The sequence below is a fragment of the Maribacter dokdonensis DSW-8 genome, assembly GCF_001447995.1.
Lineage (GTDB): Bacteria > Bacteroidota > Bacteroidia > Flavobacteriales > Flavobacteriaceae > Maribacter > Maribacter dokdonensis.
Genome location: NZ_LDPE01000001.1, coordinates 1 through 115,343 on the forward strand (window position 1 = coordinate 1; position 115,343 = coordinate 115,343).

Sequence of the window (115,343 nt, forward strand, 5' to 3'; positions counted from 1 at the left end):
AAAGATTCTGTCATTGGTAAAAGAGGACCAACAGGAGCAATTGACTTTATTGATGTCAATACCCGGTATAGGTCAAAAGACTGCATTGTTCCTAATAGTGGTCACCGATGGGTTCAATAAGTTCGAAAATGCGGCACAGCTTTGTAGCTATGTAGGTATAACCCCAACGATACGGGAATCGGGGAGCAGTGTGAGAGGTCGTGCGCGAATAAGTAAGGTCGGCAATAGAAAACTTCGCAACCTATTATTTCTATGTTCTTTTAACGCTTGTAAGCACAATAGGGCATGCAGAGAGGTTTATGAGCGGATCGTGAACAGGGGAAAGAGCAAGAAACTGGCACTGATAGCCGTTGCCAACAAACTTTTAAAGCAGTCTTTTGCCATTGCAAAATCTGGCAGGCCATATGATGAAACTTACGTTTCAATATTGCCTAGATAAATAGAAGCTAGATCGAATAAAAAAAGCTCAAAGAATCAAGTTATTGAATCTATGAGCCTGAAATAATATTGTCTCGGATTAAAGAAGAATTTGTTTGTTTTTTATCTCAGTTCTTTGTTATGCATTGTTTTTTTTCTCTTTTTCAACAACATAATATGAAATGTCAATTTTATCCACTTCCATATCTGACTCTTTATTAATTTCTTTAAATTCTATTTTTTCAACATATTCGGCTTTAATTTCAATTTCAGCTGTTCCCGTTTTATTGAAGTCACGAGCCAATAATTCCCATTCAAAAATTATTTTTTTTGAATAAGGTTCTGGCAATAATGAGATTTCAAAATATCTATTGTCTTTTTGTATTAAAGGATTATTGTCTATTGGTCTATATGTAATTGTCTTATTTTCATCATCAATAGATTCTGTCAAAGATATTTTTGGAAACATTGGGTGTCCATCATCTAATCGACTTACACCTTCTTCAAAGTTTATTATCAACCGCCAATCTTCTAGGACTACTGAACCTGTGTTTTCCATTACCAATTCAAAATCTACCCAAGATTTATTTATTCGGTTTGAACTAAATGGATTTAGTAAGTCTTGGTAAAAATCTAATGAATATCGATTGGAATTTAAACTTTCCATTAATAATTCCGAATCGGTCTTGGTAGTTATTCTGCACTTTGTAATAGTTTTTTCAAAAACTGGATTCAAAGTCAATGATTCTTGTAAATCATTAAAAGAAATGTCAAAATCGAATCGTCCTTTTTGTCCTATGCCATTTAAATACCAATTATAGGTATCGGCATTTTCTTCGATTAAGCCTACGATATCTTCCCAGCAGAATAGTAGTATTTCGAAAGAATCTTTTTCTTGATTCTCAATATCTTTGATTCTAACAAATTTTTCAATTTTTGCATCTTTGTTAGACGAAGAAGCAATTATATAAACAGCTAGTTTTGGTTCAAAAGTTCTTGCCTTTTCAATTTCTTGCTCAATTTCTGATTCAGTTAGTTTAGCGTTAGAATAATCATCTTTACCTTTTGCTTGTATTCCCCAATATTGATTTTCACCCTTTGGTTTTCCGTATACGTCAACTCCTGCTTGTTCTTGACCTAAACGTCCATTTTTTTTAATCTTATTTGGAATTTCCCAAATCTCTCCCCAAAGCTTTTTGCAAAGAGATTCAAAATCTTGCCAATTTTCTGGTTTCCCAATGGTTTTCTTCATTTAGTTCAAATAATGCATAACGGTTTCGTATAACTGTCAGTTACGGGTTAAATTAGCGATAATTCTCGATTAGGCACTGACGTTAGCAATTCCGAGTGGATTCGGACGTAGTCGAATCCGCCGTAATTGCGGTTAGCATCTATGTAAAAGCAGTAAGTCGAGTATCTTTAAGATGAACTAAAAATCAAAGATATGAACACTCAAATTACTGCTACACCTAAGTTATTCATTGGTATCGACATACACAAACGCAGTTGGAAGGTACACTGTGCGACGGATCTGTCATCCGGAAAGACTTTTAGCATGCTGCCCGATGCCGAACTGCTCTATGAATATGTAGCCAAGCATTATACAGGTTATGAAGTGTCCACCGCTTATGAGGCGGGCTGTTGCGGATACCGTGCACACCGGTGCTTTGTAGGTTATGGCTGGCGCAGCTTGGTGGTCAATCCGGCCGATATATTCAGGCGGGGCAAGGAGCGCCATACCAAGACGGACAGGATCGATGCCCAACTCATAGCACGGGAACTCAAGGACGGCAGGTTGAGCGGTATTTGTGTGCCGGACAAGTGCAGGGAACAACTGCGGAGCCTTTTCCGTCGCAGGAACGATCTGGTCAAGGATATGCGCCAGATCAAGAGCTATATCAAGATGCAGTTGCTGTATTACGGTATAAGGATACCCCAAGAATTCGATAACGACCATTGGAGCCATAAGTTCAGGGATTGGCTCGATGAACTGGATTTCGGGTACGATACGGGCAATGAGGTCCTGCGTAGCCGTATGCGCGGTTTTCGGTTCATCGACCGGGAGTTCCGGGAAGTTTCCACCTTATTGCGCCGGTATACCAAGAAACACTTTAAGAAAGATTATATGCTTTTACGGAGCATTCCCGGTATAGGTCCCATAGTGGCCAGTGGTATTTTGAGCGAATTGGGCGACCTGCGCCGTTTCGGTAATATCAAACATTTGGCCGGATATGTAGGTCTGGCACCGGGCATTTACCAAAGTGGCGATACCATCCGACATACGGGGGTGAGCATGCGTGCCCACCGGTTGATACGCAGTTATTTCATCGAGGCCTCTTGGCAGGCCATTCGAACGGATCCCGTGATGCAGGGCTATTACCGCAAGCATCACGGAAAAAATGTGAAGAGTGTCATCGTAAAGGTGGCCAGGAAACTACTGAGCAGGACATTGGCGGTGATAAAGACGGAGACCCCTTATGAGATAGGGGTATTGGAATAGAATATAGAGAAAGTAAAACAATAGGATAACCGAGCTCACAATAGAAGTAGAAAAGTCCGGATCACAGAACAATGTAGGTGGTCCCGCCGCTGGCGGGAACCACATCGGTTAGCAAGTGACCGGGCTTATTATAACTTATGATCATACAGATGCCGGTGGCCATGCCCAAAGCACGGACCACATATAGGATGCGGAGCAAGTTATATATGGTGTTGAAGTATTGACAACCAAGCATTATGCTGGAAAGGGTTGCCAACAATCCAACACCCCAAAATCAACATTATGGACCAATAAAAAATAAAATATTAACTTTAGAGAACTGGACTAGGGCTTTTCATAGGAGCCATTGTTGTGTGTAGTTTTTTTATTTTGGCACAAGATTTAATACTGTTATTTCGCTATATGTACCTACCCTTAGCGGAGGGCCAAATGTCCCAACTCCAAGGCAAACAAAAATTTTCATATTCTCATAGTCATATAATCCTTTGTTGTATTTAAATAGCATTTCAGCAAACAAAGTGCCTGGAAACATCTGACCTCCATGTGTATGACCAGCTAGATACAGGTCTACTCCAACCTTATGGGCATATTTATCTCCATCAGGGCTATGATGAAGTAAGATAGTAGGTTTTTCTGAATCAATTTCTAAGCTTGGAAGTACACTCTTAACCGTTCCTTTTTCACCTGTAACATGTGGGTCATAAGTATTTTCGTCCGCAAGCATATGATTAAGTCCGACAATTTGAATTTCGCCCCAATTGGTTACTTCATTTTCAAGCACAATTCCGCCCTTAGATTTCACCATTTCTTTGATTTCCTCGATACCAGTATAAATATCGTGATTGCCTTCTACAAAATAGAAGGGAATGTTTAAATCAATTAGTGGATTTAGATATGAATCATCTAATGCCCATGTTGCATCGAAAAGATCACCAGTAAAAAAGATGATATCTGGATTCTGTTTTTTTGTAATATCCATCACTCTTTGAAAAAAATCTTTCCCACGATAATGGCCTAAATGTGTGTCTGTTAGATGCACAGCTTTAACAGGACGAGATAACCCTTTCAAAGCGATATCTGTGTTTGTCAATTTAATGTCTCTTGCTTGAATAAGACCATAAATGGTAATTAGCATTGCAAGGACAATAGACCCTAATCCCATATAAAGTGGACGGATTTTAATAAATAACCCAAGGAAATCAATTGCTAAGGTTGAGAGTAATAAGTAGGTAAGGTATCCAAAAAGTATCCCCGAAAACATGTAAATGAAATGACCAAGTCCTGATGTTGTCATAGTCATGAACAGACTTGCAACAAGAGCACCGAGTACCAGCAAAGAAAAGAACCAATAAGATGCTGTTAATGATAGGGCGTTAAAAAATAAAGCATATCTTCGTGATAGGTAAATAGTAGCTAAAACCACCAGTCCAAGATATAATAAGGGTAATATAATAGTTTGAAATATTTTCATTTTTATTATTAAGAAAAGACAAAGGTCGAATAAAATAGTCTTTTTTCTTTATACAGATTTTCGAAAGATGTATACTTTTTGGTTTTAGTAATTACACACAACAATTGTATATGTGCACAATTGCACATATTTCTATTTTATCGGTAATTTAAAAAAATAAAAAAGAGAAAAAGATGATTACTTCATCAAGTTAATTTCTGCAATACTTTTTATTCTATTTCTCTCCAAGAAAGCGTCAATGGTTTCAAAATGTTCAATTACGCGTTGTTCTTTAAATTCAAATACTTTTTGAGATAATCCTTGTAAAAAATCCCTATCATGAGAAACCAGAATTAGTGTACCATCATAAGTAGAAAGAGCTTCTTTTAAAACATCTTTTGATTTTAGATCTAAATGATTGGTTGGCTCATCTAATATTAAAAGATTTACAGGCTCTAACAATAACTTCACCATTGCCAACCTTGTTTTTTCCCCACCGGAAAGCATGCTTACTTTTTTGTCGATATCATCGCCACTGAACATAAATCTTCCTAAAATATTCTTGATCTGGTTACGAATATCACCAAAAGCGACTTCATCTACCGTTTGAAAAATAGTAAGGTCTGGATCTAATAATGAAGCTTGGTTCTGGGCAAAATAACCTACCTTAACATTATGCCCTAATTGGCAAGTACCTTCTACAGGTATTTCATTAAGAATAGCTTTGATCATGGTAGATTTACCTTCACCGTTTCTACCTACAAATGAAACTTTTTCTCCTCTGGAGATAGACATGTTGGCATTTTTAAATACGACATGATCATCATATGCTTTTGAAACATCTGTAACCGTAACAGGATAATCTCCCGAACGTGGGGCAGGAGGGAAACGAAGCTTTAATGAAGATGTATCTATTTCATCTATTTCAATGATCTCCAGTTTTTCTAGCATGCGCTCTCTTGAACTTACTTGATTGGTTTTGGAGTAAGTTCCTTTAAAGCGTTCTATGAACGCCATATTGTCCGCAATGAATTTTTGTTGTTCTTGGTATGCCTTGATCTGGTGCGCCCTACGATCTTCACGTAATTGTAGGTAATGGGAGTAGTTTGCCTTATAATCATAAATACGCCCCATGGTAACCTCAATGGTACGATTGGTAATATTATCTATAAATGCCCGGTCATGTGAAATGACCATTACGGCATTGGCCTTGTTCAATAAGAAATCTTCTAACCAAATCACAGATTCAATATCTATATGGTTCGTAGGCTCATCAAGCAAAATTAAATCTGGTTTTTGTAATAGTATTTTTGCCAGTTCTATACGCATGCGCCATCCGCCACTGAACTCATTGGTTTGTCTAGTGAAATCTTCTTGTCTAAAACCTAAACCTTTAAGTGCTTTTTCTACTTCGGCATCATAATTTACATCTTCAAGCGCATAATATTTTTCACCAATATCGGAGACTTTTTCAATGATACCCATATAGGCATCACTTTCATAATCTGTTCTTGTCTCCAATTCTTTATTAAGCCTCTCCATCTCATCCCGCATATCAAAAACATGCTTAAACGCCTTGGCAGCTTCTTCAAATACCGTGCAGTTGTCCTCGGTAAGCAGATGTTGTGGTAAATATGCAATAACGGTATCTTTAGGTACGCGTACATTGCCTCTTGTGCCCTTTTGTTCACCAGCAACTATTTTCATCATTGTTGATTTACCGGCTCCGTTTTTACCCATAAGGGCAATTTTATCGGTTGGGTTAATAACGAATGATACATCGCTAAATAGGGTAGTGCCACTGAATTCTACGGCTAAATTATCTACTGAAATCATGCTGCAATTTTAAAATGCAAAACTAATAATAAGAAGTGGTGCATTTACTAACCGCTTTAAAAACTTATAGATAATCTGTGCCGATCATTTTAAACACAGGGGGATTTTCTAAGTGCTTTTTTTATTGCTTAGCCAATTATAAATTAAAAGTACAATGGCAAGAACAAGTAGTAAGTGAATAAGTGCTCCTAGAATCTTAAATACTACAAAGCCTAAAACCCAACCTATGATCAAGGCTGTAATTATAAAGTATATGATATTCTTCATCTTTATTTTTTTGTTGGCCAGTTCATTATTTCAGCGTGGATATCTTCTGTGGATTTTTGTCTCCGTTTAGCAATTTTGGCTATTAGGGCTTCAAAACTATCTTGCTCGCCATTAGCATCTAAATCTTCTGTTTCAGGGAAATTTGCCAAATATTCATCTTTTACCGCCAACCATTGCTTTTCTATATGTAAATCATACTTTGCAGTTGCTACGCCGCCATTATTCACAGGTTTGCCAACCTTTTTATTTTCATTTTTATGGTCGGCAATATTTTGATGTTGTGGAACGTCATTTTGTAATCCGCCTGTAGAACGTGAATTATCTTTACTCTTATCTTCTGTTATCATCGCTATAATTTTATGTGTTCATTAAAGTAAGAACAAGGTAATGACACCTATCATTTATGTGTTGCTCTAATATTACTTTAATTGACGGGATAAAATTTGAAGATGAAAATTAAGGGTGATGCTCACATGACATCTAATTAGATAGGCTCTTCTTTTTTATTTTGAACATTTTGGCCGCAGATGTATAACCGCCCTCTGTGCCATCTACAAAGTGAGAATGTGTGGTTCTACGATCAAGTACATAACAAGACATAACCGATGCATGGGTAACGTGAATACCGTAAATCAATTTTTTATCCCTTTCCATTTTATCTAAATAGGCAATGAAACGATCTATACTTTTCTGTTCTGCAGTAAAAACTGTATTGATCATGCCATCTAGCATAAAGGTGTGAGACAATTGTTCTATTTGACTTAAATATTGTTTTCCACTACTTGTAAGATTTAGGTAAAATCTGCCAAAATTTGATTTTAACCAACTTTTAAAAAAATACATCCAGCTAGTGGAAGTCAATCTAATTTTCATTTCTTCCCACACTTTGGTAGGGTTTGGGTCTAATTTAAGATTGTTACTTTTTATAGGTTGCCTATTTTCAAATTTCCCAAATTCTTCATCCATTTGGGCAAGTACTTTTTTATACACATTACGTTGATCTTTTTCTAAGGAGGCATCTAATAGTAAGCATACTACTTTAGTTTGTTGTTGGTCCGGTAGTATCTGGTCCCAACGGCATTCCATTCCTTCTAAATTCAAGAGTGTTTCATCAAATGCTGTGGTTTCTTCTTCCTTAAAAGAAGATTTTATCATGCTTTCCGCTACTTTTAATCCGTCCCCTAGAACGATAGGAATAGATAGCTTATCAGTTAACCGATGTTTGGCAATTTTTAATTGAACCTCTGATTCTATTAAATTACTAACAGGAATTTCACCAACCCGTAGAACTAGATCAATTTTTCTTTTAATGTGTATGCGGTAATTATCAAGTACATGAATTATTTTGTTAAGCAATGATGAAGGCACTATGAATGTAGCGCCATCGCCTCCAAAAAAATAGGGGATTTCATTGCTTCGCTTTACCTTTCTTATGGCATTGAGTACAGAAATAATAGCTCCGGTAGCGGTTAAATTTACCTGATGGTGATTGCCCGCGTTCACTGCACTGGTAGATTTTAAAATATCTACAACGACAACGTGCCATGATTTTGGTACATCTACAAAATAGGTGTCATCTCCCAAAAGTTCAATGAGTGTACCTTTAAAGGGGCGAAGATTTTTATAGAATTGTTTGTCTGCCATTAACCTTGTGTAACCTACAATGAGAAATTTTTAATGTTGCGGTGGAGTGCTGGCACCAACCGTAGCGTCTTTAAACCAAACCTCTGTATAACAGCCGTTTTCGTATTGTTTTTTAATATCTCCGTTATAGGTCTCTGATCCGGTATGCCAAACAATATTTTCTTCAGGATCTTTACCGTTGGTCTGGTTGTAAGCTCCTTGCTTAAAATTTTGCAATTCGCCAGCATAGGCATTTTCTTTTTCTACACCATCACGCCCTATTGCCGCATATAAAGTCAATATTTGTTCTGGAATATCAGTTGATTCTGCAAAGTCTGTCTGTATTAGGCTTTTGGTAAACGTTTTGGTTTCATGTCCGTAGCTTTTAAAGGTAAGGTACATTATGCCTTTGTAGACATTGATTTCATAACTAAATTCTTCGTTTAATTCAATGCCATCTTCCGGCTCTTGGGGGTAAGTGGTAGGGGTTTCTCCGACAACCGACATATCATAGCCCCAAACTGCGGTAGAATAATCCCAACGTTTACCGTTATCTCCTTCGGTATTTATTTCATAATTCCAAAAAACGGAACCTTTTTTATGACCCGGAAATTTTTTGTAGAAAATTTTTAAAGGTTCGTTTTCATGACCTTCCGTACCATGAATTTGGCCAACAACTACGGAATAAGAAGCAGCTACCCGGGCATCTCCAGAAGTAGAAACATGCTTTACTTTTAAAGTACCGGTTAGTTTGCCACCGGTATCTGGTTTCCATTCTTCTTTTTGACCTAGTTCTGTTCTAGTGTTGCTTGATGTTCTAGAGGTTACACCAGAATTAGGTGCTTTGTATACCACCCAATTTGTATTGTTTTCGTTTTCTACATAAAAAAAATCTTTGTGCTCAACATCAGTTAAATCATTGAAACTTTTGCCGTCACCACATAGAATTTTCCATTCTTTCATAAAAGGGATCACATCATCTGGGTATATTGTTTTTTCATTTTCAGCAACTGCTGATTTTTTTGTTTCAGTTTTGCAAGAAGTAAATGAAAACAATAATGTAAAGGTTATCAATACTATATAGAAATAATGTGAAGATTTTAAACGCATTAATATGTTTATTTAGGTTTTACTTATTTTAAATATACGATAGATCCATTGTTATTTCTAATAATGTTCGCTAAATTCAAAAACGTAAAATAGCTAAACATTTCTTTAAAAGGAATAAGCTTTAATGTGATTCTAAGGTAACTTGCTGGACACGTTTAGTACAAGAGAACAACTGTATGTTCTATGTGTTAATGGTTAGTGTAATTGACATACAGTTGAGAAAAGGTCTCTATAATTTAGAGACCTTTTCTATACATTTTTGATTATTGGATTTTTTTGATAACAAATGAATTAATCTTGGAATAACGTATTTAAACGTTTATTTTAAATAAGGCTAATTTTACCATCGTATATTTACGTAGGTAAGTTGAACAGGGATATTTAATAAAACAATAGCATGAGCTCAGTGTTTTTGGTAATTGATGATGATTTGGTTTCTCAGTTTACGGCGAGGTATGCCGTTGAGCAGTGTAGCACAGATACTCAAATCTATGTTTGTGAAAGTGCTATTGAAGCCTTGGAACTATTGACCAAATTAAAAAAAGAAGACAAGCCTATTCCAGATTATATTCTGCTGGATTTGGTAATGCCTGAAATGGACGGATGGGAATTCATTGATCAATTGCAAAATTATAATGCCAATATAAATAAGATAAAGGTATTTATCATGTCTGCTTTTACGAATTCCAAGGATCGGGAGAAAGCCAAGCAACACCAGTTTATTGAAGGGTATTATGAAAAGCCATTATCTAAGAACATGGTTCAAAATATGATCAAATAGTCTTTCCATCATTTTGTGGTTCAACTTATAATTCTTCGGTTTTACAATTTTTAAGCAATAAAATCAATTTCAATAAATTCTCCGCAAACAGTTCTGCGTAGTTGTCAAGATCAGATATTAGCTCTATTTGTTTTAATTGCTGATGCCTTTTTTCAAATTCCATGAATAGGAAGTAATTATCAAAATTAATTTTTGAAACAAACTGTTGTAAAAGAATATGGACCTTAAGCGCATTACCTTTCGTGTAATAGTCGGTCTGAAATTGTTGAAGTAATAGTAAGAGTTCGGTTCGGTCGTTTGTAGCCATCATAATCAGTATTGGAATCAACTTAATGGGAACTTAGTTAATTGATAACGAATAAATTTAACTGTAAGTATTTTACTACACAAATATATTTTGACTATATATTTTTTTATTCGAACAACACCGTTGGGTCGATAGACGTATTTATTTTTTTTGAGTTACTATTCTATGGTATTAGTATTCTTTTTTAAAGGATTTCCTTATAATTTTGGAGGAGATATTGATATTAAGTTGAAAAATGACCGCATTGAATATTTATATAGCAGATGACGATTTAGAGGATCGAAGTTTTTTCATAGAGGCATTAGATGATTTACCATTGACTACAGAGGTAACTCAATTTAATAATGGTGTTGACCTTATGGATAAACTTTTCTCTGATGACAACTTACCGCACGTGATTTTTCTTGATTTGTACATGCCTATTATGGACGGATTTGAATGCCTGATGGATATAAGAAACTTTAAAAAGTTCAAGGATATTTATATAATTGCCTATTCAGGAATTTATAGGGAACGTGAGGTAAATCAATTAAAAGAAGATGGGGCAAATCTATTTTTAAAAAAATCTTCGTCTTTTAAAGAATTGAAAAAATTGTTACTTAAATCTTTACAAAGGGTAAAAAGCTCAAATAAGAATGAAGTTGAGAATGGTGAATTTGTAATACTGTCATAAGCAGCTTGGTACAACTGAAATATTTACATCTGTAAAATTATAATTTGAGATCTTCCTAAATAACCTTAGGATTTAGTTCTTTGTGATAAAGATCATCCATGGTTGTTTTAAGTTGAACAAGCATTTTTTTAAAGGAAATTTCTTTTGTTATAAAACGAACCGCACCCATTTCCAATATTTTTTTACGGTCTGTCTCAGATGATGATGTGGAGTATATAACTACAGGAATCTTACTTAAAAAAGTGTTGTTTTTTAATATAGAAAGGCACTCAAAGCCATTCATAATGGGCATGTTTAAATCTAGAAAGATAAGCTTTGGAACAATACCAGCAGTTATGGTAGATAGTATGTATGTAATTAAAACTTCACCATTATGAAAAAGTTTCATATTAATATCAGGGAAAATTTCTTGCATTGCCTCTGCAAAGAACATTCTGTCATCTTCATCATCGTCGGCATAGGCTAAAGGGCTAAAAACATTGTAATCTTTCATAGTATATTGTATTAAGATGCTTAGAGCCCTATTTTGTTTAAAGTTATACTAACAAGTCAAGTTACAGTAACAATATCAAATAAACTTGTAACAGTATTGGGCTGAAATTCATTTTGTAAAGTTTTTTTCAGTGATTGACAGATAAACAGATATTGTAAGATAATTGTTGGTCCTGTTAAACTGTAAAAATTAGCATGTTCATTACAGTTTACTACTATATATATAATATGTTAGTCAGTTGTGTTGTAATCGGAACATTTGACTCTTTAAATTGTCTTAAATAGGTAGTCTCTATGCTTAAAATTACCGAAAAAACTTAAGAATTCTCTCAGTGTAGGTAAATAAACTGTTAAATTAGATCTATCAAAATGGAAATTTGGTGGTATCTAGATCATGAATGCCAAAATATGAATGACATATTTTTACTAAAATGCCATAAATCATTATTTATTTCTCAATAATGTCTATAAAACCTAAATTGATTGCTTAGAATAGAAAGGAATCGTTGATAATTCCATTAAATTCTTTTAATGATGCAAAAACATAATGAACATGGTATGGCTGTAAACTCAGATTTTGGGGTCAACGCAGCGTCAGAAAAAATACCGAAAATGAGCAATCAAAAAGTTTTTGTAGTTAAGAATACCGAAACGGTAATCTGGAAAAAATTAATTGATGGAGATGAATCTGCCCTAGGCGATTTATATAATATATATGTAGATTGTCTCTTTAGTTATGGTATAAATTGTACCAAAGACAGAACATACGTTATGGATTGTATTCATGACCTATTTGTAGATCTATTTAAATACAGGGAAAACTTAACAATGACAGATAATGTAAAGTATTATTTGTTTAAAAGTTTGAAGCGAAAAATAAATAGAAAATACGCTACTAAAACTATTTCAATATCAGAAGAATATCAATATTCTTTACATCAAGATACAAGAAACTATACGAATTCTTGTGAAGAGGATATTATACGAACAGAAAGGTTGACCGAAAAACGAATGATTTTGGCAAATGCGCTGGAATCGTTAACTAAGAAACAACGAAAAGGTTTGTTCTTAAGGTTCAATCAAGATAAGAGCTACGAAGAAATTTCTGAAATTATGGAAGTTTCCGTACAGACAGCCAGAACTATAGTCTATAGGGCCTTGAAAGCCTTAAGGTAAATTATTCTAATAATTTTCTTTAGAAAACTGTCTATATAATTACAATTTCTTACTTATTGTTTACGAGTACCTTGATAAGGTTTATTTAAACCTAAATCATAAAATCAATACCTAACTATGGAAAAAATGAATCCTAAAAATATCAATTTTTCATCTATGACTGAAGAAGAGACTTCAGCTTTGAAAAATAGGATTTTTAATACAATACATAAAAAGAAAACTAGAAAAAGAAACTTTTGGTTTTCTGGCTTGGCAGCTGCGTGTTTGGCAGGTTGCATAGGTCTTACATTTTATTTTTACAACACTTCTAATACATCAAGCTCCATTACCGATTTTGTAAACTCTACTTCTTCTGAAAATGAAAATCATAAAGAAGGTGAAGTGGTACTTACGTTGGGTGAAGGCAATAGTTTAAAAATTAAAGAGGATGTGGCATCGATCAACTATTCTGATTCTGGAGAGAATGTAACTATTGGTGCAAATGAGGTAGTGAATCAAAAAGCGACCAAAAACAAAAAAGCTGTATTCAATACCCTTTGGGTGCCTTACGGTAAACGTTCTAATCTAATACTTTCCGATGGAACTAAAGTATGGCTTAATTCAGGTTCAAAATTGGTCTACCCAATAGCTTTTAATGGTGACAAAAGAGAAGTTTACATTGAGGGTGAAGCAATCTTTGAGGTAACCCATAATAAAAGCAAACCTTTTCATGTAATTTCTGACCACCAAGTAGTAGAGGTCTTAGGAACTGTATTTGGTGTCACCAATTATCCAGATGAAACCGAAACCAATACTATTCTTAAAAGTGGTAGTGTTCAAATAAGCTTCAAGAATATTAAGAATGCCTCTTCTCATTCAGATAAAATGAAGATTACTCCTGGTACAAAGGCAAGTTTTGATAAAGAGAATAAAAGTATTGTTTCTGAGAAGGTAAATGTTGATAATTATTTTTCTTGGAAGGAAGGTGTACTAATATTCAAGAATAATGACCTTCAATATATTATGAAACGTATTTCTCGATATTACAACATTGATATTGTCATAGAAAACGAAAACCTGGCCAAAGAGACTTTTTCTGGTTACCTAGATTTAAATGAAGACATCAATTCCGTAATACATAGTATTAAGGAAAGTACCAATATGGAATACGTTAAAACAGAAAATAAAATATTAATCAAGTAACACCTAACGCCAATGAACTGAAAACATATTATTTTTTTTTGAAGTAGCAATTATTAAAAAAGCCAGAAGATGTTCCCGCATCTTCCGGCAATTAATTTCAATATTGCTGTTTTGCAGCAACATTAAATAACCAACACAAAAATATGAAAAATATCATACCAGTCGGAATTCTAACGATTATGAGAATATTTCTACTATTTATCGGAATAGGACTTTCATCAGTTTACGCTAACTCAGTATTTGCACAAAACAAAATACAGGTAGACGTTAACAATATATCTGTGGAAGCATTTTTCGAAAAAATACAGAATACTAGTGATTATGTCTTTTTTTACAAGGATAATGTAATCAAAACTGATAAGAAAATATCGGTAAAATTGAAAGATGCCCCAATGAAAATCGTTTTGGATAAAGCTTTTTCCAATACCGATTTAACTTATAAGATTATTGGCAATCAAGTTATTGTCAAAAAAATGCCCCCTAGCTCCCCAAAAAATTCTTTAGAATTTGATGCTGTCGTTCAAACTACAATAACAGGAAATGTTACTGATGCTACTGGCCAACCATTACCAGGTGTAAATGTATTAATTAAAGGTACCACGATTGGAACTCAATCAGATTTTGATGGTAACTATGCTATTGATGTTACAGATGGTACTGCACTGGTTTTCTCTTATATAGGTATGCTGACCAAAGAAGTAGCTATCGATAACAGATCGGTAGTGAATGTGATACTCCAAGAAGATGTGGCTTCTTTAGATGAAGTAGTGGTTGTAGCTTATGGTACCTCCACTAAAGAATCTATTACGGGTTCTGTAGGTGTTGTTAGAAGCGAAGAGTTAGAGCAAGTACCTGTTTCAACATTTGAGCAAACATTAAGAGGTAGTACAGCAGGTTTACAAGCAAGTGCGGTAGATGGTGCTCCAGGAGGAAATACCCAAGTACGTATTAGAGGTATAGGTTCTATATCTGCTTCAAGTGAACCGTTATATGTTATTGACGGAATCCCAGTGCAAAATGGTAGTATTGGTACCATTGATAATGGTGGTAGTAGTACCAACGTTATGGCATCGATCAACCCAAATGATATTGCATCCATTTCAGTTTTAAAGGATGCTGCCTCCACGGCAATATATGGTTCTAGAGGTGCCAATGGTGTTATTTTGATTACCACAAAATCCGGTAGTTCCGGTAAAGCAAAAATTACCTTAAAAACACTAACGGGTTTTAACTCACAGGCTTACAATAATATTTTAAAGCCATTGAATGCTGCAGAGTACACAGAACTTTTTCTTGAAGGCTATGTAAATTTAGGTGACACCCCTGAAGAAGCGCAAGCAAGATTTGATGCTACTTTTCAACAATTAATAGATCCTTCAACCGGTGAGCCTACAGATACCAATTGGTTAGATGCCATAACTAGAACAGGAATTACCCAAAGTTATGATCTTAGTGCTAGCGGGGGAACAGAAAATTTAAAATACTTTTTCTCTGGAGCTTACTATGATCAAGAAAACTATATTATTGGATCTGGCTTTAATAGATTAAGTGCCCGTAGTAATATAGAGTTTAAGGCAACCGATTACTTAACGGTTTCAAATAATATTTCTGTATCTAACAGTACAACGAATACTTTCTTTGATGGTGGTTCTTTTAATAACCCTTTTAAAAACTCGTTAGAGTTATCACCATTAATTCCAATCTATGATGAGGAAGGCAGATTTAATGGAGAGCATGCGGATTATTTTCCTTTAGGAGGTGCCAACCCGGTTGGTGCTCTAAGTGGAGATGATTTATGGGAAAATAAGCAGTTTAGGGTGATAGATAATTTTGCGGTTTCTATTAAACCGGTCAAGAATTTGACATTGCGTTCGCAGTTAAATTTCGATTTACTGACATTGACGGAATCTCAATATCAAAACCCTAGATATGGCGGCGGTAGAAACTCCGGTGGTATTGGTTACGAAGCAAATACTTCTCTTAGAACCTTTGTGGGTACACAGACTGCAGATTATAATTTTAGCTTAGGCAATAACCATAACTTCAATGTTTTAGGTGGTTTTGAAGCGCAGGAAACTGTTAGTGAATCTTCTAGTGCATCTGGAACTCAATTTCCTAACCAAAGTTTAAGAACTTTAAATAGTGCATCGGCAGAATTTGCTATTAGTGGTTCAAAATCTGAATACACTTTTGTTTCTGCTTTTTCTAGAGCAAACTATAACTACGACGGCAAATATTTTCTTTCTGCAAGTTTAAGACGAGATGGTTCTTCTAGATTTGGTGCAGATAATAGATGGGGTACTTTTTATTCTTTTGGTGGTAGCTGGGTTGCTAGTAACGAAGCTTTTTTAGAAGATGTTTCTTTTCTTAATTTATTAAAAGTAAGAAGTTCTTGGGGTGTTACGGGTAATGCTGCTATTGGAGATTTTCCATCACAAGGTCTTTATGTTTATGGTCAAGATTATGATGGTAATCCTGGTGGTAGTCCAAGTCAAATTGCAAATCCTGATCTTACTTGGGAAAGTCAACAGAATTTTAATGTTGGTGTAGATTTCGGGCTATTTTCTAAAATTAGTGGTACGGTTGAGTATTTTGAGCGTACTTCTTCAGACCTTATTCTAAATGTACCGATTACTTTAACTTCTGGTTTTTCTTCATTGACCCAAAACTTTGGTGAAATGAAAAACACAGGTTTTGAAATTTCAATGAATGCAGATATCATTAGTAATGATGATTTTAATTGGAATGTTGGTTTTAATACCACCTTCTTAAAGAATGAAATTACCGAACTAACAGATGATTTTACTGATGGTGCTTATAGAAGACAAGAAGGTGAGGATTTTCAATCTTTCTATTTGTATAGTTGGGCAGGTGTAAACCAAGAAAATGGTGATCCGCAATGGTATACAGATGCATCAAAAACTACCATAACCAATGACATTAGTGAGGCAGAGCGTTTTTTGGATGACAAATCCGCTACACCTGAGTTTTTTGGTGGATTCAACACCATGGTTTCCTATAAAGACTTTAGCCTTAGTGCCAACTTTATCTATTCTTACGGTAACTATATTTTTGATTCCAGGGCAAGAGGTACATTAGGTGACGGTAGGCTTACACCAAGAAGTACTGCAGATTTTATTTATGATAATAGATGGCAGCCTGGTTCAACAGATGCTTTAGTGCCTCAGTTTGTTTGGGGTGGCCGTAACGGTAGTAATGAAGCTAACCAAACTAGATGGTTGTATGACGGTAGTTATATTCGTTTAAGGGATTTAACGGTTGCCTATAATTTTAACGAAGATATTACTTCGCTATTAGGCTTGAATTCAATGAGATTGTATGCTAGGGGAACAAATATCCTAACTTTTGTAAAAGAGGATATCCTTTACATTGATCCAGAACAAGGTATTAATGGTAGTTACACAGGTCAAACACCTGCAGTAAAAACTATTTCCATTGGTTTAGATATTCAACTTTAAATGATGACACACATGAAAACATATAAAATATTCATATTAACGATAATGACTGGACTGGTATTCTCATGTTCAGACTCATTTTTAGAATTGACTCCGCAACAATCTGTTTCGGATACTGAAGCCCTTTTGGACCTTGATGGTTATGAATCGTCTATTACAGGTATATATAATAAACTTTCCGGAGCAGAATACTACGGGCGCTACATGATTATGATACCGGATGTTTTGGCAGATGACGTTAAGCAAAATAGTCAGGCCAATAGAATTGTAGATTATGCCGAGCATATTCAAAGAGTATCAGATGGTCAGGCATTGGCCTTATGGGGTAGTGCCTATGAAGGTATTAATGCAGCAAATGCCATTATAAATTCTGAAACAATTTTGGCCGATGCTGTTTTAGATGAGCAAAATCACATTGTTGGTGAGGCTTATGCATTAAGAGGTTTAATATATTTTGATTTGGTACGCATGTTTGCCCAACAATACAATTATACGGCAGATGCTAGCCATTTAGGTGTACCCATCGTATTAAATTTTGATTTGGACAATGAACCAGCTAGAAGTACCGTAGCAGAAGTGTACGAACAAATTATTTCTGATATGACAACAGGAATCTCTTTAATGAGCGATAGTTCCAGAAGTGGCAATTCAAATACATTATCCCCTAATGCAACAAGGGCTTTATTGGCAAAGGTTTATCTATTTAAAGAAGACTGGAACAATGCAGAAGCTATGGCAAGTAGTGTTATAGATTCTGGAGATTACAGTTTAATTTCTAACGATAACTATTATGATTTATGGACTACGGATAATAGTGCCGAGTCAATTTTTGAAATATCAATGACCGAAACAGATAATGTTGGTGGCAACGGTATTGCAGGTCTTTATCTACAGGCGGGTTTTGGAGATTATCTGCCTTCTAATGATGTCGTTGATCTTTATCCGGAGAATGATGCACGTTTGAGCACGTTTGAGGTTGACCCTTTATTGACCGGGGAATTTGCGCCATATAGAATGATTAAGTATGCGGATATCAATGGGTTTGACAATGTGAAAGTTGTAAGACTTGCTGAAATGTATTTAATACGTGCCGAGGCTAGAGCTGAAATTGGTACGGATATAGCAGGAGCACAAGATGATTTAGATATGGTACGCCAACGTGCAATAGCGGATGAGCCAGATAATGCAGATACTGGTGATGCCCTTAAGGATGCAATATTTTTAGAAAGAAGATTGGAATTAGCCTTTGAAGGACAACGTTTGTGGGATCTAATGCGTAATCAAATGGATATTGTTAGAACCAACTGTACTGCTCAGACTTGTACTATTCCTTATGGTGCTGATACGGTTATTATGCCTATACCACAGGATGAAACAGATGTTAACCCTAATATAGAACAGAATCCGGGGTATTAATATTTAGGACTGATTTATTGGTTGTTAAACACATTGAGAGGCTGCATTGGTTCTCTCAATGTGTACTCTATTATCTTAAAAATATAGGATTTCTTTTCATTAAAACTCGAAATACATATGAACACACAACGTAGAAATCTATCGAAATTACTTTCGTTAGGAGCATTCTTTCCTGGTCAAGCTGCTTATTCGTTAAATACTATTTTAGAATCTATAGATACTGATCCAAATTCAGAATTTAATAAGCAGTTATTATACAATATAGGGGAAAAGGGAGTTGAAAAATTATATAAAAAGGCTATTGTAAATGACGGATTAGTCATTGTCAGAAATTGGAATGAAGAGTCGTTTAAAGCTCTTGCAAAAACTGGATATACGGGCTTTAATGCTTCTGTAGTATCAGGTGATTTTAACCGGGGAATGGAAAACTTGACCAAGTGGCAAAATATTATAAAAAATAACTCTGATAAACTTATTTTGGCTACGAGTGTAGAGGATTATTATAAAGCCAAAAAGGAAGATAAGGTTGCCGTTATGTTGGGTTTTCAGAATGCAACAATGCTTGGGAAATCCATTAAAAATGTTGATACGTTGTATGATGCTGGTATGCGTTGGATGCAATTAACCTATAATGAACGAAATTATATAGGTGATGGTAGTACTGAACGTACCAATTGTGGCTTATCGGATTTTGGCGTAGAGGTCGTAAATCGCATGAACGAGTTGGGTATTATAGTAGATTTATCCCATTGTGGAGAACAGACTACCAATGAAGGTATAGCCCATAGTAAAGCACCGGTATCCATAAACCATTCCATGTGCGAGGCTTTGCACAAAAATCATCCAAGGGCCAAGAGAGATGAACAGATCAAGGCCATGGCAGACAAGGGAGGTGTAATGGGTATTATTTGTTTGGGGTACATGATTGGTCCAAACCTTGGTACGGATACTACCTTAGAAACTTATGTAGATCATATTGACCACGCAGTTAAAATTGGTGGTATTGACCATGTTGGTTTGGCAATTGATTATCCTATAGAAGGTCTAGAAGCCAATGGCGCAACAAGAGAAAATTGGTATGTGCCAAGACTAACCCGTTTTAAACCATCTTACAAAGTTCAATGGCCACCATGGATTCCTGAACTTGACAAAACAAGTAGGTATTTGGAAGTAGCCAAAGTTTTAAATAAAAGAGGGTATAGCACAGGAGATATCGAAAAAATACTAGGGCTAAACTGGTTAAGACTCTACAAAGAGACCTTAAAACCATAATCAATAATTGTCCATAAAATTAGAGATAATAAATTCTAACCAAGAGTATGAAAAACCAATTATATTTTGCGCTATTATGTTTAGGTTTTGTGAGTTGTTCAGACGCTCCAAAATCGGAAAATGAAAGTGGTGAAAAAACGAATTACGATGTTGTGTTTCGTGAAAAACTTGCCGGTAAATATGAAAAATGGGAAACAGCGGATAATAGCTTTAAATATTTTTATACCTATACGGATAGAGGACGTGGACCAGAAGTTACTGAGGAGATAAAACTGAATAGCGACAACTACATCATTTCGGAATCTATTACCGGTGTTAACTATTTAAAAGATTCCATTTCAGAAAATTTTAGTGGTGTAGACCGTACTGCTTCTTGGAAAAATCCTATGAGTGAAGATAAAGCCGATTTTAATGGTAAGGCACTTTACTTTAGACATGATGGGTCACCTGCGGTTTATGAAATTATAGCACAGCTTTTAACTGCATCTGAGAATAGTAAAGTTGCCCTTTATCCAGAAGGGGAAGTAGAGTTGGTAGATCAGTATTCAATAACGCTTTCAGATAGTACTTCATTAAATCTATTAATGATCAAAGGGCTAGAAATGATTCCTAGATATCTCTGGATGAAGAATAATGAAATGGTTGCTAGTATTTCTGGTAATCTGCATATCGTTAGGGAAGATTTTAAAGCGTTTAGAAAAGAACTACAAAGCCTACAGGGTACATATGAAGATGAATATCTATTCAAAATTGCAAAAGAGCTTTCCAATAATATAGATAAGGTAATTATCAAAAATGTAAATGTCTTTACACCTGAAGGTACTGTTGTTGATAATCAAGATGTATTTATTGAGGGCAAAAAGATTAAATCCATAAAGCCATCCAAAGGAAAAGTTTTAAATGGAACTGCGCAGGTAATAGATGGTACGGGTAAAACACTATTACCTGGTATGTTTGACATGCATACCCATAATACCAAATTTAGGGGGCTGCTACACTTGGCAGGTGGTATTACCTCTGTTAGGGATATGGCTAATAATAAGCAATTAAAGCAGTTAAGTGCCCAGTTTGATAACAATGAAATTATAGGTCCCAATATTGTCATCTTTTGTGGAATAATAGACGGTTCCGGACCCTTTGCAAATCAAAGAAACGTAGTTGATAACTTGGAGGAAGGTTTGGCGGAAATTCAATCGTATAAAGATTTAAATTACGATCAAATTAAGTTATATAGTTCTATTAGACCAGAATGGGTTAAACCTTTGGCAGCCAAAGCACATGAACTAAATATGCGTGTAAGTGGACATATACCGGCGTATATGACGGCAACTCAAGCAATAGAACAAGGGTATAATGAAATTCAGCATATGAATATGTTGTTTTTAAATTTCATGTCAGATACTATTGATACACGTACTCCTTTAAGATTTACTATGGTAGCTAACCATGGAGCGGATGTGGATTTAAAATCTAAGGAGTATCTGGATTTTGTGTCTTTATTAAAATCCAAGGATATTGTTATTGATCCTACGATATCTCTTTTTGAAAATATGTTTACTTCCAAAAAGGGAGTGCCTAGCCCAACGTATAGTAAAATCATGAAGAGATTACCACTGATTGAGCAGCGGGCTTTTTATAGTGGCGGACTTCCAAAAGAAGGTGATAAAGCAGCTTTGTTTAAGGAAAGTTACATGAATATGCTAAATGGATTAAATGATATGTACCAGAAAGGTATTTCAATAGTACCGGGTACGGATGGTTTACCAGGCTTCTTATACCATAGAGAATTAGAATTGTATGAATCAGCGGGTATACCTGCAGCAGAAGTATTAAAAATGGCGACCATTAATTCGGCAAAAATTACGGGTACGTCAGACTATTTGGGTTCCATAGAGGTTGGTAAAAATGCAGACCTAATTCTTATTGATGGTAATCCGGTAGAAAATATTAGTGATGTTAGAAGGGTAGAGTGGACCATAAAAGGAGGTACTATTTTTTATGCGGATGAGCTTTACAACAAAATGGGTATTAAACACTTTCAATAGATAACAATGAAAATTAAACTTATAATAATCTTTTCTTTTTTAATAACCACGGTTAATGCCCAATCAATTGAGTTTTTTACCAGTGGTAGACTAATATTGGGTACACATAAAGAAAGAACGGCCTCCGTAGGTGTCGGTGATATAGATAACGATGGCGATGCCGATATTTTGGTGGCTAACGGGCGTCACTGGCCAGGGCAAAACAGGGTATTTGTAAATAACGGAAGAGGTGTATTTACAGTTTCAAAAGAACTTGGCTTTGAAAGTGAAACTACCTATTCTACTGAACTTGCCGATTTTGATGGTGATGGTGATTTAGATATTGCCGTCGGTAATGATATGGCACCTAACTATATCTTCATTAATGATGGAAAGGGAAACTTTGAAAGAGCATCTAGTTTTGGTGTAGCATATGCACCAACTAGAAATATAGTGGTAGCCGATATTGATCAAGACGGAGATAATGACATTTTAATTACCAATAGGGGAAAAGAAAATGAAATTTGCCTAAATAACGGTGACGGAACTTTTTCTAAATCCATCGGTTTTGGAAATAAGGAAGATTCTACCATAGATGTTGAAGTTGCCGATATGAACGGTGATGGTAACCTTGATTTGATTTTGGCGAATAGAGATGACCAACCAAATATGGTGTATTTAAATGAGGGTAATTTAAAGTTCACCAAGAAAATTCCATACGGAACAGGTAAGGATATTACACGTTCTGTAGCAATTTCAGATATTGATAAAGATGGGTTTTTAGATATTGTTACGGCAAATATAGGTGAGCCAAATGTTATTTATTTCGGGGATAAAAAACAAAGCTATCAGCGTAAAATGGAATTTGATTCCAGTCTTGATAAGTCGTACGCCATTTCTTTAGGTGATTTAGATAATGATGGCGATATGGATATTATCATAGCTAATGTTCAAAAGCCTAATGTGGTATTCATAAACTCTGGTGACGGTAAAAATTGGGAGCGCGTACAATTGGCAAATGAAAACTTTAACACTTACGATATTACGGTTTTTGACCTAAATGGAGATGGTAAACTGGACATCATTGAAAGTAACTCAGACGAAATAAACCGATATTACTTCAATAGGTTTACTCCAAAATTTCCTTAAATAACAATCTTGAACAGACATTAAATATAGTAACCAGCATAATGATATGAATTTGAAAAATCTTTTAAAGTGTACTTTTCTAGTACTCTTGTCCGCATGCTCTTCAGAAACTTCAGAATGGCAAAATTTTAATGATGAAGGTGTGTTTTTGGTATATCGAAGACAATCACAAATAGGGAAAGAGTCTTACTCCATAACATCTACTAAAGACACCATTACGGTTACTTCTATACAAGGGGAGAATGAAAGGGGGAGAATTAGTGGAGTAGAGTCTAAACTATTTTTGACTACAGATTTAGAGCCTATATCGTATTTCAGTCGTCGTATTTCTAATAATGATACCACCAATATCATTAAAATGGAGATACAGGGAGACAAAGTATCGGTTTGGGAAAAACATTTTGATGTTGTTGTTAGTGATAAAAAAGATGCATTCTTTTTAGTCAATAGTAATATACCGGCAGGAATTGAAATGATGCTATATCATTATTATTTCAAACAGCATAATGCCTCTTCAATACCAACCCTGCCTAGAGGAGAAGTTTCTCTTACCCATAAAGGAGAGGATATCGTGAAAATCAAGGGTGAAGATGTAGCCTTGGATCGGTACGTTGTGGAAGGTATCAACTGGGGCGGCAGAACTATTTGGTTAGATAAGTCAAAGAACTTGGTAGCTGTAGTAAAGGCTAATACCCAGATTAGAGAGTTGATTAAAGAAGGCTACGAAGAAGCCAAATCACTTTTTATTAAAGGCAATGTTGAAGAGCAAATGGCTCAACTTACAGATTACACTACAGCATTAAAAGGAGAGGAATCGGAAATTACGGCTTTAGTTGGGGGTAATGTAGTTGATGGTGTACAAGATGATGTACAGAAAAACATGACCATAATCATTGAAAATGGAAAAATAAAGCAAATAGGTAGTTCCCCCGAAATTACTATTCCTGAAAATGCCAAAGTAATAGATGTATCTGGTAAAACTTTAATACCTGGTATGTGGGATATGCATGCACATTCTAATCAAGTGCAATGGGCACCGGCATATTTAGCTGGTGGGGTTACTACCATACGCGACAATGGTAATGAGTTGGAGTTTGCCACTGCTTTTAGGGATGCTATTGCAAAAGATGGGGCAACTGGTCCAGATATACTTTTAGCCGGAATGACAGATGGACCTGGTATTAAAGGTAACGGAATAATTAGGGCACGCTCAGCTGAAGAGGCAAAAGAGGTGGTTAAGTTGTACCATGATAATGGGTATGAGCAAATTAAAATTTACACATCCATAGAACCGGAAATTTTAAAAGTATTGGCAGAAGAGGCACATAAAGTTGGGATGACAGTAACGGGGCATGTGCCTGCCTTGGTTGATGATGCTCGTGTAGCTGTTGAAAGTGGTATGGATATGCTTAGTCACTACAATAGAATTTTAGCAGCTTTATTCACAGATAAAAAAGTATCAGATTTAGGTCCATTTTTTATGGTGGATAATGAGGTGACGGATGAAATGGTTAATGATGCCATTGCATTTTACTTAAAGCATGGTACCGTTTTAGATGTTACATTAGGGCTAGGTGTGGTACGTACCTTACCAAAAGGACGAGTAATGGAAACTATTGAGCCAGATGCAGGCAGAATGGCTTACGAACTTTTCGAGAGTAAAAGATTTAGAGCTGGGGCTGGTGAAGAGCGTGCTAAAAAACTAAAGCAGAATATCATTAAATCTGCAGAGGTGATTGGTAAATTCTACAAAGCCGGTATTCCTGTGGTTGCAGGAACAGACAATTTTGCTCCAGGATTCGGATTATTTCTTGAAATGGAATCTTATGTGAAATATGGTAATCTTACTCCTTTAGATGCAATAAAGATGGCAACGATTATTCCTGCAAAAGCAATGGGCTATGATGATGTTACCGGAAGCATAGAAGTGGGTAAACAAGCAGATATAGCTATTCTTGATGAAAATCCTCTAGAGAATATAGATAATATTAGAACTGTTTCATCTGTACTAACCAATGGTAATTACTATGAAAGTGAACCGTTATGGATTGCGGCAGATTTTAAACCTACCAGAGATTAATAACAAGAACTTATAGAACCATATGAAGAATACTTCTAATTCACGAAAAGTAATAGTTTTATTGTTTTTCTGCTTGTGTTCAGGTGTACATTTTGTTTGTGGGCAAGAACATAATTTAAAATATCTTGGCGTTGCAGGGTGGGAAATTTCAAATGATAGTCTCACTATTTTGGTAGACCCTTATATATCTAGGCTTAAACTAAAAGGTAATCCTCGTTTTTATGCAGAAGGTGATAATCGTAAAATTTATAGCGGTGGTGATGTTTACGAATCCGATACTGTAGCCATAAATAAAATTATTACCAAGGCAGATTATATTTTAGTGCATCATTCACATACGGATCACTTAGCAGATGTGCCTTATATCGCTAAAAAGACCGGTGCAGTGGTTATTGGTACCGAAACTACGGCTACTATTTTAAAGGCATATGGTATCCCAGAAAAACAATTGATTACGGTTAAAGGTGGTGAAGACTATCAATTCGATAATTTTTCAGTTAGGGTAATACCTTCTATTCATTCGGCATTAGGAGATAAGCGTTATTTTGATTCAAAAGTATATTCGGACCCAGAGGAACTAAAAATACCTTTAACGGTTGAGGAATTTATAGAAGGTGGTTCTCTTATGTTTTTGTTACGAATAGATGCTCACAAAATACTTACCTCGGGTTCAATGAATTTTATAGAGCGAGAAGTAGCAGGATTAAAGCCTGATGTATTGATACCGGGAATTAATCTTTCTCGATTGGAAATATATAAATATACAGAAAGGCTGTTAGAGCTAACCGGATATCCAAAGACAGTAATTCCTTCACATTGGGATAATTTTAGAGTACCATACGGTTCTTCGCAAGAAGACCCAATTCAGAAAAAGGTAATGCCATTTATTGATGAAGTAAAAGCAGTTTCGCCAGCAACTAAAGTTATAGTGCCGGTTCATTTAGAGACCATTACTATTCAATAGAAATATATTTAAAAAATCAATAATCGATAAGCATTAATAAAACTATATAATGGCAGCAGCACAAACCAATCCGTTATGGAAAGAGGCTAAGATTAAAAATTACTTACCACATATGACGGTGCCAGAGGTAGAAAGCTTTTTGGAACAATCAGATATGGTTATTATACCTATTGGTGCTTTAGAGCAACATTCTAGCCATTTGCCTATTGGTACAGATTTTATAAACGGTGTAGAACTTTGCAAGCTTATTGCCCAAGAGCGAGAGGTATTGGTTGCGCCTGTATTAATGGCTGGTCAGTCTCCATACCATATGGCTTTTCCGGGTACAATTTCTTTAAGTGCAGAGACCATTGTCAGAGTGCATATGGAAACGGTTGAAAGTTTGGTGCAAAACGGCTTTAAAAGATTTATATTTATGAACTCACATGGTGGTAATAGAGCCATCACCACTTTTCTCGTAGATCAAATTAATCAAAAAACGGCAGCTGTTGCGGTAGATTTTAGTGTAGCCGTATCTCCTTTTCTTAAACCAGAAAATACCAAAAATACCACTTCGTTAGATAGGCATGCGGGTGTTAGTGAAACATGTGATAGTTTGTATTTAATGCCCAGTTTGGTAGAAATTGAAAGAGCTACCGATCCAGGAATGAAACTACCAAAACACCTGGAGAAAATGCTTCCAGAAGTTATTAAAGAGGAACCTACTGCTAAGTTGTTATTTCTATCCGAAGCATTGAAAGCAGAAGAAACGGGTAAAAAAACATCTACCATAGAAATGACAAAAACCGGAGTTTGGGGAGAATTAAATCCTAAGCAAGCTACGGTAGAAAGAGGGGAAGAGCGTATTTCAAAAATGGTGGCTGCATGTACAGGTTTTATTGATAAATGGAATGAGTTAACACAACAGACAATATAAAAGCATACAATTATTATGAAGACTAAAATCTTATTACCCGTTTTAACGCTATTATGTTTTGTGTATGCCAATGCTCAAGACAGTATTCTTTTTCCAAAACCACAAGTGGTCTTGAAAATTAAACCATCTGAAACTGATAGTAGAATAACTAAAGCCGATACCCCTCATTTTATAGCTTATAATCCTTCTAATGAACAGGGCAAATTGTTACTTTTTATTCCAGGCACCAATGGTATTGCGTTAAAAGGACCTAAGAATTTGTTCGCTACTGCAATTGAACAAGGGTATGCTGTAATTAATATGTCATACATAAATACCCCAGCCATTGCAAGAATTTGTAAAGGTGAAAACCTAGAAGCAAATGCAAACTGCGCAGCAGATTTTAGAAATTGGAGAGTATATGGTAATACGGAATTTCCCCTTATTGAAGATGCATCTTACGATGCCATAGTCAATAGGCTGACCAAGCTTTTAATGTATTTATCGGAAAATGATAAGCAAGGTAATTGGAGCCGTTTTTTAGAAAATGGTTCGCCTAAATGGAGCGAAATAGCTTTGGCAGGTCAATCTCAAGGTGGTGGTATGTCTGCCTTTATCGCAAAAACAAATTTGGTAGCTAGAGTAATCGATTTTTCTGGTGGGTGGGATTATTCCGCTAAAAATGAAATCGCAAATTGGTATTCTACTGCCAGTGTTACTCCTGTAGACCGCTATTATGGAACGTTTCATAAAAAAGAACCTATGGCGCAGACTATTGAAAAAACCTATAAAGCCATGAACATACCAGAAGATCATATTTATGGTTTTGATCTGGATGTACCTAAGGGTAAGCGGGCACACTCTAACGGAGTGCGAAATTTGGGTTATAAAGACCAGTGGATAGCATTACTTGGAAAAGGTAATTAATTATAAAAGCATCAATTGGAGATAAAATTAAAATACATGAATAAAAGAATATATCAATATTGCTGCTTACTGCTATTACTATTTACGTCGTGTAAAGAGGCAAACAAAGAAGTTGTAATAAAAACGGATATGAAAGAAAAGGTAGCTACTAAAATGAATACATTAGGATTAATTGGTGGTACTTCTTGGCATTCCACCATAGAATATTATAGCATGATCAATCAGTCTGTGAATGATCATTATGGCAATAATACCAATCCACCATTGTTGGTTTACACACTTAATCAGGCTGAGGTTCATCGTTTTCAAATAGAAAACAAATGGGACTCCATTGCTCATATGCTCGTTAATGCTGCTAATAGTTTACATAGAGGAGGAGCAAAATCGGTACTTTTTTGCGCCAATACACCGCATAAGGTATATGATTTGGTTCAGCAGGAACTTGATTTCCCAATTATTCATATAGCCGATGCTACCGCTAAAGAGATTCATAAAAGAAAGGTGAAAAGAGTACTGTTCTTAGGTACAAAATATAGTATGGAAGAAACCTTTATCACTAAAAGAATTGAAGATAATGGTATAGAAGTATTGGTGCCTGAAGATCAAAAGGTGATAGACGAGTTACATAGAATAATAATTGAGGAACTTACTTATGGCAACATTGTGCCATCTTCAAAAGATTACGTTATGGAAGTCATTAAAAATGCCAAAGAGCAAGGTGCCGATGGAGTGGTTTTAGGGTGTACCGAATTTCCTTTAATGATTTTTCCGGAAGATGTGGATATCGCTGTATTTAATACTACAAAGATTCATTCAGATGCAGGTGTGAACTATATTTTAAAAAAATAATATGCAATTTTCTAAGCAGAATATCGGTCGTGTTTTAGGACCATTAGTTTTCTTTTTAATTTTATTTTTATTTCATCCAGAGGATTTATCAAAAGAGGCAAATGCTGTTTTAGCCTCTGTGGCTTGGGTAGCTATATGGTGGGTAACGGAAGCAATCCCTATTTATGTAACTGCATTATTACCCTTAATACTTTTCCCGTTAACAGGTGGTTTAAGTTTAACCGAGACGGCAACTTCTTATGGTCATAAATATATCTTCTTGTATATGGGCGGATTTATTTTAGCCATAGCCATTGAAAAATGGAACCTTCATAGGAGAATTGCACTGACAATTATCAACCTTATTGGTACCAACGTTATCAATATCATACTTGGTTTTATGCTCGCAACGGCATTTCTGTCCATGTGGATTTCTAACACCGCTGCAGCGGTAATCATTTTACCAATTGCCATGGCAATTGTATATCAATTAAATGATAACCCAGATACTGAAAAAGATGAGAATAAAATCTTTGGTAAAGCACTGATGCTAGCTATTGCCTATAGTGCATCTATTGGTGGTATTGCTACATTGATCGGTACACCTACAAATTTGGTATTGGCGGGAGTTGTGCAAACTACCTTTGGTAAGGAAATTACATTTTCAGAATGGTTTGTGTTAGGTTTTCCTATCGCAATTATTCTACTTTTCTTATGCTGGTATTACTTAACCAGATTTGCTTTTACTTTTAAACAAAAAGATTTCCCTGGGGGGCGTTCTGAAATTTCAGCGCGATTAAAAGCTTTGGGAAAAATGGGTTATGAAGAGAAATCTGTATTAGTGGTATTTGCCGTGACCGCTTTTGCGTGGATTGCTCGTTCATTTTTGTTGCAACGCTTTATACCTAAGATGGACGATACGATAATAGCAATGATGACAGTGGTAATTCTATTTCTTTTACCCACTCGTGAGAAAGGTAAAAGACTAATGGATTGGCAAGATGCCGTTAAACTACCTTGGGGAATATTATTACTATTTGGTGGGGGATTAACATTGGCTTTGGGCTTTGATACGAGCGGATTGGCTCTTTGGATAGGTAGTAAGTTATCTGCCTTGCAAGTTTTACCATTTTTTCTATTGCTAATGATCTTGATTTCAATAGTAAATTTCATGACAGAGATAACTTCTAACATAGCAACCACTGCAATTCTTTTGCCCGTTCTGGTATCCTTAGCGCCAGTTTTAGGGGTGCATCCTTATTACTTAATGATAGCAGCAACCTTGGCAGCATCTTGTGCATTTATGTTACCTGTGGCTACACCGCCCAATGCTGTAGTTTTTGGTTCTGGTTATCTTGAAATGCAGGATATGGTTAAAAAAGGCTTTTGGTTAAATATTATATCTATACTTATACTAACTGTAGTGGTCTATATTGTTTTACCAATGGTTTGGGATTTATCACTATAGTCGTTATATAAAGACGTTTAAAAGGTTTTCAAATAACTGAATAATACATTTTACAATTAAATCAAGCATATGAAAATAGCCCTAATAGGTTTTGGAAACATAGGTAAATATCTGGCAGATTGGATCTGTGCAAATTCTAGTTTCGAATTAAAATATATAGTTGCACGTAAAGAGATTGCAAAAGAAACTTGTGGTTTTAAAGAATATCCTGTTCAATTTGTAAAAGAAATTACAGCAGATTTAATTAACGATGTTGATATTATTATTGAATGTGCTACAAAAGATGTGGTTACTCAATTATTAAAATTTCCAGAAATAGATCAGTCTGGTAAGAAGTTAATTGTAATTAGTACAGGCGGACTTTATGAAAATAAAATGGCTTTGTCACAATTGAAAAAATGCGAGGTTATATTACCCGTTGGTGCCATTGCAGGTCTTGATGCCATTAAAGCTGTAAATGATGAAATTACCTCGATAGGGTTAAAGACAACAAAACATCCTAAAAGTTTAGAAGGGGCTCCATTTTTTGAAAACTCAAGTATCGATTTGGCTTCAATAGAAACTAGCCAAACTATTTGGAAGGGTAAGGTAAGTGAGGCGGTAAAAGAATTTCCTAAAAATATTAATGTCGCGGCAAGTTTATATTTTGCATCTAAATGTGAAAACTTAATGATTGAGATTGTTGCCGATCCCAATGCTAGTAGTAATATGCATGAGATTACTTGTGAAGGTGGTTTTGGTAAAATTTATACGCGTACCGAGAATAAACCAAGCCCAAATAACCCAAAAACAAGTTTTTTGGCCATTAAAAGTGTGGTGAGTGTACTAAGCAATATGAACGCTACAGTTAAAATCAATTAATTCTTAAGTTTATATTTTATCGCTACCGAGTGTTGTTTTTAAAACTATGTTTGGTTCATTATGGTCATTGATAATGTATTTCTCTATTACAAATACATCGAATTTTCTGTTATTGGTATGTTGAAATATTTTCTTGAGATAACTGTTACGGCTAAATATGCCAAGAAAAAGGGTTCCCCATGGGAATTAAATTACATCAGAATTTAGAATTAGTCTAACCCCAACAATTAACAATAAAACGGCGAATGCTTTTTTCAGTGTTGCCCCAGGTAATTTGTGCGCAAGTTTTGCGCCTATTTGTGCAGTGAAAAAGCTAGCAAAACTCACACATATAAACGCATACATGTGTACAAACCCTAATACGCCATTTGGTAAATCTTGTTTTACATTGGGGTCAATAAATTGACCAAAAACTAGAAATCCTATTGCTCCAGCACAAGCAATAGGTAAGCCACATGCGGCAGATGTACCAACCGCATGCTGAATTTTTAAACCATAATAGCTTAATATGGGAACGGTTAATGACCCACCGCCAATACCAAAAATAGCAGAAATAGCACCTATAAAACCACCTAATCCGGTTTGACCAATAGGTGAGGGTAGTTTGCTAAAGTCATTTTCTTGTAGTGATTTATTTTTCATGAACAACATTTTTAACCCTACCAAAAAAGCACCTACACCAATAATTACCTGAAGGGAGTCGCCATGAATAACGGAGGCAACTGCAGCCCCGGTCAAGGAACCAATTACCAATCCTGGTGCCATGCGTTTCCATACGTTCCAATTTACGGCACCTTTACTATTGTGTGCGCGGAGTGAACTAATTGATGTGACAATTATAGTGGCAAGAGATGTACCTATACCCACATGCGTAAGTGCAGCACTAGGAACACCTTGTGCTTTAAAAATGTATATTAAAGCGGGTACAATTATCATGCCTCCGCCAATACCAAACAAGCCTGCTAAAAGACCGGCAAAAGCACCAGCAGCTAAATAATAAAGAATAAATATATCCATAAGTAATTTGTAATGAGTCAATTAGGTTTTAGGTATCTATTTTGACTTTCATAAGGTAAAATTAAGCGATAAATGAATACTATTTTCCAATTAAAAGCCAACTTCATTGCGTATAATTTCAGCTCCCGCACTTAAAGCACTTAACTTACCTAGTGCTACATTTCTAGAAAGCGGTGCCATACCGCAGTTTGTGCTAGGATATAGGTTTTCTATAGCCACAAATTCAAGAGCTTTGCGCAGTGTATCAGCTACTTCCTCTGGTGTTTCAATAGTATTGGTTGCCACATCAATGGCACCTACCATTATTTTTTTACCATGAATTAGTTCCATTAGATGAAAAGGTACGTGTGAGTTATGGCATTCCAAAGAAACCATATCAATATTGGACTTTTGAATTTTAGGGAAAATTTCTTCGTACTGTCGCCACTCTGAACCCAATGTCTTTTTCCAATCATTGTTCGCTTTTATTCCGTAACCGTAGCAAATATGTATTGCGGTTTCGCAATTTAAACCTTCAATAGCCCTTTCTAATGTTGCCATTCCCCAATCATTTACATCATCAAAGAAAACATTGAATGCTGGTTCATCAAACTGTATAATATCTACCCCTGCATCTTGAAGTTCTTTTGCTTCTTGGTTGAGTGCTTTCGCAAATTCCCAAGCCAATTTTTCTCTACTTTTGTAATGGTCATCGTACAAGGTGTCTACCATTGTCATTGGTCCCGGTAAAGCCCATTTTATACGTTTAAGGGTCTGTTTACGTAGAAATTTGGCATCATCAACAAAAACTGCTTTTTGACGTGTAACTTCATCTACAACAACAGGGACACTTGCATCATAACGGTTACGAATTTTTACCGTTTTACGATTTTTAAAATCTACACCACTTAAATGCTCAATAAAAGTAGTTACAAAATGTTGGCGAGTTTGCTCACCATCACTGATAATGTCAATCCCTGCCAGTTGTTGTTCATGCAGAGAGACGCGTAAAGCATCTTGTTTCCCTTCAATAAGTTCATCACCCTCTAGTTTCCATGGTGACCAAAGTTTTTCGGGTGGCGCAAGCCAAGCAGGTTTGGGTAAACTTCCAACAGTGGATGTCGGTAATACATTTTTCATAATAAAATAATTAAATAGTGAAGTTAGCAGACCATTGTTCTAGGATGTTTTTATAAGGCTTTATAAAATGCTCTTCGGCAAATTTACCTTGCTCTATTCCTAACCTAGTTCGCTCTTCTCTGTCGTATGCAATATTTGTTAAAGAGTGGTCTTGATTATGTAAACTTGGATTATAACAAAGTCCTGCATCAGCATTAGCGTTATAAATTTCAGGCCTATAGATCTTTTGAAAGGTTTCCATTGTACTTATAGTACTAATTAATTCAAGGTTCGTGTAATCTGATAATAGGTCGCCAAAGAAGTAAAAAGCCAATGGGGCAACGCTGTTAGGTGGCATAAAATAACGAACCTTTAATCCCATTTTGTCAAAATATTCTTCTGTTAATGAAGACGTATTGCCTTCGTATTCAAAACCTAATATGGGGTGGTTATTTCCAGTACGATGATATGTTTTGTTGCTTGATACACTTAAGCATATCACAGGAGGTTTTGAAAAGTGTTTTTTATAGGTTTCAGAGTTTACAAAGCACTTAAATATATTGCCGTGTAATTCACCAAAATTATCTGGAATGCCATTGTTGTTTTTGCCCTTATTATGTTCAGAGAGTAAAATGCTAAAATCATAATCTCGCACATAAGAAGAAAAATTATTCCCAACAATACCTTCAATGCGTTTACCTGTTTTATGGTCGTTAATATATGTTCTCAATACTTCTATTGATGGAAATGTTTTTCCACTGGCATCAATATCTATATCTACCGAGATAATTTCTAAATCAAGGGAATATCTATCATAATTGGGGTTATCCCATTTTGCTAAGCTATTGAAACGATTGTTGATCATTTGAATAGTGCTACGTAAGTTCTTTTGACGATTTTCTCCTCTTGCCAAGTTGGCAAAGTTGGTTGTTGTACGAGTACTATTGGACGGAATATAATTTTCGTTGAAATAAGTACGCTTTATTTGGAATACAACATCATTATTAATGGTTTTATGCGAGTGTTCAATTGCTTTCTTTTTGTTGACCTCTGAATTTTTTAATACGACCGATTTCATCTAAAGATAATTTGTAGTTTTTATGTCTTACAAAATTGAAATTAAAAGATGAATTAATTTAGTAAATGATAAAAGTTAGATGATTTATCTTTTTATTGTATTATTGTAGCAATTTTATCTTTTGAATATTGTGAAAATGAAAAAAACAGATAATTATTCTTTAGAAAATCTGGATATCATTGATTTGAAGTTGCTCAGAATACTTCAGAACAATGCTAAATTGACAACTAAAGAAATTGCAGCACGAGTAAATTTATCTCCTACACCTGTTTATGAAAGGATTAGAAGGTTTGAAAAGGAAGGTCTAATTGAAAAGTATACAGCTATTGTAAATGCTGAAAAAGTTGGTAAGCAACTAACTGTATTCTGTAACATCACCTTAAAGGAGCACACTAAAGAAATAGGAAATAAGTTTGTGAAAGATATTGTTTCCCTTAAAGAAGTGGTAGAGTGTTACAATATCTCGGGCGACTATGATTTTTTATTAAAAATTATGGTAGAGGATATGAAACACTATCAATCTTTTGTGATTAACGAGTTAGGGTCGGTAAAGAATATTGGGAGTGCGCATAGTACTTTTGTTATTGGAGTTATAAAACACAGTTATGCGGTACCTATATAATTAGTAGTGCTTTGTAGTGTAAGTATTCTATTTTCTAAGTTTAGAGTTTGTTTTTTATGCCTTGCTTTGCTACTATTATTTTCTTTATCAATACAATTTGTCCAAGATGATAGTAACTGTGTTCAATTAATCCATCAATATTTCTTTTATAGGTTCCGTATTTGACATCCACAAATTCTTGATTTAATTTTTCTTCAGGTAATTGCGCTATTAATTTTGCTAGATGTTCTGAATCTTCCCAGAATTCGCTTAAGAAAGACTTCCATTCACTTTTTGACTTTATTTCAGGAAAATCAAAACTATGTTTGTCTCTTATTTCAAGATTTCCACCAATAAATACATTTTTGATTCCGTAAACGAAGTAATGTACGTGTTGAGCTAATAGTGCAATAGTATTGTGAGAATCAATTTTTGATACAGCAATTTTCCAATCCAAATTTTCTAATTGGTCTTTATAATTAGTATTTGCTACCCAAGTTCCATTGAGGATTATTTCTCTAAATCTATTGGCTAATGCTATTGTTGATTTCATTTATAAAGTATTATGATGTTTTAAAAATTAATCTGATTGTATCAATATCACGTGGTTAATTGGCGTAACTTATCCATAAATAGCCAAAAACCAACAATATTGATTACCAACTAAAGATGTCAAAATTTAAACTATTTCTTCGAGCTTTCGGACTTCTTGCCATCGTCCTAACCATTTTTCCTTATATTCCTCTAAACAGTTGGGTAATTAGAATATTCGATTTTCCACACCTACAACTAACAGTGCTTACTGTTTTAGCTTTTTTGACTTACTTTTTTAGGTTTGAATTAAAAAGTAGAGTTGATCAAATTTTTGTTCTAATTCTTTTGATCTGTATTGGGGTTCAACTTAGAAAGATTTACATATATACACCATTGGCTAAATATGAAATTGAAGAGGCAAGTGAAAATGCCAAGGTATTCCTCTCTATCTATGCTGCTAATGTATTGCAAGAGAACGAGAAGAAAAATTTACTTGTTGAAGATTCCAAAAGTAAAAAAGCGGATATTTTATTATTCACTGAAATAGATCATAAATGGTTAAAGAAAATTCAAGAGAGTTTTCAAAACCAATATGAATACCAGGTAGAAGTGCCTTTAGACAATACGTATGGCATGGTATTGTTTTCTAAATATGAACTTTTTGAACCTAGTGTACAATATATGGTTGAAGATACCATACCTTCCATTCATACAAAATTGGTATTACCATCAAAGGATACCATACAAATTTTTGCTATTCACCCGGCACCGCCAACTCCACAGCATAACCCATCATCTGTAGATCGAGATGCAGAAATGATGAAAATTGCCCTACTTAGTAAAAAATCCAAGTATCCTGTAATTGTAATGGGTGATTTTAATGATGTGGCATGGTCCGAGACCACGGAATTATTCCAGAAAGTAAGTGGTTTGCTGGATTCTAGAAAGGGTAGGGGGTTGTTCAATACCTTTAATGCCAGGAGTTATATTATGCGCTGGCCTTTAGATCATATATTTTCATCGGCAGATTTTAGAGTGAAAGACATTAGTTTAGGTACGGATATTGGCTCTGATCATTTTCCTTTTTACACCAAATTTAGTTTTGAGCCACAATTATCAGCTGAGCAAAAACTTCCTGAACCATCTGAACAAGAAATTAACACAGCTAAAAGTCAGATTACCACTGAAAACAAGACTTCATAAAATATCTATAAATAAAAAAGGGCAATAGTACCGGATGATACCATTGCCCTTTTAGACATAAAGAAAAACCTAACTAATTAAATCTTCCATTGATTTTACTTTGTTTAAATCGGTTCTAATTTTTACCAATTGTTCTCTAATTACCAATGCAACGTTAGAAGGTAATTGGCTTTCATTCAATACTTCTTCATATTCCTCTACAGCAGCTTTGTCTCCTCTGATTGCCTCTTCTAGCATAGATTCGTCATTATCCCCAGAAAAGAATGCTTTTACATCCATCCAAGCTCTATGCAAGGTACCGGTAAAGCTACCATCGTTGTCGATTTCATCATAACTAGCCACTAGCTCTTTATGTAAAATTTGATTAAATGTGCCTCGTTCTCCAGATTTGTTCTGAAAGTATGCCTTTAAATTATGATCCTTTGCATTTTCAGCTGCTTTAGCGTATCCCTTTTGGGCATCACGGTTCTTTTCTAAAATTTCTTCTAATCTATTTACTAAGGTTCTATTTTTCGTTTCCATATTTTTAAGTTTTAATTATACTTAAAATTATAGGCTTAGAACTATTTAGTTTGCTGTATTCGCTTATGATTTTGATGCAAAAAATACTATTACCAACTTTAACATATTATATGTTAATATGATTAACTATTTATTCATGAACTGTGAACAAAGGCTTAATTTTCCATGGATTACGTTGCCTATAGCTAGAGATAATTTTGGCAGTATGGTAAGAATGCTTTTTAGAATCAAGCATATCTTTAAAATCCTCTATGCTAGAAAATGATTGTGAATTATCAATAAATCCGTAACCTTGGTAAACACCATGTAGAATTAAGATAAAACTACGCTCTGCTTTGGTGCGTCCTTTTTCAAAAATTATATAATTATCATTTTCATTATTTAGATAGTCCAGGGCATTTTCCACTTTATGATTGTAGCTGCCAATTTCTTCTTCACCGGTACAGACACCATCACATTCATTATATTCACCGTGCGTACATCTACCTAATTTTGTTTTCAACCCGGTTTGTAGCGGGCATAACTTAAATTTTTCTGTCAGTTGGATCAAGCGTTTAATGGCATCGCCTCTTCTTAAAAATATTTCGGTGGGCGAGTGCGCAAAAGGTCTTCGTTCAATTTTCAGTTGTAGTATGCCTTTTTTATTTTTCTGAGGTATGATGTGATAAGTGATATAATTTTTCTTTTGTATGTAATTATACGGTGGGTCTATTTTATCAATTAAATCTGCTTCTCGTAATAAGGCAATGAGCTCACTTCCGGTTGTTTCAAAATCTATATGAAAAGTAGCATCGCATAATGCAATTTCTTTCTCGCTTGAATTATAGAAATGACTCAAGACTCTTTTCTTTATATCTTTTGCTTTACCAACATATAGGGTTTCCCCACTTTGATTTTGAAATCTATAAACGCCCGTTACATTTGGCAGCGTGTTTAATTTTTGATATTGAATATTCTTTGGAGCAAAATGCTCTTTTTCTACTTTAGGTGCTAAAAACTTGGAAATTACATCCTCATCATCAAGTTGTATCAATCTTTGCAATAAGATATCTACCGCATTGCTATATTCTTCCAAATCATTGGAAGGTGTAAATGGAATATTTAATACATTACTTAAATAAGGCAATTCATAATTGGTCATATTCGGCATTAATTTCTTAGCCAACCGAATGGTACATAGTTGCGGAATTTTAAAGGAGTACCCTAAATATTTGAATTCTGATTGTAACGCATAATGAAGAAACGATGCATTATGACCAACCAAAATGTGATTTTCAAGTTCTTGTAAGATCGTATTGGCAACATCTGAAAAAGTAGGTGCTTTTAAAAGAATACTATCGGTCAACCCAGTTCTTTCTTGAATGTAATTAGGTATTCGCTCTTCGGGGTTAATGTTAGTGGAGAAAATTGTCTGGTAATATTCACCTTTAAGTTTGCTTATAGATAGTTGAACTATTCTTAACGGGTTAGGCTTATAACCAAAAGTGGTCATGGTTACAATAGCAAATTTTCTGTCCTGCATTCTGATCACTAGCTAAAATCCATTCCTGAAGAAAGGTCAATATTATTAGGTTCCGCGGCATCTTTAACGGGTGTAAAATCATGACCAATAGTTTCTTGCTTTACCAAGGTATCTGGTACGGCCGTTAAGAAATAAGTTTCGGCAGCATTGGCCTGTTGCCCCATGTTAGCGGCAATGGCTTTACCATGAATTGCTGAAATTGAGGCGGTATTTCTGGTGATAATCAACCTGTTTTTAGCTCTTGTCAAAGCAACATACAATACTCTACGGTCTTCTTCAATGGCATCGACATCATCTAACGACCATGAGGAAGGAAATGCCTTGGGCGATACGTGCAACACTATACACACATCTGCCTCTAACCCTTTGGCAGAATGAATTGTAGAGATGATTACATGGTCTTTTTCCTCTGCGGTGTCCAATTGAGATTCACTTAGCACCGGTGAGCCGTTCATTTTTTCTGCATTATCCAACAGGCCTTCACCGATAAATTCACCTAAGCTGGCATAGCTATCTGCCAAAAGTTTAAGCACAGGGAAATCACCTTTGCGCTTTTCTATCCAATCTTTACGATATCTAAATGCCAAGCCCAACGACATAGCTTCATAAGCGATATCTACCATCTTGCCAACCTTGCCTTTCTCTTTTTGTACTGCATTATAGAGGTCGGCAATTTTGATTCCGTCTTTACCGGGAATAGCACCTTGTAATAGGGTAGGGATATCAGTTTTACCTTCATCAGCCAATATGACCGCCATTATTCTTGAAGCCCTTACTTCTCCAATTCCTTCCCAGAAAGTCAGGAATCTTACCCATGCAATTTCATCGTAGGGGTTATTGACTATTCTTAATAGTGAAACCAAATCTTTAATATGTGCAGCTTGTAAAAATTTACGACCTCCGTACGTTACATAGGGTATTTTTCTTCTTATAAAAACCGCTTGTAAGGTTTTGGTATAATACTGGGAACGCGATAAAATAAGATGATCGGAAAAACGACGATCTTCATCGGTATAATTTTTTAATATTTCATCTGCTACCCAATTTGCCTCTTGCCATTCATCATTAACATTGAGCAGTATGGGTATTTCGCCGTTTCCTCTAACCGATTGTAACTTCTTTTTATAATCAATGGGCGATTTTTCTAACAACCAATTTGAGATATCAAGTATCTCTTGCGTTGAGCGGTAATTTTTTTCAAGCTTATATACTTCAGAATCTTTTACCCGTTCTTTAAACTGATGTACATTTCTAAAATCTGCACCTCTAAATGAATAGATAGATTGCGCATCATCACCTACACAAAACAAACTGCAGATATCGATAAAGGGCGAAAGTAACTCCCATTGCAATGGGTTGGTATCTTGCATTTCATCAACAAGTAGATAGTCAAGGTCTTGGGATAAAAGCTTTCTAGCTTCGGGATTGGATTTTAGCTGTGTGGATACAACGAGCAACAGATCATCATAATCTAAATAACGTTGATCCATTTTTTTCTTTTGATAAGCCCTAAGTAAAATTTCCACATTAGGCTTCATGGCCGTTATTTCGTAATCTGTATCCTTATCTTCTTTGCCTTTATATATTAATGTTCGTATAGATTCTGTTAGATTCTTTTTTGTGTTTCTAGCATAAGAATAGACATCCAGTAATTGCTGGGGTTTAATACGCAGCTTGCTATAAACATCACTTTGGCTGCCAGAGACCATTTTCATTAACCCTAACTGGTCGTCTGGGTCTATAACCGTAAAATTGGCGGCACCAAATAAATTAGGGTATTTGATAATCAATTGGTTGCACCAACTGTGAAAAGTGGCACCGCTCAATGACCGCCCGTTAGACTGTGGTAAACTAGCTTTAACACGCTCCACAATTTCATTGGCAGCTTTTTTTGTAAAAGTCAATATCTGAATTTTTGATGGATTAGCTCCATTCTCGATCAAATATGCTGCCCTGGCTATAATAGTTCGTGTTTTGCCTGTACCTGCACCAGCAAGTACTAGCAAATGTTTGCCCGTAAATTCAACGGCCTTTAATTGTTGTTTGTTTAATTCTTCTTTTAAATGCATTTAGTAGTGTACTACAAACTTTTGAATAGGACGAAAGTCTTATTACATTTTCTATTCCGCTTCTAAACCATTGGCTTTTACCATGGATAGTGGAATTTTAAATAAATGAAAGGGAGGTTGAATTATATTACAAAATTAATACAAATAGATCAATATTTAATAGCTAATAAAATTTATCTATTGTGTCATGGGTAAATAAACGGTAAATGTAGCTCCCTTATTTAATTCGCCATTGGCTATGATGAATCCCTTATGGTTTTCAGTAATTCTTCTGGCAATGGTTAATCCAATTCCTGTAGAATGACTTTGCTTTTCTGTATCTAGACGATTGAACATACCAAATATTTTCTCATTATATCTAGGATCGAAACCTATACCATTATCGGTAAATACTAATTTGCAGTACTTGGTGCCAATATCTAATTTTTCATACGCTAAATCACTACCATGTTCAATTTTACAGGTAATGGATAATTCTAAATTACAATCGTTAGATTTAAAGGTGATTGCATTGATGATCAAATTGTAAAAAAGCTGTTCAATTTGATCCGGCATTATGGGTACTTTAGGTAAATCACCGATTACGATTTCCCCATTACACTCAGAAAAATCTTTTGATAATCTTTTTTGAACATTTTCAACAATTACATTTAAATCAACAGGTACAAATTCCTGCGAAGATTTCTTGAATTCTGAAAACACCAATAGGTCATTCAGAATATTACGCATGCGCTGGGATTCGTTCTTTATACTGTTCAAATATTTTATAGTCTCCGAATTTAACGTCTCACAGTTTTTTTCGAGTATTACACTGGAAAACATCTGTATTTTCCTCAACGGCTCTTGAAGATCATGGCTAGATACAAAATCAAAAGATTCCAATAGAAAATCTTTCTTTTGAATTTCTAAATCCTTTAGACGTAATTTTTCTATAGCATCTAAATGAAATGATATAAGTTCAGCGTAAGCGGTGAACATACCAATAACCTTAGAATTGTTAAGCTTGTTCGGTGCGGGGTCTAAAGCACAAAGTGTACCGAAAAACGTTCCATTCTGCAAAACGATAGGTACTGAAATATAACTTTGAAATCCATACTGAATCGGTATTGGATTATTGCAGAATTTTTCATCTTCATTAACATGGTCTATGACCACCAACGTATTAGTACGTCTAACATCTCGGCAAAATGTTGTTTTAATATCAAGTTCATCACCGGGTACTAGACCAAACTCTAAATTGTCTTTAACTGCACAAGTAACCCATTTTTTTGAAGTGACCTTGGCAACCACTGCAAAACCTAATCCTGTAGATTGTACTATGACATCTAGAATAGTAGGTAGTATTTTAATAGACTGTACATCTTTAATCGTTTGATTGAAATTTTCGATCATTATATTGGGGTGATGGTAGTTTAACAAAAGCTTCAAAGTATTGAAATATACACGGAAGTTTATTGAAGTTACATTAAATTATTTATCTATTTGCATAAGTGCGGTATTCATGTCAAAATTAATCTCTGAAATTTTTTTGAACAAGTCGCCTTGCTCTTTAATTCTTGTTATATAATCTTTCATTTTAAAATGTCTAGGGGTTAATTTATTATTTAATTCTTGCCAATGTAATGGGGCAGAAATTGGTGCTTCCGCAATTGGTCTTACCGAGTGGACCGATGCAATGGTGTGACCTCTACGGTTCTGTAAATAGTCTAAATATATCCTACCTTTTCGTTTGTTTATGCTACGTTCTAAAGTGGTCAATTCTGGTAGTCTTTCTTCCACCAATAGACATAAAAGTTTAATAAAATTTCGGACTTCTTCATAACTGTATTTGGTAGACATGGGTAGGTAAATATGAATGCCTTTAGATCCAGATAGCTTGCAAAAACTTTCAATTTTTAGATCACTTAATATCTTATGAAACTCTTTTGCTACTTCAACCACTTTTTTAAATGCCATATTCTTTGGTGGATCTAAATCAATAATGCCATAATCGGGCTTGTCCAAGCTCAATTTTCTAGAACTCCACGGATTAATTTCAATGCACCCTAAATTGGCCATATAAATTAATGATGCGGTATTTTGACACATTAGGTAATTTATTTCGCGTTCGGAAGATTTAGAGTATACTGATACCGTTTCAAACCAATCGGGCAAGTAATCATTATCCTTCTGATAAAAACTTTCTTGATGTATACCATTTGGATGACGATGTAAATTTTGGGGACGATCGATCAAATGGGGTAGTAGGTAATCAGATATATTTAAATAATAATCGATCAGGTTGAACTTGGTAAGTTTTGATTCTGGCCAATATATTTTATCTAGATTACTAATGGGCACTTTTAATCCGTCAATAGTAATAACCTCTTTTGAGGAAGTTGATTTTTTAATGCTGACCTCGGTATTTTTTGGTTCAATTGGTATTTTAGGAATTTCACTTTTAATACGTTTTAAAACAGGATTTCTTAACAATCCGTTCTTTGTGAGTTCAGAGAATATAATCTCACATTCCAATAGAGGTTTTGTCCAGTGTGGTATTCTACCTTTTAATGGTATTTTATTTTCAAACACATTTTCGTTCACCTCATATTTAGAAAGAAGTAATTGTAATTCTTTACGGCTTTTATCGGTAAAGCCTGTACCACAATTGCCGATATATTTTAATTTGTCCTGTTGATATTGACCAAGAATTAAAGAGCCGATCAATTCTGGACTATTAGCGGATTCGGTAAAACCACAGATGATAGCATCTGTACTTTGAACGCCCTTGACTTTTAACCATTTTTCTGTTCTAGATCCAACAGCGTAATTGGAATTTTGCTCTTTGGCCATTACACCTTCCATACCCGCTTCAATAGCTTTTTCAAAAAGTGCGGTACCCATACCTTCAATATGGTCACAGTATTGTGTTATAGTCAAATCACCTATAACATCATTGATAAGACTTTTTCGCTCTATCAATTTTAGGTCCAGCATGCTATGACCGTTCAAGTAAAGCATGTCAAAAACATAAAACCGTAATTCTCCCTTACTGTCAGGATAGTTTTGAAGTTCACCAAATTGCGATACGCCATTGCTATCCACCAGAACTACTTCACCATCTAAAATAACATCGTGTTCAATAGTGGCTAATTCATCATGAAGTTTGGAAAATTTAGTGTTATAGTTGATGCCATTCCTTGATTGTAAGAGTACCTTACCTTTTGTAATGTGTGCTATAACTCTATAGCCATCCCATTTAAGTTCAAAAATATAGTTTGGGTCATTGAATATATCTTTAGTGGAAGATGCCAGCATGGGCTGTAATATGGATCCCGGTTTAAGTTGTGTGACAAATTTCTTTTTTCGTGTTGTAGAAATTGGAACCAATGTTTCAGCATCATAAAAAGTGGTAATGGCATATTCATCTTTCTTTTTAAGCAGTAACCATTGTTCGGTATCGTTTTTTGAAGTGGTACGAACTAATGCAAAACGTCCTCTAATTTTACTTCCGTAAAAATTCAATTTGATATTGCCTATTGCCAGTTGTTCGGATAGTTCTTTATCCGTTTCCTTGGAATCCACCTCAAAAGTTCCCGTATCCCAAATGATCATATGACCTGCACCGTAATTTCCCTTTGGTATTGTGCCGTGAAAAGTCAGGTATTCTAGTGGATGATCTTCAGTACGCACAGCCAAGCGTTTATCTTTTGGATTCATTGAAGGTCCTTTAGGTATTGCCCAACTTTTAAGTGTTCCGTTGATTTCTAACCTAAGGTCATAATGTAATCTACTTGCTGCATGGCGCTGAATTACAAATCTTTGGTTGTTGGAAACAGGCTGTAATTCCCCTTTAGGCTCGGGGGTTTTCTCAAAATTCCGCTTATCATAATATTGTTTTAAGCTCACGGTTTAAGATGCTTTTTTTTCTCGTTTTTCCAAACTCGCTTTCAGTTGTGCCATTAGGTCTTTTGCGGGAGTAGGTTTAGATTCGAATTTTTCGGGTTTTGAAATTTTACCGGAAGCTTTGGAGTTTATAATTTTTAAAAGTTGCTCGTTATAAATATCCTTGAACTTTTTAAAATTGAACTTTTCGGTATACTGCTCAATTAAAGACATTGCCATATCCATTTCTTTTTTTGCAATTTTAGTCTTTGGAAGTTCTAATTCTTCAGTGCTTCGAATCTCATCTTGAAATCGTATTACATGCAATACCAAAGCATCTTTATAAACACCTATTAACGATAAATGTTCTTTTTGGCGCATTACAAAAGTAGCTACACCCAATTTTTCGGTTTTCTTTAATGCATCTCGTAATAATGAATATGACTTTTCACCACCTTTTTGAGGTTTAATGAAATAGGGTTTTTTAAAAAGAACATCTGACACTTCATCTTCCATGATAAATTGCTCTATATCAATGGTCTTGCTCTTTTTAATGTTCGCATTTTCAAAATCTTGCTTTTCTAGAACAATGTACTCGTCATCTTTTTTATAGCCTTTTACGATATCTTTCCATTCCACTTCTTTCCCAGTTTCTTCATTTACACGTTTGTAGCGTATTCTTGCACCGTCATGACTATCTAACATATCTAGATCCAACTTTCTATCTTCAGAGCCTGAAAATAGTTTTATGGGGATAGATACTAGACCGAAGCTTATTGAACCGTTCCAAATTGATCTCATAATTTTTTATTAGGGTTAATTGGTGTTTGTCCGGTAATTTTCATTTACCAAAATTTAATTTAGGAAATAGCTAAAGTGCATGATAACTCTAACTACATTTTGTTTAACCTAAAAGGGATTGTAAGCTATATAAGTTTTATTGCGTTAATAATTTCTTCATATCCATTATTTACAATTTTTAATTTTACACGCATATTAAGTTTTTGATGCTCTTTATTTGTGTAAAGAGTTTAGAATTTGGATTTGGTTGACCACCTCGCCTCGAGGTGGTTTTTTTGTTTCAACATTTTTGTTGATAATTTTTTCAAAGTTACGACACATTATTTGGAATATATCCTGAAATTTGGACAATGTCCATAACCGTATTTAGAAATTATAATATTAAGTGTATAAAAGCTCTTCTTAAAGAAATTGGAAAAGAGCGCTATGAGTGTGCATTAAGGGATTCTGGACTAATGGCGCAAAAACCTATTTCTATGCAGGGTTTCTACGTGGAATATGAAACGGATACCAATGATATTTATTTATACTACCGGTATCCATCGCAAGTAACATTTAAGATCATGCCGGTATTGGGATTCTGGAACTTACCGTATGATGATTGGGTTAGGGAGTTAAAAAATAAATGACGTAACAATTAGGGTATGAATAACTTGGAAAATATTTTAATCAAAAAATCTGAAAATAGCCATCGTGTTAAAAGACCAACACAAACAGGTTTCTCTAGTCCGGCAACACATTATGCAGAGCCTAGAATAGACCTGAACGAAGTTTTGGTAACCAATTCATCGGCTACTTTTTTTATAAGGGTAGTGGATGATGAACATAATGAGGTAGGGATAAATACAAATGATGTTTTAATTGTAGATAAATCCATTATCCCAAAAAGAAATCAATTTGCATTAGCTACTGTAGAAGATAGTTTTAAAATTATAAAAATTGATGAAACTTCATTATCTGAATTAAATATATGGGGTACAATAACATATATAATTAAATCTACTTTATGATCGGATTGGTAGACTGTAACAGCTTTTATGCATCTTGCGAACAAGTCTTTAGACCAGATTTGACAAATAAACCAGTAGTGGTGCTGAGCAACAACGACGGATGCATTATTGCGGCTAATAAAGAGGCAAAGGCATTGACAGATATTCCAATGTTTCAACCTATTTTCAAAATCAGAAAATTATTGGATGAGAATAATGTAACTTATTTTTCATCGAATTACACATTGTATAGTGATATGTCTAGAAGGGTGATGGATACCTTAATGACATTTTCCCCAAGAGTAGAAGAATACAGCATTGATGAAAGTTTTGTAGACTTGGGCTGTCTAAAAATCGATGATTATAATGTAATAGCACACAACATTAAAAATACAGTACATAAAAATACTGGAATACCTGTGGGGGTAGGTATTGCCAAGACAAAGTCACTATCTAAATTGGCGAATAAATATGCCAAGAAAATACAACTGAACAATAATGTCTTTGTAGTGGATAGTGAAAAAAAGAGGCAGCATCTTTTACGCAATCTTCAAGTCAAAGACATTTGGGGAATTGGTAAAAAACATACTATTCGTCTCCAAAACAATGGTATTCATACTGCTCTAGATTTTGCCAATATGCCCGTGGCTTGGGTAAGAAAGGAAATGACGGTTATAGGAGAGCGTTTATGGAGAGAATTGAACAATATACCCTGTTTGGAATTGGAAACAGAGGCCTCCGCTAAAAAAGGCATTGGCACAGCAAAATCCTTTGGTTATAAATTGACCGACTATTCGCTCATAGAAGAAGCCTGTAGCTATTATGTAGCCGAAGTGGCAGACTTGCTCAGACAACAAAAAAGTTTAGCTTCTCAGATTGAAGTTTCCCTACAGACCAATCAACATAGTTCTATAGATAAACAGTATAGAAATAAAATCTATATGAATCTTGACACACCTACTGATAGTACGCTTAAACTGACAAAGGAAGCATTAAAAGGTTTGCGTCAAATTTATAAAAATGGTTACCGGTATAAGAAAGTAGGTGTTAATTTGACCCAATTAGTACACCAAAATGAAGTACAGACCAACTTGTTTGCCAACCCACATAAGAGTGAAAGTGAATGTATTACTAGGGTTATAGATAACCTTAATAGCAAGTTTGGGAAAAATAAAATTAAAGTTGCTACAGTTGGAAACCGAACTAAGGAATGGGCACTAATAAAAGAACATCGAAGTCCTAGATATACCACTCAATGGGGAGAGTTAATGACTGTGGGTAGTTCTTTGTGCAAGCCAAATAAGCTTGTATTTTAAGTATTATTAATGTTCATTGGGTAGTTGCGGCGTTCATCACCTATTCATAATTATGTTCGGACTTGAATAAAAATTAGTTGAGGTAATTCATAAACTTTAAAAATTAGTTGGGTCTTCAGCATTAAGAGTTACAAATAAGCGGAAACGTATTAATGTTTATACAAGTTATTGCAGTTATTTGTTGAACAATATATAATTATGAATGTTCTTATTTGTGTACTAATGGGTTTTTGCATTGCTTCATTGGGTAGCATTACTCCTAGTTTTTTAAACTTGACGGTGGTAAAATATAGTTTAAGAAATGGTACAAAAGCTACATTTTATATCATTGCAGGTTACGCAACCGTTTTGTTCTTCCACGCAAATATAGGTGCTTATTTAGCTAATGTTTTAATGAAAAATTCTGAATATATAACCTTAATTCAGCAAATTGGAACAGGAATTCTTTTTCTTCTATCCATAAATTTTTTTAGAATCTATTATACGTCAAAAGAAAAAGCAAAAGATAAAGAAATACCGAAATCAAAATCTTATTTCTACGGAATATTCATGTCCTTATTGAACATGATGGCAATTCCTTTTTATTTTACGTTTATATCGCTATTAATAGGATTTGAATATTTTGAATACAGTTACCTAAATGCTTTTTATTTTTCAATTGGTTCAACCATTGGCTCTTTTACCCTGTATACCTTGTATGCAATAGTAGCAAAAAGAATTGAACATAAATTAGATTTTATAGCATCTAAGATGGACTTTATTTTGGGTTGTTTAACGGGAGTGGTGGCAATAGGTAATTTAATTTATTTGTTGAGTAAATAGCTTTATGCTAGTTTCTCAATGCTATATAACTGAATTTAAAGGATAACTTCATAATAACTTCAACTTTGCGAAAGCAATAATTTAGAAGTTTGATAGCTTGTTATGCTTTGCATATAGCTTAGAATTTGTCCAATAAAAAACGGTTTAGCATTTGCTAAACCGTTGTCTTGGTACATTTTACCTATTGTAGCGAGAGGGGGGCACGATCCCCCGACCTCCGGGTTATGAATTGTCCAAAAACCCTTATTTTACTACTATTTCAAGACTTTTTTTGTCAAAATCGTATTCGGTATCGTATACGCTGATTACACATATAATTTACTCAAATATAACCTTAAAAATATAAAGGCACTATATTATTTGGTATCAAAATTTTGCTTGGTTAATTGTATAAATTCTGGAATTAAAATAATAGCTAGTTAATCTCAGAATATTAGATTTAAGTACATTTTGACAATTATTTTCTATTCTGTTATTTCACTTAAATATCTAAAAACAATAATATTCATTTAATGTAATCAATGATTTGATAATGAATAGCACATGTATTTGTGTTGTGTCTATTTTATTGCATAAAAAATTATAGATTTAGTTGTGATGATGTAGTTACTCAGCGTTTATAACAATATTTTAAATTTTTTATTTAACTTCACTGAAGTTTCTTTTTACATTTTTGAATTATTTATTAGTCACTACTGTAGAGTATAGTTTACTCTATAGCTTGGGGTGGTATTCTATTGGCAAGATCGAATTACTTATTTGATATATGTCTATGACCGCCTTAATCAACTAACCTAGGCTAGTTTGTTTATTGTGTAATATGAATCGATCTAAATTTTTTGGATTTGGTTTATAAAAATCAGTTACATGGACAATAACAACTACATTAATGAATATTTGCTTTTAAACGAACTGAAGAGAGGTTCGGAAAGTGCTTACGAATACTTTTTTGGAAAGTATTATAAGGAGTTATGTAATTATTTATTAGCCATATGCGGTAATTCTGAATTAGCAGAAGAAATTGCTCAACAAGCTTTTGTAAATTTTTGGGATAGAAGAAAAAAGATTGATATAAAAAATGACAGACTGAAGCCATATTTTTTTAGAATGGCATATAACCTATTTATAGATTCCAAAAGAAATGAGCTTAAAAAGTATAGATTATTGGAAAAGCTTAAACAGGAAGCTTATTCTGAGGTAATAGAGCTAGATAATGTTCAATATGAAAATCGTCTTAAATTAGTTCAAAACGAAATTGAAAATCTACCAGAGCAATGTAAAAAAGTATTTATTCTCGGAAAAAAACATGGGTTAAAGTATAAAGAGATATCCGAGCAACTACATATTTCGGTAAAAACCGTAGAGATACATATGTCTAAAGCTCTTAAACGGCTACGAACACAACTTACCATATTTCTTTAATTGATATAATCACAGCATTATTCTCACCGTTTTGTCTTCAAACTAGCGATACAAATAAAGTTATTGTTAAAAAAAAATATTTTGAGTAGGGGTATTTAAAAAATGTTGCGTCTCTTTTAAAAAGGGACTTAAATTTTTTACATGACCAAACTCGATATTAATACGATAATTACTAGGTATCTTAAAGATGAAGCAACATCGGAAGAAATCTCCTTGTTATTTGAATGGGTAAAAAAAGAAGGTAATCAAGATATATTCAAGAATTTAGTAAAAGAGGACTACCAATTAAAATACGATACAGGAAACTGGAATTCAGAAATAGCTTTTGATGAGTTTTTAAACGAAATTAAAAGCAAAAAAGCATCTAAGGGCATTCCTTTATATAGAAGTAGACAGTTCTTTAAATATGCCGCTGCAATTCTTGTTTTGGTTGCATCTACCACTTACTTCCTTATTAATAGTTCATCTTCAGATGTTTTAAATTCTAATATAGATGATAATGAAATCTCACTTCAATTGTATAATGGGAGAGTTATAAATATTTATCAGAATAGAGATACTCTTATTCAAATTGATAATGAAATTGCTAACATTAGTTTAAAAGATGGCATTTTATATCAGCAGCATTTAAAACCATCCAAAAAAAGCTTAAAAAATAATTTATTAAAAGTTCCATATGGTAAGACCATATCGGTAAGTCTAGAAGATGGTTCTACTATTAAATTAAATTCTGGGTCTCAATTATCATACCCTAGTAGTTTTTCTAATGAAAGTACCAGACAGGTAGCACTACAAGGCGAAGGTTATTTTGAAATTGCCAAAAACCCTCTTAAGCCTTTTATAGTTAAAACAGAAGAAACTTATACCCGGGTTTATGGTACAGTTTTTAATATCTCTTCTTATGAGGATGATGAAGAAATTGAAGTTGTTCTGGTTGAAGGCTCGGTTGGTGTAGGTGGTCAACTCAGGCTTCAGGAGGATAATTTAATGATGCTTAAACCATCTCAAAAAATCACAAATTCTAAAAGAGATAAAAATTCATTAACCATTCAAGATGTTGATGTGACACCTTATGTTTCTTGGGTAGAGGGGGTTATGTCTTTTGAAGAAGAGAACATGTCTCAAATCATTAGAAAATTGGAACGAAGATTCAATGTTTCAATTATTAATGAAAATAAAACATTAGACGAGCGTCATTTTACCGGAGCATTCGATTCTGAAGATATCGAATCTATTCTGAAAGTAATCAAAACGCATACAAATTTCAATTACGTAATAAACGGAAAAACAATAATTATAAATAAAACAGAATAGCCTATGGGATAAACAATTCAAAGTAAAAAGAAACTAACCAACAACTAACTCTAGATTGAATGAATTATGAGAAACCAAAAAAACAACTACATTTTTGCCTCAACCGGGCTTAGAGGAATAGTTTGCCTCTTATGTATGTCACTATGTTTTTATAATATGAGTGCAAAAGTCAGTCCACAAGAAGACACTGTTGCTGCAAATTTTAAAAACAAAAATTTAGGAGACATCTTTGAAACAATTACTAACTCAACTGGACACAAGTTCTTTTATGAAGCAACAGAGGTTGATTTAGATCGTAAAGTTACAGTGTCAAAATCTCCATTAAGAATTGCAGAGTTGCTCGATGAAATTTTCAAGGGCACAGATTTAGAATATGAAATTCTTTCAAATCAAATTGTAGTCAAGAGAAAAGGGGAGACCGTATATAGCGGTAAAATTCCTGAAAAGTCAGTAGAAATTTCAAATTTTCAAACAAGTCTAAATGGAACTGTTTTAGATGAAGATGGTAATCCTCTTCCAGGAGCATCTGTTGTGGCAAAAGGTACTACAGTAGGCACAACAACAGATTTTGATGGTAATTTCAATATCACATTACCTATTGGTGTAACTACGGTACAAGTGTCTTATTTAGGATATAGGTCTAAGGAAATAGATGTTGCAGGAAAAGAAACTATTACAATTAGTTTAGAACCGGACGCTGCAGCATTGGAAGAAGTTATTGTTGTGGGCTACGGCTCATTGGCAAAGACAAAAGTAACGGGGTCGGTAATTTCAATAGACACAGAAACTATTGTAAAAGTACCTGCTTTAACGGCAGAAGGTGCTTTAATTGGTCAAGTTGCCGGTGTTCAAGTACAGGAAGTGTCAGGAGAGCCTGGTGCTGCCCCAAATATTCGGGTTAGGGGATCTGGATCTATTTCTGCGGGTAATGACCCTTTATTCGTAGTAGACGGTATACCAATTTCTAGAAATTTGACATCTTCAAGTCAAATAGGTGGTATTGCAAATCAAGGTGGTAATTTTCAACCTCCGACTATTAATCCGTTAGCAACATTAAATCCAAACGATATTGAATCTATACAAGTACTAAAAGATGCTAGTGCTGCGGCAATCTACGGTTCAAGAGGAGGTAATGGTGTTTTATTGATAACCACTAAAAAAGGATCAAATACAGATGAGGGTGTATATTCCTTTGATACTTATGCAAGCATGCAAACTGTTGCAAATAGAATTGATTTAATGAACGCTAGTGAATTAATTGATTTTACTACTGATGCTAGAAACAATAACTATTTAGCTTCCGTTCCAGGAGCTTCTATAAATGACCCTATAGGTCCAGGTGATAGGGGAAACGTGAATTATGAACTACCTGAGTCATTTATAAATTGGGATGGAACAGATACAGATTGGCAAGATGTTATATTTAAGACCGGTGTAGTTCAAAGCTATAATTTTTCCTTTGCCTCACCTGTAAAGAATAAAACAAGCTTTTATGCATCAGCGGGTTATTTTTCACAGACCGGTGTTATAGAAAAATCAAAGTTTGAAAGATATTCTGTTCTATTGAATTTAAACTCTCAACTTTCAGAAAAATTAAACTTAGATCTTAGATTAGCACCAACTGTTACTGAGAATCAAAGAGTACCGGCATCAGCACCTTATTTTGCAACTCCTCCGGGAATTGTTTATTCTGCTATTGTTCATTCGCCTACGGTTAGCCCGTATAACGCTGATGGAACTATCAATCAGTTAAACAATCAATCTTATTTAGGTGGTGGTACAACAACAGCTAGTAATCCATTGGCTATTATTGAAGCAATTGATGATCAATTATTTCAATTTCAAAACAGGGGTACATTGAGTTTAACTTATGATATCCTACCAGGATTAAGTTTTAAAACGTTAGGAGGAACTTATATCAATGTCTATAATCAAGATTTTTATAGAGCAAATACCTTATTATACAGAAATTCAGCAGATGGTAATCCATATGGGCAAGCATCTTCTTCAACTGAAACTAACTGGTTGTGGGAGAATACTTTAAGCTGGACAAAGGATTTTGATGATCATTATATAGATGCCGTAATAGGCTATACCGCTCAGAAAGATAATTTGACAATAAAACAAGTTTTAGCGAACAATTATCCAGATGATCTTGTTCCTACAATAAGTGGTGGTCAAGTGTTTGGTGGTACTTCCTTAAAAGAGCAGTGGTCTTTATTATCATCACTTTTTAGAGTGAATTATAGTTACAAGAATAAATATTTGTTTACTGGTACATTTAGATCTGATAAATCGTCAAGGTTTGGAAAAAATAATCAGACTGGATATTTTCCATCTTTTTCTTTAGGATGGAGATTGAGTCAAGAAGATTTTTTGGCTGATTCCGATTTGTTCTCAGAATTGAAACTAAGGGCCAGTTGGGGTCAAACAGGAAATTTTGAGATTCCTAATTATGGCGCTGTTGGTTTATTATCCCCACAAAATTACAACTTGGGTGGAAATGAAATTAATGGGCTGGTACAAGCAACTATACCTAATCCTAATCTTACTTGGGAAAAATCTGAACAGATGGATGTAGGTTTAGAAGTAGGTCTATTTGACAATAGGGTGTTTTTTATGGCAGACTATTATGATACTACAACCAGAGATTTATTGTTAAACGTCGCCATATCTTCTGTTTCTGGTTTTGAAACAACTTTGAGAAACCTTGGAGAAGTTCAAAACAAAGGATTTGAATTGGCTTTGTCCACTAAAAACTTTGTTGGTGATTTTACATGGTCCACAGATTTCAACTTTTCTACGAACAAAAATGAAGTTTTGGCACTTAATGAATCTGATGAGCCTATTTATTCTTCAGGTAGTGCAGGTGTAAGACACGTTACTAGAGTAGGTGACCCAATTGGTAGCTATTATGGTTATGTAGTTGATGGCATCTATCAATCACAAGAAGAAATTGATAGTGCTCCTGTAGATACTCAGGCTCCTAACGCAGGTCCTGGAGATTTTAGATTTAAGGATGTAGATGGTGATGGGCAAATTACACCCGACGATAGAACAGTTACTGGAAGTTATTTTCCGGATTTCACATGGGGTATCAATAACAACTTTAGTTATAAGAATATTGATTTTAGTTTCTTGATTCAGGGAGTTGAAGGAAATGAAATACTAAACCTAACGTCAAGACACCTTAAAAATGGTGAAGCCAATTTTAATTCATATGCCATATTTAATGAAAGATGGAGGTCGGCCGAAGATCCAGGCAATGGTTCTGTACCACGTGCAGATAGAGAATCTGGTAACCATGGTAATAACAGTAGACCCTCTTCTTTTCAAGTTGAAGATGGTTCATATGTTAGACTAAGAAATGTCACATTGGGTTACACGCTTCCAATCGATAATATTTTTGGGGGTTCAATTCAAAAGCTAAGGTTTTATATAACCGGGACTAATTTATTTACCATAACCGACTATCTAGGTTACAATCCAGAGGTAAGTAATATTTCTACCAATAGCTTAACTCCAGGAGAGGATTATGGTGCTTTTCCGTTGACAAAATCTTTTACCATGGGAGTAAACTTAAAGTTCTAACCTAAAAACGAAAAAAATGAAACGAATTCTATATATAATATTATTCACTGCCTGCTTTACTTCATGTAGTGATGATTTCACAGATCTCGCGCCTATTTCTAATCGTAATGAGGCAGACTTTTATAAATCTTCAGATGATTTTGAGGTAGCAATTAATGCAAGTTATTCTGGTATGCAGAGTACTGGTATTTATGGTAGGGGATATTGGACAATGTTTGAAATGAGAAGTGATAATACTGACCAAGGCCCAGATGCAACCGGTCTTGCTCGTCAGTATACAGAAATCAACTCTTTTACTGAAGATGCTTTAAATGAGCAGGTTACTTCTGTTTGGAGTGAGTCATATAAAGTTATTTCCAATTGCAATGTGATTCTTTCTAGAATTGATGGAGTTGAAATGGATGCCAGTTTAAAATCTCGTATAACAGGGGAGGCTTTATTTATTAGGTCTTTAATGTTTTATCACTTAGCAATAGCTTTTGGGAATATTCCATTACAATTAGAACCCTTTGTTTCTGGTGATGAGTTGACTCAAGTAGATCAAACTACTGTTTTGAACCAATTAATAGTTGATTTAGCTGAAGCTGAAGCAGGTTTACCTGTTGCCTATTCAGGAAGTGATATTGGTAGGGCTACAAAAGGTGCTGCTGCAACCTTACTGGCAAAAGTATTGTTAACTACTGGTGATGATGCCGCTGCTGCAACGGTACTTCGTAGAATAATTTCTGATTATGGATATGAATTGTTAGATGATTATGCTGATTTATGGGGAGTAGGTAATGAAAATAACGCAGAGTCTATTTTTGAAATACAGTTTATCAGTGGGGGAATAGGTCAAGGTAGTCTTTTTACTAACGACTTTTCTCCTAGCACAGACTTACAGACCGGTTCTGGTTTTGGTAGAAATAGACCAACTATATCCCTTATGGAAGCCTATGAAGAAGATGATTTAAGATATGACCCATCAATGGATGATACGTATGTAAATCTTGAAGGTGAAACTATTGAAGCTAGATATGTAAAGAAATTTTGGTCGGATCCGGCTATTGAAAATGATTCGGATATCAATTTTGTTGTCTTTAGATATGCTGATGTTTTACTAATGTTGGCAGAAGCTTTGGGTGAAACCGGTGAAAGTTATGATTTGATCAATGAAGTAAGACAAAGAGCTGGTCTGGAAGATATTGATGCCAGTACTCCAGGTTCCTTTGAAGAAAAATTACTTAATGAACGAAGAGTGGAATTGGCCTTTGAAAACCATAGGTGGCCAGATTTAAAGAGATTCAATGCCGAATCAAAAATTCAAGAAGCGGAATCATTTATTACTGCGACTAGAGAATACTTTTATATCCCACAGAGGGAGATTGATATTAACCCAAATTTCGAACAAAATTAAAGGCTGTTAGTTTAATTATTTGAGTAGTTTGAAGTAGTCCCAATATCATACTATACCTACTTTTCAGCTGTGGACATCTAGTTAATTAGTACAATTAAATTATAAAATCTTTGGTCCTCCATAAGGGCTGAACCAAACCAATAATGTCAAATTTTAAATATAAAAAAATGAAAAAACTACTAACTGTAATTTGTCTGAGCTTAGCATTTATGACCGTTCAAGCACAAGAAAAATCCTTGAATGTTTTGGCCATAGGTGCGCATCCAGATGATTGCGATTCTAAATTTGGAGGAACGGCCGCAATGTTGGCAAAAATGGGATATAAGGTTAAATTTTTGGCTTTGACCAATGGAGATGCCGGTCATCAAAATATGGGCGGTGGACCTCTTGCAAAAAAACGTAGGCAAGAAGCCATTGATGCAGCAAAAGCATTAGGAATTGCAGAATACGAGGTATTGGATAATCATGATGGAGAATTGTTTCCAACCTTAAACGTTCGTCTAGAAGTAATAAGAAGAATTAGGGATTGGAACGCAGATATTGTTTTAGGGCTTAGACCTAATGATTATCATCCTGATCATAGAAATGCGGGGTCGGTAGTACAAGATGCTGCATATATGAACATTGTGCCAAATGTTGCACCAGATACGCCACCATTACAAAAGAACCCTGTGTTCCTTTACATGAGCGATCACTTTAAAAAACCTTATCCTTTTCAAAAAGATATTGCTGTTATCATAGATGATGTTATAGATACTAAAGTAAAAGGTTTGGCTGCTCACGATTCGCAAATGTTCGAATGGTTGCCTTGGACTAATGGAACAGACCTTTCTACTATTCCAAAAGGAGAAAAAGAGCGCTTAGCTTGGTTGAAAGAAAAATGGATGAATAGAAAGCCAAATGAAAGTACTCTAGAAGCTGTTAAAAAATGGTATCCAAACGTTGATGTTTCAAAAGTAAATCATGTAGAGTTTTTTGAAATATGTGAATATGGAAAACAACCGACAGATGCGGAGATCAAAGAAATGTTTCCAATGTTAGGTAGTAAGTAAAAACCAATTCAAAAATAACCAACCACCAATGGAGAATAGTAAGCCTATCACCAAAAGATATTATCATATTATTGCATTAGTAATGCTGGTATTTTTTGTTATATCATTTATTACCAATATTCTAAATTCCATAATAGTAGATGTAAAAGATAGTTTTGACTTGAGTCTTACTTCTACTGGCTTTTTACCGTTCACTTTTTTTATAGCATATGGGATCATGTCTATACCGGCAGGATTTCTATCAGAAAAGTATAGTGAGAAGTCATTATTGACAATATCCTTTTTGGTGATGGGGCTTGCTTCTTTGGGTTTTGCTTTATTTCCAAGTTATGGTGTCTTTAGTATAACCTTATTTACATTAGGCTGTTGTATGGCAGTTTTACAGGTTATCATAAATCCAATGTTGAGAATTGCAGGTGGCGAAGAGCATTTTGCGTTTAATTCGGTTCTAGCCCAGTTGGTATTCGGTGCAGCATCTTTTTTGAGTCCTTATCTGTATAAATATTTGGTAAATACAGAAAGCACTGGTAATGATGAAATTGCGAACACCCTTCGTAGTATGGTGCCAGATAATTTGCCATGGGCATCATTGTACATCGTATTTGCTTTCATAGCGTTTATACTGGTTATTTATGTTTTCATGAACAAGTACCCGAAGTTTACTAAAAATGAAGATGAAAAAGCGGGGGACACCAGTTCTTATTTTGATTTGTTAAAGAACAAATGGACCATCTTATATTTCCTTGGCATATTTTGTTATGTAGGGGCTGAACAAGGTGTTGGTAATTGGATATCTCAATTTTTATATCAATATCATCAACTAGATCCTCAAACTATAGGAGCCGATACTGTTTCATATTTCTGGGCAATGCTTACTGTTGGCTGTTTGTTAGGGTTATTGCTTTTAAAATTCTTTGACAGTAGAAAAATCTTAATTGCTGCTACGGCAATTACCATTATAGCTTTAATTTTTTCTTTGATGGGGTCTAAAGAAATCGCTTTAATTGGTTTCCCTTTAATAGGTTTTTTCATTTCAGTGATGTACTCGGTTATTTTTTCTCTTGCGCTAAATTCAGTAAAAGAGCATCATGGATCATTATCCGGTATTTTATGTACTGGTATAGCTGGCGGTGCTGTTATACCCTTCATAGTGGGCGGTTTAGGTGAGTTAATGACTTTAAAAATGGGTATGTTCTTTTTGATCATACCGTTAGGGTTTATTCTTTCTATTGGATTTTGGGCCAAACCATTGGTGAACAACAAGACCATTAGTCTAAAAAAAGAGAAATGAGAAATATGCCTCAAGAAATTATAGGTGTGGATATTGGCGGTACTAATATTAAAATTGGTAAAGTTGTTCATGGTGTGGTTGTGGAACATAGAAAAATTCCGGTAAACCGCAATGATCTTGAGCACGTTACACTAGATAACCTGTATGCTGGGTTAAAGGGGGTAATGACTGATTATATTGAAGCTATTGGTATTGGTGTTCCAGCGGTTGTAGATACAGAAAAAGGCATTGTCTACGATGTGCAAAATATACCATCTTGGGCAGAAGTTTCTTTAAAAAAATTAATTGAAGAAAGGTTCAATGTCCCCGTTTATATAAATAATGATGCTAATTGTTTCGCCATTGGTGAAAGTAAATATGGTAAAGCAAAGCAATATAGTAACGCCATTGCACTTTCCTTAGGTACCGGTATGGGTATGGGAATTATAATTAATACTAAGCTATATAATGGTGTCATGTGCGGTGCTGGCGAAATAGGTATGTTGCCTTATTTAGATAATGTACTTGAGCATTACACAGGTAGTTTCTTTTTTGAACGTGAATTTAAACGCTCAGCTTTTGAATTATACCAAAAAGCCTTAGAAAATGATGTTGAAGCTTTAAATGCTTTTGAGCAATATGGAAAACACTTGGCAGAAGCTATTAAGATTATACTTTTCATGTTTGCTCCTGAAATTATAATACTAGGTGGCTCAATTAGCAAAGCGTATCAATTCTTTGAAAATTCAATGCTAATAGGACTTCAATCTTTTCCTTACAAAAAACAGATAGAAAACTTAAAAATACAAACCTCAGATTTAGCTGATTCACCAATTCTTGGAGCGGCAGCACTTTGTCTGTAAAAAATATAATTAATGAGACAACTTATTACAACTTTAATGGTGGTATTCTTATTGGCCTCTTGTTCAGAAACAAAGGTTGGTAAACATGTAAACATCACGGTCGAAAATAATAAAGTAGGGGCACCGGTAACCTTAGGTATACCTTTTCCAAAGGGAGAATTGTATTCTGTAGATCACTTGAGGTTACTGACTTCAGATGGTAAGGAAATTCCTTGTCAAACCACAGAGGTTTCTAATTGGGGACCATTGGATGATAGTGTAAAATGGGTATGGGTGTTTTTCTTCTCAGAAGAAGAAACAGATTATGTCATAGAGTATGGTGACGCTATTGTTCCTATAAAATCAAAAGATAAGATCGTATCCACCAACAATATGAGACCACAAGGTGGGATAGAAGTAAATACGGGACCAATATCTTTTGCCATTCATAAAATGGGAAACGGATTTTTAGATGAGGTTTTTCTTGATTCTAATAGTAATGGAGAATTTGAGGAGGGTGAGCTTATAGGTTCGTCACAAGGAGAAAATAGAGGGTCTTTTTTAGATATTTTAGATGATAACGGTATAGACCACTCTAAAGCTGTAATCAATGAAGTGTTCAGGGAAAAAGGGTCTGGACCAATGCATAATATCTTTAGAATTGAAGGTACTTATACGTATAATAGAGAGGATAATAATATATCTCCGTTTACAATGTGGTTACATGCCTATGCAGGTAAAAGCTATGTAAAAGTGTTACATACATTGACCTATACGGGTATACCTGATAAACATAAAGTTGCCGAAGGAGAACATTATAATATCGCCACACAAAACGAACATATATTATCTGAAGATACTGTGGATGATATAGGTTGGATACAGCCTAATGATGAAATTGCGGCAAGTGGTATACAATTAAAATATCATCTAGATGAAGATGTAAATATCTCCATTCCAATGAACTCGGGTAGTTGGCAGGATGAAGAGTCGAAAATTGATATTAAGCAAGTTAAATCTAAAAATAATAATGTCGTAAAACTTTTACAGCAAGGTCCTGAAAGAGTTAAAAGTACTAGTCTCAGAAGCTTATATATAAACGGATTTAAGAAAGACGGGGCAGAAGAGGTAAAGAAAGATTATAATTTTGAGGCAACCATAACCGATGGTGATGAAAAAATAGCGAATGGTGAAAGGGCTAAAGGATGGGTAAATATAGCAGATTCTAAACGGGGTGTAGGCATCGGTATAAAGAACTTCTTAAAAGAATATCCTAAAGGGGTTAAGGTAGATCCGGTAAACAAATCTCTAACCGGTAATATTTGGCCTCTTGAAAATGGTCCTATGAATTTCGCCAGGCATAATACAGAGCCAGATGGTGGTATGTTGGGTAATTTTGCCCAGGGAATTACAAAAACCACTGAATTTGTATACTATTTCCATGATAATGTAGCTACTGAAGAAGTAGGGCAAAAAATGGACTATGTTATAGATAGTCCGGTGGCTCATGCTGACCCTAAGTGGTATACAGATTCAAAGGTGTATGGTAATATGGCTCCGATGTCAACAAAACATCCTGAGTTTGAAAACGCTTTGCAATACAGGTATCAATGGTGGAGCTATAATCAAAATCATGAACCATGGTATGGTATGTTTAATTATGGGGATGGAAAAAGTTATTACTTCAATGACCGCTGGGTACAATGGACAAATAATGAGCCAACGGTAGATTTTATGTTTTGGACCAATTTTATGAGAACGGGTGATCCAAAGTACTTTAATATGGGGCAAGCTATGAGCAGGCATACCATGGATGTTGATAATGTGCATTGGCCAAAGAAAAGAACATATTATGGTGAGATCAATGATGCTATAGATTTTTGGAATTATCAGGAGGAACCAGAGTCAACACCTTATTTGGGTATAGGTAGACGTCATGCCAATGAGCATTGGTACGCCTTATTGAGTGCACATGTATGGATTCAAGGTTGGGTTGCCGCATATTATATTTCGGCAGACCATAGGGCTCTTGAGGTTGCTAAAATGACTGGTGATACCTATTTAAATAGGATTTGGGGAGATCATGATTTAAGGGGGCGTAGGTTGTATTTGTCCGTGCTTAACCTTGTTGAACTTTACGATGCCACTAAGCTAGATAAATATAAAAAGGAGCTTGATGAACGTGTTGAACTAATGCTTGAATTTCAAGAAAGACAAGGGGGTAATCTTTTGTTGGATAGGTATGGATACAGTCAAACGTATGTAGCACAAGGGCTATACAAATACCAACAAATTACGGGAGATGAAGAAGTAAGGGAAGCATTGCTTGATCATGCCAGATGGGTAAGGGATGTACCACCATTAAACCATGAAATGGAATCATATTTAGCAACAATTTATCCATTGGTTCTGGGGTATGAAATAAGCGGAGAAGTTGGTTATTTAAATGAAGCCATGGATCGGGCCGAGTATTTAAAGATAGGGGAGTTGAAAAAATCGCCAAGTGCATATGAAAATGCCAAGGAGTATAGTGAAAATCTTCTGGAAATTTCTAACCTACCAAATAGTAAAAAGAAGTTTACGAATTGGCAAACAAACCAGGGCTTACGTGTTTTTGGATGGACACATGCTTACAATATTCCGTATTTGCTTTACGCAATGGAACAGGAGAATATCGAGTAGTTTATTTTGAATTGGGATAGGAGTAGTTTGCCGATAAGGCAGCTGCTCCTTTTTTTCTTAATCTAATCGATATAAATACTTAAATGACAACAACAAAAAAAATAGGACTCATACTCGGTCCGTTACTATTCGCATTAATTCATTTTTTCTTCGAAGGAGATGATTTATCAAATGAAGGTAGAGATATTTTAGCGGCAACCGTTTGGGTAGGTATATGGTGGGTGTTAGAAGTTTTGCCTATTGCCGTTACCGCATTATTACCCATCATTCTTTTTCCTTTATTGGGTACTATAAGTTTAGGGGAGACTACTGCTAGTTATGGGCATAAATATGTTTTTCTTTTTATGGGTGGTTTTATGCTGGCCGTAGCAATAGAAAAATGGGGTTTGCATAAAAGAATTGCCCTGTACATTATAAAAACTATTGGCACTAATATCTATACTATTGTTTTGGGTTTTATGGTTGCCACAGCGTTCTTGTCTATGTGGATATCCAATACAGCTACTACGGTAATGATATTGCCAATGGCGGTATCCATAATAAAACAATTTTTAAAAAGTCAATCGGAAGAGATAATCAAAAATGAGTCATTTAGTAAGTTGTTAATGCTTTCAATTGCATATGCCGCATCCATTGGGGGTATGGCAACACTAATAGGAACTCCTCCTAATTTGGTTTTTGCAGGCTTTGTTCAAAAAACCTACGGTATAGATATCAGCTTTTGGCAATGGATGCAATTTGGGTTGCCATTGGCCTCTATATTGCTATTATTATCCTGGTATTATCTTACACGCTTTGCTTATCCACAAAAGGAGAAAACGTTTCCCGGTGGAAAGGCTGAAATCAATAGATTGATCAAAGAACTTGGACCAATGAAAACTGAAGAAAAAAGGGTTCTTACGGTTTTTATCCTAACTGCTTTCTGCTGGATAACTAGATCTTTTCTTTTACAACGCTTTATTCCAAATATAGATGATACCATTATTGCAATTGGGTCTGCCATTGTATTGTTTTTAATACCTACCATCTCTGCAAAAAGAACTTTGTTATTATGGCACGAAGCAGTTAAAATACCATGGGGAATTATATTGTTATTTGGTGGGGGTATGGCAATCGCAAAGGGATTTGAGCAAACAGGTTTAGCCATATTCCTGGGGTCTAAAATGATGTTTTTTAATGGTTTACCTTTAATTATATTATTGTTGTTAATAATTACATCGGTTAATTTTCTTACCGAGGTAACTTCTAATATTGCAACAACGGCCATGATGCTACCTGTAATGGGACCATTAGCGCTATCGCTGGGTGTTAATCCCTACATACTTTTAATTGCTTGTACAACAGCTGCGTCTTGTGCTTTTATGTTACCTGTTGCTACACCACCAAACGCCATTGTATTTGGGTCGGGTTATTTACGAATACCGGATATGATTCGCTCTGGATTTTTAATGAATGTTATTTCTATAGTAATTATTAGTTTAATTATATATTTCTTGTTGCCTGTTCTGTGGAATTTGGAGGGGATGATTATAACTTCCTAATATGTATTATTTTCCTTTTTCATTTGTTTCCTGTAAGGTAAAATAAGAGTAATGGTTAGTTATGGTGATGAAGGGTAAGTGATAGTGGTACCAAGGTTAATAGTTAGGGTAGCTAGCTAGGGTAGGTTAGGGGTAGATGATAGGGTTAGCAATGGTTACTTCATTGGTTATTTTCATTTGTTTCAAACAGGTTAAGCCTTAAATAACTGATTATAAGGTAAATATGTTTTGATGTTTTCGGGGTGAAGAATGGTTGAGCTAACTACCCCGATTTTTATTTTATCAACACATCTTGTTTAGTGGAAAAAAGTATTCCTTTTAGGTTTACAAAATCTCTCCTAGTACGGATACCCGTAAAGAATATTATGCAGTTATTTCTAGTATTGTATTACAGTTACTTTCTTTTATCAATTACTTATAAAAAGGTCAATATAATTTTCAATATCGGATATGCAAAAAGACAGAAAAAAACATACGAGTATCAGCGACTGTTTTACACCAGAATTAACAAAACATTTCAAAGTTGAAATGGATATTGCTCTAAAGAAAATTGATATTAATCCAGTAAAAGAACTTTTGGAGAAATATCATATTGCAAATTTTCAAGATTCCATAGATTTTATTGAAGTGTTAGACTATTGTTTTAATGGTTGGAAAAAGGAACATATGGGCTCTAAGGTATATGGTGAGGTTACTACTGCACAAAGTAGATGTATTGCCTGTGAGCATGGCAAGGGCATGATAGTATATGAGTTTGAATATATTCATGCAGCGGCTCCAATACCAATGAATAGGGTAGTGTATGGTTGGGACTTTGGTATTCTGTTCAATATTAAAAAAGAAATACTCCATGAAGTTAGGGTATGTAATGCTTTTTTGGATAGGAATGAAATGGAGAAGTTAAGCATTGTCTAATTTTTCCCTGTTTATATGTAATATTTCACTGAACCAAGTTTTTGAGGTTCAGGATTTTTTAAAACCCATTGTACAGCCAATTCGCACATGTTATCAACATCTTCATTGTACTTCTTTGTGTCTTTAATGAGTAATGTTAGCTTTTCTAATTCGGAAGACGAAAGACTTATGCCAGTTGCAACAAATTTTAAGAGAGCATTGTTCATTTTATCATGATTACTATTCCAATTTCCGCCGCCATTTCTTTCTATTTCATCAGCTATTTTTCCTGAGATTCTAATAACTTCACCCTGTATGGTTTCAGCTGGTCCGCTAGAGGGTACTAATAGTTCCCATAATTCTTGATGTTGTTTTTCCCATGATTTGTTGGTTACGGTAATAGTGCTTATTCCATCGTGTACTACTCTTTTTTGAATAGGGATAACGTCATATATTTTGTATAATTCGTCTAAAGCAGTACTATACTCTTCTACGATATCTTTATTAAACCCCTCCCTATGAAACTCAAACGTTTTACCAATCTTTTTTACAGATACCTGCATCTTTGAGGTTTTCTTAGCTCCGGCTGTTAAGAAGATTTGAGAGATTTCTACCATTTTTGGAATGTCAATATTATTGCACATACTTAATGATAGTTCTAAGGTGGTCAAGCCGGTTTCACTGATTGCATCTACCGGAGTTCCGGCATTAAGTAATATTTTACAATTTTCAACCACATGAGAAAATGCTGCGTTATGTAATGCATTTCCAATTTTACCATCACTTAAATTGATATCTGCACCTAATTCTAGAAGACTAGTAATATTGCCGAATATGCTGCCCGCCCTATTATGAAGAGGAGTTTTGCCATAAGTATCTGTAGCGTTAATGTCAGCTCCATTTTCAATGAGCCACTTTGCCAATTCATGAGGGCATTTATCGAATGCTAAAGCAGTTTTTTTAGAGTATCCTCCGTATGCATCGATATTATATTTTTCTAAAACTAAAATAAGCTCTTCAATAGTGCTGTTTTCTAAAAGTTCTTCAAAATTTTTAGGTAGTGTTTTTCTTTTGGTTGATGTTTGTTTTTTGCTAACAACTTCTTGGTATGCGGGTGTTACCTCTTCTTTAAAATGCTCCTCAATATCCTTTTTGGCTTTATTGCCATATTTTATTGCGTAATAGAAACCTATTGCGAAAACTAGAAGGGTTAAGAAGGTGTACGTCATTATTTGAATTCTAAATATTCTGTATCTATTTCAAACTAGACATACGCTTCATAGTGTCAAAGAATGCTCTATAGAAAGTTTCATCTTTTGCATACAAACGATATAAGTCTAGTTCTTGTCTTCGTTGTTGAGACATTACATCATCTAGAATTTTCTTAAAAGCTAAATCTTTATTTTGTTCATCTGTATTCTCCACTACTTTCGGTTGAAAGTCTGGGTGTGCTTGTATTGATTTCGTTAAGCCAATAAATTTAACTCTTTGGTCTTCTGGTGTGGCATCCCATCCTTGAAACCATCTTTCATTAAAAGATTGTATTATCATTTCTAAAGGATCCTTATCATCATCTTGACCGTGTGCTCCTCTTGGGTTAGGGTTTTGTGGGTCTACAGAACTTTCTGAGTCATCTAATCCTATTGATTCGTTCAAACGGACACGTTCTAAGCCGTAAGTAGATAAATCTACGGACTCTAACAGCTCATCTAGCGTGTCTATGTCTTTGTTTTTTATTGGGAGTTTTGGAATCAAGAATTTAAGAAACCAAAATAGTTTTTCCCAATCTACCATTTGGTACGGCATTATGGCAGCCATTTGACCGTATATTTTAACGAACTGTTTGGCTTTAATTTTAAAATCTGCCTTGTCGTCATCTTCTAGTTCTAACTCTTGTACAAAGCGTTCTGCTGCACGTTCTGTTAATGGACTTAATTCTTGTGCATCTACTTTATTAAAGAACTTTTCATTAAATTCTTCTACTTCCACCCATTCATAGACACCTACATCATCTAAGACATCTTTTAGTTCATGCAATACATTTACATCGGTAGCACCGCTTAACGAGGTTGCAGTATAAAAGGGGTCAAAAGAGTTTTTAATATCATCGGTCGAGTTAAAGAAGTCAAGCACGAACAAATCTTCTGTTTTCTTTCCTAATTTGTTAGCAGACCTATTTAAACGTGATAATGCTTGAACAGCAAGTACACCTTGTAGCTTTTTGTCTACATACATTGCGCTCAATTTTGGTTGGTCAAAACCGGTTAGATATTTATTGGCAACTACCAAAATTCTATATTCGTCCTCATCAAATTTGTCCTTGGTATCTTTCTCTGAAAAACCGTTCATTTCTGCTTCGGTATATTCTATACCATCTACCACTTTGGTTCCAGAAAAGGCAATGGCAATTTTAAAAGGATTACCCTTATCCATTAAAATGCGCTGTAAGGCTTTAAAATATCTTATGGCAGATTCTATACTTTGGGTAATTACCATTGCTTTTGCTTTGCCCTTAAGTTTTTTGGTATTAACAACTTTTGGTATAAAATGGTCTAAGATAATTTCGGCTTTGGTATTTATGGTTTGTTGATGTTGTTCAACAAACGCACGCAATTTTTTTTGCGCCTTCATATTATCAAAAAGAGGATTTTCTTCAATCGACTTTTCTATTTCGTAATAGCTTTTTAAGGTTGTGTAATTTGCAAGAACATCTAGAATAAAACCTTCTTCTATAGCCTGTTTCATGGAGTATAAGTGAAAAGGCTTAAAGCTTCCATCTTCCTGTTGTACCCCAAATTTTTCTAGGGTTATGGGTTTTGGGGTTGCAGTAAATGCTAAATAAGATGCGTTGCCGCGCATTTTGCGAGATTCCATGGCTTTTACAATTTTAGCTTGGGCATCTAATTCTTCCTCTTCATTAATTTTTTGCCCCATGGCTGTATTCATACTGTCATGTGCTGTACCACTTTGGCTACTATGAGCCTCGTCTATAATTACGGCAAAACGTTTATCACTCAAATCTGCAATACCATCAATTATATGCGGGAATTTTTGGATGGTTGTGATGATGATTTTTTTCCCTTCCTCTAAACTGGATCTCAATTCTTTGGAAGAAAAAGCCGGAGCGATAATATTTTTAACTTCTGAAAAATCGGCAATATTTTCTCTTATTTGTTTGTCCAATAATCGTCTGTCCGTAACAACTATTACAGAATCGAATAGCGGTTTTTCCAATCCTCTATTTCCAGGGGTATGCTCACTTTCAGGATATGTTTCAATTAATTGATAAGCTGCCCAAGTAATAGAATTAGACTTTCCTGATCCTGCGGAATGTTGTACTAAATAAGTTTGCCCAACACCTTTTTCACTCGCATCTGCAATAATTTTTCTAACCACATCCATTTGATGATATCTGGGAAAGAATAAGGTTTTACTCTGTAAAGGGTCTTTTTTCTTACCATCCAATCTTACAAAATGCTGTACAATATTTGCTAAGCTTTCTCGGGTGAAGACATCGTTCCATAAATAGTTTGTTCTATGCCCTACTTCTCCTTTACTAACTTCTGGGTTGCCCTTACCATGTTTGTTTCCTTTATTGAATGGTAAGAAAAAAGTGTTTTTGCCATTCAACTTTGTTGTCATGTATGCTTCATCAGTATCAACGGCAAAGTGAACAATGCAACGAGCAAAGTTTAGTAAGGGTTGTTTGATGTCTCTATTATACATGTATTGGTGTTGTCCATGTACTTTGGCATTTTGACCTGTCCAATGATTTTTAAGTTCCATTGTAACTAGTGGCAAGCCATTAATAAATAACACCAAATCTATTTCTTCTCTTGGGTTGTCTATACTATACCGTAATTGGCGAGTAACACTAAAAGTATTTTGTTCAAATCTATCTTTAATGGTTTTACTACTACTGGCTAATGGTAGTTGATAAAATAAAGTAAAATTGGCGTCATCTACTTGCAAACCTTTTTTCAACAAATGCAGAATACCATATTTCTTTACCAGACGATCATAACGATTAAGAATTTTTAATTTCCAATCATTTTGCTTTTGTAGTTTTTCTAGTTCTTCTTTTTGCGTGGTTTGTAAAAAGTCCCAAAAGAATTGCTCGTCAATAGCAAAACGGGAATTAAAATTAGAAGATTGCCCAATATAATAACCTTTCCCTGTTCTGTAGATTTCTGCATTCTCGTTTAATATACCTACAGAGATACCTTCTGCTTTTACTTCCTCCAGACAAGTGCCCGTTAGTATCTTCTCTATGGATGCTTCTAATGCTTGTTCGTTAGTTTGGCTATGCATAATTATATTTTAGTTAGTATTACTATAATGATCTGTAGACCAAATCTGTTCACAAAGCGATTGCACAACCTTTATTCGTTCTTTAATATCATCAGAATACAACTGTGGATGTGCTTTAAAAGGAATTGACTTTAAAGCACTATTCCTGAAATTTGGATTTTTATGATAAAAATCCGGATGCAGGGTTTGAGCATAAGTATTTTCTTTTAAGTAATGTGGAAGTTTGTCTTCATACTTATCACTATTAAAGGATTGATTTGTTCCATTTGGCAATAAAATAAGAGCTCCGATAGAATTCCTTACATCAGAAAACTCCCATTCTTGGTCGAATTCATCTCTATGATCATCAAAAGAATTACTCCATAAATGTTCTATCTCAAAAGGCTTTCCTTGAGGGTCTTTGTAGTTGACATAATTATTATCACGACCAACACTTTGATCAACAAAAGCAGTAATACGACATAATAAATGCTTGACGAATTTTTTATTTTGCTGATGCAACCTAAAATTTGGGATGGCGCCAAAGTCTTGATCTAATTGATGTAATTCTTTGGTTAATTCTTTATATAATTCATCCAAATCAAGATTTCTTATATTTTTAATAATGTTAAATATAGTGTATTGAATAGATGAAGAACCAAACTTCATAAAATTCACTGAACGTCTTACAGTGAATGTTTCTACAAAACGAGCAACAGCATCCATTTTTTTTACTAGAATTTCATCTGAATCTGAGGATTTCAATGGCGCTAGGAGTAGTGCGTCTTGTAATGACGCTGCAATTCCCCATTGGTTAATGTAAAACAAATGTGGGCATTGAGAATCATATTGTATCGATTTTTCCCATATGAATTTGTATGCCTTAATGAAATAATCAAATTCATTTATAAAAAACTCAAAAAAATGTGATGAATTTGACAGGTTAAATTTGTCGGTATGATTGTTTTTAAACCAATCATGCAGGCGTGTTCCTATTTGTTCATAATCTTGATTTTCTGAATCAGCTTTTCTGGGTCTTACTGTTACTGCATACTTTGCTCTAAACCAGGCTTTAAAAAAATCTAAGTCAGCATTGCTATTTAGCTCATGTAAATCTTTTATGTGATTTTTCCATAGTTGGTTTATTTCACTTCGTTCAACAGAATTACTTATCCGGGATAGCACATAACCTTTAAGCATTTCTGTAGCGGTGATATTCATCCCCCTATCATTCATCGTCTCAAAAATTGTGTATGCGTTTTCGTCAGAATAGGCTGTAATTTTAACTAAAACAACATTTCCAATGAACCAATCTATGAAATATGGAAGAGCATGAGTGGTTAACTCTTCGGGAAAAACATTATGAATATCATTATACCTTCCCACAATGTTATGTACCGTTTCATCATCTAAATTTTTAAGATTATACTCTTCGTTATCAAATAAACCTTTTAGTACCGCTTGACGGTCTTGGTCTGTCATGTTAAAAGATTTTTCACCATATTTTTCTGAGAATACTAAATTTTCAATGTTTACTTGATTTGTAGAGTTTTTTTGAAGGTGATTTAAATAAATAAGAAATAATGTGATTGAGGTGATGCGCTGCTGCCCATCTATTATGGAATTTTTCCCATCAGCGATACTAAAGACAACCGGACCTAAGTAGTAACTTTGATAATTAGCCACATCTGAACGTTTATCCTCTTTTTTATATGATTTTAAAAAGGCATTTGCTAAGTCTTCAATAAGGGTAGTCATATGCTTCTCTTGCCATCTATATTCACGCTGGAAGTAGTCAATGAAAAATTTTTGATCTTTTAATAAATCGTTTATATTCTTGTCAGCTGCTTCAATTTTATTTTTATGATCGGTCATGTTAGTCTCTTTTCTCCTTAAGATTAATCATATAACTCACTGGCTCATTACAGACACTTTCTAATGAACCCTTAAATATTTTGATATCGCCGGTTTGTGTGGTCGTATTGAAATTGTAAACGCGATACAGTCTGTATTTTTTTGAATTTTGAATACTTGCATGCATTTCGTTTTTAGTAATATAAAATGGTGTTTTAAAGCTACCGGTGGTTGCTTTGACTTCTATAAAAATCTCATTTCCTTTCTCATCAATTGAGGTAATGTCATAACCAACTCCATCACCTTTTTCTATAGAGGTGTGTTCTATTTTATTTTTCTTTTTTGAGTCTTTCCATTTTTCTTGTTCGTGTTGTAAAACGAATAACTCCGCTGCGGCACCTATTTTTTGATTACGCTCATTTCTTGAACTATAATCAATTCCACGTCTACCGCTAAGATTTACAGCTAAAGTTGCCGATTGAAAATCTGTCAAATTTAATTCTTCAATATTGATAGGCGTGGAGGTAGTTAATGTAGAAACCTTATCTACATTCAGCATCTCATAATTTACACAGGCGTAGATAAAATCTTGGGTCAGTAAATTATACGCAGAATCTTGATAGGTGTCTTTGTCTAGCCTTTTATGATGTAAACGTATGAGCTCATCATCTTTTAATAGAAATGGCTTTATCCATTCACAAAGACTATAGAATTTCTCAATGTTAGAGACAGCACCTTGTTTCGCTTTTAGAGGGAAATCAAACAATTGATATGCTGCATTAAACATACCGTACTTGTACAAATAAAACTTTTCTGGATAATGAAGAGCTAGATATACGGCAAAGGCTCTATGGTCTTGATAATGGTTTTTAGCGTCAGGTATGGTTGAAACAATGTCAACCATGGTCGATTTGAACTCTTCATATCTATCGGCTAACGGAGTCTCAAGATTGTAAGCTTTTTTAAAAGCGGTACGTACACGTTCTGGGTCTTGTCTAGCGCATGTTCTAACCATTCTTCTTGCCAAATAGTTACCAGAAGCCAACAAATTAGCTGTTGTTTTGATACTTTCCTTCAACATAGCGTGAAAGTCTAGTGCATCTATATCCCAATGTTTTTGGAAATGAGCAACTACCTTCCATTTGTAAATTTCCTTCTCACTTATTTCCGAAAAGTGTTCCTTATAAGATTCTATATATTTTAAAAGTATTTCTTGATTCATATGAAACTTACTTTTTAAAATGTTTTAGTTTACTCTCTATTATGATTAAATCTTTACTTTTCTGCCTAATCAACCGCTTACCAGAAGTATATTGAAATTCCGTATAGTCAAAGATGATTAGGTCTATACCATTTTTCGGTAATTCAGTTCTTCTACGTTCGTCATATAACTTTCGTTGCTCACCTCTAGATATGCCAGATACGGTCATGCGTTTATCAAAATGTGGAACAGCTTCCGAGTGTTGACGTTCATAATATTCAATAACCAAGTTTAGGCTAGGGTAGTAGGCATCTACCGGTAATTTTGTACCTGAATCTCCTCTTAAGAAATCAAAGCGGTGTTGGCGCGAGCCTTGTAGCTTTAAAAATTCATCACACAAATCAATGATATAAGCTTCATCACTTTGTTTAGTAGTAGCGGACTTTTGTTTTGTTCTAGCAGTTATTGCCTTTTTTTGAACAGCTGTTTTGGTAGGTTGAGCAGAAGCTAAAGGTGCTTTATCACCAATAGTAACTACACTTCTAAAATCAGCAACCGTATAACCACCACTAAGACCAAAATCAGAAGCATAAAAGTCTTTCCTTCTAATGTTTGCTCTTATCCCTTTTTGTGTATTGCCATCAGATATAAGTTTCAAGGCTATTAATTCCTCAATTTCCTTGGCTTCTTCTGATGTGAAATGTGACCTGCCTTTCATAATAATTGTTAATACCCGTATTTCAATTATTTTAATATTTTATGCATGTTGTTAACTATTTCCCTTTGCGAAACTTTGGCTCTTTTTCTTTCTGAATGGATTCCATAATAAAAACAAAAGCAGCCTGTACCAAGTCCTCAGAATTTAAAACTCTGTTTTCATCAACTCTCCATACCACATTCTTATTTTCATCCAAATCAACTTTTGTGTTTATTTCTTTTACCCTTTTCGGTTTTTCGTGATCAAAGTAATGCCTCTGATTAAGAGATATATAACCATTCCACATTTTGCATGTCAATGTATTTTCTTTAGCCCAATTTGAAGCCATTTTTCGGTAAAAGAATGTAACTGTATAGCCATGAGAACTAATTAATATTGCGTCAACTTTATCTTCTGTCTTAAATTGAAAATTTGTGACCTGTGAATATTTTAATGCTCTATCTTTTATTTTTTTATACAACAATGAAAATTCTTCCTGAGCTAATTGAACTCCTGCGGTTGATTTTAATATAGCATCCAATTCCTCATTTAGCTTTTCTTGGGAACTTAGTTGATTTGCAACTGCAATTATTGGGTCATAGTCAGGATTGTCAAAGTCTGGTATTGCACCAGGTTCAGGCTTTACTATTTCTGGTTTTTCATAAATTTCTCTACTCAATTTAAACGCATCCATTTCAAATTTTGCATCATCCTTCATGGAATGATAAATTTTTGTAGCTAAATAAGTGGGAGCACTGGTTTGTTTAGTTCCTTTTCTTAAAACAGGAATAAATTTATCGTTACTTGCCTGTAAGTCATATAATCCTTGAGAGATTAGTGAGTACTCAAAACCAGTACCCCCAGTTCTTGCATCTGCTCTTCTTTTATAGTCTTCAGTTAATATTATTAAAACCTTATCTGCTTTCTCCAAACCATTTTCCATGAAATGAGTTAACTCCTTACCTACAGCTAAATCAAATTGATCCAGTAGAACATTACATCCTGCTTTTTCAATTAGGTAATTGGCAAGCTTAAGAACCCATTCTTTGTGTTCTTCACTATCCCATGAATAAGAAATGAAAACTGTTTTTCTTTTGCTCATTTATTTCCTTTTTAACACACCCTAACCTTACCAGTTACCACCCCATTTATTAAACTACTTTTATACTCTTGCAGTTTGCTTATTTCTTGTTCTTTAAGGTTGATTGCAGTTTTCGTTTTTAAATCCAAAATCTCAATATATTTAACAATCTCTGTTATTTCATTAAGACTTGGAAAAGGCACTTTAAAACTTCTTAAATCATTTCGTGAAACTTTAAGTCTTACGGTATTAAATTTACCTTCACCTCTATCAATAGCCATAATACCTCTACCCATACTATAGAGCTGACTTTGAACAATTCTAGATTTAAAAAAGCACTCATAATATTTCGTTATGGAACCGTTATTGAGATTTGTATAGTACGTATAATAGACTGGGCTAATACAGCCAAAATAACTAGAAACTCCTACAGCACCAACAATCATATTCATACTGTTAAAAACTAAATCGTTTTCGTAAGCCAATTTATACTGTGAAAAATCATCTTTGAAACGATCTAAATTTGTTGTCTTTTCTGCATAAAGGGTTATGCCTTTATCGATAGAAAGAGATAATCTTTCTTTACTTTTTATAGGGTTATTTTTCTCATTCCTTTCAATTAGTATATTTTTAAATGATTCTATCTCCCAATGCTCGGGAATCTCACCAATCCACTCCACACCAGAGTCTTTCAACGGCACACTATCATCTAAACCACGTGTTACTGCTTTGTGTGTTAAAATTTGTTTGCGTTCTTTAAGTAAATTTATTTGTTGGGCTTTAATAGCAATAGCCTCGTCTATTTTGGTGGTTTTATCGTCTAAAAATTGGGCTATTTTGGTTTGTTCTGGGAGTGGTGGAAATGACAATAGTAATTCTCCAAAATCACTAAATCTAAAATCTGTAGAACGTTCTCTAATTCCTTTTGCTAAAGCCAAAATGATTCCATTTAAAGCTAAACTTCTTAAAAAATAAGAATAATAGTATTGATTAACCGTATTTGGATATCTCTCGGTACACACTGAATATACAGGTGTCGCTTTTCCATCAGAATCTGAAACACCAATTGCACCAGCAAAAGCATCCATAGCATGTATAACTAAGTCTCCTTTACGAATACCTTGATAACCATGTTCTTTAAGCGCAACTGTAAAACCTGATTTTTTCCTTTTAGAACGAAGTGTTACTTCTCCATCTCTAAAACATGTAACAATTTCGTCTTCTTTTCTGGTAGGTCTTTCATTTTTAATAAAAAGCCATTTAGCTCTCTCAATTTTCCAATGCTCAGGAATTTCACCCAACCATTCCACACCAGAATCTTTATAAGTAGGGTAACGTTGTATTTTAGTTTCTGTTTCTACCATTACACCAAGTTTAAAATATCCGCAATTAAACCATCACTTTGTTGTTCTAGTTCTAAAATATCTGCAGTAACCTCTTCTATGTTACGCAATGGTGTGTGCTTGTAAAAGTATTTGTTAAAGCTAATTTCGTAACCAATTTTGGTAGCGTCTAGGTTTATCCAAGCTTCAGGTACGTGTGGTTTTACTTCGCGTAAAAAGTAGGGGTGTATATTGTCTTTTAAGGGTACGTTTTCGGTATCGCGCAGGTCGCTTTCGGTTTCGTAGGTGATATAGGTGTTGTCACTTCGGCTTCGCTCAGTGACCGTTTTAGGATAATACCCAAAGTCGGGTAAGTCTTCTTCTTTGCAATCTAGATGTACTAAAAGTTTGTTTAGTTTATCGCCAGATAGTTTTTCTACTTTTTTAATCACTTTATCTGCTTCGGCATCATACCAACTTACCGCATTTAAAATGGCTTTTTTATCACTGGCGCTTATGTTTAGTTTTTGCTTTTTAATTTCGGCATCTACTAGTTTTCTAAGGTCATTAAAATTAGTATACTCGGCTTTACCTATGGCTTCTAACAATACAGTTCCTGTTTTCACCAGATTCAAATGTTTTTTCCAAGTATCTACTTTGGTCAATTTCTTTTTATTGGCAGAGGAAAGGTTGAGCTCGTTTTTTTCGCACCATTCTAACAATTCTTTTTCGTGTTGTTTGGTATTAGTGTATATACTATCTCCAAAAGTTTCAAAGGCATACTGCATGGGTTCTTGCAACACTCTGTCATAACGCAAGGTTTCTATACGTGCTGCAGTAAATTGTGCTTTTAAACGTTTTGGGCGCTCTATAGTAGCTTTGTAGTACCCAAAATCTTCATTATCGAACACTTGTGCCGCAATACCTTGCTCGCCTTCACGTTCGGCAACACTCATGTTGGTATACGTATTTACAATTTTAGTAATATGTTTAGGCGAGAACTCGCAGTTTTTGTTCCCTAGGTTTTTACGCAATTTTCGGTACAGTTGTCCTGCATCTATTAATTGTACTTTGCCTTTTCGGTTAGCTGCTTTGTTATTGCTTAAAATCCAGATATAGGTGGTAATGCCCGTATTGTAAAACAGGTTGTTGGGTAATTGCACAATGGCTTCTAACCAATCATTTTCTATAATGTGCCTACGTATGTTGCTTTCACCGCCACCGGCATCGCCCGTAAACAGGCTACTACCATTATGTACCGAAGCAATACGGGTTCCTGTTTTACTTTGCGATAAAGGTTTCATTTTAGAAACCATTTCCATTAAAAACAATAATTGCCCATCAGAAGAACGTGGAGTGGCATCCTGTTCTTCTTCTATTCCCCAGTAATTTTTCAGTTTAATCTGAAAACGAGGGTCAATAACATCTTTTCCATCCTTAATATATTTCTGTTCGCTACTCCAAGACTTTCCGTAAGGAGGGTTAGAGAGCATAAAATCGAATGTAGTGCCAGCAAACTCATCTGTAGATAGGGTAGAGCCAACCCTGATATTTTCAGGGTTGTTGCCCTTGATCATCATATCGGACTTACAAATGGCGTAAGTTTCATCGTTTATTTCTTTACCGTAGAGATACACATCTCCTATGGCTCTTATTTCTCCTTCTTCATCTTTAATAAAGTTTTGACTCTCAGTGAGCATTCCCCCAGATCCACAAGCTGGGTCATAAATGGTCATTACCGGTGGTAAGTTGTCTTTAATAGGATCGAAGATAATGTGGGTCATTAAATCAATCACCTCACGTGGGGTAAAGTGCTCTCCTGCTTCTTCGTTATTTTCTTCGTTGAACTTTCTAATGAGTTCTTCAAATACATACCCCATTCCTAAATTAGAAAGCGCCGGTAGTTTCCTGCCATCCGGGTCTTCTTTTTCAAAAGGGGTAAGGTTAATTTTGGAAGATGTAAACTTTTCCAAAACATCTAAAAGCACATCTTTATTAGCCATGTGCGCAACCTGACTACGAAGTTTAAATTTTTGAATAATCTCCTTTACATTTGGGCTAAATCCGTTTAGGTAATCTTCAAAATTAGCTTGTAGTATTTGTGTACTATTAGTAGCAGTATCTTTTAATTGTTGAAGTGTCCACTTACTGGTATTATAAAAAACAAAACCAGAAGCTTGGCGCAGTCCTGTCTCGTCCCATTCTGTAAAGCCAGCTTCATCTCTTTGAAAAGCAAGTTCTTCTAAAACGGCTTCTTTTGTGGGTTCTAGCAAGGCATCTAAACGGCGCAGTACAATCATTGGTAATATAACATCTCTATACTTGCCACGTACATATACGTCTCGTAAACAATCGTCTGCAATAGACCAAATAAAGGATACTAATTTATTGTGGGATGATTTGTTCATTATTGGAATTCTTTATCTGTTTTGTTAATCAACATTTTCAAAAAACTTGGTAGCGTATTTACAGTAGTCAATAATAAGTTCGCTATCAGTTTCAAATTCTTTTCGTTTACCAAGCCAGTTTTTAGTCTTTTCTGTAATTTCCTTACCGGCTTTTAATTCGGCATAAGATATACACTTTATGTGTTTAGGGGTAACTAATACAAATAAGGCATTTTCAAAAGGATAATCGCCATAACTTTCAATATCCTTTAAGGTCAACTTTCCGTTTTTACGAAATTTTACTTCAATAAAATGGGCTTGCTTATCTTTAAAAACCACAAAGTCCGGCATTTGTCTAATATTTTTAGAAACATCGCCCCTAACACCTTTAAGTAAATCCAAAATTCCCGGAATGGTATTTTCCATTCCGTACTTATAGACTTGAAAATCTAGAGATATAAAAAGTTGTTCTATTATGGTTTCGGCAATTCTACCTTTAATAACCCCCGAAACCCAGGGATTTCCGTTTTTCTTGTTATAACATTCGGTACATAGACCATTGTTGAATTTGGTGTATTCACCACACGTTGTGCAATCAGGCATATTAACATTGAAATTTTTATGGGGGAATTATTCTACTACCAAAATAATGAAAGCATTTTTAAAAACTATTGTAAAATAAGACTCATATAAATTTTACAATTTTATAAAAACCTAGTGCTCTTAAAATGAGAAAATTAATGCTTATAATAATTAAAATTTTTTATCGGTTTTATTTGATTTTTTAATAAAAATAGAAGCTAACAACACAATGCCAACCACAACATCAACTATATTCCATAATTCCCTGCCTAAAGCTATTTTGTAAAATGGCTGAAAGAGGAGTGCAAGGGCAACATATATGAATACCTGTTCACTTTTATCTTCTTCATTAGCCTTGTATGCTAAGAATCCAAAACCTGCCAATGCCAGAAAGCGTACTAATTGAAAATAGCCATAGGGCATGTTTAGTAGGCATAGGAAGAAGAGTAGGGCTAGGGTTGTTTTGATTAATTTAATATATCCAAAACTATACTTTTGTCTCAGATGTTGGTTTTTTCTTTTGTCCATTTATAATATTATTTACACCTGATCTTAACTTCTTTAATTCCTCTTTTTTCCATTTCTCAATGGCTAATTCAGCTACTTCAGCCTGAGCTAGTGCTATTTTATTCAATAAAGCTGTGTTAGCGGCAATTTCTGCATCAAGCTTATTCTGGTTTTTTTCAGTAGATATTTTGATAGAAGTATTAATTTCGTCGTTGATGTCTGAAATTCTCTGTTTTTCTTTAACAAATGACTCGTGTTTTATTCTATCCATCATATCATCGTATGGTCCAGCTTCTGCCATTAACTTAAATAAGACAGGTGCTACTTCAATGAAAATAAATAGTAATGTTATTAGCCATTTAGCCCACCACATGGCAGGTATTTTCACCTTCCACCAATTTTCAACTTCTGTATCCCATGAAGTTAGAATACTCATAGCTTCTAAATGCGCTGCGAATCCGTCATAATTTTTTGTTTTCTGCTCGTATCCTTCATTTTTTAGATCAACTGTTTTTTGTTTTGAATTTATCTGTTGATCTAATGCTTCTTTTTCTTGCTGTTTGTTAGAAAGTAAATCATTGATTCGATTTTTCTCTTCTATAATTGCATTACCCTTATTTTCGTTTAGTTCGGTGATCTTTTCTTGTAATTCAGCTATTTCTGTTCTCGCTTTATTTCTTTCTCCTTGTCTTGCACGTAGAGTATTTAATCTGCTATTGATAACGTTGGATTTCAAAGAATCATTTTTGGCTCTTATGTATTGGCTGTACGAACTATTTACTTTTTTTTGAAGTGTCTCCATTAATGAATTTTTGTTTTTTAAATCGTTCTTAAGTTCAGCTATAGAGTTTTGAAAAAATAGTCCTGCATTATTCGCTAAGTTGGTTTTATCATAAGTGAGTTTACTAATTTCGCTTTCGATTGATGTTCTTCTTTCTTTAATTTTATTTAATGCAGCAATGAAAGTAGTATCTCTATTTTTTAATTCTTCAGCCTTATCGATCTTCAATCGTTCAACGACAGTTTGTATCTCTGTTTCAAAGATTTTCAATTCAAGAGGTGTAGAGATTACAAATCCTAATAATACTGCCATAAGTAAACGTGGTGCAGCAATTTTCCATTCATCTTTAGTTATTTTTTGTGTACCATCTCCTTTTCCAATGGTAGAAACAATATACCTATCTAAATTAAAGATTAATAAACCCCAGAATGCACCAAAAAAAATAGACGGTGTAACAGCCTTAAAAGCTGTAAAAAATGCATAACCTCCGGCAAAGCTAGCCATTAATGCAGTGAAGACAATAGTGCCACCAACACCAAAGTATTTGGCGTGGTCAGTTGGACATTTCTTTAATATGTCAATGTTGGCACCTGCGCACCACCAGAAAAATCTATTTATCATTTGGGCTGGTTTTAGTTGTTTTAATTTTACCTAGAATGGATGTAAAGTTTAATGATTTCCAGATATTGGAACTAATTGGTTTTTTAATAGTTTCACCGAAATTATCATTTAATTCAATGAAGTTTATTTCTTCTAAATTTTCATTAAAATTTAGGTCTAGACTGGAGTTTATTTTGTTGATTCCCAATTGTATATCTGGAAATTGCGGTATTTTAATTTTTAAGTTTGTAGTTGAATGAAATTCAGGAATGGGTACTAGAACGCTTTCAATTAATGGTGTGGGAAATACTTTTACATTTAAGACAGCTTCTTTAGTTTCGTTAAAACCTATTGCTGTTAATTTATATTCATGGTGGTCTAAGGGTTTAACTATAGCTCTTCCAAGATGTTTTACCTCTCCAACAGCACTAATTGTAACTTTTATAGCATTTTCAACATGCCACAATAGAATTAGCTCAGCACCTTTAATTACAACCTTTTTATTGCATGAAAATTCATGAATTGTTGGTGGTTCTAAGTATTTGTTAAATGGTTTTAAATCGTAATAGTTTGTAGTGTTTAAATATTCAATTAATATGGAAATTAGACAATCAATTTTTATGGATATTCCTTTTATATCTTGATAAACTGTTGAAGATTCAAAATTTTCAAAATCTGTTTCGGTGAATAGTAAATATTGAGTGTTCCTAACTTCATATTTATCCCAAAATTCAGGTTTTTCAGCAAGTATTAGAATTGATAAATAAATAATTAATTCGGAAAAATAATCAGCTTTCAAGGAGCATGTTCCGCCCTTAAATCTTGAAGGATGCTGGTAACCTTTAAGACCTGTTACTAATTGCTGACTACCTTCTAATTCTGGAATGCAAATTGAATCATAATCGACCAATTTTAATGCTCCCTTTTTATTGATTAGAATGTTTCCCTCTTGTAGATCGCCGTGTGATATCTCATTCTCTCTTAACGTTTTAAACATTAAGAGTAAATCCTTTGATAACTTTTTTAATACGGATGGATTATTAAGGTGTTGTTCAATAAATTCCTTTAGCAAAATACCCTCAAGCCATTCCATTCGGATGGTGTCTATTAATTCACCATTAACGAGAATCCCTTTTTTATCATAAATAAACTCTGCAAAATAACTAAGTTTTTTTGAACTCAAATAATTCGATATTTTTAAATATCGTTCTTCATTTTCATCCATAGGCACGTGCCATACTCTAAATGCCCATTTTTTAAAATTATGGGTTAATTGAAAAACCATATTAAAACCACCTACATACACAAAGGGATTGCCATTTTTGTTAAACCTTGGTACAGCGCCTTGTAATTGTGGTATTTTTAAAAACAAATCAAGGTTTTTAATAGCAGTTATTATGTCCTGTTTGTTAGCCATGCATTAAAATTTATCAACTATATTAGAACTTGGTTTTAATACACTACTAGGTTTATTATCCCATTTAGACATTATTTTTTCAATAGGTAATAATGCAACTTCATTATTTTTAATGGTGAAACCATATTTAGGTTTTAGTTCATTAAATTTTTCAATGAATTTATTTGCAAGTGTTTGGTTGTTATCCAATACTAAAATATTTTCTTCATTTTTTCTTGCTTTATAAGACCAGTTATAAGATCCAGTAACTACACGGATATTATCTATTATGCAAAATTTATTATGCATAAAACTTTCTCGTAGACCATCATTTAGATTACCTATGTAGCTTACTTTTCCATTATACTTTAATAGTTCTTTAAAATTGACTCTAGATTTTTTATTATGCTTATGATTTGCGATTATAACTTCTACATTAATACCTTCTTTTACCTTTTTAACTAAACTTTTATAGATGTCAAAATCTGTAAACCAAGCAATACAAACCTTTATATCAAATTGGGCATTAGTGATTTGATGTATAATTTCTAAATGGATTTTGTCGAAGTAAACTTTAGTCATTAAAATTTATTTGTAATATTTCTCTTGTTGGGATATGTCGTTGATTTTTTAATTGCTGGGTTTGGTTGACTATCCCATTTATTAAAAATATTATCTTTCAATGCCTCTTTTTTATTTACTAATAATTCCTCAATAGGTCTTAAATCTTTTATATCCGAAATCATCAATTCTTCAAGCATTTTTTCTGTCAACTCTTTAATCTCCGTATTAACAGAATTAAGGGCTAAACTAATTATCGAAGAGCTATTTGGGTTTTCAAAATCATTTTTAGAAAAAAGTAAATCTTCTGTTTCATAATAATCGCTCCATAAATTAGAGTTATCTGCAAATAGTAGTAGGGAAAGGTAAATTACCAGTTCAGAAAAATAATCCAATTGGGAGTTTACATAACTATTAGTATTTCTTGCCGGATGTTGATAGCCAGGCAATCCTTTAATAGTATCTGGCATTCCGTCCAAAGAATCAATGAACATAGAGTCATAATCTATAGCAACAAGGGAGCCATCATCTTTAACCAAAACATTTCCATGTTGTAAATCACCGTGAGCTATATTTTGACTATGAAAATATTCAACCATATCCCTAAACCTTTTGGCTAAATCTAGAATAGCTTTGGAGTTTGAAATGTTATCGTTAATATATTCTTTTAAGGTTTTTCCATTTACCCAATCCATTAAGACTATTGGGTGTAATTTGCCATTAACTAGAACTGCGTCATCAATATATTTGAAACTAACGAAGTAATTGCTTTTGAGTTTTTCTAAATAATTTGAAATCTCAAGAGAACGTTTTTTTGCATCACCAATATCAGCTATCCATAGTCGTATAGCCACTTTTTCCCCTGATGATTTGTGAAATGGAAATACAGTAGTGTACCCGCCGGAATATTGAACTGTTCTAGATCCTTTTTGAATAACAGATCCACCTAATATTTCATTTGATTTGAAACTTACATTAGGGTTTCGCATAGCCGTAACTAAATCGGTTCGAGAAGGATAATTTGCCATAACTAAAATTTATCTGTTATTTGTTGAGAAGGATTGTTATTCTTCTTATTAACTGTTATAGTAGTATTATCCTCAGGTGAATTGATTTGTTTTGATGAAAGAGGTGTTTCTAAGTCTTTAGTAAACCCCTTTGGGGTTTCAGTTAGGCTAAGATTGATATTTTCCGCTAATTCGTTATTTTCATTTGTTGTCTCAGCTTTTGTTTGCCTATCAGAATTTTGTTCAACAACTTCTTCATTCTTTAAGTTAGCTGATTGCTTAGGGGAATCTTTAACTTCATCTATAGATCCTTGTTTTTTTTCATTAGATTCAACCAAAGAAGTAATAGATGATTTTATGTTAATTCTTTCGTTTTCGATCAGTTCATCAATACTAGCAGTATTTTCTTCATTATAATTAAGGTCTTTTTTTCCGTCCTCGTTGACCTCTATTATTAATATTGCACTATCATCGTTCCCTAATTTGTTATTTAGCCTTTCTTCATCTACAAATCGCTCAAAATCATTTTGACCTGTCCAAACTTTTATTTTATGAATAGCATTTTCTTTTTCATTTAAGAACCATTCCGCCAAGGCATCTGTCATTAAATAAAAAGTACCCTCTGTAAGACTTTCTTTTAAAGTGCATTTTTCTCCTTTATGTTTTGTTCCAATACTATTTAAATAATCTGGAAAATTATCGAATTCAATTGGAGGTTGCTTTGAAGAAATAGGTATAGTGTCAACTTTGAAATCAGTAAAATTTTTTGGTACAAAAAATAGAAAACTATCGCCAAGAGCCTGGGCAGTCCAGTAATATTCGCTATTTTGATAAAAAAAGTTTAATCCTACAAATGTAGCTAGAGCAGATTCTCTTCGGTTAAAAGCATTTTTTGTGAACCATTTTGTCTCTGGATTTTGAACGATATTTGTAACATCTTCTAGCCATTTTTTTTGACAATGATTTATAAACTCATTATCCGTATTCCAAGTTTTATCAACCCAATTGTTAACTAAAGTTTCTGCCCAAATTTTTGGGAAAAAGGATTTGGATACACCATCAGAAATTGAAAATTTATGGTTCTCTTTATTATATGCAAATCGATCTGCACAATCATAATATAATTCGGACTCTTTTGGTTTAATAAAACCTTTTATGGATAATTGCATTTACTTTTTTACTATTAGGATTAAGCAATTTTATCAGTACCACCTCCTGATGATCCAAAATTGATAAATTTGATAAATAAATCTGGATCTGCATTAGAAACAAAACCTCTAGACTCAGTGCCTACCTTTAAATCCTGTTTAACGGCTGCTTGTTTATATGATTCAGGTACTTTGCTTGAAATATTAAATAAAAACTTAGCTTGATCGTCAGAAATTTCACTTTCACTTTCTGCAAATTCACAAACTTTTGCTCCTCCATCTCCTAAATGACAATTAAAAAGTAATGGATTACCATCAATAGAGTTAATACTCATTATTTCTTTTGAAACCGAAATGGATTTGCTGGTATCTACAGAAGAACCGCCAGTGTATGGTAATCCATCAGAAATGTTGATTATTACTGGTGCTGGGTTCTCAGGTTTTTTTGTTAACCATCCATTAATTAATTCCTTTGCGAATGAAAGTGCTTCTGCCATTGGGGTTAGTCCATTAGCTACGGGTTCAATGAAAATAGGCATTTGTTCATCTATTTCAATTAAACCACCAGCCCCATCGGATACTTTTTTCTTTAAAGATTCCATTCTTATAGGACTGTCAGCAAAAGAACTTAAATAGTCAGATCTAATATCATCAACTGCTAATGAACCACTACCTCCATAACCAATCATTGATATGAATAATCGATCCTTAACCTTTTCTCCGTCCATATTAGTGTTGATCAGCTCATTGATAGTTCTATTTATTACTAGTGCTGTAAATTCAGATTTGTTTTTTCCTTCTCCATAATTTTCCGACATAGAACCAGATTGGTCTACTAAGAAAATTATATAACCAGGAGTAGCTGAACTCCACTGCTTTGAATTTGGTTGGCTCATTTTATTTTTATTTATGATTAAATTTTAATTAGAGTTTAAAAGTATTTAAAGCTTTTTTTTATTTGTTACGGGATTCCGTAATCGACCTAAATTTTTAATGTTAATTTTGTTTTAACTAAAATCAACCATGTTAAAAAAGCCCTGTTTTTTACTATTAATTATACTTCATTTTACTGTATTCTCTCAAGACCAAATCAGCGTAATTTCTTGGAACATTCAAGATTTTGGTAAAACCAAAAACAGCGAAGAGTTAGATAGAATGGCAGAAATACTTCGTCATGCTGATATAGTTGCGTTACAAGAAGTGGTAGCAGGATATGGCGGGGCACAAGCGGTTGCGAAGCTTGCGGATAATCTAAATAGAAAAGGTGCAAAATGGGATTATGTGATTAGTAATCCAACCAATAGTCCTAAGTATGTAACTGAACGTTATGCGTTTATTTGGAAGACCAAAAACATTAAAATAAAGAATAGGGGAGCCTTAATTTTAGAATTGGATTCACTGGTTGATAGAGAGCCTTTCTTTCTTGATTTTTATATTAAAGAGCGTAAGCTTTCTATAATCAATTTTCACTCTAGACCACATGATAAAAACCCGGAAAGGGAAATATTAGCAATTACCGACTATTTAAATTCAGATGATTTTCAACATCCAATAATACTTGCTGGGGACTTTAATGTAGATCAAAAGAAAATAGCTTTTAAAGGTTTAAAAGAGCAAGGTTATACCGCAGCGGTTAAAGACGCCAAAACTACATTGAAACTCAATTGTACCATAGACGGTTACCTAAATTATCCAATTGATAATATTTTTTATTCCGATAAAATTTTAGCTAATAAAAGTTATGCAATCGATTTTGTAAAAGCCTGTGAGAATCTAACTAGTGCAAGGGAGCTGTCTGATCATTTGCCAGTGTTTTTAAATTTTAGTTTCAAATAGTGTAATAAAAAAGAGGAGCTAACCATATTTGATTCGCTCTTCTTTTAAAACTATTACAATTAATTAATTGGTGGGTCTGGTGGTGGAGGCGGAGGAGGAATATCTCCACCATCACCACAACATGCTTGTAGTTCTATTTCATGCTCTGCTAAATCTTGAGGGTCACAAGATAAAGAGGCAGCATTGAGGATTACCGTAGATAATATTATAAAAATTTTCTTCATTTTGTTTAAGATTTTTGGACATACCAATGGCTGTCCGAATTAGAAATCAGTTATGGTTTGCGACGTAAATCGCATATAAAATGAAAGGACGTCTCCCAATGTTGAGAAGTAGAAATCCAAATGCGGTAGTGCCTAGCTACTTCTCAATCGGGCTATTTACCGACCGCATTTATAGATTTCCGAGAGACTGATTTATTGTTGGATTTTGATAGCTATTCGTAGTCCTAAATCAATCTTAAACAAAGAAATAAGAAGTTGACGAATAGGGGCTAGACATAACTTTGACTTGTGTTGGACATATGTTGGACAGCAATGATAGCAGCGGTTATAGAGGGTGTTTGCTAGGAAGAAATAAGAATTAAATTGTAATTTTAGAAGTATGAATGAGGAGATAATTAATGAAATAGTTCAAAAGGTTTTTGCAAAAGCAAAAACAGAATGTGCAATTCATACTAATAATGCTCTTAATAATCATATTGAAAATTCTACGGCAATAAGCTATAAAACAGCAGAAAGACTTTGTCAGAAGTATATTGACAAAAAAGACAATATAGGTAAGCAATCTGAGCACACTATTAATGTGCTATGTCAATATCTAGGTTACGAATCATTTGCAGATTACGTTAAACAAAATTCAAAAGGAAAGATTAATCTTGAAGTTAATAAAGTAGGTGCGAAAAAGAATTGGAAACTAATAACAGCTATAAGTTTGATTGTAGTTGTTGGATTGATTTTAGGTTTGAGCGAGAAGAGTAAGGAGCCAAAATGTATGGTGTGGAGAATAGACCATTATGAAAAAACGGATTGTTCCACTAGTTACACAGAAAATATTATACCATTGGATGAAGTAAGATTACAAAATTTTAAAAAAGTTAAAGTAAATATTACTTGTACCTTTTTTGATGAAACTACGGGTGAGCCAACAAAATGGTATTATAAGTCTGGTAATACTATTGAATTTTATACCGGTCCTGGGTTACATCCTGTTAATGGAAAAACTTTAAAAGCGATTACAGAGCATATAATAGATAAGTATGTACCTATTCATACTTATGAAGAGAGTTCATTTGCGGAATAACGCTTCATTTTTATTTGGTTTATTTTTCACTGAACACATATTTCATCAAATAGGCATCCATTTCATCATCTGTGGGTATTTTGTTTTTAAAAATTGGGTCTTTTAAAGTCTTTGTTGATGATTTAGTTTCAGCTTGATTATCTATAGAAGGCAGCGGAGTTGAATATTTTTCAAATTTATATTGTTTATTTAAAGCTAATATAATCTTTAGCTCTCCTTCAAACTGAATGGTTTCCTTTAAAATTGTTACTTTATCTATTAATTTCTCATTGAAGTAATTTGCATTTCCTGTTAAGTATTCATTCAATCCCTCAGGGTAATTTTGAATGACATTTAACTTCATTGCTTCACGCTTGGTATAGTATAATTCAATTTTTGGCGTATTCTCTAATTTTGGCATACCATCAATGTTTTCTAGCAAATGGACAAAGTCAAACCCGGGAGCGTTTCTATTGTTGATGATATTCATAAATAATAATCTTGCTATTATCTTTGCTTCTTTCTTTTTTAATCCAATAGTGTGATTATTGAACTGATGGAAGAAATTTATAAATACGTTATTTATATGTTCTTGATAACGCTGCAATATAAAGGCGTAATATGCCTCTACAAGAGGTGGGCAAGGATCTAGTCTAGTTTTAAAATTACTTTTGTCATTCAGGTTGATTGTCTTGTTGAACGGAATAGCGACCACGCTAGAGCTTACGTACAGCTTTTTCTTTTTAAAAAGTTTTAGACGTTGCTCACTAGTTAATTCTTGAAGCCTTTCGTTTGCTAAACACCCAAAATAATTCTTTCTTCGTTTTTAAATGATTCACACCGGCTTTTATTGGTGTTTGTCTTTCTAACTTATGTGTTTTTGGATTTCGATAAGAAAAATAAACGTACCAATCTTTGGCCAAGGCATCTTTTTTCTGCCTATAAGTAAGTTTGGACCAACCATTTATAGGGACACCTCCAGTGTAGAATTTGGGTTCGGAATAGTTCAGTTTCATGTTCAAACCGTATACGTTATCGTATACGGTAGGTAAAAGTATGTAATTTAAGGACATAAAAAAACGGCTTGTGCGTACACAAACCGTTGATTTTGTTGGTCTTTACCTACTGTAGCGAGAGGGGGGCACGATCCCCCGACCTCCGGGTTATGAATCCGACGCTCTAACCAACTGAGCTACCTCGCCATATTATTTTTAAACGGCTGCAAATATAGTGGTAATTTATTTGTTCTTCAACAAAACTTCATGAAAAAAATTATACTGATCATTTATTTTTTTATCATTTAGAAATATATATATTGCTCGGCATAAAGTAGCATGACAATGAGCGATAAAATAAAATTTGAAATAGAGTTTGTAATTCAGTCTTCACCACAAATGTTATATCAGTACTTAGCAACGCCTTCAGGACTGTCTGAATGGTTTGCGGATAATGTTAATTCTAGAGGTGAAAAATTTACCTTCATTTGGGACGGGGCAGAAGAAGAGGCTAAACTGTTAAAAAGAAAAACAGATGAGTTTGTACGTTTTGCTTGGGAAGAAGCAGACGATGATAGCTTTTTTGAAATGAAGATAATAGTTGATGAAATAACAAAAGATGTCTCATTGTTTATAACTGACTTTGCCGAAGAAGATGAGATAGACGAGTCTAAAATGCTTTGGACCAATCAAGTATCTGATTTAAAACAGGTATTGGGTTCAGCTTAAAAATATTCTTATTTACAGTATCTTTGAGCCTTAATTTTTTAAGGCTTTTTTTATGTTCAATTTTAATGGCGGACTACTAGAGGATAATTCATCTTTTCTAAATGAAAAGAATAGGGGAGTGCAGCTGGGTGATGCCGTTTTTGAAGAGTTAAGGGTGGTGAACGGTGAAATAATTTATCTAGAAGATCATTATTTGCGCCTAATGTCGTCCATGAGAATATTGAGAATGGAAATTCCAATGAACTTTACTATGGAGTTCATGGAAGCTGAAATTCTTAAGATATTCTCTGAAAGTGACCTTAAAAAAGCAAAACGGGTTAAATTCAACGTTTTTAGAAATAGTCAAGAAGATTATTTGGATTCTGATAATAGTATTTCTTATTTTATTAACAGCAGTACGTTAGAGAATCCTTTTTTTGTATTGAACAATAGCATTTATGAAGTAGAACTTTTTAAAGACTTTTATAAAAATTCTACGATGCTATCTAACTTAGATACCAACAATAAAATTTTAAGTGTTGTAGCTGCGATTTACGCCCGTGAAAATGATTATCAGGATTGTCTGTTGCTTAACGAGAGAAAGCAGGTTATAGAGGCTATAAATGGCAATATTTTTGTAGTAAAAGGTAGTCAGGTTAAAACTCCGCCCATTACAGATGGTTGTACCAATGGTATTCTTAGAAAAAAATTGGTGGAAGTGATTTCTAATTTAAAAGAGTTTGAGTTTGTGGAAGACAGTGTTTCTCCTTTTGAGCTACAAAAAGCAGATGAACTTTTCATAGTCAATGCAATTGACGGAATTATACCTATAACCAAATACAGAAAGAAGGAATTTGTTAATACCGTTTCTAAAAGTTTATTGGGTAAACTAAATGCTGCGGCAAGATTGTCTTTAAGTCCCGGGAGTTAATTTAAACTTGGGTTCTCTGGAGCATTTGACCATAAAAGATAATTACCACCTAATTGAATCATATTTTCTTTCCAAATGGCTTTTGCGGCCCTTTGAATGATTCTGCTTTCATGTTCATTTTCTACAACTATCCACGATTTTGAAGTAAGCTCTTCGTCTAGTTGTAAAGATGACCAGCCCGAGTATCCTAAAAAGAATCGAATATCATCTTCTGATATAATTTCCTTATTGATCAATTCTACAGTGGTTTCAAAATCTCCTCCCCAATATATACCATCAGAAATCTCAACACTGTTGTCAATTAAATGTGGAACCTTGTGTATAAAATAGAGGTTGTCTTGCTCTACGGGACCGCCATTGTATACTTGAAAAGGTAATTCTATTTCAGTAACCAATTCATTGATTTGGTACTCTAATGGTTTATTTAAAATAAAACCAACTGAGCCCTCAGTACTGTGTTCTGCTAATAAAACTACAGACCGGTTAAACGAAACATCTCCGGTCAACGATGGTTCGGCCACTAGTAATTTTCCTTTGGTTGGCTTTAAAGCTATCATAAATTTGATATGATTATATTTCTAAAGTAAGACAAATCCTCTTAAAAATCAAAAACATAGAAATAAAAAAAGCGCCTTTTATGGCGCTTTTCATAAATTTATCAGTGTAAAATTAGTTTACAGCTTTACCTAAATCAGCACCTGCTTTAAACTTAACTACATTTTTAGCAGCGATTTGGATAGTTTTTCCAGTTGATGGATTTCTACCTTCTCTTGCATTTCTTTTAGATACGGACCAAGAACCGAAACCTACTAAAGAAACTCTATCTCCTTTTTTAAGAGAATTTTCAACATTTCCCAAGAAAGATTCCAATGACTTTTTTGCCGCAGCTTTTGTGATGCCAGCGTCAGCTGCCATTGCATCGATCAATTCTGTTTTGTTCATAATGTGATAATTAATTGTGATTAAATAATTTATACCTACTAACAAATTTATATGGATTTCTGGGCAACGCAAGTAAAACGGGCGGAAATCCCTTATTTTGTTGATAACTCAGCGTGTTTGTTGATAAAGTAGGTTTTTTTCTACGTTTCTTTCAGCCCAATAATAACGGGGCTTCAGCCCATTTTTGCATTTTCTTCCAAATTAAGACCGTTCAACAGGTCTTTTACTTGCATTCTTTTCTTACCCTGTAACTGTATTTCTAGTAGATTTATATATCCCTCTTTAACGGCTACTTTTATCTCTTTCTTATTAAAAACTAGAGCTCCTACTGCAAGGTCATGTTTTTCGGTTTCGATTTCTACCTTATATATTTTTGTGATGATATTTTGGTCACCATTTGTAAGTGTGGTCCAGGCAGCTGGGTATGGACTTAAACCTCTGATGAAATTATATATGGCAACGGCAGAATTGTTCCAGTTTACTTCACAAGTTTCCCTATGAATTTTATGTGCATCTTTTAAACTAGGTAAATTAGGCTGCGCATGGGTAGTAAAATTCCCTGATTCAATTTGTTCTACGGTTTTTAGTACGGTGTTTGCTCCTAAATGCATTAGCCTATCATGTAAATCTTCGGCATTATCGGTTTCTTCAATCACTGCCTCGTCTTGCATAATTATTTCACCGGTGTCAATTTTTTCGTCAATAAAAAATGTGGTAACTCCTGTTTTTGTCTCTCCATTAATAATTGCCCAATTGATAGGGGCCGCACCACGGTATTGTGGTAAAAGTGAAGCATGTAAGTTAAATGTGCCATATTCGGGCATACTCCATACTACTTTGGGTAACATTCTAAAAGCAACAACAATTTGTAAATTGGCGTTTAGCGATTTTAGAGTATTTAAAAAGTCTCCGTCTTTTAGATTAGTAGGTTGTAGTACTTGAAGATTATTTTCAACGGCATATTTTTTAACTGCAGATTGATTAAGTTTTCTTCCTCTACCCGCAGGTCTGTCCGGTGCTGTAATGACGCCAACAATATTATATTCATTTTTAACCAGTTTATCTAAAATGCCTACGGCAAAGTCCGGTGTTCCCATAAATACAATTCTCAATGCTTCCATATTATAATAGTTGGTATTCGTTAATGTTGTTTAATGTAATATAATTATCCTCCAAGAGCTCTTGTATGGCTGCAATGGTTATCTCTTGAGTGGTATTGAGTTTATTTTGTAATTCTCGTGAACCTGCATTTTTCTCTTTTAATATTTGGATGATCTTTATTTTGGCGTGAACAATAGGTGTGTTTCCTGTTGACTGACTAACGCAAACATCACAGATTCCGCAAGGTTGTTCTTGTTGTTCTCCAAAATAATGTAAGAGCTGTATGCTTCTACACATAGTATCATTTTCAATGTAAGTAAGCATAGCATCAACTTTTGCTATTTTAAGTTGGTTTTGTTCTTCAATATTTTTTGCAAATACATTTATAGTCCTGTCATCATCTCTTGGTACCAAGAAAAACAATTCTAAATCGCTAGATGCGCTTGTGTAATCTATAATCTCATCTTTTGCCAATTGTTCAAAATTTTGATGGATCATTTTTTCTGGTAGAGCTGTTTTTTTGGATAATACATAGGTGTTAATATGTGTGTCAAACTCAAATAACCCACCATAGGTTCGAAGTACAATTTTTATAAAATCACCCAGTTTGTTGTTCTTATCTATATATCGATAAAGGGTGTCCTTGTCCGTTATAAATTTAATGGTAATTTTTTTTGAAAAGCTTTCAGAAAGTGAAATAACCGAATTTCTGTCCAATAACTGTAAGGTATTATAAGTAACAAAGGTATTGAGCTTATAAATACTACAGAATTTATTGAAATTAAGATGAAATTTTGCTTCGGTGAATTCGCCAAATCCAATTTGAAAGAAAGTATTTAGTTTTTTATAGATCAACTTCACCTGGGCAACACTAGGTAGAATTTCAATAAACTGCCTTTTTACCAGAACTTTATCGGTTGTATTGGTCAGAATTATTGCTTTTGAAAATTCCCCATTTCTACCGGCTCTACCAGCCTCTTGAAAGTAATTTTCTAAACTATCGGGAATTTGATAATGTATAACCAATTCTACGTCTGGTTTGTCTATACCCATACCAAAGGCATTGGTGGCGACCATAATTTTGTACTTGTTCTTAAGCCAAAAATTTAATCGTTCTGTTTTTTTTTCCTGATCTACACCGCCATGGTAAAAAGTAGCACTAAGGTTGTTGTTCACCAAGAACTTAGACAATTCTTCTGCCATTCTTCTACTTCTAACGTAAATTATGGCACTATGCCGAACTTTTTGGCAGTATTGTTTTAAAAACCCTCTTTTATCTTCGGTAAACTGAACTTCCAGCCCAATATTTTTTCTAAAAAATGAATCTTTTAAGACTAAAGGGTAAGTAAGTTCTAATGAACTGATAATATCTTCACTTACTCTTTTTGTAGCCGTTGCGGTCAAAGCTACCATTGGAGGAGTAGGGTGTAATTCCCTTAAAATGGCGCAACTTAAATAGGCGGGTCTAAAATCATGTCCCCATTGTGATATACAGTGAGCTTCATCAATAACATACATAGAAACGTTCATGCTTTTTATACGCTCTTGTACTAATTCTTGTTGTAGGCGTTCCGGTGATAGGTATAGGAATTTGTAATTACCATAAATGCAATTATCCAATAGCTTATCGATCTCGTTGAATTTAAGTCCCCCTTTTAGACCTATAGCTTTAATGCCTAATGATTGAAGATTGTTTACTTGGTTTTCAATTAAAGCGATAAGTGGCGATATCACAATGCAAATGCCTTCTTTTGATAAAGCAGGAACCTGAAAACAAATAGATTTTCCACCACCAGTGGGCAGTAGACCTAGTACATCTTGACCATTGATTATGGCATTGATGATTTCTTCTTGAGAGCCCCTAAAACTATCAAAACCCCAGTATTTGGATAAGATTTCTTTTGGGGTATTATTCACTAGCGCCGTTTAAGTGGTCTATTACAAATTGCAATCTATTTTCAATGGTCCCAAAAGGAACTTCAACAGGTTTGTACCCTAATTGTATATACGTGTTTTCCAATTGTTCATGAATACCACAAGCTTGCTCAAAATTTTCCATTCTTTCATTATCCTGTACATAGATTTCTTTCCATGGTGGTAGTATTAACACTTCGTCATACCTGTTTTTTGAACATAAATCGGCATAACGTGGCTCAGGAGATTGCCCAAAATAGTTCATATATGCAATAACGTCAGGTAATCCACGATCGTAGAACACGTGTTCTTTATTTATGTCGTTACCGTTCTCAAAATGCTTTAGTCGAGCATTGATCAACTCATCGTTAAAACTCTTGGCATCTTTAACAAAATCAATAGGGTTGACCAATTGATCTTCTAATGAAACATCACCCAATGCATCTAAAGTCATGGTTCTTATAACTTCATGAAAACAATGGTAGCCATTATTTTCTAGGGATGATATCAATACAGTTTTTCCAGTCCCCGGTCCTCCAGTGACAACAATTCTTTTGCTTTTCAAACTCTTATATTATAAACGCAAAAGTACATAAACCGCTAGTATTAAAAAACTGGTGTATTAGACTTATCTTTGCTTAAAATATGAGTTATGGACGAAAAGAATCCAGAGGAATTTTATAAAAAATTAAGAGAGCAGCTTACAGAAACTTCTAAATGGCCGTCTAATTATCTTTACAAGTTCATTGTTGAAACCGCTACAGGTAAAATAGACCAGATCGAAGCAATTTTTGATAATATGGGAGCTGTCATCAACTTAAAGAAATCCAAAAATGGAAAATATACCAGTGTTTCTATTACCGTTAATTTAAACGGACCTGATCAGGTTATAGAAAAATATAAAGAAGTTGGTGAAATAGGAGGGGTAATCTCCTTATAAAATAGCATTTCATCTATAATTTTATTAATTTGGCATCGTTATTAGAACACTTCTCAAACACATTAAGCTAAAATTTTCAATTTGCAATTAGTAGAAAACCTAGAATATAATACGGAGCGTCCTCATTTGATCATACCTGAATACGGTCGTCATTTTCAAAAAATGGTAGATCATGCAGTATCCATTGAAGATCGCGAAGAAAGAAATAAAGTAGCCCAGGCAATTATAAGTGTAATGGGAAATCTGCAACCACATTTACGTGATGTGCCAGATTTTCAACATAAACTTTGGGATCAACTTTTTATCATGTCTGATTTTAAGTTGGATGTGGACTCACCTTTTCCAATTACTTCAAAAGAGGTGTTGAAACAAAGACCTGATGCATTAGAGTATCCACAGAATTTTCCAAAATACAGGTTTTATGGCAACAACATAAAACGAATGATAGATGTAGCTGTAGAGTGGGAGAAAGGTGATAAACGCTCTGGTTTAGAGTATGCAATTGCCAACCATATGAAAAAATGCTATTTAAATTGGAACAAAGACGTTGTTGACGATAAAGCTATATTTAAGCATTTATTTGAGTTGAGTGATGGTCGTATAGACTTGGCTTCAACAGGTGAAAGCTTAACGGATAGTGGTCAGTTTTTGAAGAATAGAGTTGCTAAAAACCCTAGGTCCAGTTCAAATAAAAAAAATCAAAGAAATAATAACCGCGGTAAAAAACGCTATTAATTTCCACTTCTCTAGATGGGGACATTCAAAATTGAAGGAGGGCACCAGTTATCTGGTGAAATAACACCTCAAGGTGCAAAGAACGAAGCACTTCAAATACTTTGCGCTGTACTACTTACAGATGAAAAAGTAACGATCAACAATATACCGGATATCGTTGATGTAAATAAACTCATTGCACTTTTAGAAGATCTAGGTGTAAAAATTCAGAAGAAAGGCAAAGGCTCCTATACATTTAAGGCAGACGATGTTAATTTAGATTATTTACAATCTGATCAGTTCAAGCAAGATGGTAGAGGTTTAAGGGGATCTATTATGTTGGTAGGTCCATTATTGGCACGTTTTGGAAAAGGATATATTCCTAAACCAGGTGGTGACAAAATTGGACGTAGACGTTTAGATACCCATTTTGAAGGCTTCATTAAGCTTGGTGCAAAATTTCGCTATAATAAGGAGGAATACTTCTATGGTGTTGAAGCTGATAAGCTGAAGGGTACCTATATGTTGTTAGATGAAGCTTCTGTAACCGGAACTGCAAATATTGTAATGGCAGCTGTCTTGGCAGAAGGTCAAACAACTATTTATAATGCAGCATGTGAACCTTATTTACAGCAACTTTGTAAAATGCTAAATAGAATGGGCGCTAAAATTACAGGTGTTGGTTCTAATCTATTGGTTATTGATGGAGTTGAAAAATTAGGAGGTACAGATCACCGTATGTTGCCCGATATGATCGAAATTGGTAGTTGGATCGGTTTGGCGGCAATGACTAAAAGTGAATTGACCATTAAAGATGTAAGTTGGGATGATTTAGGACAAATACCTACGGTATTTGGTAAATTAGGTATCACCTTAGAAAGAAAAGGAGATGATATTTACATTCCTGAGCATAAAGATGGCTACGAAATTCAAAATTATATAGATGGATCTATTTTAACCATTGCAGATGCGCCTTGGCCGGGATTAACTCCAGATTTATTGAGTATTATTTTGGTAGTTGCCACACAATCTAGGGGAGAGGTATTGATTCATCAAAAGATGTTTGAAAGCCGTTTGTTCTTTGTAGATAAGTTATTGGATATGGGGGCAAAGGTTATTCTATGTGATCCACATAGAGCTACTGTTATTGGTCATGATTTTCAATCTACATTGAAGGCGACCACAATGACCTCGCCAGATATTAGAGCAGGTGTTTCTTTGTTAATTGCAGCATTATCTGCTAAAGGAACATCTACCATTCATAATATTGAACAGATAGATCGTGGTTATGAAAATATAGATGAAAGACTACGCGCTATTGGTGCTAAAATTGTTAGAGTGTAATACTTTAATTATAAAATAAATAAAACTCCATAGTAGATGCTTGTCTATTATGGAGTTTTTTAGTTTATACTATTTTTCTATAACTGTCCCATCAGGATATTGAGCAAATCTACCACGATTAACTTCATGGGTATGGTCTGGGTATCTCCATGGCCACCCTCCAAATTGTGTAGTTCTAAATTCATTCATCGCATTTTGTAATTCTTCATCGGTATTCATTACAAACGGACCGTATTTAGCAACAGGTTCTTCAATAGGTTTACCTTGTAGCATAAGTAAATGGGCATCTGCACCAATGGCTTCTATCTTAATTTCTATAGTGGCATCAACATTTACGCCGTGGTTTGGCTCAATGGATTCTCCTGCAAGATTTATGGTGTTGCCATCATAAAAATATACTGTCCTTTGTGTACCTATTTTTGCTTTTGGCAGTGTAATGGTCCCATTTAATTCAACTGTAATATTCCAAATGGCAACATCATTCTCTGGATCATTTGCCCAAGAGCCAGGTGCTGGATCTGGTGCATTGTTTGCATTAAATTGCCCGGCAATAACTTTTACGCTGGCATTTTCTAATTTAACAACAGGAATTTCTTCGTGCCATAACATTTTAAAGTGTGGGGCTACAAATTTACTTTTAGCAGGTAAGTTCAGCCAGATTTGAAATAACTCTAAAGGATTTTCTTTTTGAGTGTGTACCAAGGGAAACATTTCTGAATGCTGAACACCTCTGCCGGCCGTCATCCATTGTACATCACCTTCACCAAAACGCCCAGCGGCACCAAGTGAATCTGAATGATCACAAAATCCTTTATTAACAATGGTAATCGTTTCAAATCCACGATGTGGATGAGCAGGAAAACCTGGCACCGTTGTACCATGATACATTCTATACCCATCCTTTATCTCAAAATCATTCCCTAAGGTTCTTTCTTCTAATGAATCATCTGGTCCTAACTCTCCATTGCCTTTTGGATAATGGTCTAAATGATAAACACAAAATAAAAAGGGATCTTGTGTTTGCCATGGAAAGCCTAGTTTGAAAATGTTTTTAATTTCCATATTTGTTTTAGTTGTCAATTAAACAATCAGTGAATCGCATTGTTGATTTCTACCCAATTGTTCTCTGGGTCTTTTAAATAAATCTGCCTAACACCATCCGCTCTTAAGGTTACTGAATTCTCTGCCCCTGGCCAGTCATAATACGTAATTTGTTTTTCCTCTAAAGAAGCTATTAACTCATCTAATTTTTGGGTGGCCAAACATAGGTGTACACTTTTGCTGTGCTGCATGGCAACACTATCTTTTCCTATTAAATGTAGCTGAGAATTACCTTGTATAACAAACCATTTAAATCCGCTTGGCGCTGATGGATGTGGTATTTCTTTGAGGTTTAAAACGTTTTTGTAAAAGTCTCCCACCTTGTCCAAATCCTTAACGATTACAGAATAATGGTCATAATCAAAATCAAACGATTGGGCAGACACAACTGTACTACATATAGTGAATAGTAGTATGGTTATTTTTTTCATTTTTTTGTTGTTTAAGTTTGGTTCAAGTTACTTAAAAATGAAAGAAGCTATCTGTTAAGATAGCTTCTTTTTCTTTAGAATTATTGACCGTTTAATGGTGGTGGACCATCTATCATAGGTTCATAAACTTCATCACCTTTACGTGTTTTGTATTCTTCTTTTACCTTATTCACCAATTTTGGATTTTGAAAGAGATCTAGCATAGTCATTGCCATTGCCTTAGATGCATGTATCATTCCTTTATGACCAATAGACATGCCGCCGCAAGCCACTACGGCCCAGGAATGCCACGGTGTGCCGGTAGGAGCTACTGATACCCCTAAATTTATATTTGGTACGTTCCAACTTACATCACCAACATCTGTAGATCCACCACCTGGATTCTTTTCCGTTTCCTTTAATGGATGTACCGATCCGTCTATTCCCACCTCTGGTTTACCTGTTGCTTTTTGTATTGCCTTACCAAAGGCAGTTTCTTCTTCAGTGTAGGTAATAGGACCTAACAATTCCAAATTGGATTGCATAATTTCTCCCCCAGACCGGTTTACCAATGTTTCATAAATACCCGATACCAAAGAAATCTTATAATCTACATTGGCCATAATAGCGGCACCTTCCGCCATTTCTTTTACACGTTCATAAGTGGGTAACATTTTTGATCTTTTGGGATCTCTAACACGTACCCAAAGCTTGGCATAGTCTGGGACTACGTTAACCACTTGACCTCCATCTTGTATATGATAATGTATTCTAGAAGTTGGTAAAATATGTTCTCTATAATAGTTTATCCCAGTGGTATAAAGCTCCAGGGCATCAGAGGCACTTCTTCCATTCCATGGATCGGCAGAAGCGTGAGCTGTTTGACCGTAAAATTCTACGATAAAATCTATTAACGAAAGTCCGCTCTGTACGTCTGCCTCTATTTGAGCAGATGGGTGCCAGCTTACATTGACATCTACATCATCCCAAAGTCCGGCTTTTACCATCCAAACTTTTGCAAAATACTTTTCTTCTGCAGGTGTGCCTAAAAATTTAACCGTTCCTTTTATTTTTCCGGCTTCCATCAATTCTTTAATAGCAATTGCCGAACCCAAACTTGCGGTACCGAACATGTTGTGACCACAACCATGCCCAGCCGCACCTTCTTCATAAGGTTCTTTTACGGGTGATGCCTTTTGAGAAATTCCAGGCAAGGCATCAAACTCTCCCAAAATACTGATTACGGGACTTCCTGATCCGTAAGTAGCTGTAAAAGCGGTTGGGATATCTGCAACGCCTCTTGTAACTTTTAGCCCATTTTTTTCAGCATAATCGGCTAAAATTCGTGAAGATTCACTTTCGTCAAAAGCAGTTTCTGCCAATGCCCAAATAGAATCGCTAATTTTAATTAATTCTTCTTTGTGTTTTTCAATAGAAGTGATGATTTGGTTTTTGTCTTTGCTCATTTTCTGGGCAAAAACTGTTGCACTCAAGCAAAAACAGAGCGCCATTAGAATTGTTTTTTTCATTTTTTCAATTAGATTAAGTAGTTGTTTTGATTAGTCCTTTTAAATATACTCAACTTTAACCTAATTTCTTCTGATGATTTTTTGTATTCTGAATAATTATGAAAATCGTAATTAAGATACTGCTTCTTTGTAAGTTTCTAAGCAGCGTTCCCTTGCCATTTTGTGATCTACCATTTTTTCTGGATAATCTTCGGTACCATATTCAGGAATCCATTCCTTTATGTATTTTTTGTCCTTATCAAATTTATCTACCTGTGTCATGGGGTTAAAGATTCTAAAGTAAGGTGCCGCATCTACACCACTGCCCGCTGCCCACTGCCAATTACCAATGTTAGAGCTCATCTCATAGTCTAATAATTTTTCCGCAAAATAGGCTTCTCCCCAACGCCAATCGATCAATAAATGCTTACATAGAAAACTAGCAACTAACATTCTTACCCTATTGTGCATGTAACCTGTTTCATTTAACTGCCTCATGCCGGCATCGACCAATAAATATCCTGTCTTGCCTTTTTTCCATTTGTCGAATTCTTTTTCATTATTGCGCCATTCTATTCGGTCATACTTGGCTCTAAAAGCATTGGTGACCGTTTTAGGATAATGGTATAAAATGGACATGAAAAATTCTCGCCAAATTAACTCGCTCCAAAATACTTTGTTTTGTTCGGCTATTGCCTTTTTCATCATTTTACGTACAGATACGGTACCAAAACGTAAATGAGGTCCTAATCTAGATGTTCCTTTATCCTTTGCGGGAAAATTACGAGTGTCTTCGTAATTGTCTATTAGGGTAGGAGTTACATTATAATCTGGGACTTCAATTTTAGATTTTTCAAAACCGATATCGCTTAATGATAAATTTGGTAATCTAGTGTTCTTTATCAAATTTGATAAATATTGGCTGGTGTAATGAATGTCTAAATCTGTATTGGCATTAAACTGTTCTTGCCACTTATTTTTATATGGTGTGTAAACAACGTAAGGGTCACCATCACTTTTTACAATTTCAGATTTTTCAAAAATCACCTGATCTTTGAAGGTCTTAAATTCAATTTCATTTTCCTTTAAGAAATCGGAGATTTTCTTATCTCTGTTCTTTGCGTAAGGTTCATAATCCCTATTGGTAAATACGGTTTTCACATTAAAATCTTCAATGATTGTTTTAAAGGTATCAATTGGAGAACCGTGATACATTGCAATAGAGCTTTCACATTCTTCTTGTAGCTGCTTACGCATGCGCTGTAGAGTGGTATGAATAAAGGATACCCGAGCATCGTTTTTTGGCAATTTGGATAGTATTTCTTTATCGAAAATGAAAATGGGCAATATTTGATGATTACTTTTCAAAGCTTCTAAAAGACCAACATTATCATCTAACCTTAAATCTCTTCTAAACCAAAACAGTGATACTTCTTGTGACATTTAGTGTATGTTTAATGTTGAGAGTCCGCCATCAACTCCAATTATTTGTCCGGTCATCCAGGCGCTTTTATCACTTAATAAAAATATTGCGGTTTCTGCAATATCCTCTGCATTACCAATTCTGTTTAAAGGGTGGCGCTCGTTCATTAATGCTCTTTTCTTATCATTGTTCAATAGTCTTTTTGCCAAAGGTGTATCTACTAATGATGGGGCAATAACATTCACTCTTATTTTTGGCGCATATTCTGCAGCCAAGGACTTAGCAAATCCCTCAATTGCTCCTTTAGATGCTGCAACACTTGAATGATATGGCATTCCTGTGCCAACAGCAATAGTACTGAAAAAAACGATACTAGATTGTTCGTTCATTCTAGAGATAATGTGTTTCATAACTTTTACTAAGGCAAAGAAATTGAGTTCCATATCATCTTTTATCGTCTCTAAAGACATCATTTTAAACGGCTTTAAATTGATGCTACCTGGGCAATACACAAAGCCATCTAATTTTTTAGGTAAAATATCAACATCAAGTTCATCTACCGTAACATCAAAAGGAATATGAGTAATATTTTTGTGATGTAGGTTTTCATTTGTTCTTGATGCCACAAATAAATGGTGTGTGTCCTTTAACGTTGTAATTATAGACTGCCCAATGCCGTATGAACCGCCTATCAAAAGTATATTTTTCATTTAAAAAGATTTAAATTCAAGTTGTGTTGAAATATCTGCTATGGAACCGAATAGTTCTTGTAATTTTTGCTCTCGAAAAGTGAATATCTCTTGCAGTTGTTTTTTTACTAAAATAGGATGAGCGATCTGACCTAATATCCCTAATGGTAGTTTATAGTCAATGATATCTTCCATTTCTACACCGTTATCAATTTCTTTTATAAAGTGTTTATGATGCCAAAGTGCATAGGGTCCAAACCTTTGTTCATCAACAAAATAGCTTCCCTGCGCCACATGTGTAATCTCTGTCACCCATTTTGTGGTAAACCCGGGAAATGGAGAAACTTTATATTGAATTATCTGACCGGGAAACATTTCCCTGTCTGCCCCGGTAAGTATATTGAAACCCATATGCTTTGGGGTAATAACTTTTAAGTTTGCAGGGTCTGATAAAAATTGCCAAGCTTCGTGCCTTGAAATAGGTAAAGCCTGTTTAGAATGTAGCTGATATAATTTCATATTCTATATTGAAAATAAAACAAATATTATTTTGTTTAAATAATTGTAAAAATAGTTAAACAATTTAATAATAACATTTTTATCGGTTCAAAAATTAACTTTATCGATTAAAATAAATTTAGGTTGCTTTAAAACAGCAGATTATCATTATTCTATCTTATTTTGCATCAATGAAAATCTTAAATCTTCTATTGTTTGTCACTTTCACTATCATTTGCAGCGCTATTGGTAATGCACAGCAAAATGTTCAAACCGTGGGTGAACTGCCAAGTGATGTTTTTGAAACTTCTGGTCTTATTTATTACAACGGAAATCTAATTACCCATAATGATTCTGGTAATGAACCAATTTTGTATGAATTGGATACCTTGTCTTTAACCATTCAAAGAAGAGTAACCGTCAATAACGTAACCAATATTGATTGGGAAGCAATTTCTCAAGATGAGGATTATATCTATATAGGTGATTTTGGTAACAATGTTGGTACAAGAACAGATTTGGCAGTGTATAGAATTTCCAAAGATGAATATACTAGCTCAAATACTGTTACGGCCGAGATAATTAATTTCTCTTATGAGAACCAACAAAACTTTGAAAATAATGGCAACAGTGATTGGGATGCAGAAGCGTTTATAGTGCTTGAAGATAATATACTAGTTTTTACAAAGCAGTGGCAAAGTTTAGGGTCAGAGGCTTATCAATTTTCCAAATTACCTGGAAATCATGTAGCTATTAGCGTGGGAGCCATTGAGAATATTGGTTTGGTAACCGATGCTACCCATGATATTGAAGCTAATAGGTTGGTATTGATTGGTTATTCATCAATATTAAGCCCTTTTGTTGGTGTGGTAGAAGATTTAAAAATTGACATGCCTTTTGAAGGATTTACCCAGGAATCTCTTGGACTTAATTTTGTGCAGGCGGAAGGTATAACACAAACAACTTCTGGTAACTATTTTTTCTCTTCTGAATATTATTCTAGACAAACACCCACTATTGAATCTCCATCAAGGTTGTTCTCATTTCAAATACCATTAGTTAATTCTGAAGAACCTGAAGAACCGGAAACTCCCGATGAACCAGAGAAACCAAATGAGCTCGATAATCCAGATCTGCCAGATGACAATGACGAAGATGAAGAGGATGAAAGATTAATTATTTATAGGGATAATTCTTCTGATCATTATTACTATTCTATTTCTACCGATAAAAATGTTTACGGGAAAGTAATTTACGATGTTACCGGAAAAGAGGTTTGGCAGAATTCTGAAAATGTAGAAAAAAAGGGTATCATTATCCAGCATTTGGAATCTTCAATATATTACATGGCTATTTTTTTAGAAGACAGTGTTGTTTCTACTCCCTTTGCTGTTTATTAAACTATAGGGTATACTATTTAAGTATTTGTTAACATTTCTACCCTTTCTTTATAGCTAGTTTTGTGATTATAACTAATCACACAAAAAAATCATGAACAAAGTAGTACTTTTTTTATTGGCCATTGTTGCCTCTTTAACTGTTGAGGCTCAAATAAATACTCCTGCACCTAGTCCTGCAGCGAAATTAATTCAGACTGTTGGTTTAACAGAAGTGAGTATTGATTATTCAAGACCATCTATGAGAGGTAGAAAGGTATATGGTAATTTGGTGCCTTTTGACAAATTATGGCGTACAGGTGCAAATGCATACACCAAAGTTTCTTTTGATACCGATGTTACTATTGGAGGTAAAGAGGTTAAAGCTGGCACATATTCAATTTTTACAAAGCCAGGAGCTTCTAATTGGGAAGTTTATATTTATACTGATATTGTTGGTGGTGGAACACCTAGTAAATGGGAGGAGAGTAAAATTGCTGCACAATTAACAACACCTGTATATAATATTGAAATGCCGGTTGAAACTTTTACCATCACCGTTGATGATGTTACCAGTAACGGTGCTAGTATTGGAATAATCTGGGAGAATACCTATGTAGCCATACCTTTTACGGTTCCTACCGATGCTGCCGTTATGAGTAGTATTGATAAAGCCTTGAACGGACCAACTGCTGAGGATTACTATGCTGCCGCTGTTTACTATTCAAGCGAAGGAAAGGATGTTAAAAAAGCAAAAGAATGGATGGACAAAGCAATGTCCATGACAAAGAAACCTGCATTTTGGCAATTAAGACAACAGTCTTTAATTTTGGCAAAGGCAGGAGATAAGAAAGGGGCTATTGAAGCTGCAAAAAAATCTTTGGAGGGTGCAACCGCAGCCGGAAACAATGATTACATTAAAATGAACAATGATTCTATAAAAGAGTGGAGTTCTAAGTAATTACTACAATTTCTAAAATGTAAAAAGTCCGTGCTAAACACGGACTTTTTTTTATGGAAATTATTGTCGTTTTAGTCAAATACCTTAACACCATCATCTATGGCCAAATGGTAATATTCAGCATCTATACCTGTTTTGTTTTTATAAGAGCTAAGCAAAGCCTTAATACTTTCATCTAAAGATTTTGTTTCTATAAGGTTTATGGTACAGCCACCAAAACCGCCACCCATCATTCTAGAGCCAAGTACCCCATCTAGTTCCTCACCGATTTTTACCAAGTGGTCTAATTCGCTGGTAGTAATTTCATATTCGGTTGACATGGCCCAATGACCATCTTTTAAAACATTACCGACAGCAATGGCATCACCAGCAGTTAATTCTTGCATCATTTGCAATACACGTTCATTTTCTTCTATGATATACTTTGCCCGTTGAATATCAATTTCATTCGCCTTATTCTTTACTTTCACCAGATCATCCTTTCTTATATCCCTTAAAGATTTTACTTGGGGTCTATAGGCTTGAACTTGCTTAACAATGTTCTCACATGATACACGTCTTTTATTGTATTCAGAATCAACAGCTAAATTATGTTTGATGTTAGAGTTGATCAAGACCCAACTATAACCATCTAAATTAATTGGAATATACTTATGGCTTAGATCATTGCAATCTAAAAAAAATGCATTTCCTTTTTTACCGAAAAGCACGGCATATTGGTCCATAAGCCCGCAATTTAATCCAATCTTATGTTCTGCTTCTTGTGCGATTAGTGCAATATCTTCCCTTGAAATTTCTTTTTCAGATACTTGCGTAATGGCGTAAATAAATCCACAGCATAGTGCAGCAGAGGAGGACAGACCTGATCCAATTGGTATATCTCCGCCAAAAACACAATTCATTCCTTTAAAAGGGTAGTTTTTGGCTATTAAAATTTCAATGATTGCTTTAAAGTAGTTTCCCCAAAAAGATTCAAATACTTTGTGCTCACCATTTAATTGAAAAACTATTTTCTCCGGTTGGGTCAAAAACGATTCTATCTGAATATTGTTTTCTTCATTACGGGAAACCGCAAAATATATACCTTTTTCAATAGAGGCGGGTAGCACTAATCCTTGGTTGTAATCTGTATGCTCACCAATTAAATTGATGCGGCCAGGTGCCTTTATTAGAATGGGATTTTTTAGATAATTAGCTTCAAAATAGGACTTAACTTTATTATGTATCATTAAGCGGTTGTATTGTTCTTAAGTTAATGGCTTCTTTAACATTCGGTCAAAAGCTTCAAATATAAAAGATATTACTATGACCAATGCTGCACCACAGAAGTTTAGCCATAAATAACCTAATTTTTCTTGTCCGGACGGGTAAATATGAATTAGGTAATAATAAATAATACAGATAATAATTTGGGTTACCACAGCCGCAAAAAACACAGCGTTACCTTTAATGAACTTGAAGAAAAATGCAATTAGAAAAATTCCTAAAACATTCCCGTAAAAGATACTACCAATAATATTTACCAACTGTATGAGATTATCGAAAAGATTGGCAATACATGCAATCAAAATAGCGACAATACCCCAAATTAGAGTAAAAAATTTAGAAGCTTTGACGTAGTGGGCTTCGGTTAGTTGTGCCGAACTTCTATTTCTCTTATATAAATCTAAAGCCGTAATGGTCCCTAAAGCATTTAATTCCGATGCAGTGGACGACATTGCAGCAGACAATATTACAGCTAGCAATAACCCAACAAGGCCAGTGGGTAGGTTGTTAAGGATAAAGTGTATAAAAACATAATCTTTGTCATTGGTTTCTACAACATCATTAGCTTGACTTATAAGTGATTTTGCGGATATTCTATTAGTACTGTCTTTTTGGTTTATGCGAATAATCTGCTTTTTAGCTTCTTCAACGGCGGAATATTCTTTTATTTCCAATGCAGCGGAAAACTTGTTTTGGGCTATTCTTTTTTCTGCTTCTAAAGCTATTTGTCCTTCTTGCAGTAGTTTGTAGTCTTCAGCATATTCAGATTCCATAACCGCTTGTGTTGCAGAAGGGTTGAAATTTAAAGGAGACGGATTGTATTGATAGAAGACAAAAACCATTACACCTACCAATAAAATAAAGAATTGCATGGGTATTTTGAAAATGGCATTGAATACAAGACCTAACTGACTTTCTCTTATGGATTTACCTGAAAGATATCGTTGAACCTGACTTTGGTCCGTGCCAAAATAGGCTAGAAAAAGAAAGAGTCCACCTGTGATCCCGCTCCAAAAAGTATATCTACTAGAGGTATCCAGATCAAAATTCAAAATTTCAAGTTTGTTGCTGGCACCTGCAATTTTCATTGCTTTGCTAAATGTAATATCGGTAGGTAAGTAGCCCAAAATAAAAAAGAAAGTGATGAACATTCCGGTCATAATTATGAACATCTGCTGTTTTTGCGTAACACTAACGGCATTTGTGCCACCAGATACGGTGTAGATAATTACCAGTGTTCCAATAATAATGTTCAAGGTTCTTAGGTCCCAACCTAAAACAGCCGATAAAATAATTGAAGGTGCAAATATGGTAATACCTGCTGCTAAACCTCGTTGAATTAAGAATAAAACCGCTGCTAGTGACCTAGTCTTTAAATCGAACCGACCTTCTAAAAATTCATAGGCGGTATACACCTTCATCTTATGGTAAAGAGGCACAAAAACCATGCAAATGATAATCATGGCAAAGGGCAATCCAAAATAGAATTGCACAAACCCCATTCCGTCGTGAAATGCTTGACCTGGTGTTGAAAGAAATGTTATGGCACTTGCTTGCGTTGCCATAACGGATAAACCTATGGTCCACCATTTAGAGTCGTTTCCGCCACGTACGTAATCATTAACATTCTGGCTTCCTTTGGTTTTCCATACACCATATATTACGATGAATAGAAGTGTGCCGGCAAGAATTATCCAATCTAATCCTTCCATATTAATTGAATGAGGTCATTACGTAATAGAAAACAAGTACATAAATAAGGTTTAACACTAAAACAATAGTGTATTCTTTTTTCCAGGTGGTATTTTCATTTCGATCTTTACTCATCCTTTTATTTTCACTTTCGTTTCTACTTTATCTTTTCCTACGGATAGCATATTAGAAAATAATTTATAGGCACCTGGTACACCTACGGGTAATTCCCTAAAAAAACTAAGTCCAGTATAAATATAATACCCCTCTCCATACGATGAAATCAGTAGACTACCTTTTGAAGCTTCTTCGCCTTCATCGTGCATTTCAAGTATTGGTGTAAACTCTTCACTCCATTTATTGGGAAAATATAATCCTCTTTCTTGTACCCAACCGTTAAAATCGTTTTCATCAATCTTATTTGGAAAGTGAACCAAAGAATGATCTTTGGCTATAATGTTGACCTCAGAATTTTCATTGGTTACCCTATCTCTTGAAATTTCAATATCATACGGTGCAATATTTTCAAATTGTGCACCCCATCTACTTGCTGTGTTATACTGCACAATTACCGTACCACCGTTCTTGGCATAATCTAAAATAAACCGTTGTTTAAATTTAAGTTCATCTACAACATTGTAAGCTCTGATACCAAGTACTACAGCGTCATATTTATTTAAAGATTCTTTTGTAATGGTTGATGGGTCAATAAGTTGAACATTGTAGCCAATTTGTTCTAAACTTGTGGGTACTTCATCGCCTGCACCCATAATGTAACCAATATTTTCACCGGCTTTCTGTATGTTCAGGCGTACCACTTTTGCCTCGGAAGGTAGAAGAACCGTTTGGGTAGGGACATGATCGTATGCAATGGTGACCAATTCCTTTGTGATCTCTTTTCCGTTTACTTTAATGATAGGGGAGATACTACTTTCGTTTTCAGTAGACGGCGGACTTAAAGTGAAATACACCGTTTGTTCATCACCTTTTTTGGCAATGGTAAAGTGTTGTGTGTCAGTATCAAGTTTCCATCCTTTACCGTATTCCAATGCTATAGTTCCTGAAATGCTGTCTTGGTGTGCTTTTATGGTAACCGGAACTTTTTTACTTAACGCATCCGCAAATATCAATACTTTATCGGCAAAGCTTGCAGTGGCTTCCGGTACAATTTCAAAAGGTTGATAAATTTCACCTTTATCGGGTTTTGCGTATTTGTAAACAACAGGTCTTGTTATTGGTATTAAAGTGCCATTTATGTTCACTAGGAATTTTGCATTAAATGCTCTTGGCGTTTCTGGTTTGCCAATTAAATCGGTATTAGAAACCTTGTACGTGCCTAAAGTACCTTTCTCAATTAACCAATAAGGGCTGGTGTAATCTGTTGTAGAAGGTATTTTCAGGTCCACTTTTTTGGTAACAAGGTTATTATTCTTTAAACCTTCGTTATCAATAGCTACTTTTTGATCGTTTATAAAGACCGACTTTAATTTTATGTCAATATTACTTCTATTCAGTGCCTGCACATTAACTTCAACTTCTTGTCCAGGGTTGGTATAAGCGGTCTGGGTAAATGCCTCTAAATGCAATCCTGATATGGCGAAAATTATAGCGGTTAATTCTTCGCTTTTAAGTTCTTTCCAGTGTACATCAGATATTCCTTGTAATAAATTGTATGCTTTAAGTAATTCCGGAATATGAACAGTGGGGTCTTTGAAATTGAAATTCTCTTGTACCTTATAAAGGATATCACCTATTTGTTCACCACCATCAACTCTTTTCCAAGTGGTATCAATGCCATCGAATAAATTAGATTTATCTTCAGGTAAATCACCTTTCAATAATTCAATGTATTCATCTTCTGTACCCCTTGTACTTAATCTACCAAACCCTTGGCAAAGATGTTGGCTACTTGCCAACGAAGCTATTTCATTATTAGACTTGCCTAACATAGGGTAGTAGGTACCAACATCCATATGTAGTAAATTGGTTTTATCTGCAGCCTTAAATTTTTCTTGACTACCGTAGAACCACCATGAAGTATTAAAAAATAATCTTTTTGGCTGCCAAGTATCGGTCATTTTTAACTGCTCTGGGTATGCGTTTGCATCATTTGCCAGATCAAAAGCTTCAAAACTTAACATGGCAGATGATGTATGGTGTCCATGTGTGGTGCCAGGTGTTCTATGATCAAACCTATTGATAATTACATCTGGCTTAAACTTTCTAATGGTTCTAACGACATCACCTAGTATAGCTTCTTTGTTCCAGATTTCTAATGTTTCACCGGGTTGTTTTGAATAGCCAAAATCATTTGCCCTACTAAAAAACTGTTCTCCGCCATCTACTCTTCTGGCCGCAAGTAGTTCTTGCGTTCTCAATACTCCCAAAAGTTCACGTAGTTCTGGTCCAATAAGATTTTGACCGCCATCCCCTCTGGTCAATGACAAATATGCTGTTCTAGCTTTTACATTATTAGCTAAATAAGCTATTAAACGAGTGTTTTCATCATCGGGATGAGCAGCAATAAATAGGGCGGTGCCAAGAAAATTGAGTTTTTCAATAGCGTGGTAAATATCTGTTGCTGAACTGTTTTTAGGGGTTTGGGCTTTCAGGGTGCCGAGTACTAATAGGCTGCAGGTAACGAACCCTAACAAATATCGCATTTTCAGTTGGTTTTGGTAGTGATTTCAAATATAATAAGATTAGTACCTAAGCTTACGATTTTACGACTTCTTTAACAAAATCATATGATCTGCTCTTCCTCTTCTTCTATATTCAAAAACTCTCCCTGTTGATAGGTAGAAATAAGAATTACACCTTTTTGAAGTACCAAGTTATTGGGGTAAGTTAGTATCTCACCATTACTTCTTCTTAAATGTAAGTGAAAAGCCCTAATATCCTCTATTACAAATTTATCTAGATCAGCATTATCTGGGTCTAGAAGTTCTTTGTCTAAAATGCGAATGGTGTTACCAATTTTAAAGGGAAAGGAGAAGAAAATGATGACACCAGCGGTTATATTGCTCAGTATGGACCATTGCGCGAATAATGCAACACCAATTACTGCAAATACAGAAGATAGCATTACACCTAGATCTTGATAGTTTACGCTCCAAACAAAAGTAAGTGCTACTATTGCAATGATGGTCAATGCAATATTTATGAATTTAATGATCAGGTTGGTTCTTACAGGATTAAAATCACTGATTTTACTCACTTTTCTTACCGCAGTAGTAAAAAGGAATTTTAAAATTAAGATGACTAAAAGTACAATGAGACTATAAATTAGTTCATTGTAATGCTCATTAATAAATTCTTTCATATGCTATAACCCTAAACTATCGCGCAAAGATAAATCCTTATTCGATTTTTGTTGCCAATAGGGTGTTGTAATCCTGTTAATTCTTGTTGCTTTAGAAGTCAGTACTTTTTTGTTGTCACCAAATCCGTCATGAAAGGTGTCTGTCCAACTTTCTATTAGATATGGAAATTCGTTTTCAAAGTTGATTTTTAAAGTGCGCTCAAGTTCTGGATAGTTAATAGTATATGTATTGGTATTACCTTTTGTGTCTAAAGAGGTAATTGCATTATACGCTTTAAATTCTTTGTGGGTCAACCTTATAAATTCAAGAGAAGGAACTATAGAAACTTCACCAATTGGTAAATTTTTTGGGTCTATTCTTACTTTGTTCCAAATTTCATTTTCAAGAATGGCTTTTTCCATACTGTAATCTTGGTCGCCTTCAGATTCAAAATAAGAATGACTGGTAATTTCAAAATCTTCTCTATTGTTCAATTGCGCATAAACATGTCCGCACCATTCTTGCGATGAGAAAGATACTTTTATGGCGTGTTGGTTATCATGTACAGGATAGAAACTACTGGTCATAATAGAGTAGGGGTAAATTCCGGTAATATAATTTTTTGTGGAATTTAACTTAAGAACCGGAATGTTGGTTTTATGGCTATTATCAGCTTTAACTTGTTGTTCAGGTAGAAATGGTTCGGTTACATAGATCATTACTGCGCTACCTTCCCTGATCTCACCATATCTTGCCTGTTCTAGTTTATAAGATGTAATTTCAGCCGTACCATTATACCAGTATTTTTTAAATTCTTCGGATAACTGTTTTTTAGGTACTTCTACAACGGGTGTAGTTGTTGCCATGGCTAAAGTATCGCTATTCTTTTCCGATTTTTCTTTGCAGCTGGAAAAAATTAAAAGGACTCCGAAAATACTGTAAAAAAATGTGGTTGGTTTTAATTGCTTTATACTTTTCATGGTGATAGTTTTTTATGTTACCAATTTTGATAATGTGTCATAAACTAGTTGGGTGGGCAGGCCAACGACACTAGTGTATGAGCCTTTGATTTCCTCAATACCTATTAGCCCTATCCATTCTTGAATTCCGTATGCGCCTGCTTTATCATAAGGTTTATATTTTTCAATATAATGATGAATCTCTGATTTGGATAAATGCTTGAACTTGACTTCGGTAATCAAATGTTGTACAATTTGTCGTTCAACTGTGGTAAAACATACAGAAGAAATAACTTGATGCCAATCTCCGGAGAGCTTGCTTAGCATTTCTTTGGCTTCAGTATCATTTGCTGCTTTTGCCAAAGACTCATTCTTATGCCATACCACCGTATCAGACGTTATCAAAATATCTTCAGATTGAAGCTCATCTTTAAAAGCACTGGCTTTTAATTTAGCCAAATAATCCGAGATTTCTGCGCCCTGTAATTCTGATGGATACACTTCATCAATAGATTTTATCTGTACTTCAAAATCAAGCTCCATATCCTTGAAAAATTGATGTCTTCTTGGAGAGCCTGATGCTAATATTAAGCGATAATCTTTTAACTTTTGTTTCAGCATGATCTAATCGTTTGCTGCGCTAAAATGATTGGTCCAATCGCCACGTACTTTTAAAACTTGCTCAATAACATCTCTTACGCAACCATGTCCACCATTTTTGTGAGATATGTATTTGCTTACATTCTTTACTTCTGCTACGGCGTTTTGCGGGCAGGTGGGTAGTGCAACAGCTTTCATGGGGGGGATATCTGGTATGTCATCTCCCATATATAAAATATTTTCTGCTTCTATATGGTATATGTCCATATACTCATCTAAAGCATCCATTTTATAATGTGCTCCCATATAAATATCCGTAACTCCTAAACCTCTTAGTCTAGTACGTACCCCTTCATTGGTGCCGCCAGTAATAATACAAACATTATAACCTTTGCTCAAGGCAACTTTAAGAGCATACCCGTCTTTTACACTCATATTGCGTAATAATTCTCCATTGCTGGTAATCATCAGGCTGCCGTCCGTGAATACACCATCGACATCGAAAATAAATGTTGTTATATCTTTTAAATACTCTTTATAGCTCTTTTCCATGTTTTTCTTTAATTGCGTTGCTTAAAAGGGTGTACAATTCCCTTTGGTGTTTGTTTTTTAATAGTTGTAAATGGTTGTGTAATGTTTTTTGATCACCTCTTTTGGCAGGTCCTGTCTGTGCTTGTAAAGGAGATAAATCATTTAATTTAGTGGCAGTTTCTGTGATTAAAGGTTTTAGAAGGTTAAAATCAATTTGATGTTCTTCACAAATTTCAGCTCCTAAGGTATAGAGATAATTGGTGAAATTATTTACGAAAACGGCAGCAACGTGTAGTGTTTTTCGTTGTTCAGAATTTATTTCGACAACGGTATTGCTTAAAGTTTTGCCAAGACCGGTTAATAATTCCATATCGTTTTTAGTAGTTGCTTCTATGCAGATAGGTATAGAAGCAAATGAAACTATTTTGCCTTTTGTGAAGGTTTGTAAAGGATAAAATATGCCAGGTCTTTTTACCCCGTTCAAAACAGCAATGGAAGTGGCTCCAGAGGTATGGGCAACGAGTCCGTTTTTATCCTTGAAAAAGCCTGATACTGAACCAATAGCATCATCGGAAATTGCTAAAAGGTAAATATCCGCATTTGGTATATTGGTAAAGTCAGTATTCACCAATAGTTTATCTTTTACAAATTCTAAGTGTGTGTTGTTTCTACCTACTACTTGTTTAATATTAACACCATCGGTTTGTTGTAAGGCATAATAAAGATTTTGCGCTACATTACCGGTGCCAACTATTACTACGGATATCATGGCGCAAAAGTACAAAGTTTATAGATCTATTGTTGTATTAAAATTAACAGTTTCAAAGACGTTATAAAGTGGTAAAAGTCATTCGTAAATGGTGAAAAGGCCTTATTTTTGCAACTTGAAAATCAACTCCTATCTTCCATGACGGAAATGTTCAAGAAAATATTCTTCTCTACGCGTTTAATGTCCATTTTGTTTATTGTTTTTGCCACGGCTATGGCATTCGGTACTTTTATTGAAAGCTGGTATAGTACAGAAACTGCTAGAATTTGGATTTATAATACCTGGTGGTTTGAGCTTATAATGGTGTTCTTCGTTATCAATTTTATTGGTAATATTTCTAGATACCGTTTATTAAGATGGGAAAAGTGGCCAGTACTAATTTTGCACCTGTCATGGGTCTTGATCATTGTTGGTGCCTTTGTAACGCGTTACATTAGTTTTGAGGGCATGATGCCTATAAGAGAGGGGAATACAGAGAATGTGTTCTACTCAGATAAAACATACTTAACCGTTTATGTTGACGGTGAAATTGATGGTGAACCTCGAAGAAAAATTTTAGAGGACGATTTGATCGTTACTCCCGAAGCAATAAAATCTAACTTACCATGGAGTGCCGATTTCAATGGTGAAGATTTTGAAATTTCCTATGTTGAATTTATAAAGGGAGCTAAACAAGGTTTGTTACCGGACCCAAAAGGAACTAAGTTTTTAAAAATTGTTGAAGCTGGCGATGGTGAAAGACATGATCATTTTTTAGAAGATGGTAAAGTCTCTAGTATTCATAACGTGTTATTTGCCCTGAATAATAAGACAGATGGGGCAATCAATATTATGACGACCGATTCATTATATCAAATTTATGCTCCTTTTGATGGTAATTTTATGCGAATGGCAGACCAATTTCAAGGGGTTTTGGTTAAAGACAGTGTACAACCTTTACAGTTAAGGTCATTGTATAATACGGCAGGTATGCAATTTGTAATACCTGATTCTATTACCCAAGGCTCATATGGTATTGTTGAAATTCCAGAAGATGAGAAAACAAAAATGGATCAAGATGCCATTGTTTTTGATGTATCGGCCAATGGAGAAACAAAACAAATAAAATTATTGGGTAGCAAAGGCCCATCTGATTTTAGTGAGAAGGTTAATGTAGGCGGACTCAATTTTTCCATTAGATATGGATCTAAGGTACATGAGTTGCCATTCGGTATTAAATTGAACGATTTTATCGCCGAAAAATATCCTGGTACAGAAAAAGGTTATGCCTCTTTTATGAGTAGGGTGACTATTGAAGATGAAAGACCTTTTGATTACGATATTTTTATGAACCATGTATTGGACCATGAAGGTTATCGTTTTTTTCAATCTGGTTTTGATCCTGATGAAAAGGGGACTACATTATCTGTAAATCATGACTTTTGGGGAACTTGGATCACCTACATTGGTTATTTTCTTTTGTATATAGGTTTAATGGGAATTATGTTCTTCGGGAAAACTCGTTTTCAAGATTTAGCAGAT

General features: G+C 34.5%; 101 protein-coding genes and 1 tRNA gene (1 of these 102 running past the window's edge). 44 read left to right on the top strand and 58 right to left on the bottom strand.

The window, feature by feature from the left end:
* Positions 1–439: transposase (locus tag I600_RS00005; protein WP_157490815.1), on the top strand; the 439-nt coding region annotated here is incomplete at its 5' end.
* A gap of 117 nt (positions 440–556) precedes the next feature.
* On the opposite strand, the gene I600_RS00010 is transcribed toward I600_RS00005, so the two are convergent.
* Positions 557–1,669 (bottom strand): hypothetical protein, encoded by a 1,113-nt coding sequence (locus I600_RS00010; protein WP_058102473.1) that lies wholly within the window; start codon positions 1,667–1,669, stop codon positions 557–559.
* A 192-nt stretch (positions 1,670–1,861) separates the two neighbouring features.
* Here I600_RS00010 and I600_RS00015 point away from each other — a divergent pair, with 192 nt between their 5' ends.
* Positions 1,862–2,917: an IS110 family RNA-guided transposase gene (locus tag I600_RS00015; RefSeq protein WP_058102474.1), complete on the top strand. Its 1,056-nt coding sequence runs from the start codon at positions 1,862–1,864 to the stop codon at positions 2,915–2,917.
* Positions 2,918–3,281: 364 nt separating this feature from the next.
* Here the strand turns inward: I600_RS00015 and I600_RS00020 are convergent, their stop codons facing one another.
* The 6 genes from I600_RS00020 to I600_RS00040 form a co-directional block, all read right to left on the bottom strand.
* Entirely contained in the window at positions 3,282–4,388 is a 1,107-nt protein-coding gene (locus I600_RS00020) for a metallophosphoesterase (protein WP_058102475.1), read from the bottom strand.
* 177 nt (positions 4,389–4,565) lie between these two features.
* Complete coding sequence (locus I600_RS00025) at positions 4,566–6,203, bottom strand: ABC-F family ATP-binding cassette domain-containing protein (protein WP_058102476.1); 1,638 nt, start codon at positions 6,201–6,203, stop codon at positions 4,566–4,568.
* 108 nt (positions 6,204–6,311) lie between these two features.
* Positions 6,312–6,470, bottom strand: coding sequence for a lmo0937 family membrane protein (locus tag I600_RS19130; protein WP_157490816.1), 159 nt, complete (start codon positions 6,468–6,470; stop codon positions 6,312–6,314).
* Between the two features lie 2 nt (positions 6,471–6,472).
* Positions 6,473–6,817, bottom strand: a complete 345-nt coding sequence (locus tag I600_RS00030; protein ID WP_058102477.1) for a hypothetical protein — start codon at positions 6,815–6,817, stop codon at positions 6,473–6,475.
* Between the two features lie 133 nt (positions 6,818–6,950).
* Positions 6,951–8,114, bottom strand: coding sequence for a DUF3095 family protein (locus I600_RS00035; RefSeq protein WP_058102478.1), 1,164 nt, complete (start codon positions 8,112–8,114; stop codon positions 6,951–6,953).
* A 30-nt stretch (positions 8,115–8,144) separates the two neighbouring features.
* Positions 8,145–9,203, bottom strand: a complete 1,059-nt coding sequence (locus I600_RS00040; RefSeq protein ID WP_058102479.1) for a polysaccharide lyase family 7 protein — start codon at positions 9,201–9,203, stop codon at positions 8,145–8,147.
* A gap of 397 nt (positions 9,204–9,600) precedes the next feature.
* Here I600_RS00040 and I600_RS00045 point away from each other — a divergent pair, with 397 nt between their 5' ends.
* Entirely contained in the window at positions 9,601–9,984 is a 384-nt protein-coding gene (locus tag I600_RS00045; protein ID WP_058102480.1) for a response regulator, read from the top strand.
* Positions 9,985–10,009: 25 nt separating this feature from the next.
* Here the strand turns inward: I600_RS00045 and I600_RS00050 are convergent, their stop codons facing one another.
* The gene (locus I600_RS00050) at positions 10,010–10,294 is read right to left on the bottom strand and encodes a hypothetical protein (protein WP_058102481.1); all 285 of its coding nucleotides are present in this window, start codon (positions 10,292–10,294) and stop codon (positions 10,010–10,012) included.
* A 241-nt stretch (positions 10,295–10,535) separates the two neighbouring features.
* On the opposite strand from I600_RS00050, the gene I600_RS00055 reads away from it, so the two are divergent.
* Complete coding sequence (locus tag I600_RS00055) at positions 10,536–10,964, top strand: response regulator (RefSeq protein WP_167342489.1); 429 nt, start codon at positions 10,536–10,538, stop codon at positions 10,962–10,964.
* Positions 10,965–11,019: 55 nt separating this feature from the next.
* Here the strand turns inward: I600_RS00055 and I600_RS00060 are convergent, their stop codons facing one another.
* The gene (locus I600_RS00060; RefSeq protein WP_058102483.1) at positions 11,020–11,457 is read right to left on the bottom strand and encodes a response regulator; all 438 of its coding nucleotides are present in this window, start codon (positions 11,455–11,457) and stop codon (positions 11,020–11,022) included.
* 530 nt (positions 11,458–11,987) lie between these two features.
* On the opposite strand from I600_RS00060, the gene I600_RS00065 reads away from it, so the two are divergent.
* From I600_RS00065 to I600_RS00130, 14 genes are all read left to right on the top strand, one after another.
* On the top strand, positions 11,988–12,632 hold the full coding sequence (locus tag I600_RS00065) for an RNA polymerase sigma factor (protein ID WP_082642855.1): 645 nt from the start codon (positions 11,988–11,990) through the stop codon (positions 12,630–12,632).
* Between the two features lie 126 nt (positions 12,633–12,758).
* On the top strand, positions 12,759–13,814 hold the full coding sequence (locus I600_RS00070; protein WP_167342491.1) for a FecR family protein: 1,056 nt from the start codon (positions 12,759–12,761) through the stop codon (positions 13,812–13,814).
* A 179-nt stretch (positions 13,815–13,993) separates the two neighbouring features.
* Positions 13,994–17,293 (top strand): TonB-dependent receptor, encoded by a 3,300-nt coding sequence (locus I600_RS00075; protein ID WP_167342493.1) that lies wholly within the window; start codon positions 13,994–13,996, stop codon positions 17,291–17,293.
* Between the two features lie 12 nt (positions 17,294–17,305).
* On the top strand, positions 17,306–18,709 hold the full coding sequence (locus I600_RS00080) for a RagB/SusD family nutrient uptake outer membrane protein (RefSeq protein ID WP_167342495.1): 1,404 nt from the start codon (positions 17,306–17,308) through the stop codon (positions 18,707–18,709).
* A 117-nt stretch (positions 18,710–18,826) separates the two neighbouring features.
* The gene (locus I600_RS00085; RefSeq protein WP_058102488.1) at positions 18,827–19,981 is read left to right on the top strand and encodes a dipeptidase; all 1,155 of its coding nucleotides are present in this window, start codon (positions 18,827–18,829) and stop codon (positions 19,979–19,981) included.
* 47 nt (positions 19,982–20,028) lie between these two features.
* Complete coding sequence (locus I600_RS00090; RefSeq protein ID WP_058102489.1) at positions 20,029–22,026, top strand: amidohydrolase family protein; 1,998 nt, start codon at positions 20,029–20,031, stop codon at positions 22,024–22,026.
* A 6-nt stretch (positions 22,027–22,032) separates the two neighbouring features.
* Positions 22,033–23,154 carry an FG-GAP repeat domain-containing protein gene (locus I600_RS00095; protein ID WP_058102490.1) on the top strand — a complete coding sequence of 374 codons (1,122 nt, stop codon included), beginning with the start codon at positions 22,033–22,035 and terminating at the stop codon, positions 23,152–23,154.
* Between the two features lie 46 nt (positions 23,155–23,200).
* Positions 23,201–25,234, top strand: coding sequence for an amidohydrolase family protein (locus I600_RS00100; RefSeq protein WP_058102491.1), 2,034 nt, complete (start codon positions 23,201–23,203; stop codon positions 25,232–25,234).
* Positions 25,235–25,256: 22 nt separating this feature from the next.
* Positions 25,257–26,198, top strand: coding sequence for an MBL fold metallo-hydrolase (locus tag I600_RS00105; RefSeq protein ID WP_082642856.1), 942 nt, complete (start codon positions 25,257–25,259; stop codon positions 26,196–26,198).
* A gap of 49 nt (positions 26,199–26,247) precedes the next feature.
* Positions 26,248–27,114 carry a creatininase family protein gene (locus I600_RS00110; RefSeq protein WP_058102493.1) on the top strand — a complete coding sequence of 289 codons (867 nt, stop codon included), beginning with the start codon at positions 26,248–26,250 and terminating at the stop codon, positions 27,112–27,114.
* A 15-nt stretch (positions 27,115–27,129) separates the two neighbouring features.
* Entirely contained in the window at positions 27,130–28,020 is an 891-nt protein-coding gene (locus I600_RS00115) for a BPSS1187 family protein (protein WP_157490817.1), read from the top strand.
* A 36-nt stretch (positions 28,021–28,056) separates the two neighbouring features.
* On the top strand, positions 28,057–28,869 hold the full coding sequence (locus I600_RS00120) for an aspartate/glutamate racemase family protein (RefSeq protein ID WP_082642857.1): 813 nt from the start codon (positions 28,057–28,059) through the stop codon (positions 28,867–28,869).
* 1 nt (position 28,870) lies between these two features.
* Positions 28,871–30,316, top strand: a complete 1,446-nt coding sequence (locus tag I600_RS00125; RefSeq protein ID WP_058102496.1) for an SLC13 family permease — start codon at positions 28,871–28,873, stop codon at positions 30,314–30,316.
* 69 nt (positions 30,317–30,385) lie between these two features.
* Positions 30,386–31,177 carry an aspartate dehydrogenase domain-containing protein gene (locus I600_RS00130; RefSeq protein ID WP_058102497.1) on the top strand — a complete coding sequence of 264 codons (792 nt, stop codon included), beginning with the start codon at positions 30,386–30,388 and terminating at the stop codon, positions 31,175–31,177.
* Between the two features lie 186 nt (positions 31,178–31,363).
* Here the strand turns inward: I600_RS00130 and I600_RS00135 are convergent, their stop codons facing one another.
* From I600_RS00135 to I600_RS00145, 3 genes are all read right to left on the bottom strand, one after another.
* On the bottom strand, positions 31,364–32,194 hold the full coding sequence (locus tag I600_RS00135; RefSeq protein ID WP_058102498.1) for a sulfite exporter TauE/SafE family protein: 831 nt from the start codon (positions 32,192–32,194) through the stop codon (positions 31,364–31,366).
* Positions 32,195–32,284: 90 nt separating this feature from the next.
* Positions 32,285–33,313 carry a methionine synthase gene (locus tag I600_RS00140; RefSeq protein WP_058102499.1) on the bottom strand — a complete coding sequence of 343 codons (1,029 nt, stop codon included), beginning with the start codon at positions 33,311–33,313 and terminating at the stop codon, positions 32,285–32,287.
* Between the two features lie 10 nt (positions 33,314–33,323).
* Positions 33,324–34,370 carry a DUF1852 domain-containing protein gene (locus I600_RS00145; protein ID WP_082642858.1) on the bottom strand — a complete coding sequence of 349 codons (1,047 nt, stop codon included), beginning with the start codon at positions 34,368–34,370 and terminating at the stop codon, positions 33,324–33,326.
* Between the two features lie 136 nt (positions 34,371–34,506).
* Between I600_RS00145 and I600_RS00150 the strand changes: the two genes are divergently transcribed.
* On the top strand, positions 34,507–34,992 hold the full coding sequence (locus I600_RS00150) for an Lrp/AsnC family transcriptional regulator (protein ID WP_058102500.1): 486 nt from the start codon (positions 34,507–34,509) through the stop codon (positions 34,990–34,992).
* A gap of 40 nt (positions 34,993–35,032) precedes the next feature.
* Here I600_RS00150 and I600_RS00155 read toward each other — a convergent pair whose 3' ends face one another.
* Complete coding sequence (locus tag I600_RS00155; RefSeq protein ID WP_058102501.1) at positions 35,033–35,524, bottom strand: DUF1572 family protein; 492 nt, start codon at positions 35,522–35,524, stop codon at positions 35,033–35,035.
* Between the two features lie 116 nt (positions 35,525–35,640).
* On the opposite strand from I600_RS00155, the gene I600_RS00160 reads away from it, so the two are divergent.
* Complete coding sequence (locus I600_RS00160) at positions 35,641–36,708, top strand: endonuclease/exonuclease/phosphatase family protein (RefSeq protein WP_058102502.1); 1,068 nt, start codon at positions 35,641–35,643, stop codon at positions 36,706–36,708.
* 69 nt (positions 36,709–36,777) lie between these two features.
* Here I600_RS00160 and I600_RS00165 read toward each other — a convergent pair whose 3' ends face one another.
* From I600_RS00165 to ku, 6 genes are all read right to left on the bottom strand, one after another.
* The gene (locus tag I600_RS00165; protein WP_058102503.1) at positions 36,778–37,230 is read right to left on the bottom strand and encodes a ferritin-like domain-containing protein; all 453 of its coding nucleotides are present in this window, start codon (positions 37,228–37,230) and stop codon (positions 36,778–36,780) included.
* Positions 37,231–37,360: 130 nt separating this feature from the next.
* Positions 37,361–38,752 (bottom strand): exonuclease domain-containing protein, encoded by a 1,392-nt coding sequence (locus tag I600_RS00170; RefSeq protein ID WP_058102504.1) that lies wholly within the window; start codon positions 38,750–38,752, stop codon positions 37,361–37,363.
* 8 nt (positions 38,753–38,760) lie between these two features.
* Entirely contained in the window at positions 38,761–40,821 is a 2,061-nt protein-coding gene (locus tag I600_RS00175) for an ATP-dependent helicase (RefSeq protein WP_058102505.1), read from the bottom strand.
* A 177-nt stretch (positions 40,822–40,998) separates the two neighbouring features.
* The gene (locus tag I600_RS00180; protein ID WP_058102506.1) at positions 40,999–42,213 is read right to left on the bottom strand and encodes a GAF domain-containing sensor histidine kinase; all 1,215 of its coding nucleotides are present in this window, start codon (positions 42,211–42,213) and stop codon (positions 40,999–41,001) included.
* 78 nt (positions 42,214–42,291) lie between these two features.
* Positions 42,292–44,709 (bottom strand): DNA ligase D, encoded by a 2,418-nt coding sequence (ligD, locus tag I600_RS00185; RefSeq protein WP_058102507.1) that lies wholly within the window; start codon positions 44,707–44,709, stop codon positions 42,292–42,294.
* Positions 44,710–44,712: 3 nt separating this feature from the next.
* Complete coding sequence (gene ku, locus I600_RS00190) at positions 44,713–45,486, bottom strand: non-homologous end joining protein Ku (protein WP_058102508.1); 774 nt, start codon at positions 45,484–45,486, stop codon at positions 44,713–44,715.
* Between the two features lie 350 nt (positions 45,487–45,836).
* On the opposite strand from ku, the gene I600_RS00195 reads away from it, so the two are divergent.
* The 14 genes from I600_RS00195 to I600_RS00260 all read left to right on the top strand — a co-directional run bounded on the left by I600_RS00195 (position 45,837) and on the right by I600_RS00260 (position 64,638).
* Positions 45,837–46,115, top strand: a complete 279-nt coding sequence (locus I600_RS00195; protein WP_058102509.1) for a hypothetical protein — start codon at positions 45,837–45,839, stop codon at positions 46,113–46,115.
* A gap of 15 nt (positions 46,116–46,130) precedes the next feature.
* The gene (locus I600_RS00200) at positions 46,131–46,496 is read left to right on the top strand and encodes a S24 family peptidase (RefSeq protein WP_058102510.1); all 366 of its coding nucleotides are present in this window, start codon (positions 46,131–46,133) and stop codon (positions 46,494–46,496) included.
* Entirely contained in the window at positions 46,493–47,791 is a 1,299-nt protein-coding gene (locus I600_RS00205) for a Y-family DNA polymerase (protein ID WP_058102511.1), read from the top strand. The genes I600_RS00200 and I600_RS00205 overlap by 4 nt, the downstream gene beginning before the upstream one ends.
* A 198-nt stretch (positions 47,792–47,989) precedes the next feature.
* Positions 47,990–48,613, top strand: a complete 624-nt coding sequence (locus tag I600_RS00210) for a LysE family translocator (protein ID WP_058102512.1) — start codon at positions 47,990–47,992, stop codon at positions 48,611–48,613.
* Between the two features lie 867 nt (positions 48,614–49,480).
* On the top strand, positions 49,481–50,035 hold the full coding sequence (locus I600_RS00215) for an RNA polymerase sigma factor (protein ID WP_058102513.1): 555 nt from the start codon (positions 49,481–49,483) through the stop codon (positions 50,033–50,035).
* A gap of 141 nt (positions 50,036–50,176) precedes the next feature.
* Positions 50,177–51,349, top strand: coding sequence for a FecR family protein (locus I600_RS00220; RefSeq protein WP_058102514.1), 1,173 nt, complete (start codon positions 50,177–50,179; stop codon positions 51,347–51,349).
* A 156-nt stretch (positions 51,350–51,505) separates the two neighbouring features.
* Positions 51,506–54,940 carry a TonB-dependent receptor gene (locus I600_RS00225; protein WP_245188822.1) on the top strand — a complete coding sequence of 1,145 codons (3,435 nt, stop codon included), beginning with the start codon at positions 51,506–51,508 and terminating at the stop codon, positions 54,938–54,940.
* Between the two features lie 16 nt (positions 54,941–54,956).
* Complete coding sequence (locus I600_RS00230; protein ID WP_058102515.1) at positions 54,957–56,336, top strand: RagB/SusD family nutrient uptake outer membrane protein; 1,380 nt, start codon at positions 54,957–54,959, stop codon at positions 56,334–56,336.
* Between the two features lie 167 nt (positions 56,337–56,503).
* Positions 56,504–57,388 (top strand): PIG-L deacetylase family protein, encoded by an 885-nt coding sequence (locus I600_RS00235; RefSeq protein ID WP_058104219.1) that lies wholly within the window; start codon positions 56,504–56,506, stop codon positions 57,386–57,388.
* A 28-nt stretch (positions 57,389–57,416) separates the two neighbouring features.
* Positions 57,417–58,679 (top strand): MFS transporter, encoded by a 1,263-nt coding sequence (locus tag I600_RS00240; protein ID WP_058102516.1) that lies wholly within the window; start codon positions 57,417–57,419, stop codon positions 58,677–58,679.
* On the top strand, positions 58,676–59,521 hold the full coding sequence (locus I600_RS00245; protein WP_058102517.1) for an ROK family protein: 846 nt from the start codon (positions 58,676–58,678) through the stop codon (positions 59,519–59,521). Before I600_RS00240 ends, I600_RS00245 begins: the two co-directional genes overlap by 4 nt.
* A gap of 12 nt (positions 59,522–59,533) precedes the next feature.
* Entirely contained in the window at positions 59,534–62,182 is a 2,649-nt protein-coding gene (locus I600_RS00250; RefSeq protein ID WP_058102518.1) for an exo-rhamnogalacturonan lyase family protein, read from the top strand.
* 83 nt (positions 62,183–62,265) lie between these two features.
* Positions 62,266–63,723: an SLC13 family permease gene (locus I600_RS00255; protein WP_058102519.1), complete on the top strand. Its 1,458-nt coding sequence runs from the start codon at positions 62,266–62,268 to the stop codon at positions 63,721–63,723.
* 450 nt (positions 63,724–64,173) lie between these two features.
* A complete protein-coding gene (locus tag I600_RS00260) occupies positions 64,174–64,638 on the top strand; it encodes a hypothetical protein (RefSeq protein ID WP_058102520.1) in 465 nt (154 codons plus the stop codon).
* An 11-nt stretch (positions 64,639–64,649) separates the two neighbouring features.
* Here the strand turns inward: I600_RS00260 and I600_RS00265 are convergent, their stop codons facing one another.
* The 16 genes from I600_RS00265 to I600_RS00340 form a co-directional block, all read right to left on the bottom strand.
* Positions 64,650–65,846, bottom strand: a complete 1,197-nt coding sequence (locus I600_RS00265) for an ankyrin repeat domain-containing protein (protein ID WP_058102521.1) — start codon at positions 65,844–65,846, stop codon at positions 64,650–64,652.
* A 25-nt stretch (positions 65,847–65,871) separates the two neighbouring features.
* A complete protein-coding gene (locus I600_RS00270) occupies positions 65,872–68,928 on the bottom strand; it encodes a type I restriction endonuclease subunit R (protein ID WP_058102522.1) in 3,057 nt (1,018 codons plus the stop codon).
* Positions 68,929–68,937: 9 nt separating this feature from the next.
* Positions 68,938–70,782 (bottom strand): DUF262 domain-containing protein, encoded by a 1,845-nt coding sequence (locus I600_RS00275; RefSeq protein WP_058102523.1) that lies wholly within the window; start codon positions 70,780–70,782, stop codon positions 68,938–68,940.
* Position 70,783: 1 nt separating this feature from the next.
* On the bottom strand, positions 70,784–71,983 hold the full coding sequence (locus tag I600_RS00280; protein ID WP_058102524.1) for a DUF3883 domain-containing protein: 1,200 nt from the start codon (positions 71,981–71,983) through the stop codon (positions 70,784–70,786).
* A gap of 7 nt (positions 71,984–71,990) precedes the next feature.
* Complete coding sequence (locus I600_RS19365; protein ID WP_209439172.1) at positions 71,991–72,680, bottom strand: hypothetical protein; 690 nt, start codon at positions 72,678–72,680, stop codon at positions 71,991–71,993.
* A 55-nt stretch (positions 72,681–72,735) separates the two neighbouring features.
* On the bottom strand, positions 72,736–73,761 hold the full coding sequence (locus I600_RS00290; RefSeq protein ID WP_058102525.1) for a toll/interleukin-1 receptor domain-containing protein: 1,026 nt from the start codon (positions 73,759–73,761) through the stop codon (positions 72,736–72,738).
* Positions 73,762–73,772: 11 nt separating this feature from the next.
* Entirely contained in the window at positions 73,773–75,104 is a 1,332-nt protein-coding gene (locus tag I600_RS00295; protein WP_058102526.1) for a restriction endonuclease subunit S, read from the bottom strand.
* Positions 75,104–77,470 carry a type I restriction-modification system subunit M gene (locus tag I600_RS00300; protein ID WP_058102527.1) on the bottom strand — a complete coding sequence of 789 codons (2,367 nt, stop codon included), beginning with the start codon at positions 77,468–77,470 and terminating at the stop codon, positions 75,104–75,106. The genes I600_RS00295 and I600_RS00300 overlap by 1 nt, the downstream gene beginning before the upstream one ends.
* Positions 77,471–77,494: 24 nt before the next feature.
* Positions 77,495–78,052 (bottom strand): hypothetical protein, encoded by a 558-nt coding sequence (locus I600_RS00305; protein WP_058102528.1) that lies wholly within the window; start codon positions 78,050–78,052, stop codon positions 77,495–77,497.
* Positions 78,053–78,202: 150 nt separating this feature from the next.
* Positions 78,203–78,559 carry a DUF6804 family protein gene (locus I600_RS00310; protein WP_058102529.1) on the bottom strand — a complete coding sequence of 119 codons (357 nt, stop codon included), beginning with the start codon at positions 78,557–78,559 and terminating at the stop codon, positions 78,203–78,205.
* Positions 78,519–79,940, bottom strand: a complete 1,422-nt coding sequence (locus tag I600_RS00315; protein ID WP_058102530.1) for a DUF4407 domain-containing protein — start codon at positions 79,938–79,940, stop codon at positions 78,519–78,521. The genes I600_RS00310 and I600_RS00315 overlap by 41 nt, the downstream gene beginning before the upstream one ends.
* On the bottom strand, positions 79,930–81,336 hold the full coding sequence (locus I600_RS00320) for a protein kinase domain-containing protein (protein ID WP_058102531.1): 1,407 nt from the start codon (positions 81,334–81,336) through the stop codon (positions 79,930–79,932). The genes I600_RS00315 and I600_RS00320 overlap by 11 nt, the downstream gene beginning before the upstream one ends.
* 3 nt (positions 81,337–81,339) lie before the next feature.
* A complete protein-coding gene (locus I600_RS00325) occupies positions 81,340–81,897 on the bottom strand; it encodes a phospholipase D-like domain-containing protein (RefSeq protein WP_058102532.1) in 558 nt (185 codons plus the stop codon).
* Complete coding sequence (locus I600_RS00330) at positions 81,897–82,904, bottom strand: protein kinase domain-containing protein (protein WP_058102533.1); 1,008 nt, start codon at positions 82,902–82,904, stop codon at positions 81,897–81,899. The genes I600_RS00325 and I600_RS00330 overlap by 1 nt, the downstream gene beginning before the upstream one ends.
* 2 nt (positions 82,905–82,906) lie before the next feature.
* Positions 82,907–84,052 carry a hypothetical protein gene (locus tag I600_RS00335; RefSeq protein WP_058102534.1) on the bottom strand — a complete coding sequence of 382 codons (1,146 nt, stop codon included), beginning with the start codon at positions 84,050–84,052 and terminating at the stop codon, positions 82,907–82,909.
* A gap of 20 nt (positions 84,053–84,072) precedes the next feature.
* Positions 84,073–84,927: a vWA domain-containing protein gene (locus I600_RS00340; RefSeq protein ID WP_058102535.1), complete on the bottom strand. Its 855-nt coding sequence runs from the start codon at positions 84,925–84,927 to the stop codon at positions 84,073–84,075.
* Between the two features lie 127 nt (positions 84,928–85,054).
* Here I600_RS00340 and I600_RS00345 point away from each other — a divergent pair, with 127 nt between their 5' ends.
* Positions 85,055–85,867 (top strand): endonuclease/exonuclease/phosphatase family protein, encoded by an 813-nt coding sequence (locus tag I600_RS00345; RefSeq protein WP_058102536.1) that lies wholly within the window; start codon positions 85,055–85,057, stop codon positions 85,865–85,867.
* A 59-nt stretch (positions 85,868–85,926) separates the two neighbouring features.
* Here the strand turns inward: I600_RS00345 and I600_RS19135 are convergent, their stop codons facing one another.
* On the bottom strand, positions 85,927–86,091 hold the full coding sequence (locus I600_RS19135) for a hypothetical protein (RefSeq protein ID WP_157490818.1): 165 nt from the start codon (positions 86,089–86,091) through the stop codon (positions 85,927–85,929).
* 379 nt (positions 86,092–86,470) lie between these two features.
* Here I600_RS19135 and I600_RS00350 point away from each other — a divergent pair, with 379 nt between their 5' ends.
* The gene (locus I600_RS00350; RefSeq protein ID WP_058102537.1) at positions 86,471–87,169 is read left to right on the top strand and encodes a hypothetical protein; all 699 of its coding nucleotides are present in this window, start codon (positions 86,471–86,473) and stop codon (positions 87,167–87,169) included.
* A 19-nt stretch (positions 87,170–87,188) separates the two neighbouring features.
* Here I600_RS00350 and I600_RS00355 read toward each other — a convergent pair whose 3' ends face one another.
* The 3 genes from I600_RS00355 to I600_RS00365 all read right to left on the bottom strand — a co-directional run bounded on the left by I600_RS00355 (position 87,189) and on the right by I600_RS00365 (position 88,350).
* Entirely contained in the window at positions 87,189–87,755 is a 567-nt protein-coding gene (locus I600_RS00355) for a hypothetical protein (protein WP_209439173.1), read from the bottom strand.
* 160 nt (positions 87,756–87,915) lie between these two features.
* Positions 87,916–88,221 carry a hypothetical protein gene (locus tag I600_RS00360; RefSeq protein WP_058102539.1) on the bottom strand — a complete coding sequence of 102 codons (306 nt, stop codon included), beginning with the start codon at positions 88,219–88,221 and terminating at the stop codon, positions 87,916–87,918.
* A gap of 55 nt (positions 88,222–88,276) precedes the next feature.
* Positions 88,277–88,350: transfer RNA gene (locus I600_RS00365), tRNA-Met, on the bottom strand.
* Positions 88,351–88,488: 138 nt separating this feature from the next.
* Here I600_RS00365 and I600_RS00370 point away from each other — a divergent pair.
* Both I600_RS00370 and I600_RS00375 read left to right on the top strand, forming a co-directional pair.
* Positions 88,489–88,872, top strand: coding sequence for an START-like domain-containing protein (locus tag I600_RS00370; RefSeq protein WP_058104221.1), 384 nt, complete (start codon positions 88,489–88,491; stop codon positions 88,870–88,872).
* A gap of 52 nt (positions 88,873–88,924) precedes the next feature.
* A complete protein-coding gene (locus I600_RS00375) occupies positions 88,925–89,782 on the top strand; it encodes an aminotransferase class IV (protein WP_058102540.1) in 858 nt (285 codons plus the stop codon).
* Here the strand turns inward: I600_RS00375 and I600_RS00380 are convergent.
* From I600_RS00380 to I600_RS00400, 5 genes are all read right to left on the bottom strand, one after another.
* Positions 89,779–90,339: a YqgE/AlgH family protein gene (locus I600_RS00380; RefSeq protein ID WP_058102541.1), complete on the bottom strand. Its 561-nt coding sequence runs from the start codon at positions 90,337–90,339 to the stop codon at positions 89,779–89,781. The two genes, I600_RS00375 and I600_RS00380, sit on opposite strands and share 4 nt — an antisense overlap.
* A 112-nt stretch (positions 90,340–90,451) precedes the next feature.
* On the bottom strand, positions 90,452–90,727 hold the full coding sequence (locus I600_RS00385) for an HU family DNA-binding protein (protein WP_257786218.1): 276 nt from the start codon (positions 90,725–90,727) through the stop codon (positions 90,452–90,454).
* Between the two features lie 170 nt (positions 90,728–90,897).
* Entirely contained in the window at positions 90,898–91,845 is a 948-nt protein-coding gene (gene fmt / locus I600_RS00390; protein ID WP_058102543.1) for a methionyl-tRNA formyltransferase, read from the bottom strand.
* A 1-nt stretch (position 91,846) separates the two neighbouring features.
* The gene (locus tag I600_RS00395) at positions 91,847–93,742 is read right to left on the bottom strand and encodes a RecQ family ATP-dependent DNA helicase (protein ID WP_058102544.1); all 1,896 of its coding nucleotides are present in this window, start codon (positions 93,740–93,742) and stop codon (positions 91,847–91,849) included.
* A complete protein-coding gene (locus I600_RS00400; RefSeq protein WP_058102545.1) occupies positions 93,735–94,304 on the bottom strand; it encodes an AAA family ATPase in 570 nt (189 codons plus the stop codon). The genes I600_RS00395 and I600_RS00400 overlap by 8 nt, the downstream gene beginning before the upstream one ends.
* Before the next feature lie 87 nt (positions 94,305–94,391).
* Between I600_RS00400 and I600_RS00405 the strand changes: the two genes are divergently transcribed.
* From I600_RS00405 to murA, 3 genes are all read left to right on the top strand, one after another.
* On the top strand, positions 94,392–94,679 hold the full coding sequence (locus tag I600_RS00405; RefSeq protein WP_058102546.1) for a DUF493 family protein: 288 nt from the start codon (positions 94,392–94,394) through the stop codon (positions 94,677–94,679).
* 81 nt (positions 94,680–94,760) lie between these two features.
* On the top strand, positions 94,761–95,414 hold the full coding sequence (locus I600_RS00410) for a DUF4290 domain-containing protein (RefSeq protein WP_058102547.1): 654 nt from the start codon (positions 94,761–94,763) through the stop codon (positions 95,412–95,414).
* A 15-nt stretch (positions 95,415–95,429) separates the two neighbouring features.
* Positions 95,430–96,737, top strand: coding sequence for a UDP-N-acetylglucosamine 1-carboxyvinyltransferase (murA, locus tag I600_RS00415; RefSeq protein ID WP_058102548.1), 1,308 nt, complete (start codon positions 95,430–95,432; stop codon positions 96,735–96,737).
* 69 nt (positions 96,738–96,806) lie between these two features.
* On the opposite strand, the gene I600_RS00420 is transcribed toward murA, so the two are convergent.
* The 6 genes from I600_RS00420 to I600_RS00445 form a co-directional block, all read right to left on the bottom strand.
* A complete protein-coding gene (locus I600_RS00420) occupies positions 96,807–97,799 on the bottom strand; it encodes a pirin family protein (RefSeq protein WP_058102549.1) in 993 nt (330 codons plus the stop codon).
* Positions 97,800–97,825: 26 nt separating this feature from the next.
* Positions 97,826–98,269 (bottom strand): VOC family protein, encoded by a 444-nt coding sequence (locus I600_RS00425; protein ID WP_058102550.1) that lies wholly within the window; start codon positions 98,267–98,269, stop codon positions 97,826–97,828.
* Between the two features lie 80 nt (positions 98,270–98,349).
* Positions 98,350–99,777: an amidohydrolase gene (locus I600_RS00430; protein WP_058102551.1), complete on the bottom strand. Its 1,428-nt coding sequence runs from the start codon at positions 99,775–99,777 to the stop codon at positions 98,350–98,352.
* 111 nt (positions 99,778–99,888) lie between these two features.
* A complete protein-coding gene (locus I600_RS00435) occupies positions 99,889–101,199 on the bottom strand; it encodes a cryptochrome/photolyase family protein (protein WP_058102552.1) in 1,311 nt (436 codons plus the stop codon).
* The gene (locus tag I600_RS00440) at positions 101,200–101,889 is read right to left on the bottom strand and encodes an SDR family NAD(P)-dependent oxidoreductase (protein ID WP_058102553.1); all 690 of its coding nucleotides are present in this window, start codon (positions 101,887–101,889) and stop codon (positions 101,200–101,202) included.
* The gene (locus tag I600_RS00445) at positions 101,890–102,387 is read right to left on the bottom strand and encodes an SRPBCC family protein (protein WP_058102554.1); all 498 of its coding nucleotides are present in this window, start codon (positions 102,385–102,387) and stop codon (positions 101,890–101,892) included.
* Positions 102,388–102,557: 170 nt separating this feature from the next.
* Between I600_RS00445 and I600_RS00450 the strand changes: the two genes are divergently transcribed.
* Together I600_RS00450 and I600_RS00455 are read left to right on the top strand one after the other, a co-directional pair.
* Complete coding sequence (locus I600_RS00450) at positions 102,558–103,766, top strand: hypothetical protein (RefSeq protein WP_058102555.1); 1,209 nt, start codon at positions 102,558–102,560, stop codon at positions 103,764–103,766.
* A 91-nt stretch (positions 103,767–103,857) separates the two neighbouring features.
* Positions 103,858–104,703, top strand: a complete 846-nt coding sequence (locus I600_RS00455) for a DUF2911 domain-containing protein (RefSeq protein WP_058102556.1) — start codon at positions 103,858–103,860, stop codon at positions 104,701–104,703.
* Between the two features lie 71 nt (positions 104,704–104,774).
* Here I600_RS00455 and galK read toward each other — a convergent pair whose 3' ends face one another.
* The 8 genes from galK to I600_RS00495 all read right to left on the bottom strand — a co-directional run bounded on the left by galK (position 104,775) and on the right by I600_RS00495 (position 113,822).
* On the bottom strand, positions 104,775–105,932 hold the full coding sequence (galK, locus tag I600_RS00460; protein ID WP_058102557.1) for a galactokinase: 1,158 nt from the start codon (positions 105,930–105,932) through the stop codon (positions 104,775–104,777).
* Positions 105,933–105,950: 18 nt separating this feature from the next.
* Positions 105,951–107,681 (bottom strand): sodium:solute symporter, encoded by a 1,731-nt coding sequence (locus I600_RS00465; protein WP_058102558.1) that lies wholly within the window; start codon positions 107,679–107,681, stop codon positions 105,951–105,953.
* Positions 107,682–107,792: 111 nt separating this feature from the next.
* Positions 107,793–110,324, bottom strand: a complete 2,532-nt coding sequence (locus I600_RS00470) for a PIG-L family deacetylase (protein ID WP_058102559.1) — start codon at positions 110,322–110,324, stop codon at positions 107,793–107,795.
* 80 nt (positions 110,325–110,404) lie between these two features.
* Positions 110,405–110,983, bottom strand: coding sequence for a mechanosensitive ion channel domain-containing protein (locus I600_RS00475; protein WP_058102560.1), 579 nt, complete (start codon positions 110,981–110,983; stop codon positions 110,405–110,407).
* A 3-nt stretch (positions 110,984–110,986) separates the two neighbouring features.
* Positions 110,987–111,943, bottom strand: coding sequence for a hypothetical protein (locus I600_RS00480; protein WP_058102561.1), 957 nt, complete (start codon positions 111,941–111,943; stop codon positions 110,987–110,989).
* A gap of 12 nt (positions 111,944–111,955) precedes the next feature.
* On the bottom strand, positions 111,956–112,543 hold the full coding sequence (locus I600_RS00485; RefSeq protein ID WP_058102562.1) for a Maf family nucleotide pyrophosphatase: 588 nt from the start codon (positions 112,541–112,543) through the stop codon (positions 111,956–111,958).
* A gap of 3 nt (positions 112,544–112,546) precedes the next feature.
* On the bottom strand, positions 112,547–113,074 hold the full coding sequence (locus I600_RS00490) for a KdsC family phosphatase (protein WP_058102563.1): 528 nt from the start codon (positions 113,072–113,074) through the stop codon (positions 112,547–112,549).
* A complete protein-coding gene (locus I600_RS00495) occupies positions 113,058–113,822 on the bottom strand; it encodes a Rossmann-like and DUF2520 domain-containing protein (protein WP_058102564.1) in 765 nt (254 codons plus the stop codon). The genes I600_RS00490 and I600_RS00495 overlap by 17 nt, the downstream gene beginning before the upstream one ends.
* 138 nt (positions 113,823–113,960) lie before the next feature.
* Here I600_RS00495 and ccsA point away from each other — a divergent pair, with 138 nt between their 5' ends.
* Positions 113,961–115,343 carry the 5' end (the start) of a cytochrome c biogenesis protein gene (gene ccsA, locus I600_RS00500; protein ID WP_058102565.1) on the top strand. The gene runs 1,797 nt beyond the window's last position, so the window shows 1,383 of its 3,180 coding nt (coding positions 1–1,383); the start codon lies at positions 113,961–113,963; its stop codon lies off the right edge, out of view.

Bases quoted from the DNA above. Each gene is read 5' to 3' on its own strand.
- I600_RS00450 (WP_058102555.1), top strand. From the start codon at position 102,558: ATGAAAATCTTAAATCTTCTATTGTTTGTCACTTTCACTATCATTTGC.
- I600_RS19135 (WP_157490818.1), bottom strand. From the start codon at position 86,091: ATGAAGAAAATTTTTATAATATTATCTACGGTAATCCTCAATGCTGCC.
- I600_RS00485 (WP_058102562.1), bottom strand. From the start codon at position 112,543: ATGCTGAAACAAAAGTTAAAAGATTATCGCTTAATATTAGCATCAGGC.
- I600_RS19365 (WP_209439172.1), bottom strand. From the start codon at position 72,680: ATGAAAGGCAGGTCACATTTCACATCAGAAGAAGCCAAGGAAATTGAG.
- I600_RS00205 (WP_058102511.1), top strand. From the start codon at position 46,493: ATGATCGGATTGGTAGACTGTAACAGCTTTTATGCATCTTGCGAACAA.
- I600_RS00350 (WP_058102537.1), top strand. From the start codon at position 86,471: ATGAATGAGGAGATAATTAATGAAATAGTTCAAAAGGTTTTTGCAAAA.
- I600_RS00160 (WP_058102502.1), top strand. From the start codon at position 35,641: ATGTCAAAATTTAAACTATTTCTTCGAGCTTTCGGACTTCTTGCCATC.
- I600_RS00015 (WP_058102474.1), top strand. From the start codon at position 1,862: ATGAACACTCAAATTACTGCTACACCTAAGTTATTCATTGGTATCGAC.
- I600_RS00130 (WP_058102497.1), top strand. From the start codon at position 30,386: ATGAAAATAGCCCTAATAGGTTTTGGAAACATAGGTAAATATCTGGCA.
- I600_RS00125 (WP_058102496.1), top strand. From the start codon at position 28,871: ATGCAATTTTCTAAGCAGAATATCGGTCGTGTTTTAGGACCATTAGTT.
- I600_RS00210 (WP_058102512.1), top strand. From the start codon at position 47,990: ATGAATGTTCTTATTTGTGTACTAATGGGTTTTTGCATTGCTTCATTG.
- I600_RS00170 (WP_058102504.1), bottom strand. From the start codon at position 38,752: ATGCAGGACAGAAAATTTGCTATTGTAACCATGACCACTTTTGGTTAT.
- I600_RS00270 (WP_058102522.1), bottom strand. From the start codon at position 68,928: ATGCATAGCCAAACTAACGAACAAGCATTAGAAGCATCCATAGAGAAG.
- I600_RS00310 (WP_058102529.1), bottom strand. From the start codon at position 78,559: ATGGACAAAAGAAAAAACCAACATCTGAGACAAAAGTATAGTTTTGGA.
- I600_RS00105 (WP_082642856.1), top strand. From the start codon at position 25,257: ATGAAGAATACTTCTAATTCACGAAAAGTAATAGTTTTATTGTTTTTC.
- I600_RS00100 (WP_058102491.1), top strand. From the start codon at position 23,201: ATGAATTTGAAAAATCTTTTAAAGTGTACTTTTCTAGTACTCTTGTCC.
- I600_RS00420 (WP_058102549.1), bottom strand. From the start codon at position 97,799: ATGGAAATTAAAAACATTTTCAAACTAGGCTTTCCATGGCAAACACAA.
- I600_RS00135 (WP_058102498.1), bottom strand. From the start codon at position 32,194: ATGGATATATTTATTCTTTATTATTTAGCTGCTGGTGCTTTTGCCGGT.
- I600_RS00315 (WP_058102530.1), bottom strand. From the start codon at position 79,940: ATGATAAATAGATTTTTCTGGTGGTGCGCAGGTGCCAACATTGACATA.
- I600_RS00165 (WP_058102503.1), bottom strand. From the start codon at position 37,230: ATGGAAACGAAAAATAGAACCTTAGTAAATAGATTAGAAGAAATTTTA.
- I600_RS00175 (WP_058102505.1), bottom strand. From the start codon at position 40,821: ATGCATTTAAAAGAAGAATTAAACAAACAACAATTAAAGGCCGTTGAA.
- I600_RS00435 (WP_058102552.1), bottom strand. From the start codon at position 101,199: ATGTCACAAGAAGTATCACTGTTTTGGTTTAGAAGAGATTTAAGGTTA.
- I600_RS00330 (WP_058102533.1), bottom strand. From the start codon at position 82,904: ATGGCAAATTATCCTTCTCGAACCGATTTAGTTACGGCTATGCGAAAC.
- I600_RS00040 (WP_058102479.1), bottom strand. From the start codon at position 9,203: ATGCGTTTAAAATCTTCACATTATTTCTATATAGTATTGATAACCTTT.
- I600_RS00325 (WP_058102532.1), bottom strand. From the start codon at position 81,897: ATGACTAAAGTTTACTTCGACAAAATCCATTTAGAAATTATACATCAA.
- I600_RS00155 (WP_058102501.1), bottom strand. From the start codon at position 35,524: ATGAAATCAACAATAGCATTAGCCAATAGATTTAGAGAAATAATCCTC.
- I600_RS00240 (WP_058102516.1), top strand. From the start codon at position 57,417: ATGGAGAATAGTAAGCCTATCACCAAAAGATATTATCATATTATTGCA.
- ku (WP_058102508.1), bottom strand. From the start codon at position 45,486: ATGAGATCAATTTGGAACGGTTCAATAAGCTTCGGTCTAGTATCTATC.
- I600_RS00280 (WP_058102524.1), bottom strand. From the start codon at position 71,983: ATGAATCAAGAAATACTTTTAAAATATATAGAATCTTATAAGGAACAC.
- I600_RS00180 (WP_058102506.1), bottom strand. From the start codon at position 42,213: ATGATCGAAAATTTCAATCAAACGATTAAAGATGTACAGTCTATTAAA.
- I600_RS00260 (WP_058102520.1), top strand. From the start codon at position 64,174: ATGCAAAAAGACAGAAAAAAACATACGAGTATCAGCGACTGTTTTACA.
- I600_RS00095 (WP_058102490.1), top strand. From the start codon at position 22,033: ATGAAAATTAAACTTATAATAATCTTTTCTTTTTTAATAACCACGGTT.
- fmt (WP_058102543.1), bottom strand. From the start codon at position 91,845: ATGGAAGCATTGAGAATTGTATTTATGGGAACACCGGACTTTGCCGTA.
- I600_RS00455 (WP_058102556.1), top strand. From the start codon at position 103,858: ATGAACAAAGTAGTACTTTTTTTATTGGCCATTGTTGCCTCTTTAACT.
- I600_RS00065 (WP_082642855.1), top strand. From the start codon at position 11,988: ATGATGCAAAAACATAATGAACATGGTATGGCTGTAAACTCAGATTTT.
- I600_RS00230 (WP_058102515.1), top strand. From the start codon at position 54,957: ATGAAACGAATTCTATATATAATATTATTCACTGCCTGCTTTACTTCA.
- I600_RS00335 (WP_058102534.1), bottom strand. From the start codon at position 84,052: ATGCAATTATCCATAAAAGGTTTTATTAAACCAAAAGAGTCCGAATTA.
- I600_RS00245 (WP_058102517.1), top strand. From the start codon at position 58,676: ATGAGAAATATGCCTCAAGAAATTATAGGTGTGGATATTGGCGGTACT.
- I600_RS00275 (WP_058102523.1), bottom strand. From the start codon at position 70,782: ATGACCGATCATAAAAATAAAATTGAAGCAGCTGACAAGAATATAAAC.
- I600_RS00195 (WP_058102509.1), top strand. From the start codon at position 45,837: ATGTCCATAACCGTATTTAGAAATTATAATATTAAGTGTATAAAAGCT.
- I600_RS00370 (WP_058104221.1), top strand. From the start codon at position 88,489: ATGAGCGATAAAATAAAATTTGAAATAGAGTTTGTAATTCAGTCTTCA.
- I600_RS00250 (WP_058102518.1), top strand. From the start codon at position 59,534: ATGAGACAACTTATTACAACTTTAATGGTGGTATTCTTATTGGCCTCT.
- I600_RS00265 (WP_058102521.1), bottom strand. From the start codon at position 65,846: ATGACGTACACCTTCTTAACCCTTCTAGTTTTCGCAATAGGTTTCTAT.
- I600_RS00090 (WP_058102489.1), top strand. From the start codon at position 20,029: ATGAAAAACCAATTATATTTTGCGCTATTATGTTTAGGTTTTGTGAGT.
- I600_RS00220 (WP_058102514.1), top strand. From the start codon at position 50,177: ATGACCAAACTCGATATTAATACGATAATTACTAGGTATCTTAAAGAT.
- I600_RS00150 (WP_058102500.1), top strand. From the start codon at position 34,507: ATGAAAAAAACAGATAATTATTCTTTAGAAAATCTGGATATCATTGAT.
- I600_RS00445 (WP_058102554.1), bottom strand. From the start codon at position 102,387: ATGAAATTATATCAGCTACATTCTAAACAGGCTTTACCTATTTCAAGG.
- I600_RS00490 (WP_058102563.1), bottom strand. From the start codon at position 113,074: ATGGAAAAGAGCTATAAAGAGTATTTAAAAGATATAACAACATTTATT.
- I600_RS00320 (WP_058102531.1), bottom strand. From the start codon at position 81,336: ATGGCTAACAAACAGGACATAATAACTGCTATTAAAAACCTTGATTTG.
- I600_RS00110 (WP_058102493.1), top strand. From the start codon at position 26,248: ATGGCAGCAGCACAAACCAATCCGTTATGGAAAGAGGCTAAGATTAAA.
- I600_RS00375 (WP_058102540.1), top strand. From the start codon at position 88,925: ATGTTCAATTTTAATGGCGGACTACTAGAGGATAATTCATCTTTTCTA.
- I600_RS00440 (WP_058102553.1), bottom strand. From the start codon at position 101,889: ATGAAAAATATACTTTTGATAGGCGGTTCATACGGCATTGGGCAGTCT.
- I600_RS00080 (WP_167342495.1), top strand. From the start codon at position 17,306: ATGAAAACATATAAAATATTCATATTAACGATAATGACTGGACTGGTA.
- I600_RS00475 (WP_058102560.1), bottom strand. From the start codon at position 110,983: ATGAAAGAATTTATTAATGAGCATTACAATGAACTAATTTATAGTCTC.
- I600_RS00200 (WP_058102510.1), top strand. From the start codon at position 46,131: ATGAATAACTTGGAAAATATTTTAATCAAAAAATCTGAAAATAGCCAT.
- I600_RS00430 (WP_058102551.1), bottom strand. From the start codon at position 99,777: ATGAAAAAAACAATTCTAATGGCGCTCTGTTTTTGCTTGAGTGCAACA.
- I600_RS00380 (WP_058102541.1), bottom strand. From the start codon at position 90,339: ATGATAGCTTTAAAGCCAACCAAAGGAAAATTACTAGTGGCCGAACCA.
- I600_RS00045 (WP_058102480.1), top strand. From the start codon at position 9,601: ATGAGCTCAGTGTTTTTGGTAATTGATGATGATTTGGTTTCTCAGTTT.
- I600_RS00405 (WP_058102546.1), top strand. From the start codon at position 94,392: ATGGACGAAAAGAATCCAGAGGAATTTTATAAAAAATTAAGAGAGCAG.
- I600_RS00215 (WP_058102513.1), top strand. From the start codon at position 49,481: ATGGACAATAACAACTACATTAATGAATATTTGCTTTTAAACGAACTG.
- I600_RS19130 (WP_157490816.1), bottom strand. From the start codon at position 6,470: ATGAAGAATATCATATACTTTATAATTACAGCCTTGATCATAGGTTGG.
- I600_RS00075 (WP_167342493.1), top strand. From the start codon at position 13,994: ATGAGAATATTTCTACTATTTATCGGAATAGGACTTTCATCAGTTTAC.
- I600_RS00340 (WP_058102535.1), bottom strand. From the start codon at position 84,927: ATGAGCCAACCAAATTCAAAGCAGTGGAGTTCAGCTACTCCTGGTTAT.
- I600_RS00050 (WP_058102481.1), bottom strand. From the start codon at position 10,294: ATGATGGCTACAAACGACCGAACCGAACTCTTACTATTACTTCAACAA.
- I600_RS00300 (WP_058102527.1), bottom strand. From the start codon at position 77,470: ATGAACAAATCATCCCACAATAAATTAGTATCCTTTATTTGGTCTATT.
- I600_RS00480 (WP_058102561.1), bottom strand. From the start codon at position 111,943: ATGAAAAGTATAAAGCAATTAAAACCAACCACATTTTTTTACAGTATT.
- I600_RS00235 (WP_058104219.1), top strand. From the start codon at position 56,504: ATGAAAAAACTACTAACTGTAATTTGTCTGAGCTTAGCATTTATGACC.
- I600_RS00255 (WP_058102519.1), top strand. From the start codon at position 62,266: ATGACAACAACAAAAAAAATAGGACTCATACTCGGTCCGTTACTATTC.
- I600_RS00425 (WP_058102550.1), bottom strand. From the start codon at position 98,269: ATGAAAAAAATAACCATACTACTATTCACTATATGTAGTACAGTTGTG.
- murA (WP_058102548.1), top strand. From the start codon at position 95,430: ATGGGGACATTCAAAATTGAAGGAGGGCACCAGTTATCTGGTGAAATA.
- I600_RS00085 (WP_058102488.1), top strand. From the start codon at position 18,827: ATGAACACACAACGTAGAAATCTATCGAAATTACTTTCGTTAGGAGCA.
- I600_RS00465 (WP_058102558.1), bottom strand. From the start codon at position 107,681: ATGGAAGGATTAGATTGGATAATTCTTGCCGGCACACTTCTATTCATC.
- I600_RS00060 (WP_058102483.1), bottom strand. From the start codon at position 11,457: ATGAAAGATTACAATGTTTTTAGCCCTTTAGCCTATGCCGACGATGAT.
- I600_RS00010 (WP_058102473.1), bottom strand. From the start codon at position 1,669: ATGAAGAAAACCATTGGGAAACCAGAAAATTGGCAAGATTTTGAATCT.
- I600_RS00290 (WP_058102525.1), bottom strand. From the start codon at position 73,761: ATGAGCAAAAGAAAAACAGTTTTCATTTCTTATTCATGGGATAGTGAA.
- I600_RS00120 (WP_082642857.1), top strand. From the start codon at position 28,057: ATGAATAAAAGAATATATCAATATTGCTGCTTACTGCTATTACTATTT.
- I600_RS00035 (WP_058102478.1), bottom strand. From the start codon at position 8,114: ATGGCAGACAAACAATTCTATAAAAATCTTCGCCCCTTTAAAGGTACA.
- I600_RS00070 (WP_167342491.1), top strand. From the start codon at position 12,759: ATGAATCCTAAAAATATCAATTTTTCATCTATGACTGAAGAAGAGACT.
- I600_RS00225 (WP_245188822.1), top strand. From the start codon at position 51,506: ATGAGTGCAAAAGTCAGTCCACAAGAAGACACTGTTGCTGCAAATTTT.
- I600_RS00025 (WP_058102476.1), bottom strand. From the start codon at position 6,203: ATGATTTCAGTAGATAATTTAGCCGTAGAATTCAGTGGCACTACCCTA.
- I600_RS00115 (WP_157490817.1), top strand. From the start codon at position 27,130: ATGAAGACTAAAATCTTATTACCCGTTTTAACGCTATTATGTTTTGTG.
- I600_RS00020 (WP_058102475.1), bottom strand. From the start codon at position 4,388: ATGAAAATATTTCAAACTATTATATTACCCTTATTATATCTTGGACTG.
- I600_RS00140 (WP_058102499.1), bottom strand. From the start codon at position 33,313: ATGAAAAATGTATTACCGACATCCACTGTTGGAAGTTTACCCAAACCT.
- I600_RS00145 (WP_082642858.1), bottom strand. From the start codon at position 34,370: ATGAAATCGGTCGTATTAAAAAATTCAGAGGTCAACAAAAAGAAAGCA.
- I600_RS00030 (WP_058102477.1), bottom strand. From the start codon at position 6,817: ATGATAACAGAAGATAAGAGTAAAGATAATTCACGTTCTACAGGCGGA.
- I600_RS00470 (WP_058102559.1), bottom strand. From the start codon at position 110,324: ATGCGATATTTGTTAGGGTTCGTTACCTGCAGCCTATTAGTACTCGGC.
- I600_RS00295 (WP_058102526.1), bottom strand. From the start codon at position 75,104: ATGGTAGAAACAGAAACTAAAATACAACGTTACCCTACTTATAAAGAT.
- I600_RS00360 (WP_058102539.1), bottom strand. From the start codon at position 88,221: ATGTCCTTAAATTACATACTTTTACCTACCGTATACGATAACGTATAC.
- I600_RS00495 (WP_058102564.1), bottom strand. From the start codon at position 113,822: ATGATATCCGTAGTAATAGTTGGCACCGGTAATGTAGCGCAAAATCTT.
- I600_RS00305 (WP_058102528.1), bottom strand. From the start codon at position 78,052: ATGCCTGATTGCACAACGTGTGGTGAATACACCAAATTCAACAATGGT.
- galK (WP_058102557.1), bottom strand. From the start codon at position 105,932: ATGATACATAATAAAGTTAAGTCCTATTTTGAAGCTAATTATCTAAAA.
- I600_RS00345 (WP_058102536.1), top strand. From the start codon at position 85,055: ATGTTAAAAAAGCCCTGTTTTTTACTATTAATTATACTTCATTTTACT.